At 73.8% G+C, this 114147-nt stretch carries 104 protein-coding genes and 1 pseudogene (2 of these 105 only partly in view); 45 read left to right on the top strand and 60 right to left on the bottom strand.

The window, feature by feature from the left end:
- From QMF80_RS09855 to QMF80_RS09870, 4 genes are all read right to left on the bottom strand, one after another.
- Positions 1-313, bottom strand: partial view of a DUF1295 domain-containing protein gene (locus tag QMF80_RS09855; protein ID WP_283451678.1) — the beginning only. The gene continues 494 nt to the left of window position 1, outside the view; only the first 313 of its 807 coding nucleotides appear in the window; the start codon lies at positions 311-313; the stop codon falls past the left edge of the window.
- Complete coding sequence (locus tag QMF80_RS09860; RefSeq protein ID WP_502962814.1) at positions 313-1563, bottom strand: class I SAM-dependent methyltransferase; 1251 nt, start codon at positions 1561-1563, stop codon at positions 313-315. Before QMF80_RS09860 ends, QMF80_RS09855 begins: the two co-directional genes overlap by 1 nt.
- A 101-nt stretch (positions 1564-1664) precedes the next feature.
- The gene (locus QMF80_RS09865; RefSeq protein WP_502962810.1) at positions 1665-2450 is read right to left on the bottom strand and encodes a DUF1365 domain-containing protein; all 786 of its coding nucleotides are present in this window, start codon (positions 2448-2450) and stop codon (positions 1665-1667) included.
- The gene (locus QMF80_RS09870) at positions 2447-3733 is read right to left on the bottom strand and encodes an NAD(P)/FAD-dependent oxidoreductase (RefSeq protein WP_283451680.1); all 1287 of its coding nucleotides are present in this window, start codon (positions 3731-3733) and stop codon (positions 2447-2449) included. Before QMF80_RS09870 ends, QMF80_RS09865 begins: the two co-directional genes overlap by 4 nt.
- A 223-nt stretch (positions 3734-3956) precedes the next feature.
- On the opposite strand from QMF80_RS09870, the gene QMF80_RS09875 reads away from it, so the two are divergent.
- From QMF80_RS09875 to QMF80_RS09885, 3 genes are all read left to right on the top strand, one after another.
- Entirely contained in the window at positions 3957-5600 is a 1644-nt protein-coding gene (locus QMF80_RS09875) for an SDR family oxidoreductase (RefSeq protein ID WP_283451683.1), read from the top strand.
- Positions 5597-6970, top strand: coding sequence for a cryptochrome/photolyase family protein (locus QMF80_RS09880; protein ID WP_283451684.1), 1374 nt, complete (start codon positions 5597-5599; stop codon positions 6968-6970). Before QMF80_RS09875 ends, QMF80_RS09880 begins: the two co-directional genes overlap by 4 nt.
- A gap of 77 nt (positions 6971-7047) precedes the next feature.
- Positions 7048-8070 (top strand): MerR family transcriptional regulator, encoded by a 1023-nt coding sequence (locus QMF80_RS09885; protein WP_283451866.1) that lies wholly within the window; start codon positions 7048-7050, stop codon positions 8068-8070.
- Here QMF80_RS09885 and QMF80_RS09890 read toward each other — a convergent pair.
- The 8 genes from QMF80_RS09890 to QMF80_RS09925 form a co-directional block, all read right to left on the bottom strand.
- The gene (locus QMF80_RS09890; RefSeq protein ID WP_283451868.1) at positions 7994-8575 is read right to left on the bottom strand and encodes an RNA polymerase sigma factor; all 582 of its coding nucleotides are present in this window, start codon (positions 8573-8575) and stop codon (positions 7994-7996) included. The two genes, QMF80_RS09885 and QMF80_RS09890, sit on opposite strands and share 77 nt — an antisense overlap.
- Before the next feature lie 67 nt (positions 8576-8642).
- Positions 8643-9674, bottom strand: a complete 1032-nt coding sequence (locus QMF80_RS09895; protein ID WP_283451686.1) for an ABC transporter permease — start codon at positions 9672-9674, stop codon at positions 8643-8645.
- A complete protein-coding gene (locus tag QMF80_RS09900) occupies positions 9671-11257 on the bottom strand; it encodes a sugar ABC transporter ATP-binding protein (protein ID WP_283451687.1) in 1587 nt (528 codons plus the stop codon). Before QMF80_RS09900 ends, QMF80_RS09895 begins: the two co-directional genes overlap by 4 nt.
- A 4-nt stretch (positions 11258-11261) precedes the next feature.
- Entirely contained in the window at positions 11262-12239 is a 978-nt protein-coding gene (locus QMF80_RS09905) for a sugar ABC transporter substrate-binding protein (protein ID WP_283451688.1), read from the bottom strand.
- 49 nt (positions 12240-12288) lie between these two features.
- A complete protein-coding gene (gene rbsD, locus QMF80_RS09910; protein WP_283451689.1) occupies positions 12289-12678 on the bottom strand; it encodes a D-ribose pyranase in 390 nt (129 codons plus the stop codon).
- The gene (locus QMF80_RS09915) at positions 12668-13633 is read right to left on the bottom strand and encodes a ribokinase (protein WP_283451690.1); all 966 of its coding nucleotides are present in this window, start codon (positions 13631-13633) and stop codon (positions 12668-12670) included. The genes rbsD and QMF80_RS09915 overlap by 11 nt, the downstream gene beginning before the upstream one ends.
- Positions 13634-13691: 58 nt before the next feature.
- Positions 13692-14825 (bottom strand): LacI family DNA-binding transcriptional regulator, encoded by a 1134-nt coding sequence (locus QMF80_RS09920; protein WP_283451691.1) that lies wholly within the window; start codon positions 14823-14825, stop codon positions 13692-13694.
- A 136-nt stretch (positions 14826-14961) separates the two neighbouring features.
- On the bottom strand, positions 14962-16107 hold the full coding sequence (locus QMF80_RS09925; RefSeq protein WP_283451692.1) for a nucleoside hydrolase: 1146 nt from the start codon (positions 16105-16107) through the stop codon (positions 14962-14964).
- A gap of 473 nt (positions 16108-16580) precedes the next feature.
- Between QMF80_RS09925 and QMF80_RS09930 the strand changes: the two genes are divergently transcribed.
- Both QMF80_RS09930 and QMF80_RS09935 read left to right on the top strand, forming a co-directional pair.
- On the top strand, positions 16581-17765 hold the full coding sequence (locus QMF80_RS09930) for a sensor histidine kinase (RefSeq protein WP_283451693.1): 1185 nt from the start codon (positions 16581-16583) through the stop codon (positions 17763-17765).
- Between the two features lie 40 nt (positions 17766-17805).
- Positions 17806-18474, top strand: coding sequence for a response regulator (locus QMF80_RS09935; protein ID WP_283451695.1), 669 nt, complete (start codon positions 17806-17808; stop codon positions 18472-18474).
- Positions 18475-18576: 102 nt separating this feature from the next.
- Here QMF80_RS09935 and QMF80_RS09940 read toward each other — a convergent pair.
- Positions 18577-19341: pseudogene (locus tag QMF80_RS09940) on the bottom strand (phosphatase PAP2 family protein); the annotation flags it as partial.
- Between the two features lie 50 nt (positions 19342-19391).
- On the opposite strand from QMF80_RS09940, the gene QMF80_RS09945 reads away from it, so the two are divergent.
- Positions 19392-20006 (top strand): TetR/AcrR family transcriptional regulator, encoded by a 615-nt coding sequence (locus tag QMF80_RS09945; protein WP_283451697.1) that lies wholly within the window; start codon positions 19392-19394, stop codon positions 20004-20006.
- Positions 20007-20206: 200 nt separating this feature from the next.
- Here the strand turns inward: QMF80_RS09945 and QMF80_RS09950 are convergent, their stop codons facing one another.
- Positions 20207-20734 carry a TerD family protein gene (locus QMF80_RS09950; protein WP_283451699.1) on the bottom strand — a complete coding sequence of 176 codons (528 nt, stop codon included), beginning with the start codon at positions 20732-20734 and terminating at the stop codon, positions 20207-20209.
- 171 nt (positions 20735-20905) lie between these two features.
- Between QMF80_RS09950 and QMF80_RS09955 the strand changes: the two genes are divergently transcribed.
- A complete protein-coding gene (locus QMF80_RS09955; RefSeq protein WP_283451701.1) occupies positions 20906-21721 on the top strand; it encodes a glutamate ABC transporter substrate-binding protein in 816 nt (271 codons plus the stop codon).
- Between the two features lie 13 nt (positions 21722-21734).
- On the opposite strand, the gene QMF80_RS09960 is transcribed toward QMF80_RS09955, so the two are convergent.
- On the bottom strand, positions 21735-22895 hold the full coding sequence (locus tag QMF80_RS09960) for an alpha/beta hydrolase (protein ID WP_283451703.1): 1161 nt from the start codon (positions 22893-22895) through the stop codon (positions 21735-21737).
- 212 nt (positions 22896-23107) lie between these two features.
- Here QMF80_RS09960 and QMF80_RS09965 point away from each other — a divergent pair, with 212 nt between their 5' ends.
- Entirely contained in the window at positions 23108-26392 is a 3285-nt protein-coding gene (locus QMF80_RS09965; protein WP_283451706.1) for a TIM-barrel domain-containing protein, read from the top strand.
- On the opposite strand, the gene QMF80_RS09970 is transcribed toward QMF80_RS09965, so the two are convergent.
- Positions 26382-28028 (bottom strand): pyridoxal phosphate-dependent decarboxylase family protein, encoded by a 1647-nt coding sequence (locus QMF80_RS09970; protein WP_283451707.1) that lies wholly within the window; start codon positions 28026-28028, stop codon positions 26382-26384. The two genes, QMF80_RS09965 and QMF80_RS09970, sit on opposite strands and share 11 nt — an antisense overlap.
- A gap of 625 nt (positions 28029-28653) precedes the next feature.
- Here QMF80_RS09970 and QMF80_RS09975 point away from each other — a divergent pair.
- The 3 genes from QMF80_RS09975 to QMF80_RS09985 all read left to right on the top strand — a co-directional run bounded on the left by QMF80_RS09975 (position 28654) and on the right by QMF80_RS09985 (position 33001).
- Positions 28654-30165, top strand: a complete 1512-nt coding sequence (locus QMF80_RS09975; protein ID WP_283451870.1) for an FUSC family protein — start codon at positions 28654-28656, stop codon at positions 30163-30165.
- 506 nt (positions 30166-30671) lie between these two features.
- Complete coding sequence (locus QMF80_RS09980; protein WP_283451709.1) at positions 30672-31808, top strand: nitric oxide synthase oxygenase; 1137 nt, start codon at positions 30672-30674, stop codon at positions 31806-31808.
- Positions 31809-31978: 170 nt separating this feature from the next.
- Entirely contained in the window at positions 31979-33001 is a 1023-nt protein-coding gene (locus tag QMF80_RS09985) for a lactonase family protein (RefSeq protein WP_283451872.1), read from the top strand.
- Positions 33002-33083: 82 nt separating this feature from the next.
- Here the strand turns inward: QMF80_RS09985 and QMF80_RS09990 are convergent, their stop codons facing one another.
- The 3 genes from QMF80_RS09990 to QMF80_RS10000 all read right to left on the bottom strand — a co-directional run bounded on the left by QMF80_RS09990 (position 33084) and on the right by QMF80_RS10000 (position 35973).
- On the bottom strand, positions 33084-34007 hold the full coding sequence (locus QMF80_RS09990) for a sirohydrochlorin chelatase (RefSeq protein ID WP_283451710.1): 924 nt from the start codon (positions 34005-34007) through the stop codon (positions 33084-33086).
- A gap of 96 nt (positions 34008-34103) precedes the next feature.
- Entirely contained in the window at positions 34104-34790 is a 687-nt protein-coding gene (locus QMF80_RS09995; protein WP_283451711.1) for a uracil-DNA glycosylase, read from the bottom strand.
- Positions 34791-34815: 25 nt separating this feature from the next.
- Complete coding sequence (locus QMF80_RS10000) at positions 34816-35973, bottom strand: WD40/YVTN/BNR-like repeat-containing protein (protein WP_502962811.1); 1158 nt, start codon at positions 35971-35973, stop codon at positions 34816-34818.
- 143 nt (positions 35974-36116) lie between these two features.
- On the opposite strand from QMF80_RS10000, the gene QMF80_RS10005 reads away from it, so the two are divergent.
- The 4 genes from QMF80_RS10005 to QMF80_RS10020 all read left to right on the top strand — a co-directional run bounded on the left by QMF80_RS10005 (position 36117) and on the right by QMF80_RS10020 (position 40288).
- Entirely contained in the window at positions 36117-37487 is a 1371-nt protein-coding gene (locus QMF80_RS10005; protein ID WP_283451713.1) for a wax ester/triacylglycerol synthase family O-acyltransferase, read from the top strand.
- A gap of 84 nt (positions 37488-37571) precedes the next feature.
- A complete protein-coding gene (locus QMF80_RS10010; RefSeq protein WP_283451715.1) occupies positions 37572-38651 on the top strand; it encodes an NADH:flavin oxidoreductase/NADH oxidase in 1080 nt (359 codons plus the stop codon).
- Between the two features lie 320 nt (positions 38652-38971).
- Positions 38972-39322: an ArsR/SmtB family transcription factor gene (locus QMF80_RS10015; protein ID WP_283451716.1), complete on the top strand. Its 351-nt coding sequence runs from the start codon at positions 38972-38974 to the stop codon at positions 39320-39322.
- 210 nt (positions 39323-39532) lie between these two features.
- Positions 39533-40288 (top strand): class I SAM-dependent methyltransferase, encoded by a 756-nt coding sequence (locus QMF80_RS10020; protein ID WP_283451718.1) that lies wholly within the window; start codon positions 39533-39535, stop codon positions 40286-40288.
- Here QMF80_RS10020 and QMF80_RS10025 read toward each other — a convergent pair.
- The 8 genes from QMF80_RS10025 to QMF80_RS10060 all read right to left on the bottom strand — a co-directional run bounded on the left by QMF80_RS10025 (position 40285) and on the right by QMF80_RS10060 (position 48296).
- Complete coding sequence (locus QMF80_RS10025) at positions 40285-42849, bottom strand: MDR family MFS transporter (RefSeq protein WP_283451720.1); 2565 nt, start codon at positions 42847-42849, stop codon at positions 40285-40287. The two genes, QMF80_RS10020 and QMF80_RS10025, sit on opposite strands and share 4 nt — an antisense overlap.
- 98 nt (positions 42850-42947) lie before the next feature.
- Positions 42948-44369 carry an FAD-dependent oxidoreductase gene (locus QMF80_RS10030; protein ID WP_283451722.1) on the bottom strand — a complete coding sequence of 474 codons (1422 nt, stop codon included), beginning with the start codon at positions 44367-44369 and terminating at the stop codon, positions 42948-42950.
- Positions 44370-44421: 52 nt separating this feature from the next.
- Positions 44422-44538, bottom strand: a complete 117-nt coding sequence (locus QMF80_RS10035) for a DUF305 domain-containing protein (RefSeq protein WP_283451724.1) — start codon at positions 44536-44538, stop codon at positions 44422-44424.
- Complete coding sequence (locus QMF80_RS10040) at positions 44535-44909, bottom strand: DUF305 domain-containing protein (RefSeq protein ID WP_283451727.1); 375 nt, start codon at positions 44907-44909, stop codon at positions 44535-44537. The genes QMF80_RS10035 and QMF80_RS10040 overlap by 4 nt, the downstream gene beginning before the upstream one ends.
- Positions 44910-45074: 165 nt before the next feature.
- Positions 45075-45716 (bottom strand): TetR/AcrR family transcriptional regulator, encoded by a 642-nt coding sequence (locus tag QMF80_RS10045; protein ID WP_283451728.1) that lies wholly within the window; start codon positions 45714-45716, stop codon positions 45075-45077.
- A 37-nt stretch (positions 45717-45753) separates the two neighbouring features.
- The gene (locus QMF80_RS10050; RefSeq protein WP_283451730.1) at positions 45754-46482 is read right to left on the bottom strand and encodes a phosphatase PAP2 family protein; all 729 of its coding nucleotides are present in this window, start codon (positions 46480-46482) and stop codon (positions 45754-45756) included.
- 31 nt (positions 46483-46513) lie between these two features.
- Positions 46514-47452 (bottom strand): M56 family metallopeptidase, encoded by a 939-nt coding sequence (locus QMF80_RS10055; RefSeq protein WP_283451732.1) that lies wholly within the window; start codon positions 47450-47452, stop codon positions 46514-46516.
- 154 nt (positions 47453-47606) lie between these two features.
- A complete protein-coding gene (locus QMF80_RS10060) occupies positions 47607-48296 on the bottom strand; it encodes a DUF5134 domain-containing protein (RefSeq protein WP_283451734.1) in 690 nt (229 codons plus the stop codon).
- Positions 48297-48444: 148 nt separating this feature from the next.
- Between QMF80_RS10060 and QMF80_RS10065 the strand changes: the two genes are divergently transcribed.
- Positions 48445-48993 carry a GNAT family N-acetyltransferase gene (locus tag QMF80_RS10065; RefSeq protein WP_283451736.1) on the top strand — a complete coding sequence of 183 codons (549 nt, stop codon included), beginning with the start codon at positions 48445-48447 and terminating at the stop codon, positions 48991-48993.
- 111 nt (positions 48994-49104) lie between these two features.
- Here the strand turns inward: QMF80_RS10065 and QMF80_RS10070 are convergent, their stop codons facing one another.
- From QMF80_RS10070 to QMF80_RS10090, 4 genes are all read right to left on the bottom strand, one after another.
- Positions 49105-49788 carry a glycerophosphodiester phosphodiesterase gene (locus tag QMF80_RS10070; protein WP_283451738.1) on the bottom strand — a complete coding sequence of 228 codons (684 nt, stop codon included), beginning with the start codon at positions 49786-49788 and terminating at the stop codon, positions 49105-49107.
- A gap of 182 nt (positions 49789-49970) precedes the next feature.
- Positions 49971-50621, bottom strand: a complete 651-nt coding sequence (locus tag QMF80_RS10075; RefSeq protein WP_283451740.1) for a PadR family transcriptional regulator — start codon at positions 50619-50621, stop codon at positions 49971-49973.
- 501 nt (positions 50622-51122) lie between these two features.
- Positions 51123-51296 (bottom strand): hypothetical protein, encoded by a 174-nt coding sequence (locus QMF80_RS10085; RefSeq protein WP_283451887.1) that lies wholly within the window; start codon positions 51294-51296, stop codon positions 51123-51125.
- Entirely contained in the window at positions 51293-51523 is a 231-nt protein-coding gene (locus tag QMF80_RS10090; RefSeq protein WP_283451742.1) for a hypothetical protein, read from the bottom strand. The genes QMF80_RS10085 and QMF80_RS10090 overlap by 4 nt, the downstream gene beginning before the upstream one ends.
- Positions 51524-51714: 191 nt before the next feature.
- Between QMF80_RS10090 and QMF80_RS10095 the strand changes: the two genes are divergently transcribed.
- The gene (locus tag QMF80_RS10095; protein WP_283451743.1) at positions 51715-52938 is read left to right on the top strand and encodes an NsdA family TPR-like regulatory protein; all 1224 of its coding nucleotides are present in this window, start codon (positions 51715-51717) and stop codon (positions 52936-52938) included.
- On the opposite strand, the gene QMF80_RS10100 is transcribed toward QMF80_RS10095, so the two are convergent.
- Positions 52919-53584: an HAD family hydrolase gene (locus QMF80_RS10100; RefSeq protein WP_283451745.1), complete on the bottom strand. Its 666-nt coding sequence runs from the start codon at positions 53582-53584 to the stop codon at positions 52919-52921. The two genes, QMF80_RS10095 and QMF80_RS10100, sit on opposite strands and share 20 nt — an antisense overlap.
- 221 nt (positions 53585-53805) lie before the next feature.
- Here QMF80_RS10100 and lipP1 point away from each other — a divergent pair, with 221 nt between their 5' ends.
- The 5 genes from lipP1 (at position 53806) to QMF80_RS10125 (ending at position 58827) form a co-directional block, all read left to right on the top strand.
- On the top strand, positions 53806-54804 hold the full coding sequence (lipP1, locus tag QMF80_RS10105) for a LipP1 family hormone-sensitive lipase (RefSeq protein WP_283451747.1): 999 nt from the start codon (positions 53806-53808) through the stop codon (positions 54802-54804).
- Positions 54805-54885: 81 nt separating this feature from the next.
- A complete protein-coding gene (locus tag QMF80_RS10110) occupies positions 54886-56298 on the top strand; it encodes a DUF6421 family protein (RefSeq protein WP_283451749.1) in 1413 nt (470 codons plus the stop codon).
- A gap of 26 nt (positions 56299-56324) precedes the next feature.
- Positions 56325-57083, top strand: a complete 759-nt coding sequence (locus QMF80_RS10115) for an SDR family oxidoreductase (protein ID WP_283451752.1) — start codon at positions 56325-56327, stop codon at positions 57081-57083.
- Positions 57080-58141: a threonine aldolase family protein gene (locus QMF80_RS10120; protein WP_283451874.1), complete on the top strand. Its 1062-nt coding sequence runs from the start codon at positions 57080-57082 to the stop codon at positions 58139-58141. The genes QMF80_RS10115 and QMF80_RS10120 overlap by 4 nt, the downstream gene beginning before the upstream one ends.
- Before the next feature lie 77 nt (positions 58142-58218).
- Entirely contained in the window at positions 58219-58827 is a 609-nt protein-coding gene (locus QMF80_RS10125) for a transglutaminase domain-containing protein (protein WP_283451754.1), read from the top strand.
- Positions 58828-58834: 7 nt separating this feature from the next.
- On the opposite strand, the gene QMF80_RS10130 is transcribed toward QMF80_RS10125, so the two are convergent.
- The gene (locus QMF80_RS10130; RefSeq protein ID WP_283451755.1) at positions 58835-60052 is read right to left on the bottom strand and encodes an MFS transporter; all 1218 of its coding nucleotides are present in this window, start codon (positions 60050-60052) and stop codon (positions 58835-58837) included.
- 149 nt (positions 60053-60201) lie between these two features.
- Positions 60202-60924 (bottom strand): lysophospholipid acyltransferase family protein, encoded by a 723-nt coding sequence (locus QMF80_RS10135; protein WP_283451758.1) that lies wholly within the window; start codon positions 60922-60924, stop codon positions 60202-60204.
- A gap of 210 nt (positions 60925-61134) precedes the next feature.
- Here QMF80_RS10135 and QMF80_RS10140 point away from each other — a divergent pair, with 210 nt between their 5' ends.
- From QMF80_RS10140 to QMF80_RS10160, 5 genes are all read left to right on the top strand, one after another.
- Positions 61135-61503: a thioredoxin family protein gene (locus QMF80_RS10140; protein WP_502962812.1), complete on the top strand. Its 369-nt coding sequence runs from the start codon at positions 61135-61137 to the stop codon at positions 61501-61503.
- A gap of 243 nt (positions 61504-61746) precedes the next feature.
- On the top strand, positions 61747-62385 hold the full coding sequence (locus tag QMF80_RS10145) for a flavin reductase family protein (RefSeq protein ID WP_502962815.1): 639 nt from the start codon (positions 61747-61749) through the stop codon (positions 62383-62385).
- 201 nt (positions 62386-62586) lie between these two features.
- Positions 62587-63372, top strand: coding sequence for an electron transfer flavoprotein subunit beta/FixA family protein (locus QMF80_RS10150; protein ID WP_283451762.1), 786 nt, complete (start codon positions 62587-62589; stop codon positions 63370-63372).
- A gap of 70 nt (positions 63373-63442) precedes the next feature.
- Positions 63443-64417, top strand: a complete 975-nt coding sequence (locus QMF80_RS10155) for an electron transfer flavoprotein subunit alpha/FixB family protein (protein WP_283451764.1) — start codon at positions 63443-63445, stop codon at positions 64415-64417.
- 152 nt (positions 64418-64569) lie between these two features.
- On the top strand, positions 64570-65862 hold the full coding sequence (locus QMF80_RS10160) for a DUF6986 family protein (protein WP_283451767.1): 1293 nt from the start codon (positions 64570-64572) through the stop codon (positions 65860-65862).
- A 98-nt stretch (positions 65863-65960) separates the two neighbouring features.
- On the opposite strand, the gene QMF80_RS10165 is transcribed toward QMF80_RS10160, so the two are convergent.
- Positions 65961-66968, bottom strand: coding sequence for a LacI family DNA-binding transcriptional regulator (locus tag QMF80_RS10165; protein ID WP_283451877.1), 1008 nt, complete (start codon positions 66966-66968; stop codon positions 65961-65963).
- A 212-nt stretch (positions 66969-67180) separates the two neighbouring features.
- Here QMF80_RS10165 and QMF80_RS10170 point away from each other — a divergent pair, with 212 nt between their 5' ends.
- On the top strand, positions 67181-68194 hold the full coding sequence (locus QMF80_RS10170; RefSeq protein WP_283451769.1) for an NUDIX hydrolase: 1014 nt from the start codon (positions 67181-67183) through the stop codon (positions 68192-68194).
- Between the two features lie 3 nt (positions 68195-68197).
- Here QMF80_RS10170 and QMF80_RS10175 read toward each other — a convergent pair whose 3' ends face one another.
- Positions 68198-68983, bottom strand: coding sequence for an MBL fold metallo-hydrolase (locus QMF80_RS10175; protein WP_283451771.1), 786 nt, complete (start codon positions 68981-68983; stop codon positions 68198-68200).
- Positions 68984-69092: 109 nt separating this feature from the next.
- Positions 69093-70457: a dipeptidase gene (locus QMF80_RS10180; protein WP_283451773.1), complete on the bottom strand. Its 1365-nt coding sequence runs from the start codon at positions 70455-70457 to the stop codon at positions 69093-69095.
- 533 nt (positions 70458-70990) lie between these two features.
- Here QMF80_RS10180 and QMF80_RS10185 point away from each other — a divergent pair.
- Positions 70991-72181, top strand: coding sequence for a geranylgeranyl reductase family protein (locus tag QMF80_RS10185; protein ID WP_283451879.1), 1191 nt, complete (start codon positions 70991-70993; stop codon positions 72179-72181).
- Between the two features lie 204 nt (positions 72182-72385).
- Here QMF80_RS10185 and QMF80_RS10190 read toward each other — a convergent pair whose 3' ends face one another.
- Positions 72386-72844 (bottom strand): nitroreductase family deazaflavin-dependent oxidoreductase, encoded by a 459-nt coding sequence (locus QMF80_RS10190; RefSeq protein WP_283451775.1) that lies wholly within the window; start codon positions 72842-72844, stop codon positions 72386-72388.
- 171 nt (positions 72845-73015) lie between these two features.
- Here QMF80_RS10190 and QMF80_RS10195 point away from each other — a divergent pair, with 171 nt between their 5' ends.
- Positions 73016-73816 (top strand): TetR/AcrR family transcriptional regulator, encoded by an 801-nt coding sequence (locus QMF80_RS10195; RefSeq protein ID WP_283451777.1) that lies wholly within the window; start codon positions 73016-73018, stop codon positions 73814-73816.
- 219 nt (positions 73817-74035) lie between these two features.
- Positions 74036-75022, top strand: a complete 987-nt coding sequence (locus QMF80_RS10200) for a spherulation-specific family 4 protein (protein WP_283451779.1) — start codon at positions 74036-74038, stop codon at positions 75020-75022.
- Between the two features lie 53 nt (positions 75023-75075).
- On the opposite strand, the gene QMF80_RS10205 is transcribed toward QMF80_RS10200, so the two are convergent.
- The 3 genes from QMF80_RS10205 to QMF80_RS10215 all read right to left on the bottom strand — a co-directional run bounded on the left by QMF80_RS10205 (position 75076) and on the right by QMF80_RS10215 (position 77989).
- On the bottom strand, positions 75076-76599 hold the full coding sequence (locus tag QMF80_RS10205; protein ID WP_283451781.1) for an MFS transporter: 1524 nt from the start codon (positions 76597-76599) through the stop codon (positions 75076-75078).
- A gap of 45 nt (positions 76600-76644) precedes the next feature.
- On the bottom strand, positions 76645-77238 hold the full coding sequence (locus tag QMF80_RS10210; RefSeq protein WP_283451783.1) for a TetR/AcrR family transcriptional regulator: 594 nt from the start codon (positions 77236-77238) through the stop codon (positions 76645-76647).
- A 103-nt stretch (positions 77239-77341) separates the two neighbouring features.
- Complete coding sequence (locus QMF80_RS10215; protein WP_283451785.1) at positions 77342-77989, bottom strand: MerR family transcriptional regulator; 648 nt, start codon at positions 77987-77989, stop codon at positions 77342-77344.
- Positions 77990-78084: 95 nt separating this feature from the next.
- On the opposite strand from QMF80_RS10215, the gene QMF80_RS10220 reads away from it, so the two are divergent.
- Positions 78085-78585: a DUF4188 domain-containing protein gene (locus tag QMF80_RS10220; RefSeq protein ID WP_283451787.1), complete on the top strand. Its 501-nt coding sequence runs from the start codon at positions 78085-78087 to the stop codon at positions 78583-78585.
- Between the two features lie 174 nt (positions 78586-78759).
- Here QMF80_RS10220 and QMF80_RS10225 read toward each other — a convergent pair whose 3' ends face one another.
- Both QMF80_RS10225 and QMF80_RS10230 read right to left on the bottom strand, forming a co-directional pair.
- Complete coding sequence (locus QMF80_RS10225; protein WP_283451789.1) at positions 78760-79011, bottom strand: DUF6332 family protein; 252 nt, start codon at positions 79009-79011, stop codon at positions 78760-78762.
- 88 nt (positions 79012-79099) lie between these two features.
- Positions 79100-79840 carry a maleylpyruvate isomerase family mycothiol-dependent enzyme gene (locus QMF80_RS10230; RefSeq protein WP_283451790.1) on the bottom strand — a complete coding sequence of 247 codons (741 nt, stop codon included), beginning with the start codon at positions 79838-79840 and terminating at the stop codon, positions 79100-79102.
- A gap of 54 nt (positions 79841-79894) precedes the next feature.
- Between QMF80_RS10230 and QMF80_RS10235 the strand changes: the two genes are divergently transcribed.
- A complete protein-coding gene (locus QMF80_RS10235; RefSeq protein WP_283451881.1) occupies positions 79895-80644 on the top strand; it encodes an alpha-ketoglutarate-dependent dioxygenase AlkB family protein in 750 nt (249 codons plus the stop codon).
- Between the two features lie 43 nt (positions 80645-80687).
- Entirely contained in the window at positions 80688-81926 is a 1239-nt protein-coding gene (locus tag QMF80_RS10240; protein WP_283451792.1) for an ROK family protein, read from the top strand.
- A gap of 36 nt (positions 81927-81962) precedes the next feature.
- Here the strand turns inward: QMF80_RS10240 and QMF80_RS10245 are convergent, their stop codons facing one another.
- Positions 81963-82583 (bottom strand): ATP-binding protein, encoded by a 621-nt coding sequence (locus tag QMF80_RS10245; RefSeq protein WP_283451794.1) that lies wholly within the window; start codon positions 82581-82583, stop codon positions 81963-81965.
- 210 nt (positions 82584-82793) lie between these two features.
- On the opposite strand from QMF80_RS10245, the gene cds1 reads away from it, so the two are divergent.
- A complete protein-coding gene (cds1, locus tag QMF80_RS10250) occupies positions 82794-83939 on the top strand; it encodes an L-cysteine desulfhydrase Cds1 (RefSeq protein ID WP_283451796.1) in 1146 nt (381 codons plus the stop codon).
- 304 nt (positions 83940-84243) lie between these two features.
- On the top strand, positions 84244-84543 hold the full coding sequence (locus QMF80_RS10255) for a hypothetical protein (RefSeq protein WP_283451798.1): 300 nt from the start codon (positions 84244-84246) through the stop codon (positions 84541-84543).
- Positions 84544-84590: 47 nt separating this feature from the next.
- On the opposite strand, the gene QMF80_RS10260 is transcribed toward QMF80_RS10255, so the two are convergent.
- The gene (locus QMF80_RS10260; RefSeq protein ID WP_283451800.1) at positions 84591-85073 is read right to left on the bottom strand and encodes an SRPBCC family protein; all 483 of its coding nucleotides are present in this window, start codon (positions 85071-85073) and stop codon (positions 84591-84593) included.
- A gap of 204 nt (positions 85074-85277) precedes the next feature.
- Between QMF80_RS10260 and QMF80_RS10265 the strand changes: the two genes are divergently transcribed.
- Positions 85278-87785 (top strand): hypothetical protein, encoded by a 2508-nt coding sequence (locus QMF80_RS10265; protein WP_283451802.1) that lies wholly within the window; start codon positions 85278-85280, stop codon positions 87783-87785.
- On the opposite strand, the gene QMF80_RS10270 is transcribed toward QMF80_RS10265, so the two are convergent.
- From QMF80_RS10270 to QMF80_RS10290, 5 genes are all read right to left on the bottom strand, one after another.
- Entirely contained in the window at positions 87736-90243 is a 2508-nt protein-coding gene (locus tag QMF80_RS10270; RefSeq protein WP_283451805.1) for a right-handed parallel beta-helix repeat-containing protein, read from the bottom strand. The two genes, QMF80_RS10265 and QMF80_RS10270, sit on opposite strands and share 50 nt — an antisense overlap.
- 122 nt (positions 90244-90365) lie before the next feature.
- Complete coding sequence (locus QMF80_RS10275; RefSeq protein WP_283451807.1) at positions 90366-90965, bottom strand: Rv1733c family protein; 600 nt, start codon at positions 90963-90965, stop codon at positions 90366-90368.
- A 371-nt stretch (positions 90966-91336) separates the two neighbouring features.
- Positions 91337-92170 carry an MOSC domain-containing protein gene (locus QMF80_RS10280; protein ID WP_283451809.1) on the bottom strand — a complete coding sequence of 278 codons (834 nt, stop codon included), beginning with the start codon at positions 92168-92170 and terminating at the stop codon, positions 91337-91339.
- A 68-nt stretch (positions 92171-92238) separates the two neighbouring features.
- Entirely contained in the window at positions 92239-92784 is a 546-nt protein-coding gene (locus QMF80_RS10285) for a DUF6643 family protein (protein WP_283451811.1), read from the bottom strand.
- A gap of 259 nt (positions 92785-93043) precedes the next feature.
- Entirely contained in the window at positions 93044-94216 is a 1173-nt protein-coding gene (locus QMF80_RS10290; protein WP_283451813.1) for a glycosyltransferase, read from the bottom strand.
- Between the two features lie 222 nt (positions 94217-94438).
- On the opposite strand from QMF80_RS10290, the gene QMF80_RS10295 reads away from it, so the two are divergent.
- Positions 94439-95239, top strand: a complete 801-nt coding sequence (locus QMF80_RS10295; protein ID WP_283451814.1) for a glutamate racemase — start codon at positions 94439-94441, stop codon at positions 95237-95239.
- A 281-nt stretch (positions 95240-95520) separates the two neighbouring features.
- Here the strand turns inward: QMF80_RS10295 and QMF80_RS10300 are convergent, their stop codons facing one another.
- A complete protein-coding gene (locus QMF80_RS10300) occupies positions 95521-96114 on the bottom strand; it encodes a TetR/AcrR family transcriptional regulator (protein ID WP_283451816.1) in 594 nt (197 codons plus the stop codon).
- A 42-nt stretch (positions 96115-96156) separates the two neighbouring features.
- On the bottom strand, positions 96157-96678 hold the full coding sequence (locus tag QMF80_RS10305) for a VOC family protein (protein ID WP_283451818.1): 522 nt from the start codon (positions 96676-96678) through the stop codon (positions 96157-96159).
- 125 nt (positions 96679-96803) lie between these two features.
- Here QMF80_RS10305 and QMF80_RS10310 point away from each other — a divergent pair, with 125 nt between their 5' ends.
- The 3 genes from QMF80_RS10310 to QMF80_RS10320 are packed head-to-tail and all read left to right on the top strand — an operon-like array spanning position 96804 to position 99501.
- Positions 96804-97319 carry a hypothetical protein gene (locus tag QMF80_RS10310; protein WP_283451821.1) on the top strand — a complete coding sequence of 172 codons (516 nt, stop codon included), beginning with the start codon at positions 96804-96806 and terminating at the stop codon, positions 97317-97319.
- A 37-nt stretch (positions 97320-97356) separates the two neighbouring features.
- Positions 97357-98997: an apolipoprotein N-acyltransferase gene (lnt, locus tag QMF80_RS10315; RefSeq protein WP_283451823.1), complete on the top strand. Its 1641-nt coding sequence runs from the start codon at positions 97357-97359 to the stop codon at positions 98995-98997.
- Positions 98998-99006: 9 nt separating this feature from the next.
- Positions 99007-99501: an NUDIX hydrolase gene (locus QMF80_RS10320; RefSeq protein WP_283451825.1), complete on the top strand. Its 495-nt coding sequence runs from the start codon at positions 99007-99009 to the stop codon at positions 99499-99501.
- Positions 99502-99525: 24 nt separating this feature from the next.
- Here QMF80_RS10320 and QMF80_RS10325 read toward each other — a convergent pair whose 3' ends face one another.
- Both QMF80_RS10325 and QMF80_RS10330 read right to left on the bottom strand, forming a co-directional pair.
- Positions 99526-100332, bottom strand: a complete 807-nt coding sequence (locus QMF80_RS10325; RefSeq protein WP_283451828.1) for a trypsin-like serine peptidase — start codon at positions 100330-100332, stop codon at positions 99526-99528.
- Between the two features lie 160 nt (positions 100333-100492).
- Entirely contained in the window at positions 100493-101968 is a 1476-nt protein-coding gene (locus QMF80_RS10330; protein ID WP_502962813.1) for a glycosyltransferase family protein, read from the bottom strand.
- 193 nt (positions 101969-102161) lie between these two features.
- On the opposite strand from QMF80_RS10330, the gene QMF80_RS10335 reads away from it, so the two are divergent.
- Positions 102162-103451 (top strand): ATP-binding protein, encoded by a 1290-nt coding sequence (locus QMF80_RS10335; protein WP_283451831.1) that lies wholly within the window; start codon positions 102162-102164, stop codon positions 103449-103451.
- A 541-nt stretch (positions 103452-103992) separates the two neighbouring features.
- On the opposite strand, the gene QMF80_RS10340 is transcribed toward QMF80_RS10335, so the two are convergent.
- The 5 genes from QMF80_RS10340 to QMF80_RS10360 all read right to left on the bottom strand — a co-directional run bounded on the left by QMF80_RS10340 (position 103993) and on the right by QMF80_RS10360 (position 109444).
- Entirely contained in the window at positions 103993-104775 is a 783-nt protein-coding gene (locus QMF80_RS10340) for a hypothetical protein (protein ID WP_283451834.1), read from the bottom strand.
- The gene (locus QMF80_RS10345; RefSeq protein WP_283451836.1) at positions 104775-106367 is read right to left on the bottom strand and encodes a serine/threonine-protein kinase; all 1593 of its coding nucleotides are present in this window, start codon (positions 106365-106367) and stop codon (positions 104775-104777) included. The genes QMF80_RS10340 and QMF80_RS10345 overlap by 1 nt, the downstream gene beginning before the upstream one ends.
- A gap of 180 nt (positions 106368-106547) precedes the next feature.
- Positions 106548-107819, bottom strand: a complete 1272-nt coding sequence (locus QMF80_RS10350) for a Tm-1-like ATP-binding domain-containing protein (protein ID WP_283451837.1) — start codon at positions 107817-107819, stop codon at positions 106548-106550.
- Between the two features lie 49 nt (positions 107820-107868).
- Complete coding sequence (locus QMF80_RS10355) at positions 107869-108351, bottom strand: NUDIX hydrolase (RefSeq protein WP_283451839.1); 483 nt, start codon at positions 108349-108351, stop codon at positions 107869-107871.
- 46 nt (positions 108352-108397) lie between these two features.
- Positions 108398-109444 (bottom strand): cation diffusion facilitator family transporter, encoded by a 1047-nt coding sequence (locus QMF80_RS10360; RefSeq protein WP_283451841.1) that lies wholly within the window; start codon positions 109442-109444, stop codon positions 108398-108400.
- A gap of 235 nt (positions 109445-109679) precedes the next feature.
- Here QMF80_RS10360 and QMF80_RS10365 point away from each other — a divergent pair, with 235 nt between their 5' ends.
- The 3 genes from QMF80_RS10365 to QMF80_RS10375 are packed head-to-tail and all read left to right on the top strand — an operon-like array spanning position 109680 to position 113811.
- A complete protein-coding gene (locus tag QMF80_RS10365; protein WP_283451843.1) occupies positions 109680-112082 on the top strand; it encodes an ABC transporter ATP-binding protein/permease in 2403 nt (800 codons plus the stop codon).
- Between the two features lie 14 nt (positions 112083-112096).
- A complete protein-coding gene (locus QMF80_RS10370) occupies positions 112097-112831 on the top strand; it encodes an SH3 domain-containing protein (protein ID WP_283451845.1) in 735 nt (244 codons plus the stop codon).
- Positions 112828-113811, top strand: coding sequence for a serine/threonine-protein kinase (locus tag QMF80_RS10375; protein ID WP_283451846.1), 984 nt, complete (start codon positions 112828-112830; stop codon positions 113809-113811). Before QMF80_RS10370 ends, QMF80_RS10375 begins: the two co-directional genes overlap by 4 nt.
- 31 nt (positions 113812-113842) lie before the next feature.
- On the opposite strand, the gene QMF80_RS10380 is transcribed toward QMF80_RS10375, so the two are convergent.
- Positions 113843-114147, bottom strand: the final stretch of a protein-coding gene (locus QMF80_RS10380; protein WP_283451848.1) for a streptophobe family protein. Its footprint extends 967 nt past the window's final position; 305 of the gene's 1272 nt are visible here — the last part of the coding sequence; its start codon lies beyond the right edge, outside the window; the stop codon is at positions 113843-113845.

The following is a 114147-nucleotide window of genomic DNA, read 5'->3' on the forward strand; positions in this document are numbered from 1 at the left end:
CACCTGCCTTGGCCAGCATCCGCTCGTACCGCGGGTCCTCGCCGTGCCCGCGGCCCCGCCGGGCGATGTGCCCGGCCAGGCGCAGCCCCCAGACCACCGTGAGCAGGGTCAGCAGCAGCCTGCGCCCGCCGTCCCCGTGCCCGGCGGACATCCCGTACGCCGACAGCGCGACGGCGGCGAAGGCCGCGCCCCAGGCCACGTCCACCCCGCGGTGGCGGCCGAGCCGCACCCCCACCGCGAAGGCGGCCAGCAGCACGGCGAGCGCCGCGCCCGCCGCGACCCCCAGACCCGCCCCGAAGGCACCCCATCGCATCAGTGCTCTCCGTCCCGCTCGGCCAGCACGATGTGGTGCACGTCCAGGTAGCCGGAGGCGAACCCGGCCTCCGAGTAGGCGAGGTAGAAGGTCCACATCCGCTGGAAGGCGGCGTCGAAGCCCAGTGCGCCGACCCGCTCGGCCCGCTCGCCGAAGCGCTCCCGCCACAGCCGCAGCGTCTGCGCGTAGTGCGCGCCGTAGCCCTCGCACCGCTCCACCCGCAACCGGGTCCGGGTGCGCGCCAGTTCCTCCACCGCCCGCACCGACGGCAGCATCCCGCCGGGAAAGATGTACTTGTGGATCCAGGTGTAGGTGCTCCGGGTGGCCAGCATCCGCTCGTGCGGCATGGTGATCGCCTGGAGGGCGACCCGGCCGCCCGGCGCGAGCAGCCGGTCCAGGGCGGCGAAGTACCGCGGCCAGTACTCGACGCCGACGGCCTCGATCATCTCGACGCTCACGATGGCGTCGTAACTGCCCCGCGCCTCCCGGTAGTCGCACAGCCGCACCTCGGCCCGCGCGCTCAGTCCGGCGGCCTCGATCCGCTGCTCGGCGAGTTCCCGCTGCTCCCGGGAGAGGGTGAGGGAGACGACGTCGGCGCCGCGGCCGGCCGCCCGCAGGGCGAGTTCGCCCCAGCCGGTGCCGATCTCCAGCAGCCGGGTGCCCGGGCCCACCCCCGCGCTGTCGAGCAGCATGTCGATCTTGCGGTGCTGGGCCGCCGCCAACTCGGGCCAGGAGGCCGGCAGTTCGCCGAAGACGGCCGAGGAGTAGGTCATGGTCGGGTCCAGGAACTCCGCGAACAGCTCGTTGGACAGGTCGTAGTGCCGCTGGATGTTGCTCCGGGCGCCGGCGCGGGTATTGCGTTCCGTCTCCGGGTGCCGGGGCGCCCACAGCCCGCGCAGCCGCTGGAGCGGCGCGGGGATCAGGGAGGCGACGCTCCCGGCGAGGACGGTCAGTACGGCCACCGGATCAGGCGCGTCCCACTCCCCGGCCTGGTACGACTCGCCGAAGCCGATCAGGCCGCCCGTCGCGATCCGGCGGACGAAGGCCCGCGGATCGCGCACCACCAGGTCCGGGCCGCCCCGCCCCAGGATCCGGGCGCCGGGACCGGATCCCAGCCGCACGGTCAGCGGCAGCCGGTCCAGCGCCCGCCGGACCAGCGCCCCGCCGACGGCGGCCCGGGCGCGCGAGCACCGGGGCACCTCGGGCACGGACGGCGGCCCGGCGGGAGCGTGGGCGGGGTCCTGGGCCAGGTCTTGGGCCGCGGCCCGGGCGGCCCGGTCCCGGGACTCGTCCTCGGCTCCCGGCTGGGACGGAACGGCTGCCGTGAACGTGGTGGACGTCGTGCGCGTGCTCACTTCACACCCTCCTGGGGTACGTGTCGGGGTCGGGGCTGGACGGGCATCCCGCGCAGCCACAGCCGGATGCCGTGGAAGCGGATGCCGAGCGAAACGGCGGCGGTCGACCACGGGCGGCGCAGCGCGGCGCGCAGCACCCCCGGCGGGTCGGCGGCCCGCCGCACGCCCCGCACGGTCGCCGTCAGCCGCCGCCCGCCCTCGGTGTCGAGCCGGACGGTCAGGGCCAGCCGCTCACCCGGCCGGGGCAGCCGCATCAGGTAGTCCCCGGTGACCGGCAGGAAGGGCGAGACGTAGAACTCCTTGCGGGCGTGTCCGGCGCCCGTGGCGGCCTCCGGGCCCAGCAGGTAGCAGTGCCGCTCGCCGTAGGTGTTGTGCACCTCGGCGACCACGTGGCGCAGTTCGCCGTCGGAGCCGTGGCACCAGAAGACCGACAGCGGGTTGAACACGTACCCGAAGACCCGGGCGTGCGCGAGCATCAGCACGCGCCCCTCGGCGGGCGCCGCCCCGTGCGCGGCGAGGAACCGGTCCAGGCCCTCCCGGATCGTCGGCCGGTCCCCGCCGAAGTGGTCGCGCGCGTCGAACCGGGCCAGCGCCCGTATCGCGCGGGGGAGCCGGGGCAGCCGGTCGAGGTCCACGAGCCACAGGTAGGTGCGCTGCCGAAGGGCGTAGGAGCGGGGCCCGGACCGTACGTGGGTGATGACCGACGGGTACAGGGCGGGCGCCACGGTGTCGGCGCCGGCGGTGTCACCGACCGTGGCGGCGGACGTGGTCGGGGGAGTCACCACACCACCCCCAGGGCCTCGGCCGCCTCGGCCCCCGAGCGGCAGCCGTCCTCGTGGAAGCCCCACCCGTGGTACGCCCCGGCGAAGGCCGTCACCGGGCCCGACAGCTCCGGCAGCCGCCGCTGCGCGGCCACCGACTCCGGTGTGTACACCGGGTGTTCGTAGTCCATCTCGGCCAGCACCAGCTCCGGCCGCACCCGCCCGTCGGCGTTCAGCGTGACGACGTACGGCTCGGGGCCGTCCAGTCCCTGGAGCCGGTTCATGTCGTAACTCACCCGCACCCGCGCGTCCCCCGGGCGGCAGCCCGACAGCCGGAAGTTCCAGCAGGCCCGGGCCCCCGCGCTGCGCGGCAGCACGGAGGTGTCGGTGTGCAGCACGGTGCGGTTGCGGGAGTACCCGAAGGCCCCGAGCAGGGTCCGCTCGGCGTCCGTCGGATCGGCCAGCAGGGCGAGCGCCTGGTCGGCGTGGACGGCGACGACCACCGAGTCGTACGTCGCCCGCGTGCCGTCGGCCAGGGTGACCCGCACCTCGCGCGGACCCCGCTCCAGCGCCCGGACCGGAGCCGCGACCCGCACGGCGCCGGGGCCGAGCCGCTCGTTCAGCAGGCGCACGTACTGGGCCGAACCCCCGCTCACCGTCCGCCAGTGGGGGGAACCGCCGATCGCGAGCATCCCGTGGTGCTCCAGGAAGCGGAACAGGTACCGGGCCGGGTAGCGCAGCGCGGTGTTCTCCGGGCAGGACCACACGCAGGACACGAGCGGGATGGCGAAGTGGGCCGCGAAGTACCCGCCGAAGCGGTGCCGCCGCAGGAACTCCCCCAGGGTCGGCTCGTCCCCCGGCGGGGCGGCGAGCAGCTGCCGGGCCCGCCGGTGGAAGACCGGGACCAGTGCCAGCATCCGCAGGTACGCCGGATCGAGGACACCGCGCGGCCGGGCCAGCAGCCCGCGCGGGCCCCGGGCCCCCGCGTACTCCAGCCCGCACCCCTCGCAGTGCACGGACATGCTCATGGTGGTGCTCCGCGTCGCCACCCCCAGCTCGTCGAAGAGCCGCAGCAGCCTCGGGTAGGTCCGGTCGTTGTGCACGATGAAGCCGGAGTCCACGGACCGGAGCACCCCGTCGGGACCCTTGAGGTCATGGGTGTGGGCGTGCCCGCCGAGCCGGTCGTCGGCCTCGTAGACGGTCACGTCGTGGGCGCGCGAGAGCACGTACGCGGCGGTCAGCCCGGACACACCTCCGCCGATCACCGCCGTGCGCGGCCGCCGCCCCTGTCCTCGCTCCGTCATCGTGCTCCCTCCTGCGTTCCGGCCGGTCACCGGCCTGCGGGAGCCGGACGGCCTCCGCACACCTACTTCGGAGCCGAAGCCGTTTCGGATGCCCGCCCGTTCGGCCCAATGCGCGCCGCCGCCGCATCCGTCCTCCCGGTCCACCGCGAAACACCATGAAAGGGTCGGCGCACAGGCAAGGAAGGGTCCGCCGTCAGGGGCGGCACGGTCCGGAAGGAGAGCCATGGACGATCACCCCACCCCCGGGGAGGGAAACGCCGTGCCGGGAGGGCCGCACTGCCTGGTCACCGGCGCCACCGGATACATCGGCGGCCGCCTGGTGCCCGAACTGCTCGGCGCGGGCCACCGGGTGCGCTGCCTGGCCCGCTCACCGGAACGGCTGCGGGACCACCCCTGGGCCGGGCGGGCCGAGGTGGTGCGCGGGGACGTCACCGACGCGGAGTCGGTGGCCGACGCCCTGCGCGGCATCGACGTGGCGTACTACCTCGTGCACGCCCTCGGCACCGGGTCCGGCTTCGAGGACCTCGACCGGTCCGCCGCCCGGATCTTCGCCGAGCAGGCCCGCGCGGCCGGGGTCCGCCGGATCGTCTACCTCGGCGGCCTCACCCCCGTGGGGGTGCCGACCGGGGAACTCTCCCCGCACCTGCGCTCGCGCGCCGAGGTCGGCGAGATCCTCCTCGGCTCCGGGGTCCCCACCACCGTGCTGCGCGCGGCGGTAATCATCGGCTCCGGTTCGGCCTCCTTCGAAATGCTGCGCTACCTCACCGAGCGGCTACCGATCATGGTCACCCCGAGCTGGGTCGGCACCCGGACCCAGCCGATCGCCGTCCGCGACGTGCTGCGCTACCTGGTCGGCTCCGCCACCATGCCGGCCGAGGTCAGCCGGGCCTTCGACATCGGCGGACCCGACGTGGTCACCTACGAGCAGATGATGCGCCGCTACGCCGTGGTCGCGGGCCTGCCGCACCGGCTGATCCTGCGCGTCCCGATGCTCACCCCGCGGCTGTCCAGCCACTGGATCGGGCTGGTCACCCCCGTGCCGAGGGCCCTGGCCAGGCCGCTGGCCGAGTCCCTGCGCCACGAGGTGGTCTGCCACGAGCACGACATCGCGCGGTACGTCCCCGATCCGCCCGGCTCTCCGATCCCCTTCGACCTGGCGCTGTCGCTGGCCCTGCGCCGGGTGCGCGAGGCGAAGGTGACCACGCGGTGGTCCTCGGCCTCCCTGCCCGGCGCGCCGAGCGACCCGCTGCCCACCGACCCCGACTGGGCGGGCGGCAGCCTCTACACCGACTGCCGGGAGCTGGCGGTCGACGCCCCGCCCGAGGCGCTGTGGCGGGTGGTGGAGGGGATCGGCGGCGAGAACGGCTGGTACTCCTTCCCCCTGGCCTGGGCGCTACGGGGCTGGCTCGACCGGCTCGTCGGCGGGGCCGGGATCCGGCGCGGGCGGCGCGACGCGGCCCGGCTGCGGGTGGGGGACTCCCTCGACTTCTGGCGGGTCGAGGAGATCGAACCCGGGCGGCTGCTGCGGCTGCGCGCGGAAATGCGGCTGCCGGGGCTGGCCTGGCTGGAGCTGACCGCCGAACCGGAACCCGGGGGCGGCTCCCTCTACCGGCAGCGGGCCCTGTTCCACCCGCGCGGGCTGCTGGGGCACCTCTACTGGGCCGGTGTGTCCCCCTTCCACGCGGTGGTCTTCGGCGGCATGGCCCGCAACATCACCCGCGCCGCCGCGTCCGGAGCGGGCGCCGCCCCGCCGACCGCCGAGGACGCCCCGTCCGGGACGGGGGACGGCGCATCCGGCGCGGGGGGCGGCGGCGAAGTACCCGGTGACAGCAAGCCGTCCCCGCCCCGACCCGGAGCCCGCCCATGAACGTCGCGGTCGTCCTGTACACCTCGGACCTGCGCCTGCACGACCACCCGCCGCTGCGCGCCGCGCTTTCCTCCTCGCACGAGGTGGTGCCGCTGTTCGTCCGCGACCGGGGGATCGCGGCGGCCGGGTTCGGCGCGCCCAACCGGCTGGCCTTCCTCGCCGACTGCCTGGCCGCGCTCGACTCCGGCCTGCGCGAACGCGGCGGCAGGCTCGTCGTCCGGTCCGGGGACGTGGTCGCGCAGGTGTGCGCGGTGGTCCGGGAGGCCGACGCGGACGAGGTCCACATGGCGGCCGGGGTGAGCGCCTACGCCCACGCCCGCGAGGAACGGCTGCGCGCCGCATTGGAGGGGGAGGGGCGGCGGCTGTACGTGCACGACGCGGTGGTGACGGCCCTCGCCCCCGGCGCGGTGACCCCGGTCGGCTCGGACCACTTCGCCGTGTTCACCCCGTACTTCCGCCGCTGGTCGGAGCAGCCGCCCCGGGCCGTCTCGGCCGCCCCGCGCGCGGTCCGGGTGCCCGAGGGGATCGGCTCGGAGCCGCTGCCCGGACGGGCCGCGGTGACCGGGGTATCGCCGGGCCTGGCCCGGGGCGGCGAGAGCGAGGCCCGGTCCCGGCTCACCACCTGGCTGCGCGACGGTGTGGCCCGCTACGAGGAGGGCCACGACGACATGGCCGGGGACGCCACCTCCCGGCTCTCCCCGTACCTGCACTTCGGCGCCCTCTCCGCCGCCGAGTGCGTCCAGCGGGCCCGTACGGCGGGCGGGCCCGGCGCGGAGGCGTTCGTACGGCAGCTGTGCTGGCGGGACTTCCACCACCAGGTGCTCGCCGCCCGCCCGGCCGTCGCCCACGACGACTACCGCGTCCGGCACGACCACTGGCGGACCGGCGCCGGTGCCGCCGAGGAGATCGAGGCGTGGAAGGAGGGCCGCACCGGCTATCCCGTCGTCGACGCGGCCATGCGCCAGCTGCGGCACGAGGGCTGGATGCACAACCGGGGCCGGCTGCTCGCCGCGAGCTTCCTCGCCAAGACCCTGTACGTCGACTGGCGCACCGGCGCCCGGCACTTCCTGGACCTCCTGGTCGACGGGGACCTCGCCAACAACCAGCTCAACTGGCAGTGGGTGGCCGGGACCGGCACCGACACCCGGCCCAACCGGGTCCTCAACCCGGTCCGCCAGGCCCGGCGCTACGACCCGCGGGGCGAGTACGTGCACCGCTGGGTACCGGAGCTGGCGGACCTGCCCGCGCCCGAGGTGTTCGAGCCGTGGCGCCTGGCGGGGCTGGAGCGCGCCCGGTACGACTATCCGGATCCGGTGGTGGACCTCGCCGACGCGCTCGGCCGGTTCAAGCGGGCCCGCGCCGTATCGTGACGGGTGTGGACCGTCCGCACCCCGCCCCGGAGCCGCACCCCGCCCCGGAGCTCGCGGCCGGGGCCCCGGCCTGGCCGCTGAGCACCGGCGCCGTCGCCCGGCGGCTGGGCGTCTCGCCGACCACGCTGCGCTCGTGGGAGCGCCGGTACGCCATTGGTCCGGCCCGCCGTGAGGACGGCCGGCACCGCCGCTGGACCCCCCAGGACATCGCCCGCCTGGAATTGATGTGCCACCTCACCAGCCAGGGGGTACCGCCCGCCGAAGCCGCCCGGGCCGCGCTGCGGACCGGCCCGGACGAGGGCGCGGTCCCGTCGGAGCCGGCCGTGGCCGCGGTGCCCGTCCCGCCGGGGTCCGCGGTGACCGGGCCCGTCGCCAAGGCGCCGGGCGGGCGCAACGCGCTGCCGCTCGGGGAGGTCCGTCCGGAGTGCCGGGGGCTCGCGCGGGCCGCCGTACGACTGGACGCGCCCGCCCTCGAGGAGCTGCTGGAGGCGGCCCTGGCCGAGCACGGGCCGGTCATCGCCTGGGAGGAGATCATCGCCCCCACCCTGCACGCGGTCGGCCGCAAATGGGCCTCGTCGGGGGAGCGCTACGTGGAGGTGGAGCACCTGCTGTCCTGGCACATCTCCTGCGCCCTGCGCCGGGTGCGGCCCGCCGCCGAGGGCGCGGGGCGGGCTCCCGTGCTGCTGGCGTGCGTACCGGGCGAACAGCACAGCCTGCCGATGGAGGCCCTGTGCGCGGCCCTCGGGGAACGCGGCCTGCCGGTGCGGATGTTCGGGGCCGCGCTGCCCGCCGACGCCCTGCACGAGGCGGTCCGCCGGACCGGGCCCCGGGCGGTGGTGCTCTGGTCCCAGTCCCGGGTCACCGCGGACCGCGCCCTGGTCCGCTCCGTGTCCGGGATCGAATGGGGGCTGCGGGGCGCCCGCACCCACCCCCTGATGCTGCTCGCCGGTCCCGGCTGGGGCGCGGGTGGCGCGTGCGTCCCCGGCACGGAACGGCTGCACGGGCTGCGTTCGGCGGTCGCGCTCATCCGGTCGCTGACAGCGGCTGCGCCCGCAGCGACTCCCGCAGACAGCCCAGCGCGCGCCGCATATGGCTCTTGACGGTCCCCAGCGGCAGCCCGGTCCGGGCCGCGATCTGCGTCTGGGTGAGGTCGCCGTAGTACGCGAGGCGCAGGATCCGCTGCTGCGCGGAGGGCAGCCGGGACAGCTCGCCCAGGACGAAGAGCCGGTCCACCGCCCGCTCCGGTTCCGCCGCGGGTCCCGGCTCGCCCGCGGTCTCGTACTGCGCTCCCACGGCGGCCAGCGCCCGGGCCCGCCGGGTCCGGGCGGCCAGCGCGTCCGCGACCTTGTGGCGGGTGATGCCGACGAGCCAGCCGCCCAGGTCCCCGCTGCCGGGCCGGTAGCCGCCCCGGCCGCGCCAGGCGGCGAGGAACACCTGCTGGGTCACGTCCTCGGCCTCGCGCTCGTCGCCCAGGCCGCGGCGCGCCAGGGTGTGCACGAGCGGACGCCACTGCCGGTAGACGACCGCCATGGCGTCCTCGTCGCCGTCCAGGAAGAGGGCGACGAGGTGCGCGCCGGCGGGTTCCGAGAGGTCGGTGCGGTCCATGAGGTCCATGGCCCCAGCCTCGTGAGCGCCCCCGGCCCACTCAACTCGCATCGTTTCTGCATCGGATTTACCCGAGCGGGGTGAGCCGCGCCGCCAGCCGTCCCCGGTAGTGGTCCACCACCACCGCGACCACGATCACCCCGCCGGTGATGATCTGCCGCTGGAAGTCGGAGACCCCCATCAGCAGCAGCCCGTTGGTGAGCACACCCAGCAGGCAGGCCCCCAGCAGGGTGCCGACCATCGATCCCTTGCCGCCCGACAGCGAGGCCCCGCCGATCACCACGGCCGCGATCGCGCTCAGCTCGTACCCGCCGCCGATGATCGGGCTGGCGATGGACAGCCGTGCCATGTAGGTGACGGCCGCGATGCCCACCGCGAATCCGGCGATGACGAAGACGGCCACTTTGACCACCCCCGTGCGGTGCCCGGAGAGGCGTACGGCCTCCTCGTTCCCGCCGATCGCGAAGACCAGCCGCCCGAACACCGTCCGGGTCAGCACCAGGTGGCCCACCGCGACCATCAGCAGCGCGATCCAGAACAGCGCCGGCACGCCCAGCAGGGTCGAGGTCCCGAAGCGGGTGAAGCCGGGCGGGAAGTCGTACAGGGTCTTGGCGTCGGTGTACTGGAGGGCCGCGCCCCGGGCCATGTTGAGCATGCCGAGGGTGACGATGAAGGACGGGACCCGCCACCGCTCCGAGACGAACCCGTTGACCAGCCCGCACAGCATGCCGACCACGGCGGCCACCAGCACCGCGAGGGCCACCGCGGCGCCCGCGGGGAGCCCGTCGGCGGTCAGCACCTCGCCCGCGACCACCGCGGACAGCGCCATCACGGCGCCCACCGACAGGTCGATGCCGCCGACGAGGATCACGAAGGTCATGCCGACCGCGAGCATGGTGTTGAGGGTGATCTCGGTCGCGATGTTCGTCAGGTTCGCGGACGTGGCGAACTTCGGCGCGCTCAGGGCGAAGACGGCCACCAGCACGAGCAGCGCGATGCCGATGCCCGCCTCGCCCATCACCTGCCGCGCGAGCGAGGACCCGGCGGGCTTGCGGACGGCGGTGAGCGGCGCTGAGGCCACGGGCGGCAGGGAGGTCACGGCTGGTCACCATTCTTCGTACGGGTGCCGGAGGCAGGGCCGGGGTCAGGGCCGGGGTCAGGGGCGGCCCCGGAGGCGGAGTAGGCGGAGTAGGCCAGGGCGAGGATCCGGGAGCCGTCGAAGTCCGCGCGGGCCACCTCGCCCGCGATCGCGCCCCGGGAGAAGACGAGGATCCGGTCGCAGATCCCCAGCAGCTCGGGCAGGTCGGAGGAGACCACGAGCAGCGCCTTGCCCTGTGCGGCGAGGCCGGTGAGCTGCTGGTGGATCTCGTAGCGGGCGCCCACGTCGATCCCGCGCGTGGGCTCGTCGACGATCAGTACGTCCGTCCCGGCGAGCAGCCAGCGGCCGAGCACGACCTTCTGCTGGTTGCCGCCGGAGAGCGTGCGGACCGCCGCGCCCACCCCGGGCGTGCGCACGCCGAGGGAGTCCACGGCGGCGCGGGCGAGCCGCGCCTCCTCGGCACGGCGCAGCAGGCCGCCGCGCGAGACCGTACGGGTCGCCGCGAGGGTGACGTTGGCGGCGAGCGGCATGTCCAGGACCAGCCCCTGCCCCTTGCGGTCCTCGGTGAGCAGGCTGATGCCGTGGCGGACCGCGTCGCGCGGGGAGCGGATGCGGACCTCCTCGCCGCGCACCAGGACCCGGCCGCCCTCCGCCCGGTCGGCGCCGAACAGCGCCCGGACCGCCTCCGTCCGCCCGGAGCCGACGAGTCCGGCGATACCGACCACCTCCCCGGCGCGCAGGGCGAAGGACAGCGGGGCGCCCCCGGCGGGCCGCAGTCCCTCGGCGCGCAGCAGTTCGGATCCGGGCTCGCGCGCGGTGTACGGCGGGTACTCGCGGTCCATGTCCCGCCCCACCATCAGCCGGATGACCTCGGCGGTGCCGGTCCCCGCCAGCTCCTTGGTGACCACGTGCCGGCCGTTGCGCAAGACCGTCATCCGGTCGCCGATCTCGAACACCTCCTCCAGGTGGTGGGAGATGTAGAGCACGGCCGTCCCGCGCGCGGTGACCCTGCGCAGCAGGGTGAACAGGCGCTCGGTCTCGCGCGGGGTGAGCGTCGCGGTCGGCTCGTCCATGACCAGCACCCGGCAGTCCTGCCACAGGGTGCGGGCGATCTCCAGCAGTTGCGCCTGCGCGATGCCGAGCTGCCCCGCCTTCATGCCCGGTGGGACGTCGAGGCCGACCTCGGCGAGCAGCCCGGCGGCCCGCCGGTGCAGGGTGCGCCGGTCCACGAAGCCGTACCGGCGCGGCAGTTGACTGAAGAAGAGGTTCTCGGCGACCGACAGGTTCGGCAGCGGGTTCAGCTCCTGGTGCACGACCTGGACCCCGGCGCGCATCGCGGCCGCCGCGTTCCCGGGGGCGTACGGGCGGCCCCCGAGCCGCATGGTGCCCGCGTCGGCGGGCTGGATCCCGGCCAGGATGCGGACCAGGGTGGACTTGCCGGCGCCGTTCTCGCCGAGCAGGGCGTGCACCTCACCGGCGCGGAGCTCCAGCTCCACGCCGTCGAGGGCGACGACTCCGGGGAAGCGCTTGGCGATGCCGGACGCCTCGAACACGACGTCGGGGAGCGCGTCTGGGGAGGTCATCGCGTCACCCGAGGTCGGCCGCGGTGACGACCGTGAGCTTGGTCTTGACCCAGGCCTGCGGCTGCTCGCCCTTGACGGCCTTCATGGCCTCGTCGATGCCGTCGGCCGCCTGCTCGGCGCCGTACTGGTCGACGGTGGCGAGGACCGTGCCGTCCTTCACGTACGGGCGGATCGCCTCGATGTTGTCGAAGGACACGATCTTGATCTTGCTCCCGGCCTTGGCCTGGACCGCCTTGACCGCGCCCAGCGCCATGGAGTCGTTGGAGGCGAGGATCCCCTGGACGTCGGGGTGCGAGGTCAGCCAGTTGCCGGTGACCGTGTAGGCCTCGTCGGTCTCCCAGTGCGCGGTCTTGGAGTCGACCACCTCCAGCCCGGCGGCCCGCGCCGCCGCCTCGAAACCGGCCTTGCGCTGCTGGGCGTTGGCGGCTCCGGGGTTGCCCTCCAGGATGACCACCTTGCCGCCCTTGCCGAGAGCCTTGCCCAGGGCCTCGCCGGAGAGCCGTGCGCCCTCGGTGTTGTCGGGGCCGACGAAGGGGATGTCGAGTCCGGCCGCCTTCAGCGCGCCGTCGTCGAGCTTCACATCGATGTTGATGATCTTGATACCGGCTTTGGCGGCCCGCCCGAGCGGCGCGACCAGGGCGCGCGAATCGGCCGGGGCCACGACGATGGCTGCGGCCTGGTCGGTGACGCAGCCGTTGATCGCGGCGACTTGCCCGTCGATGTCGGTCTCGTTCTGGATGCCGCTCGCCTTGAGGTCGAGGTCGCCGCGCTGCTTGACGTGCGCCTCGGCGCCCTTCTGCATGGCCTGGAAGTACTCGTTGCCGAGGGACTTCATCACCAGGCACACGGTCGGCCTGCCGCCCTTGGCGCCACCGGGCCCGGCCTCGCCACCGCCTTCCTGGCCGCAGGCCGTGAGCGCGGTGCCGAGCAGCAGCAGGCTGGAGGCGGCGATCAGGAGTGATCTGTTCCGGTTACTGGTCACAACGGTCTCCTTGCGAAGGTGGGTGGGGTGGTGCGGGGGGACCCGCGGTTCAGAAGGGGACGCCCGCGCGCAGCACGGCATTGGCGTACGGAGTGCTCTCACCCGTCCGTACGACGACCCGCGCGCGGGCGGTGAGCGCCTTGAGCGCCTCGTGCGGGACCCGGTCCACCGGGAGCCCCGCCAGCCGCGCGCCGAAGACGGCGAGCAGATCCGCATCGGTGGCCTCCGCGGCCACGGTGGCGTGTTCCGCGACCAGTTCGGCCAGGACCGCGCCCAGCACCGGTCCGAACGGTGGATCCCCGCGGCGCCACACCAGGTCGACGACCTCCACCCCGGGCGGCACCGGCAGCCCGGGATCGGCCACCACCAGCAGGTCCCCGTGCCCGAGTGCGGCGATCAGGTGCAGCAGCCGCGGATGCCAGAGCCCGTCAGCGCGCATGCCCGGCCTCCAGCGGGGTGTGCGGTACGCCGCCCAGTACGCCGTCCACTTCGGCCCGGGTCGGCAGCGCGTCCTGCGCCCCCCGCCGGGTCGTGGCCAGTGCCCCGGCCGCGCAGGACCGGCGTACCGCCGCGGCCAGCGGCTCCCCTGCGCCCAGCGACAGTGCGAGCTGGGCGCAGAAGGCGTCGCCCGCGCCCACCGCGTCCACCGCGTCGGCGGGGAAGGCGGGTACGGCGACCGGGCCTCCGGGCCCGGCGGCGACGGCGCCCGCCGCGCCCAGGGTGATGACGACCGTGCCGGGGCCGAGCGCCCGCATCCGCTCGGCGTGCGCGGCCCAGCCGGCGGCGTCGGTGCTCGCGGCCCCCGACGCGGCAGGCGGGGGCAGCAGCCCCGCCGCCTCCGTCTCGTTGACCACCAGCACGTCGACGTGGGCCAGGAGTTCGCGCGGCAGCGGCCGGACCGGCAGCGGAGCCGCGTTCAGCACGGTCAGCGCCCCCGCGCCGCGCGCCGCCCGGGCCGCCGCGAGCACCGTGTCCACCGGCACCTCCAGCTGGAGCAGGACCGTGTCGGCGGGCCCGATGGGGCCGTCCGCCGTGAGCCCTTCCAGGGCGGTGACGTCCAAGTGCCGGTTGGCGCCGGGGGAGAGGGTGATGGTGTTCTCCCCGTCGCCCTGCACCACGATCAGGGCGAGCCCGCTGGAGACACCCGGCAGCCGGGACACGCCCCGGTCGCAGACGCCCTCCGCGACGAGCCGGGCGCGCAGCTCCGCGCCGAGGGTGTCGTCGCCGAGCAGCCCCACCATCCGTACGTCGGCGCCCAGCCGGGCGGCGGCGACCGCCTGGTTGGCCCCCTTCCCGCCCGCGCCGCGCACCACGTCGGCGCCCGACACGGTCTCGCCCGGCCGCGGCAGCCTGGGGACGGTGACCGACAGGTCCATGTTGAGACTGCCGATCACGACCAGTCGCTCACCCGGTCGCCCGTCTCCCCGCTCACTGCGTCGCCCACCCGGTCGCTCACTCATGCGCGGTGAACTCCCGCGAGCCGTCCGATGCGTTCACGTCGTTCCTCTCCTCCGGTTCCTCGAAGACCTCGCCGCCCGCCGGGTCGGGGCAGCCGCAGGACCCCCGGGCCAGCAGCGTCACCGGCAGCACGTCCCGGGTCGGCGGCAGGTCGGGTTCCCTCATCCGGCCCAGCAGACGCTGTACGGCCGTGCGCGCCAGCTCCTCGAAGGGCTGACGCATCGTGGACAGCGCCGGGCAGGTGTACGCGCCCGCCGCGATCCCGTCGAACGAGACCAGGGCCAGGTCCTCCGGGACCCGGATGCCCAGTTCGGTGGCGGCCCGCAGCACCCCGAACGCCTGCTCGTCCGAGGTGACGAACAGCGCGTCCACGGACCGGTCGCGGGAGAGCAGCGCCCGCCCGGAGCGGTAGCCGTCGAGCCGCCCGAACTGGCCGTGCAGCAGCGGCGCGGCGTCCGGACAGGCCTCCCAGCCGGTGGATCCGCCCGAGCCCGTACCGGCCTTGAGTCCGGCCCGTTCCAGGGCGGTCCGCCAGCCCACCACCCGGTCCACCGTGGGGTGGATGCCCAGCGGGCCCGCGATGCAGCCGACCCGGCGGTGGCCGTGCGCGAGCAGGTGCTCGGTGGCCAGCCGCGCGCCGAGGGTGTTGTCGACGACCACGTGCGAGGCCGCGACCCCGGTGAGCTCCCGGTCGAAGACGATGCTGGGCACCCCCGAGCGGGCCAGCTCGGCCCGCCACGGCCGGTCCCCCTGGGAGGGGATCAGCACCAGCCCGTCCACCTGCCGGTCGACGAAGGTACGGATGTACCCCGCCTCCCGGCCCGGGTCGTCGACGGTGTTCCCGACGAGCAGGGTGTATCCGGCGGCCCAGGCGTGGTCCTCCAGGGCGCGGGCCAGTTCCGCGAAGAACGGGTTGGCCGCGTCCGGAACGACGAGCCCGAGGGTCATCGTGTGGCTCATCCGCAGCGACCGGGCCACCGCGTTGGGCCGGTACTGGAGTTCCTTGACGGCGGCCAGCACCCGCTCGCGGGTGGCGGGCGCCACCGACCGGGGCCCGTTGTTGAGCACGTAGCTGACGACCGAGGGCGACGTGCCCGCGAGACGTGCCACGTCCTGCCGTGTTGCCATGCCGTAGACCCCCGGTAGCGGTGCGGTAAGCAGCCTGATCGAAATGCCAATTCGAGTTGGCAACTCGTGTTGCACGCGGAGTATGGGAAGCAACCCCGGCAACCGCAAGACCCCGGACCGGATCCGTTGACACGTTTCAGGGACGACGCAGCAAGGAGGTGTAGAGCCGCCAGAAGCGCTCCGCGTCGACCTCCGTCACCACCGTGGCCCGGCGGGTGCCCGCCGGATTGCGGGGCGCGGAGAACTCGTCCAGGCCGTAGCCCAGCGCCCGCCCGTAGTCCGGCCCGAACGCCGCGTCGACGTCGACGTACCGCTCCCGCGGCCGCACCGCGATCCGCGGATCCAGGAACACGGCGGCGGTCAGCGCGTCCCAGACGAAGGTGGAGTGCCCCGGGTCCTGGGCGAAGAGCGGCCCGTGCAGGTCCCGGAAGATCTTCTTCACCGGGGTGTCCGCCCCGGCCACGACGGCCTCGTACCGCGCCTTGGTGTACCTCACCCCGACCGCCGCGTCGTCGGGGAGGACGGTCTGCCTCGCGAACGGCGTACGGACCGCGATCCGCGCGGACTCGGGGTCGAACCACCAGTTGAACTCGGCGGCGGGCGTGATGTTCCCGGGCTTATCGAAGGCCCCGCCCATGTAGATGACCTCTTTGAACAGGGGCACGATCTCGGGGTGGCTGCGCACGGCCAGCGCGAGGTTCGTGGCGGGACCGCACGCGAAGAAGGTGATCTCGTGCGGACGCCGCTTCACCTGCTCGACGATGAAGTCCACGGCGGCGCTCCGGCTCGGCCGGGTGCGCGGGTAACCCCCGTACGGAGGGCGCGCGAGCCGGTCGTAGGCGGGCGGCCGGGCGGAGTCGAAGGCTCCGGCCCAGGGCGTCTTCCCGTACAGGATGTTCTCGGCGGCCAGCCGTTCCTGACGACCCGGCATCAGCGGCTCGCCCGCCCCCGCCACCACCGGTACGTCGGCGCGCCCGATCAGCTCCAACTGGCGCAGGGCGTAGGCCGTTCCCTCCTCGACCCAGGTGTTCCCGCTGACCACGGTCACCCCGAGCAGCTCCACGTCGGGGGCCTTGGCCAGCATGAACATGGTGACGGCGTCGTCGTTCAGCTCGCCCATGTCGGCGTCGAGTATCACCGGTCCGCGTCCGGCGGGCGCGGTGGCGGGGGCGGCGGAGCCGTCGGGTGCGGTGGACGCCGACGCGGCCGACGCGGACGCGGTCACCAGCGGCAGGGCCGGGATCGCGGCGAGGGCGGACGAGAGCAGGGTTCTGCGCTGCATGGAAGCTCCGGATGCGGGAGGGGCACGCGTGCGGCAGCACGGGCGGCGTGAGTATCCGAGGCAACCCGGTCAACGGCAAGGGCCGCGCGCGGTGCTGGGCGGCGGGCGCGGGCGCGGTGGGAGCGCGAGGCGCGGGCGCGGTGACGGTGGGCAGGTCCGGGCGTGGTGGCGGCCGGCGGGTCCGTGCGCGATGGCGCCGGGTAGGGCCGTGCGCCCCCCGGCGCACGGCCGTGCCCGCCCCCGAACGGGCACGGCCGCACGGCGTCCCTGGGAGCAGGGTCCGCCGCGAGCGAAACGCTCGCGGTGTCCGTGGGGCGAGGTGCCGGTGGAACGATATCCGCGCACCCGCATCGCCCTCGCCCATCCAGGGGATGAAATCCGCCTACCCCCAGGGGTGTAGACCCTGTACAACGATGAGTGGTCATGAGGGGGTTGACGTGCGGAGAGCTTCACCAGGGAGGTCCGTGGCGGTGATGGCGGCGCATCCGGCGGCGGTCCGGATCCGCTCGGTGCTCCCGCTCGTCGGGGAGGTCGTGTATGCCGTGGGCTCGCTGTGGATCTCCACCGCGATGCTCCGCAACTGGCCGGATCCGAACGGCTACTGGCGCGCGTCCGATCCGCTCGCCTACGGGCTGCTGTGCGCGGTCTACCTGCCGCTGATGCTGCGCCGCGTGTTCCCGGTGGCCGTGCTCGTCTCCACGGCGCTCCTCACGGCCTGCTACTTCACCCTCGGCTACTACCACGTGCCCGCCGTCTGCGGGCTGCTGCTCGCCCTCTACACGGTCGCCGCGCGGCGGGACCGGCGGGTTTCGGCCAGGTGCGCGGCCGTCGTCCTCGTGGTCCTGCTGTGGGGCACCCGGCTCGCCGAACCCGGCATCGGCCCGCTCAGCGTCGGCTTCGTCACGGTCTCCACCATCGTCTGCTGGGTGGCGGGCGACGGCTCCCGGCGGCTGCGCGCGCTCACCCTGCGGCTGCGCCGGGAGCAGGAGGAGAAGGCCCGCCGGGCGGTCATGGAGGAACGCATCCAGATCGCCCGGGAGCTGCACGACGTCATCGCGCACCACGTCTCGGTGATCTCCGTCCAGACGGGAGTGGCCGGGTACGTGGTCGCCACCGATCCGGCGACGGCCCGCTCGGCCCTGGACGTCATCGGCTCCAGCGCGCGCGAGGCACTGGCCGAAATGCGCCGGATGCTGGTGGTGCTGCGCCAGCCGGACCCCGGCCCCGGGCCCGGTGGCGCCACCTCCGGCATGCCGGGACTGGGACGGCTGGGCGAGCTGGTCGAGCGGGTCGGCGCCGCGGGGGTGCCCGTCGACGTGACGGTCACCGGGACCGCGTACGCCCTGCCGCCGGGGGTCGACCTGTGCGCGTACCGGGTGGTCCAGGAAGCCCTGACGAACGTCATGAAGCACGCGCCAGCCGCTCCGACCACCGTCCGCGTGCACTACGCGCCGGACTCCGTCTCCGTCCTGATCAGGGACGAGGGGGCCCGGCAGCGGGTTTCGGCCACCGGCCGGGGCTCGGCCGGCCAGGGGTTGATCGGCATGCGCGAGCGGGCGACCATTTACCACGGCACGGTGGTCACGCGCTCCGTCCCCGAAGGCGGCTTCGAGGTCAGTCTGACCGTCCCGGTGCCCCGGCCGGGCCTCGCGCCCTGACCCGGGCCGTCCCCCTCACCGGAAAGCTGGAGAAACCCGGATGCCGTCTGTGCTCGTCGTCGACGATCAGTTCCTGATCAGGTCGGGGCTGACCGCGCTGCTGCGTGCCGCGCCCGGCTTCGACCCGGTCGGCGAGGCCGCGAACGGCGACGAGGCCGTACGCCTCGCGGCCGGGACCCGCCCCGACGTGATCCTCATGGACATCCGGATGCCGGGCACCGACGGGATCACCGCCACCGAACGCGTCCTGGCCGCGGCGGCGGCCGACCCGCTCGGCGCCCCCGCCCCCCGGGTGCTGGTCCTGACCACCTTCGACACCGACGAGTACGTCTACCGGGCGCTACGCGCCGGTGCGAGCGGCTTCCTGCTCAAGGACACCCCGCCGGACCGGCTGCTCGCCGCCATCGAGACCGTGCACGCGGGCGAGATGCTCTTCAGTCCCGGCCCCCTCAAGGGCCTGGTCGAGGCCTGGACTCCGGCCGTCCGGACCACCAGCACCGTCCTGGAGGTCCTCACCCCGCGCGAACGCGAGGTGTTCGCGCTGGTCGGAGCCGGGCTGTCCAACTCCGAGATCGCGCAGCGGCTGGTCCTGAGCGCCGCCACCGTCAAGACGCACGTGCACCGCTGCATGGGCAAGCTCGCCCTGTCCAGCCGCGCCCAGGCGGTCGTCCTCGCCCACGAGCACGGCGTCGTCGCGCGTACGGTCTGACCCGCGCCCCGCGCTGCGCCCGGACCCGGGCCGGGGGATCACGAGCAGCGCGAGCCCGAGCAGCGCCGTCGCCACCGCCGCGTCCAGCCAGTAGTGGTTGGCGGTGCCGACTATCACCACCAGGGTCAGCAGCGGGTGCAGCAGGCACAGGAACCGCCACCGCCCCCGGGTGGCCGCGATCATCCCGATCGCCAGCATCAGCGCCCACCCGAAGTGCAGCGAGGGCATCGCCGCGAACTGGTTGGCCATGGTGTCCGACGCGGGCGCCGACGCGTACACCGTCGGCCCGTAGACCTGGCCGGTGTCGATCAGGTGCGCGGTGTCCAGCAGCCGCGGCGGCGCCAGCGGAAAGCCGAGGTGCACGAGGAGCCCGACGGCGGTGAGCACCGCGAGCACCCGGCGGGCCCACAGGTAGTGCCGGGGCCTGCGCAGGTAGAGCCAGATCAGGAAGGCCGCGGTGGCCGGGAAGTGCACGGCCGCGTAGTAGGTGTTCGCGATGTGGATCACCGCGTCGCCGTGCAGCAGCAGGTCCTGGACCCGGCCTTCGCCGGGCAGCCGCAGGGCGCGCTCGGCGTCCCAGATCCGGCGTGCGTTGCGGAAGGCGTCCTCGGTGTGCCCGGCGGTCAGCATCCGGCCGCCCTTGTACACGGCGAAGAGGGCCGCGACGAGCAGCAGCTCGGGTATCGCCCGGGGCCGCCCGACGGCCGTGGTGCGCTGGGTCATGCCCCGGTTCTCTTTCCTCTGCGACGGTCTCGGCGACTCCGCGACCATCGATACGACAATGTATCGATACGAGAGTGTACCGATACGCCTGCGTTCCGGTACGCTTCCGTCTCGGAAGCCCGCGAAGCCCCGCCCGTCCCACATCCCGCGAGCACCCGCGAAACGCCCGGATCCGCCGCCGAAGGAGAGCCGCCATGACGACGTCGACACCGCCGCCCGCCACCGCGCGCCGCTCCAAGATCACTCCGGAGCGGGAGCAGGAGTTCTACGACGCGGTCCTCGCCGAGCTGCGCGAGCACGGCTACGAGGCCCTCACCATGGAGGGCGTCTCGGCCCGCGCCAACTGCGGGAAGTCCACCCTCTACCGGCAGTGGAAGACCAAGCCGCAGCTGGTCGCCGCCGCCCTGCGCTCGGCCCGGCGCAGCCGCACCCTCGCCGCCGTGGACACCGGATCCCTGGCCGGGGACCTGCGCGAGGCCGCGCGGATCGCGGCGGGCACCTCGGGCCGTGACACCCGGCTCACCCAGGCCCTCGGGCACGCCGTGATGAACGACGAGGAGCTCCAGGGCGCCCTGCGCGAGGCCCTGGTCGAGCCCGAGCTCGCGGCGTTCGACGTGATGGTCGCGCGGGCCGTCGCCCGGGGCGAGATCGTCGCGGGCCACCCCGCCGTGGAGTTCCTCCCGGCGCAGCTGATGGGCGTGCTGCGGATCCGTCCCGTCCTGGAGGGGCGCTACGCCGACGCCGACTACCTCGTCCGCTTCGTCGACGCCGCGCTGCTCCCCGCACTGGGCCTGGCTCCGGGCCCCTGAAGACCGGCAGGCGGCCGTCTCCGATGACCGGACGGCCACTCCTGCCCGCGCTGCCTCGTGGGGACGGTGGCAGCGCACCCCGCGGGCCGGGCGGCGGTCGCTCCTGCTGGAGCGCCCGCCACCCGGTCCGCGTCCCTACGTCCGCCCGGCGGTCGCGGACCCGGTCGCGGTCCGGGACCGGGTCAGGGCCGGGGTCCCGGTCACGAAGCGCCCATGGACCGGACGTACTCCTCCGGGTTGGCCGCGAAACCGCGCACGGCCGGGTCCAGGGACCACGCGCCCCCGTCGTCGCGGGCGAACACGGCGACCGTGGCCGCCGAGGCGCCCGATACGCCCGCGATCCCGCCCTCGGCGACGAGGTCGACGTACCCCTCGCGGATGCGCAGTGCCACGCCGTCGACGTCGGCGAAGGTCTTGGTGCCCCCGGTGTTCTGGATCACCACGCCCACGACCACCCGGCGCAGGCGCTCCGACATCCGGTCGAGTTCCAGCGTCATCACCTCGTCGAAGCCGAAGCCCTGGCCGGTGCGGCTGTCCCGGTTGAGGGTGACCGTGCCGTCGGGTGCCCGCTGGTCGAAGTGGACGACGTACTCGGGTGTTCCGTGCGGATCACCCTCCGCATACACCGCCGCGATGATGTCGAGATCATTAGCGGGCGTACCGGACGGACTGGGGTCCCATTTGAGGGCCACCTCCACCCGGGTCAGACTCTTGCGTACTCCGCTCACCGAACTCCCCCTCCAGGTCACGTGCGTTGCCCCCGTTAGCCGCCATGCTGCCATGAGGCCCTTCGGCCCAGCCGGATCGTTATCCTCAATTCTTGCTCAGATGTAGTGACGCTGTGCGCATGGGCTTTCTAGCTTCTCCAAGCAAGCCATTCCCTTCGGAGAGAGTCCAGCATGAAGGTTTCCCAGGCCGGTGCGGTCGCCGTAACGATCGCTCTAGCCCTGACCACCTCCGGGTGCGGCGGGAATGATGACGCCAAGCGCACGATCCCGATCGGGATCAAGTTCGACCAGCCCGGCCTCGGATACCGGGCGCCCGACGGCACGTTCTCCGGGTTCGACGTGGATGTCGCCCGCTACGTCGCCAAGGAGCTGGGCTACAAGCCCGACCAGATCGAGTTCAAGCAGGTCTACAGCGCCGACCGGGAACTGCTGATCCAGTTCAACGAGGTCAAGTTCGTCGCGGCGAGCTACTCGATCAACGACAAGCGCAAGACCAAGGTGGACTTCGCCGGGCCGTACTTCCTGGCCCACCAGGACCTGCTGCTCCGTGCGGCCGAGACCGACATCACCAAGGCCGAGGACCTCAACCGCAAGCGCCTGTGCTCGGTGACCGGTTCCACCTCGGCCGAGAACATCAAGGGCACGCTCGCCCCCAAGGCGGACCTGCTGGAGCTCCCCGGCTACTCCGAGTGCCTGATCGCCCTCCAGGACAGCCAGCTCGACGCCCTGACCACGGACAACACCATCCTCGCCGGGTACGCCGCGCAGGAGGCCAACCAGGGCAAGTTCAAGCTCGCCGGGCTGAACCTGAGCAAGGAGAACTACGGCATCGGGATCAAAAAGGGCGACAAGGACCTTCAGAAGAAGATCAACGACGCGCTGCGGAAGATGGAGCAGGACGGCTCCTGGGCGAAGTTCGTCAAGGCCAACTTCGGCGCGGCGAACTACAAGAACGAGCCCGCCCCGCCGATCACCGAAGGCGGCTGACACCTCCGGTCGTTCAGGGCGACGGGACCGGTCCCCGCATGTGCCGACTGATCCACTGGATCAGGCCGCCCCCGTACATGCCGGGGACGTAGCTGTAGGCGCTGTGCCCGCCGCCCTGGTTGACCGAGAGTCTCGTCTTGACCGGGCCGGTCCCGTATTCCGCGATGAACCGCTCGATCGGCGGCCGGGTCCGTACGTCGGTGCCCGTGGTGCCGACCTGGAAGCCCAAGTACACCTCGGGGCCGTCGTGGTCCAGGATCTGCTGGGCGAGCTGCGGCGGACTGTTCTCCGCCTTCTCCTGCGGGTGGCCGTTCCACAGTCGTGAGTCGGGAACGATGTCCGGCCCGTTGGCGATCACCGCCTTGAACTCGTCGGGCTTCTGCAGGACCGCCTTCAGCCCGGCGAAAGCGCCCGTGGAATTGCCCAGGAAGCCCCAGCCGTCGCGCGAGCCGATCGTCCGGAAGGTGGCGCGGACCAGGTCGGGGACGTCCTCGGTGAGCCAGGTGCCCATCTTGGGCTGGCCGGGGATGTCGCTGCCGTCCCAGTACAGGCCGCCCGCGTCGGTCTGCGGGTTCAGGACGGGCATGGCCAGGATGAAGGGCAGGCTGCTGCCCTCCTTGGACCACTTGGAGACGCTGGACTCCAGCTTGAGGTTCTTGTCCATCCAGTAGTTGTCGGGGTACCCAGGCCCGCCCGGCAGGGCGATCAGCACGGGGAAGCCGCTGCGCGCGTACCGGGGCTCCTTGTACTGCGGCGGGACCCAGAGCCAGACCTTGCCCGTGAACCCTGACTTCTTCCCGGCCAGGGTGGTCACCATGACCTTGGATCCGTCCTCGGGGATGGTGGCGGCGATCCGCAGCTCGGGCCGGGGCCCCATGGGCATCCGGGTCAGCGGATCGGCCGGGGCGTGCGCCGGGGTGCCCGGCTGGGCCGTGGCCCGTCCCTGGTCCTGGCCCTGTTCTCGGTTCTGGTCCTGGTCCTGGTCGAAGCGGATCACGTCACCGGTGTCCGAGAAGACATCGGCGTCCGAGAGCGCGCATCCGGCCGCGACGCCGGCGATGACGAGCGCCGACGCCCCGGCGGCCCAGGCGCGCCGCGATCTCTTGGGAGGTGCCTGCCCGGACGGTGGCCGGGTCTGCGGCGGCTGTGGCTGCGGCTGCGTGCGGTAGGTCATCGTGTGCCACTCCTGTTCGTCACCAAAGGGTATGAACAGGACAAGCGGTAAGTGCGGTAAGCCACGTTCCGGTTCAGGAATCCATGCTCGAACCTGCGTGATAATGCGTCACTTCGAGCATCTTCCTTCACCTGAACCTGTGAGGGCGCTATGTTGCCGAGTGCATGCCAAAGAGCAGAGTCCGTCGTCCGGACCGCACGAGGAGCTGCCCCATGAGACTCACCCCCCACCTCCTGCCACCGCTCCCACCCCTCCTCCGCCGCACCCGCCCACGCCGGGCGCGCGGCCCTGCCCCGGCCGCCGCGCTGCTGGCCGGGGTGCTCGCCATGGCGGGCCTGGCCGCCGCCGGCCCGGCCGCCTCCCTGGCCGAAGCGGCCCCGGCCGAAGCGGCCCCGGGCGCGGCCTCGGCGTCGGCGTCGGCGGCGGCGTCGACGGCGGGCAACGCCACCGGACTGAGCCAGTCCGGGAACACCTTCACCGTGACCTCGTCCAGTGGCGCCAAGGCCCGGGTCGTGGTCGCACGGTCCGACGTCTTCCGGCTCTGGCTCTCCCCGGACGGCGCCTTCACCAATGACCCGGCGGGCTCCGACCTGGCCCCCACCACCGACTTCGGCCCGGTGAACACCTCCTCCACCGACGCCGGTTCCTATTACAAGATCACTACGGGTGGGCTCTCGATCCGGGTCAACAAGACCCCGCTGCAGTTCTCCGTCTACCGCGCCGACAACTCCACCCTCGTCTGGCAGGAGACCCGGCCCACCAGCTGGACGGGCGGCCAGACCACCCAGTACCTCGCCCGCGGCGCCGACGAGCAGTTCTACGGAACCGGCCTGCGGCTGGGGGAGTGGGCGCTGCGCGGAAAGACCGTACCCGTGGCCGTCGACAACAAGTGGCGCGAGAACAACAACGCCAGCCCGGCGCCCTTCTACATGTCGACCAACAACTACGGGGTCATGCGCAACACCTGGGCCCCCGGCTCCTACGCCTTCGACGCGCCCAGCGCCCTGACCCACAACGAGAACCGCTTCGACGCCTGGTACTTCACCGGCGACTCCCTGAAGGGTGTCCTGGACGCCTACACCGACGTCAGCGGCAAACCGTTCATGGCCCCGATGTGGGGCTTCGAACTCGGCAACGCCGACTGCTTCAACGCCTCCAACCCCGCCTACCAGGGTGACCACGACCGGCTGCGCCACCAGACCACCCCGGACGTGGTGGGCTACGCCACCGACGCCCGCGCCGCCGACATGCCCTCCGGCTGGTTCCTGCCCAACGACGGCTACGGCTGCGGCTACACCGCCCCCCTCAAGTCCACCGTCGACGCGCTGAAGGCCAAGGGCTTCCAGACCGGACTGTGGACCTCCACCGGCCTCGGCTCCATCAAGGACGAGGTCTCCGTCGCCGGGACCCGGGGCGTCAAGACGGACGTGGCCTGGATCGGCGGCGGCTACAAGAGCGCCTTCACCGGGGTCCAGCAGGCCGTGGCCGGCATCGAGAAGAACTCCGACGCCCGCCGCTACGTGTGGACCGTCGACGGCTGGGCGGGCACCCAGCGCAACGCCGTCGTCTGGACCGGGGACACCAACGGCACCTGGGACGACATGCGCTGGCACGTCCCCGCCATCGCGGGCGCGGGCCTGTCCGGCCTGAACTACGCCTCGGGCGACATCGACGGGATCTTCGGCGGCAGTCCCAAGACCTATGTCCGCGACCTCCAGTGGAAGGCCTTCACCCCCGCCTTCATGACCATGTCCGGCTGGGGCGCGACCGGCCCGGCCGCGGGCTACCAGGACAAGCAGCCCTGGCGGTTCGCGGAACCGTACCTCTCCATCAACCGCAAGTACCTCCAGCTCAAGATGCGGCTGATGCCGTACCTGTACACGATGAGCGCCACCGCCCACGACAGCGGCGTCCCGAGCACCCGCGCCATGGTGCTGGACCACCCCGACGACCCGGTGGCCCGCGGCAACCTCACCAGCGGCCAGTTCATGGCCGGTGACTCCTTCCTCGTCGCCCCCGTCGTCTCCGACACCGCCGTCCGGGACGGGATCTACCTGCCCGCGGGCACCTGGACCGACTACTGGACCGGCAAGACGTACGCCGGACCGGGCTGGCTGAACAACTACGCCGCCCCCCTCGACACCCTGCCCCTGTTCGTCAAGGGCGGCGCCATCGTGCCGATGTGGCCCCAGATGAACTACGCCGGGGAGAAGCCGGTCTCCACCCTCACCTACGACATCACCCCGCGCGGCAACTCCTCCTTCTCCCTCTACGAGGACGACGGGATCACCCGGGCGAACGACAGCGGCGCCTTCGCCCGCCAGCAGGTGAACGTGAGCGCCCCCGGCGCCGGTTCGGGAACCGTCACCGTCTCCGTCGGCGCTTCCACCGGCAGCTACACCGGCAAACCCGCCTCCCGGGGCTACGAGTTCAGCCTCCACGTCGCCTCCGCGCCCACCACCGTCACCGCGGACGGCGCGGCCCTCGCCCGGCTCACCTCCAAGAGCGCCTACGACGCGGCGCCGACCGGCTGGTTCTTCGACCCGGCCGACCGCGCGGGTGTCCTGTGGGTCAAGACCGGTACGAAGTCCGGCGCGTTCACCGTCTCCGCCGCCGGTACGTCGCTCCTCGTGGCCGAGCCCGTGCCCGCCTCCGGCACCCCGATAGCGCAGTCCGGCTGGTCCCTGGTCTCCGCCGACAGCCAGGAGACCGGCAGCGAGAACGGCGCCGCCACCAACGCCTTCGACGGCAACCCGGCCACTCTCTGGCACACCGCCTGGTCCTCCGGCACCCCGGCGCCCCTGCCGCACGAGATCCGCATCGACCTCGGCGCCCGCTACGCGGTGGACGGCCTCGGCTACCTGCCCCGCCAGGACGGCGGCAGCAACGGCCGGATCGGCGGCTACGAGGTGTACGTCTCCGACAGCACCACCGACTGGGGCTCCCCGGTGGCCACCGGGACGCTCGCCGACACCGCGGCGGCCAAGACCGTACCGCTGGCCGCCAAGACAGGGCGCTACCTGCGGCTGAGGGCCCTGACCGAGGCCGGTGGCCGGGGGCCCTGGACCAGCGCCGCCGAAGTCACCCTGACCGGGCGGCCGGCCCCGCTGCCCACCGACGCCACCCTCGTCAACGCCGCCTCGTCGACCTGCGTGGACCTGCCGCACAGTGACACGACCCCCGGCGCCGAACCCACCCTGTACACCTGCCACGGCGGGCCCAACCAGCGCTGGACCCTCCAGGCCGACGGCCGGGTCACCGGCCTCGGCGGGGTCTGCTTCGATGCCACGGCCGGCGCTACCGGCGCCGTCACCGTCCGCACCTGCGCCGGGGGCACGCCGGGCCCGGCCCAGACCTGGCAGCAGGGCGCCGACGGCAGCCTTCGCAACGCGGGGCAGTGCCTGACCCCGGTCGGGGCCGCCACCGCCAACGGCACCGCGCTCACCCGCGCCGCCTGCGCGGGAACCCCGGTCCAGCGCTGGGCGTTCACTCCCTGACGGACACCATGGCCGAGGCGGCCGGGGCGGGATCCTCCGTCCCGGCCGCCGCCGTGTCCGCGTCCATGCCCGCGGCCGTTTCCGCTTCCCCGTACGCCGCCGTGTCCGCGGCAGCCCGGAGCACTTCGCGGACCAGGGTGGCCAGATCGGCGGGGGTGGTGCGGTAGTTGCAGATACATGCCCGCAGGACCGTTTCACCCTCGTGCTCCACCGTCGCGAGGAAGGCCCGGCCGCCCCGCTGGACGCGGGCCGCGACGGCGGCGTGGAAGGCATCGCGGTCCCGGCCGCCGGTCAGCTCCGCGCCGAGCCGGAAGCAGACCACCGGCAGCGGCCCGCTCGCGCACACCTCCAGACCGGGTTCGGCCCGCACCGACTCGCGCAGCTGCCGGGCGAGTTCCTGGTAGCGCCGGAGCAGGTCGGCCACGCCGCCCCGGCCCAGCGCGCGCAGCGTGGCCCACAGCTTGAGGGCCCGGGTGCCGGGACGGGTGAGCTCGACGGTGTAGTCGGACATCCACGGCCAGTCCTGGTCCCCGTCCAGGTAGGAGGCGCGGAAGGAGAACGCGCCGCGCAGCCGGTCCGGATCGGTCACCAGCGCGGCCCCGCAGCCCACCGGCACCGACAGGGTCTTGTGCGGATCGACCGTGAGGGAGTCCACCTCCGCGATCCCCCGGTAGTACGGGGCCAGTTCGGGCAGCAGGGCGCCCAGGCCGCCCCAGGCCCCGTCCGCGTGGTGCCACATGCCGCGGCGGTGGCACAGCTCGTTGAGGGGCGCGGGGGTGTCGATGGCCCCGGTCGCGGTCGACCCGAGATGGGAGACCACGCAGAACGGGAGCAGTCCCGCCGCACGGTCGGAGTCCACCGCCGCGCGCAGGGCGTCGAGGTCCATCCGCCGGTCCGCGGTGGTGGGTACGGCGCGCAGCCGCCAGGGCGGCAGACCGATCGTCGCGGCCGCCTTGGCGACCGACAGGTGCGCCTGGTCGCCGTGGTAGGCCACCAGCCGCGCGTGCGCCCTGTCGTAGGCGGCCCCGTCGGTGGCGCCGCGCTGCGCGAGGAACCAGCTCCGGGCGGCGGCCAGGCACAGCAGGTTCGCCATGGACCCCCCGCTGGTCAGCACCCCGCCCGCGGTGTCCGCCAGTCCCGCGAGCGATGCCAGGTCGCGCACCACCCCGTGCTCCAGGTCCATCAGGGCGGCCTCGCCCATCCCGCAGGTCGTGTTCACGGCGCAGGCGAGCAGCTCCGCGATGATCCCGGCGGGGGACGGGGGCGAGTTGATCCAGGCGAAGAACGCCGGATGCCCGTTCCCGGACGGGTAGGGGGCGATGTCCCGCTCGACGAACTCCAGCAGCGCCCCCAGTTCCTGGCCGTCCTGCGGCAGGGATCCCGAGGCCAGGGCCCGTCGGTGGCCGGGCGGCCGGGGGCGGGTGACCGGGCCGTGCGGCAGCGCCTCCAGGTAGTCGGCCACCCACTCGGCCGCGGCGGTGAGTTCGGTGCGGAACGAGGAGGGGAGCGAGGAGGGCGCGGACGCGTGCGGGACGTGGGGCGCGTGGGGCACATGGGGCGCGAGGAGTTCATGGGGCGTGTCGGGTGTGTGGGTCAGGGGCAGGGTCAGGGGCAGGGTGAGCGGCGACGACGGCAAGATCGAGTACCTCCGGGGACCGCTGGGGGGAGCGCAGATTCCTTCCTGCGGTGATCATTACTAGGGGCCGTCGCCCTCGGTGATCAATCCGCGCGCGCCCTGCGCGCGCCCCCTCTCCCGCGCCGTTGACGCGCCCCGCCTGGGCAAAGGCCGGGGGACTGGGCCATTCGGGGACCGTCCGCAATCACCCTCGCGCATGAACGATTCGCCTCACGAGCTCTCCGGCGTCGGCCTCCTCCCGCGACCGCGGCCGCCCCATGGGCACCGGACGGGCCCCCGCCCCGGCATCCGACCCACCCGGTCTCCGGCCGGCTGCCGGGGCCGTCGCGCAAGCCCGTCCGCGCGCCGCACGGGAAGCTGGGCCGCCGGTCCGCTCCCGGCCGAGTTCAGCGGACCGCGCCTGTGCCATTGGTCCAGTCGAGACGGCCAGAGTTGAGCCAGTGGGCCTTCGGATGGTTATCTGTGTCGTATCCATGTACTTACGGCACCGCGCGGCGCCGGACGGCGACGAGGCCGTTCCGGAGCGCGGTGCCTTCGCCGCGCCCACCCACGCCCACCATCCCGGGCCGTCGGCGGGCCGGCGTGCGCACGATCGCGAGGGGGGCGGCGCACCGCCGTGAAGAGAATGTTCGTGGCTCCGGATCCGGGGCGCCTGAGACTGCGCACCTCACTGCGCGCGGTGACCGGGATCGCTCTCGCCGTCATCACCGCCGAACTGTGCGGCCTGTCCCTCACCGCCTCCATCACCGGAGGCCTGACCGCCCTGCTCGCCCTCTTCACCGTCACCGACGCCAGCGTGCGGGCCCAGCGGGGGACGACGGCCCTGCTGCCGGTGGCCGGGTTCCCGGTGCTCGCCCTGGCCACCTCCCTGCACGGGGTTCCGCTCGCCCGGGACGCTGCGTTCCTCGCCGTCGTCTTCTGCGGGGTCTACGCCCGCCGCTGGGGCCCGCGCGGTCACGCCCTCGGCATCTTCGCGTTCATGAGCTTCTTCATCACCCAGTTCCTGCACGCCGTCCCCGCCCAGCTGCCCGAGCTGTACGGCGCCGTGGGTCTGGCGCTGCTCGCCTCCGGCGCGGTGCGCTTCCTGCTGTGGCCCATCGAGCGGCGTACCCCGCCCGCCGCCGTGCCGCCCGGGATGCCCGGCCGCGGCTTCGCCCGGCCCACCACCCGCCAGGCCCTGCAGGCCACGGCCGCCTGCGCGGTCGCCCTGTCCCTGGGCCAGTTCTTCTCCGAGGACCGCTGGTACTGGGCCGTCGGCACCACCTGGTGGATCTTCGTCAACACCACCTCGCGAGGCGAGACCCTGGTCCGCGGCTTCCGCCGGGTCCTCGGCACGGTCGTCGGCATCGTCGTCGGCCTGCTGATCGCGATCCCGCTGCACGGAGCCCCCGCGCCCACCGCCGCGCTGGTCGCCGTCTGCGTCTTCGGGATCTTCTACACCGCCCCCGTCTCCTACAGCTGGATGATGCTGGCCGTCACCGTGATGGCCGGGCTGCTCTACGGGCTCCTCGGTGTCCTGAACCCGGCCCTGCTGGTCCTGCGCCTCGTGGAGACCGGGGTCGGCGCGGTCTGCGCCGCCCTCGCCGTGGTCCTCGTACTCCCCGTCACCACGCACGCCACCAACGACGCCTGGATCCAGCGGGCCCTGCGCTCCGTGCACGCCGCCACCGGGGAGTCCGCCGCCCGCCTCGCGGGTTCGCCCACCGCGGACCCGGCCCCGCACGCGGCCGAACTGGAGCTGCTTCTGGCCCGCGTACGGATGGCCCTCGCACCCCTCGTGCACCCGCTGAGCCCCTTCCGGGCCCGTAAGGACCGCGCCCGCCAGGTCATCGCCCTGCTGGACGACTGCGCCCGCGAGGTACGCGGACTGGTCGCCATCGCGGCCGACCCCTCGGCCTCCCACGACGCCCGGCTCGCCGCCGCCTGCTGGCGCGTGGAAGCCGCGGTCGAGGGGCTCACCGCGCCCATCACGGGCCTCGGCCACGGCGCCGACCGCGGTTCCGCCCCCGCTGCCGCGCCCGCTCCGGCCCTGTCCGAGCCCGCGCTGGCCCATCTGCACGGACTCGAACGGGCACTCGCCGACCTCGCCCACCCGCTGCGCTCCGACCGCCCCTCCCCGCTGGTCGGCGCGGGCTGAGGGTCAGGCCTGGCCGCCCGTCGTGCCCTCGGGCAGCGAGTCGGCGAGGTAGGCCGCCAGGCCGGGCAGGAGCGCGTACGCCGCCCAGCTCGCCGAGGAGCTGGAGGTCTCCGTCCGGAGCCTCTACCGGGACGTCGAGGCACCGCCGGCCGGATGCGCTCGCGGTGCCACCTCGACGCCCCCGGCTGGTACGCCGAGAGTCTCGCGGAGGGAGGGGGCCGCCGCCCGGGCGGCCCTGGCCGAATCCGATCGCGGCGACCGTCGGAGAGCTGGCGCGGCGCTACGGACGTGGCCGGATACCGCCCACTGAGCCTCGTATGCGCGGCAGATCCTAGGCGAAAGGGTGTTCCCCCGCAGGGGCTTCGGGACCTTTCACTCGAACGAGTATTCTGACCGCCGGAGTCGTACGTCGCTGACCTGCGGCCTGTACAACCAGTGATGGCTATTCGCACGTGCATCTGGCATGTACAGGGTGGATCTGTTCGGACAGGGGGTAACCGCACGCAATGGAAATACTGCAGCACCACTCGACGGCCCATCAGGTCTGGGAAGAGGCCCAGGAGTTCATCCGGCTGTTCCACCAGGAGAACCCGGAAGCCGGAGATCCGGCCGCCCGGCTCGACGCGGTACGGACGCAGCTCGCGGAGACCGGAACCTACCGGCACACCCATGACGAGCTGGTGCACGGAGCCCGGGTGGCCTGGCGCAACAGTAACCGGTGCATAGGCCGCCTGTACTGGAACTCGCTGCGCGTGCGCGACCGCAGGGGTCTCGACGGGGCCGACGAGATAGCCGCCGAGTGCTTCGAGCACCTGCGGGACGCGACCAACGGCGGCCGGGTGCGGCCCACCATCACGGTCTTCGCCCCGGACGCTCCGGGGCGCCCGGGCCCGCGCATCTGGAGCGAGCAGCTGATCCGTTACGCCGGATACGGCGACGAGAACTCGATCCCGGTCGGCGACCCGCGCAACGCCCCCCTGACCCGGGCCCTGTGCGGGCTCGGCTGGACCGGCGGCCGCGGCGGCGCCTTCGACCTGCTGCCCCTGGTCGTACAGGGCCGTGACGACAAGCCCCGCTGGTTCGACCTGCCCGCCGACGCGGTGCTGGAGGTGCCGATCGAGCACCCCGACCGCGACCACTGGACGGACTGGGGGCTGCGCTGGCACGCCGTACCGGCGATCTCCAACATGTGTCTGGAGATCGGCGGCATCCACTACCAGGCGGCGCCGTTCAACGGCTGGTACATGGGGACCGAGATAGGCTCCCGCAACCTCGGGGACGAGGACCGCTACAACCTGCTCCCCGCGGTGGCCCGCAGGATGGGACTGGACACCTCCAGCGATCGCTCGCTGTGGAAGGACCGGGCCATGGTCGAGCTGAACCGGGCGGTGCTGGACTCCTTCGACCGGGCCGAGGTCACCATCGCCGACCACCACACCGAGTCCCGGCGCTTCCTGTCCCACATCGACCAGGAGGAGCGCAGAGGGCGGGACGTGGGGGCGGACTGGTCGTGGATCGTGCCCCCGATGTCCGGCTCCGCGACCCCGGTCTTCCACCGCACCTACGAGGACCGCCGGCAGAGCCCCGCGTACGTCCAGCACGCGGGCGCGAAGGAACGCGCCCAGGGGCGCGATTTGGTATAGACCCTTCTGTTACCGTCGGCTCCGGACGGACCGGCGGAGAGGGGCACACCGTGGGAAGTACGGACCGGGGTACCGGGAACGGAACCGGCAGTGGCGGGCAGGATCCGGGCGGGGAGCGGGACCCGCTCCCCGGGGCGCGGGGGGCCGACGGGCGCGGACGGCGCGCGTACATCGGCTCGTTCACCTCGACGGGCGGCCGCGGGATCACCACCGCGGCCGTCGATCCCGCCACGGGCGCGCTGACCCCGGTCGCCGCCACCGACGCGCTCGCCGACCCGTCCTACCTGGCGCTCGGCGCGGACGGCGCGGTGCTCTACGCGGTCAGCGAGACCAAGCGGGGAGCCGTCGGCGCCTTCCGGACCTCCCTCGCGGGCGGGCTCGAACCGCTGGGCGCACCCGTCACCGTGGACGCCTCCGGTCCCACCCACCTCAGCGTGACCGGACGCCACCTGCTCACCGCGAACTACACCTCCGGCAGTGTCAGTACGCTCGCCCTCGCCGCCGACGGCCGCCCCACCGGGCCCGCCTCGGTGCTGCGCCACCGCGGCTCCGGCCCCGACGCGGACCGGCAGGGGGAGCCGCACGCCCACCAGGTGCTGCCCGACCCCAGCGGTCGCTGGGTGCTCAGCGTGGACCTCGGCACCGACGCGGTCCGGGTGTGCTCCCTCGACCCGGCCGACGGCGAGCTGCGGGTGCGTTCCGACATGGCCCTGGTGCCGGGCAACGGGCCCCGCCACCTGGCGTTCCACCCGGACGGCGCGCTGCTGTACGTACTGAACGAGCTGCGGCCCCTGCTGACCGTCTGCCGGTGGGACGCGGCCGCCGGCGCAGCCGAACCGGTCGGCGAGGTTCCGGTCGCATCAGAGGGCGCCTCACGGGCCGTACGGGCCTATCCCTCGGCCCTCGTGGTCTCGCCCGACGGCAGGTTCCTGTGGGCGGCCGTGCGCGGAGCCGACACGATCGCCGTCCTGTCGCTCTCCGAGGGCGGCTCGAAGCCGCAGCTCACCGGCAGTGTCCCGAGCGGCGGCCGGTGGCCGCGCGATCTCGCCCTCGACCCGGCCGGGCGGCGGCTGTACGCCGCCAACGAGCACTCCGGGGACGTCACCTGGTTCGACGTGGACCCGCTGACCGGCATCCCGCGCCGGGGCGGATCGGTCCCGGTCCCCGCCGCCACCTGCGTGGTCTTCGACTGACCCGGTCCGCGACCGCGTCGTACGTACGAGGGCCCGCCGCCGGATCAGATCCGGCGGCGGGCCCTCGTACGTGCTGCTGCGGTCAGTGGACGGGCGTGCTCAGGGTGATGCCCGCGGCCCGGCTGTACTGGGCCACGGCGAGCTTGCCGAGCGCCGGGTAGGCGCCCAGCACCTCGGCGGCGGAGCAGCCCGCCTCCTTGCAGGCGGTGTCGAGCAGCCCGTCGGCGGCCTCGGGGCCGATCAGGTACGGGGCCAGCGCCAGCTGGACGGCGCCGGAGGACTGGCGCAGCTCGTCCGCCACGGCGGCGACCGAGCCCTCCTGGTCCAGGGCGGCGGCCATCACGGGCACCGCGAGGCGCGCGGCCAGCAGCATGCCGGTGATCCCGGCGGCCTGTACGGCCTCCGGGCCTCCGGTGGTGGCCAGGATGATGCCGTCGGCGGCGGTGGTCACGGTGAAGAGCCGGGCGCGGTCGGCGCGGGCCAGGCCCGCCTCGGACAGCCGCACGTGCACGGCCTCGGCCAGCAGCGGGTGGGGTCCGAGGACGTCGGCCAGTTCGACGGCGGCCGAGCAGTCCATGACGGCCTGGCGGATCCGGCGCAGCAGATCACCGTCGGGGCCGACCAGCAGCGGGACCACCACGGCGTCCGGACCGCTCGGCGGCGGTACGTCCTGGCCGGTGGCGCGGGCGAAATCGGCGCGCGCGGCGCGCTGGTTCGCGATCGCGGTCAGTACGCCGGAGAGGCCGGGGAAACCGGCGCCTGCGGTGTCATCGCCGTCGAGGAAGCCGATGTGCCCGTCCAGGCCGGGCAGCTCGGAGCGCCCGATGCTCAGGATCTCCTCCGCGAACCGCCGCGAGGCGTCCGAAGGGGCACCGGGCACGGCGAGTACCAGCGCGGGCGCGCCCTCGGGCGCCACCGCGGGCTCGGGCCGGCGGTGCCGTCCGGTCTGGGGCGGTCGCGGCATTCGTACGGGCAGGCCATTCGCGGGCCCAGTGGGGGAGCTCATGGCGCCGCATGCTACTGGCTTTCCCGGGTGGCCTGTTCGGGCAGGGCCCACTCGGGCGGCATCTGTCCGTATTTATCCGGTGAAGCTTAGATACGATCAACTCACGGACGGCAAGCGCCAGTCCACGGGCTGTGATCCTTGCTGGACCAGGAGGTCGTTCGTCCTGCTGAACGGCTTGGACCCGAAGAACCCGCGGTCGGCGGACATGGGGGAGGGGTGGGCCGCCTCCAGCGCCGGGAGATCGCCCAGCAGCGGCCGCAGGTTGCGGGCGTCCCGCCCCCAGAGCACCGACACCAGCGGCTTGCCGCGCGCCGCCAGCGCCCGGATCGCCTGCTCCGTCACCGCTTCCCAGCCCTTGCCCCGGTGGGCGGCGGGCTTGCGCGGAGCCGTGGTCAGGGCCCGGTTGAGCAACAGCACGCCCTGGCGGGTCCACGGGGTGAGATCGCCGTTCACGGGCCGGGGCAGGCCGAGGTCGCTGTGCAGTTCCCGGAATATGTTGTCGAGGCTGCCCGGAACCGGCCGAACCTCGGGGGCCACCGAGAACGACAGCCCGACCGCGTGCCCCGGGGTGGGATAGGGGTCCTGCCCGACGATGAGCACCTTCACCTCGTCGAAGGGCTGCTGGAAGGCGCGCAGGACGTTCGCCCCGCTCGGCAGGTACGTCCTGCCCGCCGCGATCTCGGCGCGCAGGAAGTCGCCCATCGCGCCGATCTGCTGCGCCACCGGTTCCAGAGCACGGGCCCAGCCCGGCTCGACGATCTCGTTCAAAGGTCGTGCTGCCACGCCGAGTCACTCTAGTTGATTCGGGCTATTGGCCGATCACGGCGGCCCGCACGCACAGTACGTCCGGCAGGTGGGAGGCGAGTTGGCGCCAGGTGTCGCCGTCGTCGGCGCTCGCGTACAGCTCGCCGTTGCGGTTGCCGAAATAGATGCCCGCCGGTTCTCCGTCGTCCGTGCAGAGCGCGTCCCGCAGCACGGTCCCGTAGTGGTCGCCGGAGGGCAGGCCGGCGGTGAGGGGCTCCCAGCTGGCCCCCGCGTCCCGGGTGCGGAACACCCGGCAGCGCCGTTCCGCCGGGACCCGGTCGGAGTCGGCGTTGAGCGGGAAGACGTAGGCGGTGTCCGGGTGGTGGGGGTGCGCGGCCACGGCGAAACCGAAGTCGGAGGGCAGTCCGGCGCCGATGTCCGTCCAGCGCGCGCCCGCGTCGTCGCTGCGGTAGACGCCCCAGTGGTTCTGCAGGTAGAGCCGGTCACGGTCGCCCGGGTCCTGGGCGATCTTGTGGACGCACTGGCCGAACTCCGGATGCGGATCGGGCAGGAAGACGGCCGACACGCCCTCGTTGGACGGGGACCAGCTCGCCCCGCCGTCCTCGGTGCGGAACACCCCGGCGGTGGACACCGCGACGGTTACCGCCTCCGGCCGCTCCGCATCGGTGATCACGGTGTGGACGGCCTCCCCGCCGCCTCCCGGCACCCAGCTCTTGCGGCTCGAATGCTCCCACAGCGGCCGGACCAGGTCGAAGGTCTCGCCCCGGTCCGCCGAGCGGAACAGCGCCGCCGGTTCGGTCCCCGCGTACACCACGTCCGGGGCCTCCGGCCCGGCTGGGTGCAGCTGCCAGACCCGCTCCAGCGAAGCGCCGGTGTCCTGCGGGAACTTGACCGCGGGCGCGGCCGGTTCGTGCCAGGTCTCCCCGAGGTCGTCGGAGCGGAAGACGGACGGCCCCCAGTGCTGGCTGTCCGCGCCGACCAGCAGCCGCGGGACGGGCCCGCGTCGGTCGATGGCCACGGCGTAGACGGCCTGGGCGTTGAAATGGGGATCGTCGAACTCCCATCGGCCCCCGCTTCCCCGGTGGCCGATGAAGAGACCCTTGCGGGTTCCTGCGAGCAGTAGCACGTCGGACATGGCCGACACCTCCCGGACGTCTTCGCCCCTGCGGCATCCTCTTCCGGCCAGTCTGCACCCGCCCACTGACAGTGGCCCGGCGGGCGCTGCGGCGCGCTGACCTGCTGATCGAATCTGATCGATGCGTGGATCAAGCCAGCTGGTTACTTGATCGTACGGGGCCGGAAAGGATTCACTTCGGGCTTCTGCTGCCCTGTGAGAGGCGATCCGTGGCCACCGAGCACCTCCCCCCGCTCGACCTCGCTTTCTGGCGGATCGAATCCGCCTCCCACCCCATGCACCTGGGTGCGCTCGGCGTGTTCGAGGCCGCCGGTCCCGACGCGGCCGCCCGCGCCGCGTCGCTGATCGCCCAGCGGTGCGCGGCCGTGCCCCGGCTGCGCCGCCGGATCCACGACGTGCTGCTTCCGGTGGGGGCGGCCGCCTGGTCGCCCGCCCGGGACTTCGACCCGGCCCGGCACGTGTTCCTCGTCCGGCACGGGCGTACGGACCCGCACCGGGCCGCCGGGCCGCTGATGGCCCGCCCGCTGGAGCGGGGCCTGCCGCCGTGGGAGGCGCACGTGCTCGCCGGGCCGGACCCGGGGACCTTCGCGGTGCTGTTCAAGTTCCACCACGCGCTCTCCGACGGGCTCGGCGTGCTGGCGCTGGCGGCCGGACTGTTCGACGAGGGGGCGGGCGTACGGGGCTCCGCGCGCCCGGCGCCCCCGATCCCCCGCCGGAGCACCGGCCCCGGGTCCTGCTCCGGTTCCGCGGCGGCCCTGCGGCGGCTGCCCGGGATGCTGGCCGCCCGGGTCCAGGACGTGGGCCAGGCGCTGGAGATCGGGGCCGCCGTGGCCCGGTCCGGACTGCCCTTCGGAGTCCCCGACGGGCTGAGCGCCGACAGCGGCCGGACCGACGGGACACGGGCGCTGGCCGGGGTCGCGCTCGACCTGGACGAGGTGAACCTGATCCGCAAGGCAGCCGGGGGCACCGTCAACGACGTACTGATCGCCCTGGTCGCGGGCGCCCTGCGGCGCTGGCTGGCCGGGCGCGGGGAGACGGTGGGCGGCGGACCGGGGCCGCGGGCCCTGATACCCGTCTCGCGCCGCCGCTCCAGGGGCGGCTCCGGCGCGGCGGGCTCCGGGGCGGGCAACCGGCTCTCCGGTTACCTGCTGCGGCTCCCGGTCGCCGAGAGCGAGCCGCTGCGCAGGCTGGACGCCGTACGGGCGGGGATGGACCGGAACAAGGAGGCGGGACCGGCCCGGGGCGCGGGGGCCGTGGCCCTGCTCGCCGACCACGTGCACCCGCTGGGCCACCGGCTGGGCGGGCCGCTGCTGGCCCAGGCCGCGCGGCTGCTCTTCGACATCCTGGTCACCAGCGTTCCGCTGCCCGGGCTGGCCTTCTCGCTGGGCGGCAGTCGGGTCCGCGAGATCTACCCGCTCGCGCCGCTGGCGCGGGGGCACTCCCTGGCCGTGGCGGTCTCCAGCTATCGGGGCACGGTCCACTACGGGCTGGTCGCCGATGCGGCCGCGGTGCCCGACCTGGACGCGCTGGCGCGGGCGCTGCGGACGGAACTCGAAGAACTTGTACGAGAGGTCTCGTAGTACGAGGGATTACGTAGTACGGTGTGTCTCGTACTTGGCCGTCGTGCCCGGCCCAGGCCGGACCGCATCCCGTGGAGATCCCAGATGAGTGCCGCCCTGTTCGAGCCCTACACCCTCCGCTCTGTCACCGCGCCGAACCGCGTCTGGATGGCCCCGATGTGCCAGTACAGCGCCGAGCCCGCAGGCCCGCAGGCGGGGGTGTCCCACGACTGGCACTTCGCGCACTACGCGGCCCGCGCGGTCGGCGGCACCGGACTGATCCTCCAGGAGGCCACCGCCGTCTCGCCCGAGGGCCGGATCTCCCCCTACGACCTCGGTATCTGGAACGACACCCAGGTCGAGGCGCTGCGCCGGATCACCTCGTTCCTCTCCGCGCAGGGCACTGTTTCCGGGATCCAGCTCGCGCATGCCGGCCGGAAGGCGTCGACCGACGCGCCCTGGAAGGGCGGCGCCCCGGTGGCGCCCGAGGCGGGCGGCTGGCGGCCGAGCGCCCCGAGCCCGGTGGCCTTCGCCGAGGGGCACCCCGTACCGCACGAACTGACGATGGCGCAGATCCAGGAGATCGTGGAGCAGTTCGCGGCCGCCACCCGGCGCTCGCTGGCCGCCGGTTATCGGGTCGTGGAGATCCACGGCGCGCACGGATACCTGCTCGGCGAGTTCCTCTCCCCGCACAGCAACCGGCGCACCGATGCCTATGGCGGTTCCTTCGAGAACCGGATCCGCTTCCCGCTCGCCGTCGTGGACGCGGTGCGGGCCGAGTGGCCCGAGGAACTCCCGCTGTTCTTCCGGATATCCGCCACCGACTGGCTGGAGGAGGACGGCTGGACCGCCGACGAGACGGTGCGCCTGGCCTCCGTACTCCTGGAGCACGGGGTGGACCTCCTCGACGTCTCCACCGGCGGGCTCGCTCCGCACGCCAAGATCCCCGTCGCCCCGGGCTACCAGGTGCCGTTCGCCGCGCGGGTCAAGTCGGAGGCGGGGGTCCCGGCGGCCGCTGTGGGTCTGATCACCGAGCCTGCCCAGGCCGACAAGATCGTGGCCAATGGCGAGGCGGACGCGGTGCTGCTCGGGCGGGAACTCCTGCGCGACCCGCACTGGGCCCGGCGCGCGGCCCGCGAACTGGGCGCGGAGATCCGGCGCCCGAACCAGTACCACCGGTCGTGATCCGGTCCTGACCCGATCCTGGGCGCTCGGGCGCGATGCGCGGCGGCCGGCGCCGCGCTGACGGCGATGCCGGCCGGGCTCAGGTGGTGGTGGCGGTCTCTGCGTGATCCGGCGGTGCGGCAGGTGCCCGCGGCGGCCTCCGCGAGGGCCGGGAGAACCGCCGCGCCGCAGCTGTGGGCGGCCGCGCCGCCCGCCGGTTCGCAGGGGTCGGGGCGCAATGCGGCCCCGCTGCCGCAGGCCGAATCCACGGCTTCTCCCTCATGCCGTGTACTACGATGGTTCTCGTACCATTGAGGCGTCAAGCGAGTGGAGGAGTACATATGACGGAGCCCAGCCCCACCACCCGTTCCCTCGATCACCCCACTCCCGCGGAGATCCGGCTGGAGAGCGTGCTGCATGCTCTCTCCGACCCGGTGCGGTTGTCTATCGTCCGGGAGTTGGCCGGCGGGAGTGGCGAACTGTCCTGCTCCTACTTCGCATTGCCGGTCACCAAGTCGACGACCACCCACCACTTCCGCGTCCTGCGCGAGAGCGGTGTCGTCCGGCAGACCTACCGCGGCACCACCAAGCTCAACGATCTGCGCCGACACGACCTGGACGCGCTCTTCCCCGGCCTCCTCGACGGCATCCTGACCGCCGCCTCGGCCGAGGCCGACCGCACCGAGAGCTGATCCGGAAACCTGCCCGGGCGGCGCCGGGAACACCCCCTCGGCGCCGCTCCGCACCGCCGTGCGCGGCCGTCCATCCGGAGTCGGGCCCGGGGCCGGGGCCCTCCGGGGGTAGGCCGCCAGAGAGCCGCTCGCGGCCTTGGTCTATGCGCTCTGAACTGGTCTTTCGTCTGATTTGGACCTACGGTTGACCTCTGGGGAAAGGGGCACCTGATGGACCGGAACATCCGCACCATCGACGACGTACTTCAGCTCATGGACGGCCTGTTCGCGCCGGAATCGGACCGCTGGACGGCCGGAGCGGCCGATTGGTGGGACGGGTTCTACGCGGACCGCGCCAAGCCCGTGCCGTTCTTCGTGGCGAAACCGGACGAGCACCTCGCCGAAGCCCTCGACCGGGGTCTGATCGCTCCCGGCCGCGCGCTCGAACTCGGCTGCGGCCCGGGCCGCAACGCCCTGCACCTCGCCTCACTCGGCTTCGAGGTGGACGCGGTCGACCTGTCCCCGGCGGCCCTCGCCTGGGCCGGGGACCGCGCCCGGGAGGCGGGCCTCGACGTCCGCTTCCACCACGGCGACATCTTCGACCGGCGCCACGCCGACTGGTCGGGCCCCTACGACCTGATCCTCGACTCGGGCTGCTTCCACCACGTGCCGCCCCACCGCCGGATCAGCTACCTCGACCTCCTCGACCGGGCCCTCGCGCCCGGCGGCCACTTCTCCCTCACCTGCTTCGCCGCCGGCGAGGCGGGCATGGGCTCCGAACTGTCCGACGCGGAGTTCTACGCGCACTCCCGCCTCCACGGAGGCCTCGCCTACACCCCGGAGTCCCTGCGAGCGGTCTTCGCCGACCTGACCGAGGTGGAGATCCGTCGGATGAACGACGAACCGCCCGAGTCCCTCCGCTTCGGTGAACCCTTTCTCTGGACGGCCCTGTTCCGCCGGGACGAACAGCCTCCGGACCAGGCCTAGTTACGGGGACCCCGCGCGGAGTCCCCGGGCGCCCTGGCCGTGAGCAACAGGCCCGCGAGCAGGGCCGCGAGGAGCAGGCTGCCCGCCGCCCACCAGAGGGACGTGGTGTAGCCGTCGAGCAGTTGCTCCCTGATCGACGACGGGCGCGTGGTGCTCAGGCGGCTGCTGACCATGGTGGCGATCAACGCCCCGCCGACCGCCATGCCCAGCTGCTGGGCGGCGGTCACGGTCGCCGCGGTACCGCCTGAGTACCGCGGTGCGACCGCGGCGGTCGCGGTGGCGAAGACCGCCGTGAAGGCCGCGCCGGTACCGAGGCCGACGAGCAGCATCCCCGGCAGCAGCTGGATGACGTAGGCGCTGTCGGGCTTCAGGCCCGTCAGCAGCAGCATCCCCACGGCCGCCGCCACCAGGCCCGCCACGATCAGGACCCGGGGCGCCGTGTGGGGCAGCAGGCGGCCGGAGATCTGGGTGGCGCCGATGACCGCCGCGCCGACCAGGGGCAGGAGGGCCGTCCCGGCCCCGGCGGGGGAGTAGCCGAGGAGGTTCTGCAAGAAGAAGGTCAGGAGCGGGAACAGGGCGAGGAAGCCGACCCCCGCCACGAGCATCGTGACGAAGCTGCCGACGCGGTCGCGGTCCCTGATGGTGGACGCCGAGAGGAGTGAGCTCGACGCGCTCCGCTGCCATGCCGCGAAGGCCCCCAGCAGGACGGTGCCCAGGGCGAGCATGATCAGGGCCAGCGGGGCCCAGCCGTTCGACGCGGCCTGGTCGAGGCCGTAGACCGCGGCGGCGAGTCCGCCGGAGCCGAACAGCACGCCGAGCACGTCGAAGCGGGGGCCGTCGCGGTCCGCGCGGTCGTGCACCAGGGTGAGCGCGCCGATCAAGGCGATCACGGCGACGGGGACATTGGCGTACAGCGTCCAACGCCAGCTCAGGGTCTCGATGAGCCAGCCGCCCGCGAACAGCCCGAGTGATCCACCACCGGCGATGACCGCGGCGTAGACGCCGAAGGCCCTGGCGCGTTCCCTGGGGTCGGTGAAGCCGGTCGAGACCAAGGACAGCCCGGACGGAGTCAGCAGCGCGGCGAAGGCGCCTTGCAGCGCGCGGGCCCCGGTCAGGGTGGCGGAATCGCCCGCGGCGCCGCCGAGCACGGATGCCGCCGCGAACCCGGCCAGGCCGATCACCAGCGCCCGCTTGCGTCCCATGAGGTCCGCGAGGTGCCCGCCGAGCAGCAACAGCCCGCAGAGGGCGAGCGCGTAGGCGCCCACCACCGTGCGCAGGCCGTCGGACGGCAAGTGCATGTCGGCCTGCACGGACGGCATCGCCATGTTGAAGGTCGTCGTCTGCAGCAGCACCATCAGCTGGGCCAGCGCGATCACCACCAGCCCCCACCAGCGCCTGGGGTGCGGCGGCGCCGCGTCCTGGCTCAAGCCCGGGAGCGGGGTCGCGGACCAGGCCGTCACGGGCGCGCCCGGCGGCGGCCCGAACCCCTGCCCGGCGCCGTACTGGGCCGAGGCCGTCGGGGCGTAGGCGGGCGGCGGGGGCAGCGCGGGGGTGGACGACTGGGGCTGGTGGGACGCCGCCGCGACCCGGGGATCCAGCTGTGCGACGGGTGTCCCGGCGGAGGCCTGGGCGGGGATCCGCGCGGCGGTCTCCGCGGGAGAGGCCGGCGCGAAGTCCAGCAACTCTGCCGCGTGCCGCCCGAGTTGCGCTAGCACCGCGCCCGGAAGCCACTCCGCGGCCCGGTCCGTCGCCGTGCGCTCCGCCACCTCCCGGGGGCTGGGCCGCCGGGCCCGGTCCTTGTCCAGGCACGCGCGGACGAGATCGAGGAGCGCGTCCGGCACGCCGGTCAGGTCCGCCTCCTCCTCGGCGACCCGGAAGAGGTGCGCGTTCAGCCCGGTGTCCGTCGCGCCGAAGAGGAGCCGTCCCGTGGCGGCGTAGACGAGGACGGCGCCCAGGCAGAACACGTCGCTGGCGGGGGTGAGTTCGAGGCCGCGGACCTGTTCCGGCGACATGAAGCCGGGTGAGCCGATCAGCATCCCGGTGCTGGTGTGCAGGCTGTCCCCGGCGAGGCTGTCCATCGCCCGGGCGATTCCGAAGTCGATGACCCGGGGGCCGTCGACGGTGACGAGGACGTTCGACGGCTTGAGGTCGCGGTGGATCAGGCCCGCCTCGTGCACGGCCTGGAGGGCGAGGGCGAGCCGGTTGGCGAGGGTGTGCACGGAGTCCTCGGGCAGCGGCCCGTAGTCCTTGGCGACCACGGTGGTCAGATCCGGCCCCGGGATGTACTGCGTCGCCACCCACGGCACGGCCGCGTCGGGGTCGGCGTCGAGCACGGCCGCCGTCCAACTCCCGCCCACCCGCCGCGCGGCGGCCACCTCGCGGGCGAAGCGCCTGCGGAACTCGGGATGTCCGGCGTACTCGGCCTGGACGACCTTCACGGCAACGGTACGTCCGCCCTCGGAGCGGCCCAGGTACACCAGGCCCATCCCGCCCGCGCCGAGCCGGGCGATCAGTCGGTACGGGCCTATGCGGGTCGGGTCTGCGGCAATCAGCTGGTCCACGGGGAGAAAGATAGTCCAACTCTCCAACGGGGGAGAGCCCATGGGGCGATTCCCGTGCCGCACCCCGCTGACGCGGTACCGGCCGCCGTGGCCGGAGGTCAGCCGGACGCCCCCGGCGCATCGGCCGCGTCGGGCGGCGCGGACGCCCGGAGCAGGCCCGGCCAGTCCGGGATCTTGACCGACCGGCGGCCCAGGGACCGGCCCAGATCCACCTCCGCCGACTCGATCGCCAGCCAGCCGGGCCACAGCACCGGCCGCAGGCCCGCCGCGCGCAGCGCGTCCAGGGGATCTCCGGGCAGCTCGCGCCGGGCCAGCGCCGCCGCGTCCTGGAGCAGCGAGGACGCGCTCTCCTTGGCGCAGGGCCGGTTGGTGCCGATCACCCCGGTCGGCCCGCGTTTGATCCAGCCCGCCACGTACTCGCCGACCGAGGCCCGGCCCCCGCGCAGCACCCGGCCCGCCGCGTGCGGGACCGTACCGCGCGCCGGGTCGAAGGGCAGGCCGGGGAGCGGTACGCCCTGGTACCCCACCGACCGCAGCACGAGCTGCGCCTCGAGGTCCTCGTAGGTGCCGGTGCCGGACACCCCGCCCCGGCCGTCCGGGCCGGTGCGTTCGAAGCGCACCGCCCTGACGTGCCCGTCCGCCCCGCCCAGCACTTCCACGGGCCGCAGGAAGAACCGCAGCGTGATCCGCCGGGCCGGTGCGCCGTCCCCGGTGCGCTCCCCGGCCGCGCTCCCGCTCCCGGGGCGCGCCGCCCACTCCCGCAGCACCTCCACGTTGCGCCGGTTCGCGGCGGGCAGCCCGGCCGCACCGCCCGGATCGGCGTAAGCCGGGTCCAGCGCCAGCTCGGCCGGGTCCACCGCGGTGTCCACCCCGGGCAGGGCGCCCAGCTCACGGAGTTCCTTGGTGGTGAACTTGGCCTGCGAGGGGCCGCGCCGGGCCACCATCGCCACCTCGCGCACCCCGCTCTGCGCCAGCGCCCCGAGCGCGGGCTGCGGCAGGTCGGTGGGCCGCAGCTCCGCCACGCCCCGGGCCAGGATCCGGGTCACGTCCACCGCGACGTTCCCCGCCCCGATCACGACCGCGGACCGCACCCCGTCGAGCCCGAAGGCCTCCCCGGCCGCGTCGGGATGCGCGCTGTACCAGGAGACGAAGGCGGTCGCGGAGCGCACCCCGGCCAGCTCCTCGCCGGGGATCCCCAGCATCCGGTCCCGGGCGGCGCCCACGCAGTACACCACCGCGTGGTACAGCTCCAGCAGCCGCCCGGTGGTCAGCCGCTCCCCGCCCACCTCGACGTTCCCGATGAAGCGGATCCGCTCGTCCTCCAGTACGGTCCGCAGACTGCCCTGCAGCGATTTGATCTTCTCGTGGTCGGGGGCCACCCCGTAGCGCACCAGCCCGTACGGGCACGGCAGCCGGTCCAGTACGTCGACCAGCACGCCCGGCACCTCGCGCTGCTGCACCAGGTTCTGTGCGGCGTAGACCCCGCTCGGGCCCGAACCGACCACGGCGATACGAAGCACGGAGGGTCTCCTTCCGCAGAGGATCCCAGCATCGCACCGCCGACCCGGACCGTCAGCCCATCGCGCGCATCCGGCTGATCTCGGCGCTCCGCTGGGCCACGACCTCGTTCGCCATCTCCTCCACCGCCGCGTTGTTCCCCCCGGCCAGGGCCTCGCCCGCCCTTTTCACGGCCCCTCGTGGTGGGCGGTCATCAGGCGCAGGAAGAGCCGGTCGACGTCGGCGCCGCGGGCCTCGCCCAGCTCCCTGAGCTGCTCGGGGGTGGCCATGCCCGGCATCTGCCGCGCCCCGGGTCCGGCCGCGGCGGAGCCGTGGTCGTGGGCCCCGGAGCCGCCCGTCGCCGCGCCCCCGCTCGCGGTCCCCTTCCCGCTCTCCGTCCCGCCCTGCGCTTCCGGGTGCCTGGCCAGCCAGCTCTCCGTGACCGCGATCTCCGGCCGCTGCGCCGCCGTGATCCGCTCGGCGAGCCGTTTGACCGGTTCGGCGGCGGCGCGTTCCGGGGCCGGCGCGCTCATCGTCAGCGCCTGCCGGTGGCGGTCGGTCATCCGTCGTCCTGCCGTCGAAGGACCTCGCCGCCGGGGCCTACGGCTCGACGACTGGCGCACCGAGAGCGCCAAGTGGGTCTGGACGGACCGGTTGAACGTCCAGTCGCAGGCCGCCTACCGCTGAGTCGCGCCGGTCCATGCGCGGGGCCCCCTGGGCCTGAGGGCCTAGCGAAACGTTCCGTCGGGCGGCCCGCAGTCCGGCGGAACCCCCAGCTCCCACTCCAGCCCGTACCGCTGGAACAGCTCCGCCCGCAGCCGGGGCGCGGCCATCGGCGCGCCCGGCAGCACCACGGCGAACACCGCCCCCATCAGCAGGGCCCGCAGCAGCGGGTAGTCCCGCTCCGGGTCCACCTCCGGATCGCCCGCCCCGTACCGGGCCACCGCCTCCCGCAGCAGCTCCGCCAGCCGCCGCTGCTCCGGGCACTGCACGAACCCCTCGTTCGAGAGGATGCCCGCCATGTGCGTCCGCATCAGCAGCGGATGCTGGAGCCCCAGCCCCAGGACGGCGTCGATCGCCCGGGCCAGCAGCTCCCGCCCGGCCCGCGCGCCGGTGGGCTTCGGTTCGCGCTCCAGCGCCTCGTCCAGGGCCTGGTGCATCAGCCGGTGCACGGCCGACTGCAGCAGTTCCCGCTTGCCCGGGAAGTAGTACGAGATCAGGCCGCGGGCGGCGCCGGCCCGGTCCGCGATGTCCCCGAGGGTGGTGGCTTCGTAACCGCGTTCGCCGACGAGTTCGGCCGTGGCCTGCAGCAGCCGTTCCCGGGAACGTCTGCGCAATTCTTCATTGACCGATGGGCTGCGCGGGACCATGCTTGCTCCTGCGTTGACTGGCTCCCGGCCAATATACTCAGCGCGCGGAATCGTTGGTGGTGGGCGACGCGGGGGATCGCCCACCACCGGCCGTTCCGGAGGGCGCGAGCCCTCCTCCCGCTCCGCCGGCGCGGCCCACCGCGCCGATCGTGAAGGCCGCCAGGGCCGCGCCCAGCAGCCAGCCGCCCGCCACGTCCGACAGCCAGTGGACGCCCAGGTACACCCGGGTGAAGCCGACCCCGGCCACGGACACGAGCGCCGCCGCCCACGCCGCCGCCCGGACCGCCCGCGAGCGGGGGGCCAGCCACAGCAGCAGCCCGCAGACCACCGTCGCCGTCAGCGCATGCCCCGAGGGGTAGGCCGCGAAGTGCCCCGAATCCACCGGATCCGGCCACACCGGCCGCGTACGCCCCACCGCCGCCTTCAGCCCCTGCTGCACCGCCGCCGCCACGAGCACGGCCGCGGCGCACCACCACGCGCGCACCCGTTCACCGCGCCGCCACAGCCACAGGCACGCGAGGGCGGTCAGCGCACGCATCGTCCAGGGGTCCCAGACCCAGTCGCTGAGGAACCGCACCGCCCCGGTGACCCCCGGATGCCCGACCGCGTAACCGTGCAGCCCCCGGGCGACCCGGCCGTCGAGGGAGAGCAGCGGTGACCAGTCCACCACCACCAGAGCGGTCAGCGCGGCGGCGAGCAGCACGCACACGCCCCCGATGAGGGTCCCGGTCCTGCTGCTGGACCTTCGTTCACGATCGCCGGTCATCCGCCGATCCTCGCACCGATGGCCCCGGAGGCTACGTCAGCGCGCTGAGCCCCGGTACGAGCGCCACCAGCAGCGGAACCGCCGGCACCAGCGCGGCCAGCGCGGTCAGCCGCAGTCTGCGTACGGGGGAGAGCCGGGGCGCGGCCGTGAGCAGCCGCCGCACCCGCAGCGGCACATGGGCCTGCGGGGCGGGGCAGGGTCCGAACACCCCGCGGTCCTCGTTGAGCCCGACCAGGGCCAGGGCCACGGTGAGCCGCCCGTAGCGCCGCGAAGCCACGTCGTCGGCCGCCAGCTCGACCAGCCGGTGCATCTCCGCCTCGAACGCTGCGAACACCGGGACCTGCGGGAACCCGCTGGACAGGGCGCGTGAGCAGTGCAGCAGCCAGTCGTGCCGGGCCACCGCGTGACCCCGCTCGTGCGCCAGTACGGCGTCCAGCTGCTGCCCCTTGAGGCGGCCGAGCGCCCCCGTGGTGACCACCAGCTGGGGCGCCGTGCCCGCCAGCCACCACGCATCGGGGCGCCGCCCCTCCAGGACGACGAGCCGGCCGCTGTCGGGCTCCTCCCCGGGCAGCAGCGGAGCCCGCACCCGCAGTTCCGCCCGCGCGGCCCGCCTGCGCGAGCGGGCCCGTAGCACCTCGACGGTCAGCATGGCCCCCGTCCACACCGCGCCGCCCGCGAGCGCCAGCGCGGTCCCGGTGGCCCAGGGGCCGCCGCCCCCGCCCAGCCCGTACGCGTCCACGACCCCGCGCGGCGCGGCCGAGAAGAGCGGGCCGCGCACCGCCAGCCAGGCGGCGGCCGCGCTGAGCAGCATCGACAGGGCCAGGCACAGGAGCACCGCGGCCACCACGCACTGCCACACCCACAGCGCCACCACGGGCTCGCGCTCGGGCCACTCGGCACGGGCCAGCAGTCGGGGGGCGAGGAGGGAGGTCAGGGCGCCGAGGAGCAGGAGAACGCCGGGGACCATCATGGGCCGCATTTTATGAGGGCGGAGCTACCGCGGGGTATGGCCCCCGCCCATTGGTGACGCACGACACGTCCCCCGGCGCCACGACCACCACCGCACGCACGACACGTCCCCCGGCCCCACGACCGCCGCCGCCGGGGCACGGCCGGGGCGCGCCTCACATCGTGAGCAGCATCGCCAACATCCCTATGCCCATGGCCAGTCGGCAGGCCCGCGTCAGCTCGCCCGCCCCCGACCCCACGGTCTCGGCCCCCGACCCCACGGTCTCCGCGCCGGGCCCCGAGATCCCCGCTCCGGACCCCGCGGCCTCCGCTCCGGGTGTCGCCGCCTCCGCCCCCGGTCCCGGGACGCCGTAGGCGCCCACCGTGACGCCCGCCGTCACCAGCCGCGCCCCGCCGAGCAGTACGTACCCCGCGAAGTAGAGCAGCAGCGCCCCGGTCACCAACGGCAGCCCCTGCGCCAGTCCTTGACCGTGCCCCGCGCCGTGGCCGCCGGGCGAGCCGTGGCCACCGGCCGCGCCCGGCCCCGCGGCCATCGTCACCGCCATGTAGACCATGGCCAGCGACCCGACCAGGTGGTGCGCGTGGTGGACCCCGCCGCGCAGCAGCCACAGCGCGTGCAGCGCGGCCGCGCAGAAGACGGTCAGCAGCACCCCGCCGCCCCAGGCCCCGGTGCCGGTCGGCGCGGCCATCACCGCCATGCCGATGCCCATCAGCGCCTCACCCGACGCGGCCCCGCGGGCGGTGCGGGCCGTTCTGCGGGCCCGCAGCAGGCAGTACGCGCCGCTCATGGCGCACAGCGCCACCAGCAGCCAGGCGGAAACAGCTGCGGAGTCGGACAGGGACATCGTGGGACCGTGCACGGCGGAACCCCCCGGTTCGTCGGCGTCACGGGAAGAGATGCCCGCCGCAGAGGGGCCGCACGCCGCTCCGGGTTAGGCTCTCCTGACCACACCCGGCTTGTCATATGCCAGCTTTTCTGAACGGAGCCGCCCGATGTCGACCGCCGAGCCCACCCGCACCACGGCCCTCAGTTTCCGCACCGCCACGGACGCGGACGTAGTGGCTCTGGTGGCCCTCGTGGAGTCGGCGTACCGGGGTGAGGCCAGTCGGGGCGGCTGGACGACCGAGGCGGACTACCTCGACGGTCGGCGCACCGACGAGCGCGGGGTGCGCGAGATCATCGCGACCCCCGACAGCACCCTCCTGGTGGTCGAGCGCGACGGCGCGCTCGTCGCCTGCTGCCACCTCCAACACCGGGGTGACCACGCCTACTTCGGGATGTTCGCGGTCCGCCCCGAGCTCCAGGGCGCGGGCCTCGGCAAGGAGATCATGGCCGAGGCCGAGCGCCGGGTGCGGGAGCAATGGGGCGCCACGGAGATGCACATGACCGTGGTCAACGTGCGCGAGGAACTCATCGCCTACTACGAGCGCCGCGGCTACCGGCGTACGGGCCGGCTGAGCCCGTTCCCGTACGGCGACGAGCGCTTCGGCATCCCGCGCCGGGACGACCTGGCCTTCGAGCTGCTGGTCAAGCAGCTCTGAGCCACCCGCCGGACCCGGGCCGGACCGCGCCCGCGCGGACCGAGCCCATGCCCGAACGGCACCGGCGGCCGGACCGGCCGGAGCCGGGGTCCGGCCGGTCCGGGATCCCGGTCAGGCCGTGAAACGGCCCGTACGCCGGATCTCCGGGAGGTCGGTCACGGCCCCGTCCAGTTCCAGCGCCCGCGCCAGCTTCAGCCGCTCCTGGGTGTTGACCGTCCAGCCCGTCACGCGCAGCCCGGCCGCGTGCGCCGATTCCACCGTTTCCAGGGTCACGCGGCGGATGTCGAGGTTGAGGGCCTCCGCTCCGACGGCCAGCGCCCGTTCCACGAGGTCCCCGCCGTGGCGGCTCGCGCTCAGCACCGTGCGTACTCCCGGCACCAGCTCGGCGATCCCGGCGAGCACCGCGTCGTCTCCGCAGGAGACCAGGACCCGGGTGGTCAGGTCCCGGCGCAGCAGCACCTGCGCCAGTGCCCCGGCGGCCGCCTGGTCGCGGACCGAGGCCAGCAGCGGGAGGCCGACCGCGTCGAGCACCTCCTCGAAGACCGGGACCCGCTCGCCGTGCCCGGCATCGAGCCCGCGCAGTTCCGCGAGGGTCAGATCGGCGACGGACCCCGAGCCGTCGGTGGTCCGGTCCACGTCGGCGTCGTGCAGGACGACGAGGACACCCTCCTTGCTGAGCCGGAGATCCAGGGCGATGGCGTCCATGCCGGAACGCTGTGCGCGGACGAACGACCGCAGGGTGTTCTCCGGTTCGACACCCATGACTCCGCGGTGACCGATGGTGAGGAAAGTCAAGGTTCTCTCGCTTCCGTCGACGGCGGCTCCCCCACGCGGTCGCGGTGTCCCGACCGTCCGCGTGGTGAAGGACGCATGCTAGTGCGCCGACGGTGCGTTGGGACCGCCCGTGCGGCGCCCCGGCAGGACCGCCCGGCCGGTTCCCGCCAAGCGTTGTGCACGGCGCGCGCGGTGGCGCGGCGTCACCCTGCCGTGGGCGCGTCCCCAGCGCCTTGACCGGGCCCCCCGGAAGCCTCCAGCGCCGCGAGGTCCGCGAGCATCGCCCCGGCGAGTTCCAGCTCGGCCAGGTGCTGGCGTTCGCTCCAGCGCAGGGTCAGCCGGGGGAAGGCCCACCCCGCCTCGTCACCGGCCCGTTCCAGGGCCGCCCGTACGGAGTCCAGCTCGCCCCGGGTGCGTTCCACGTGCTCCTCCACCAGCGCCCGGAGCCGCTCCGGCTCGGCCAGGTGTCCCAGCCACACCCGCAACAGCAGCCCGTGCTTGAGCACCGGAGGGCCCGCCTCCGCGGTGTCGGAGGCCCAGCCGGTCAGGGCCGCGCGCCCCGCCTCCGTGATGGCGTACCGCCGCTTGGCGCGGACCTCCTCGGGTCCGGAGCGGGTGGAGGCGGCGTACCCGAGGTCCTCCAGGCGGCGCAGTTCGGCGTAGACCTGGCTGATCGCGGGCGACCAGTAGAAGAAGCGGAGGGAGGAGTCGGCCCACTTCTTCAGCTCGTACCCGGTGCGCTCCCCGGGGAAGGACAGCAGTCCGAGCACCGCCCACGCGGTCGCCGGGAGACCCGGCTTCCCCGGCTCTCTGCGTCCCGGCTCCTGCTTGTTCGAAATCTGACTACTAGCCATATTCCGAATTGAAGTGAGGCCGGGCACGGGACGCAACCCTGGAGGCATCGTGACATTCTCCGTGATCTTCGAAGCGCGGCTCGCCGACCCGGCCGTGGAACGGGAGCACCAGGTCATCCGGGACTGCGCGGAGCAGGCCGCGCCGGCCGAGCGGACGGGATTCGGCCGGATAGGGGCCGTCGAACACCACGCGCTGGAGTGGTCCGCACGCATGTCCGCACCCGAATGCTTTGCTCGGCGGATGGGTCGACGGGTTGTTGACCTTCGACAAGGTAGAGGGTGGAGGGGGTGTGCGCGAGGCCGTGACCTGGAATTCCAGCCAGCGACCTCGCCGAGTGCCTCTCGTACGTCGATGGCGGCCGGGGCGAGGGTTCAGTGGGCGGCGATGACGATGACGGCGAGAATGCCGAACGCGATCAGCACGTACGGAGTTGACGCGGCCACTCGTTCACCGCGCCTGCTCCTGCCGTGCGCGGCGCCGGGCCTCCCACCCGAGCCGCGTCACGACGCGGGCTCTCGGGCGGGGCGACATGAGGGGTCGCGGATGTCGTGCTCCCAGATGGGCGGATGGGAGTCCGGCGCGGAGTGCCGGATGTTCTTGTGGCCGCCGGACTTGATGATGAGCTCGCAGCGGTGGCAACGCTGCCCGGCGGCCCCGGCGGCCCCGGCGTTCACGCCCGCTCCAGCGTGTCCGGGGCGGCGGTGAACTCGCGCCCGTCGGAGCCCCGTACGTACGCGGTCCGGGCGTACTCCTGACGCCCCGCCACCCGCCCGATCGGTTCCCGGACCACGGCCATCAGCTCGCCCTCGCGGTCCGTCCGGGGGTCGCGGACCTGCTGGTGGAGGAGGGGGTGACCGATATGGCCGAAGCCGTTGTCGGTCACGCTCTCACGGACTTCCATGGCGGTGCTCCTTGCCGTCGACTGCGGGTGGTGATGCCCAGCGTGCCGTCGCAGAGGTCCGGTGACGAGGACTTCTCTTGGCCTCATGAGGTCCTGAAAGCGGCCTTCTGGGCGCGATCCGGGTGAAACGTGGCCGTTATGCGGACTTCCTGGGAGAGTGGCCACATCCCTTACGCACCAAGGAGGTTGGGATGGCCCAGGGGCCCAGCAACACGCGCTTCAAGGCGGCCCGGCAGGCCGCGGGCTTCACCTCGCAACAAGCCCTCTCGGATGCCCTGCGGGCCCGATTCGGCGTCAACGTGAGCCCACGACAGATCCGCCGCTACGAGGGCGCGAACCCGCCGCTTCCGTACGCCGACTGCCAGCGAGCACTGATCAGCCTGCTCCACGTGTCGACGATCGAGGAACTCGGCTTCGCCGCGGGTCCCGCGCCCGACACCGCGGGTCGCGTCCTACGCACCCCGGCCGCCGCACCCATGCAAGGCAGCAACGCGGCCCAACCCGCCAGCACCGGCAACGACTACGCCGCAGTCACCCGCTCGCACAGGCGCCTCTACTGGGCCGTCGCACCCGCAACACTCCACCCCGCGGTCACCGCCCACGCCGTCCTCGGCACCGCACTCTTGCCCGCGACGAGCGGCACCCCCCGCCGCACCCTCGCCGCTGCGCTCGCCGAGTCCTGGCTGCTCGCCGGCCGGGTGGAGTTCTTCGACCTGTCCGAGCCCGCCCGGGCCCGAGACACCTGGCTGCGCGCGCTCTCCGCCGCCGGAGAGGCGGACGACCCGCTCCTCGGCGCGGCCGTCCTTGCGCACACCGCGTTCATCCCCGGCTGGGCGGGAGACCAGCGGGCCGCCGCTGAGCGGATGGTGATGGCCCGTACCTACGCTCGCCGCGCCCCGGCGTCCGCCGAGTTCCTCGCCTGGCTCGACGCGGTCGAGGCCGAGTGCGAGACCCGCTGCGGCAACACGCGTACCGCCCTGAACCTCATCAGCCACGGCGAAGACGTCCTCACGGCCGGCAACGAGCACGCGAGCCCCGAATGGATGGACTGGTTCTCGGCCGTCAGGCTCGCCGCGTTCAAGGGCAACACGCAGCTGAAAGCCGGGCACCTGCCGCAGGCCCGCGAGACGCTCCTGGGCGTCCTCGGTGCACTGCCCGCCGAAGCGGACAAGCAGCGCACCGTCACCCTCGGGGACCTCGCCGCAGTCGAGGCCGCCGCCGGACGGCCCGAGGCCGCGTGCGACTACGCGGTCCGCGCTCTCGAACTACTGGAGACGCACTGGTACGCCACCGGGATGGCGCGGATCCAGGACGTACGCCGCGACCTCGTGCCGTGGCAGCACGAGGCCTGCGTCCGCGCCCTCGACGACCGGCTGTACAGCTGGGGTGCGACGCTCAGCGCCCTTGCGCATTGAAGTCGGCGATCCGCGCCGGAAGTTCGGAGAGGCTGTCGACCCTGAAGGTCGGCAGCCTCTTCGCTTCTTCCGTATCCCATTGGATCGTGGCCCACGGGCCGCGGCGAATCAGCGCGGTGAGCATGCCCGCAGCGGCCCCGGGGCGCAGGTCGTTGTCGACGCGGTCGCCGACGTACAGGATCTCGGCGGGGTTGAAGGGCGTCACCTCGGCGACCCGGTCGAAGAACAGCTGATCGGGCTTGCTGGCACCCCAGTCGTCGGAGGTGCCGATCAGGTCGACGTCGCTGGTGAACAGACTTCGCAGAATGCCGCCGGCGCGTACCGTCTGGTTCCCGGCGATGCCCAGCCACAGGCCGTCCGCGCGGAGCCGAGCGAGGGCGGGCCGGACGTCGGGGTACAGGTCGGACTCGTCGAAGTGCTCCGGCTTGCCCGCGGCCGCGCGGGCCTCCCGCTGCTCGGTGAGGTCGAAGCCGGGCCGGAACTCCTGGAACACCTCGCGGTAGTCGCGGCCCTGCGCCACGACCGCGCCGAACATCGCCGCGAACGTGTGCCGCGGGACGCCGAGCCAGTCCGCCCACGTGCCGTACTCCCGGGTCTCGTCCACGAGGCACTCGCCCACGTCGAAAACCACAGCGCGAATCGTCATGGCCGCAGCGTATCGACCAGGCCCGGAGGCACGAAAGCGCCCCTCCCGCCCGTAGCTTCCGCTCCAGTGGTCGTTGCAACACCCCAGTTCGCAGGCGTGTCCGGAAACGCTCCGGCAGGGGGGTGAGAAGGTCAACCTCTCCTTCCGGGGGGTATGAGGGCCCCTTGTCCGCGCGGGCTCCGCGCCCGGCCCGCTCCCGCTCACCCGTGGAGGTAGTCCCCGTGTTGCCCAGCCCCGACCGGCTCGACCCCGGTGCCCGTCCCCTCGTCGACCTGATGACCGCGGCCTTCCCCGATCTGGGCGGCCGGGTCACCGACGCTGGTTCCGCACGCCGGATCATGGCGGCCGCCCCCGCGCCGCCGGTCGATCCGCCCGCCGTCGGTTCCGTCGAGGACCGCGAGGTGCCCGGGCCCGCCGGGACCCCGCCGCTGCCCGTGCGCGTGTACCGGCCCGATCCGCGGCAGTGGCCCGGGGCCCGGCCGACCGTGGTGTTCTGCCACGGCGGGGGCTGGGTGCTGTGCGACCTCGACACCCACGACACCACCGTGCGGGAACTGTGCCGGGTCTCCGGCGCGGTCATCGTGTCCGTCGACTACCGCCGGGCCCCGGAGGCCCGGTTCCCCGGACCCGTGCTCGACGCCTACGCCGCCCTGTGCTGGGCCGCGGAGCACCTGGCGGACCTCGGTGGCGACCCCGGGGCCCTCGTCGTCGCCGGGGACAGCGCGGGCGGCAACCTCGCCGCCGCGTCGGCGCTGCTGGCCCGGGAGCGCGGGGGACCGGCGGTCGCCCTCCAGGCGCTGGTCTACCCCGCGCTGGACGCCGCCCAGGACAGCGCCTCCGCCCGGCGCAACGCCGAGGGGTACTTCCTGACCGCCGCGCACATGCGCTGGTTCTGGGAGCAGTACCTGGGCCCCGACGGGGACGGCGCCGATCCGCTGGCCTCACCCCTGCGGGCGGACCTCGCGGGGCTGCCGCCCGCCCATGTGGTCACCGCGGGCTGCGATCCGCTGTGCGACGACGGGTCGGCGTACGTCCGCGCCCTGCGCGAGGCGGGCACGAGCGCGCGCGAGGACCATCATCCGGGGATGTTCCACGGATTCCTGGGGCTGTCGGGGCTGCTGCCCGCGGCCCGCGCTGCCCTGGACGGCGTAGGCGAAGCGATCGCACGGACGGCCTCCAGCGGGAAGAATTGCGGCGCAGATGGGGGTCGCGCAGGATAATTTCCGGCTTTTCCTCTTGAGTAGGAGAGTCTCACGCGCTTACGCTGTCCAGACGTGAGGTTCTCCTGTGGAGGAAGTGACATGACGGAAACTCTTGTGCCGGGTCCGGTCGGCGCTGCGATAGCCGCCGGTGCGCGGGTGGTGGACCACCCGGCGTGGCCCCAGCTCAAGGCCGCCGTGGAGGAGATCCGCCCCTGGCAGGCCAAGGACGGTTCGATCGACTTCGAGGCCGCGGGCGCGCCCGCCCCCGCCGAGGCCGAGGCCGTCGTGGCCCGGATGGCCGACGCCGTCGGGCAGCTGTCGCCCCTGCTGCCGCACGCCGTGGACTACCACCGCGCCCTCGTCGGCGACCTGCGCAAGTGGGTCGCGGACGGCTTCCGGGTGCCGGACTTCCTCGACTCGCTGCTCGCCTTCCGCCCGGCCGCCGAGCGCGCCGACGGACTGCAGCACCTCGTGGTCTTTCCGATGTACACGCAGAACGGCAACCCGGACCGCAACTTCGAGGCCGTCGCGCTGAAGATGGTGTGGCCCGAGTGGCTCGCCGAGCTGGAGCGCACCCGGTACGACAATCCGCTCTTCCTCGGCATCACCTTCGAGGACTTCACCGCGGGCTACGACACCCACTCCGCCGTGCTCTTCCCGGAGACCATCGCCGTGCGCGAGGCTCCCGAGCGCTTCTCCTGGGGCGGCATCTTCTGCGACCGCGAGGCCGCGCGCTTCCGCAAGGTCACCGAGGCCTCCGTGGACATCCTCGGCATCGACCTGCCCTCCGACATCGCCGCCATGGTCACCGACCAGGAGCGCTGCGAGAAGGCGTTCGTGCTGTGGGACATGGTCCACGACCGCACCCACAGCCACGGCGACCTGCCGTTCGACCCCTTCATGATCAAGCAGCGCCAGCCGTTCTGGATGTACGGCCTGGAAGAGCTGCGCTGCGACCTCACCGCCTTCAAGGAGGCCGTGAAGCTGGAGTCCGAGGGCAACGAACACGGCCGTGACGTGCAGTACGCCGTCCTCTTCGACCGGATGTTCCGCTTCCCGGTCTCCGGCGACCGCAACCGCAACTACGACGGCCTCGGCGGCCAGCTGCTCTTCGCGTACCTCCACAAGCACGACGTCGTGCGCTGGACGGACAACAAGCTGAAGATCGACTGGATGCGCGCCCCGCAGGTCACCAACCAGCTGTGCGCCGAGATCGAGGACCTCTACCGGGCGGGCATCGACCGGCCGAAGCTGGTTCACTGGTTCAAGGCCTACGAGCTGGTCGCCACCTACCTGGCTCCGCACCCGGGATCGCGCTGGGCCAAGGGCCCCGACGCCCTGGACCTGTCGCAGCCGCCCCGCAAGCTCGTGGACGACGTGCTTCCGGACGAGTTCCCCCTCAGCATGTTCTACGAGGCCCTCGCCAAGAAGCTCAAGGGCGTCATCGCCTCGACGAAGGGGATCACCGCCCTGAACGCCGAGGACCGGCAGGAACAGCGGGTCGCCGCGTGAGCGCTCGCGCGGAGGAGGCAGCACAGATGAACAGCTCGAACGGGAACGGCAAGCTCAGCGGAGCGGTCGTGGCGGTGGCCGGGGCGGGCGGGCCCGCGGGCCGCGCCACCCTGATCAGGCTCGCCGAGGCGGGCGCCACGGTGATAGCGGCCGACGCGGACCCGGCGCGCCTGGCGGAAGCCGTGGACGCCGCCCGGTACGCCCACGGCGGCGCCACCGTCACCGGCGACACCGTGGACCTGCTCGACCTGAACGCCACCAAGGAGTGGGCGGCCAGGACCGAGAAGGAGTTCGGTTCGGTCGACGGGGTGGTCCACCTCGTCGGCGGCTGGCGCGGCAGCACGTCCTTCACCGAGACGGACCTCGCGGACTGGGACTTCCTGGAGAAGCTCCTCATCCGCACGGTGCAGCACACCTCGCTCGCCTTCCACGACGGCCTGCTGCGCAGCGACCGCGGCCGCTACGTACTGGTGAGCCAGTCCGGCGCGCACAAGCCGGTCGCCAACAATGCCGCGTACAACGCGGGCAAGGCGGCGGCCGAGGCGTGGACCCTGGCGCTCGCCGACTCCTTCCGCAAGGCGGGAGGCGAGGACGGCCCGGGCGCCGCGGCTGCGATCCTGGTCATCAAGGCACTGGTGCACGACGCGATGCGCGCCGAGCGACCCACTGCGAAGTTCGCGGGCTTCACCGACGTCAAGGAGCTGGCCGAGGCCATCACCAGCGTGTGGGAGCGGCCCGCCCCGGAAGTGAACGGACAGCGTCTGTGGCTGACCCCGCAACCCTGAGGACCGACGCCCGCAGGCACCACGACCCGGCGGTGCGCGGCTTCGCGAGCGACAACTACGCGGGAGCGCACCCCGAGGTCATGGCGGCGATCGCCCTCGCCAACGGCGGCCATCAGGTGGCCTACGGCGACGACGAGTACACCGAGCACCTGCAGAAGGTCATCCGCAGCCACTTCGGCCCCTACGCCGAGGCCTACCCGGTCTTCAACGGCACCGGCGCCAATGTGACCGCCCTGCAGGCCCTGACCGACCGCTGGGGCGCGGTGGTCTGCGCCGAGACGGCGCACATCAATGTCGACGAGGGCGGCGCCCCCGAGCGGATGGCGGGCCTCAAGCTGCTCACCGTGGCCACGCCGGACGGCAAGCTCACCCCCGAGCTGATCGACCGGCAGGCCTGGGGCTGGGAGGACGAGCACCGGGCGATGCCGCAGGTCGTGTCGATCACCCAGAACACCGAGCTGGGCACGGTCTACACCCCGGACGAGATCCGGGCGATCTGCGAGCACGCGCACGCGCTGGGGATGAAGGTGCACCTCGACGGCGCCCGGATATCCAACGCGGCCGCCTCGCTGGACGTGCCGATGCGTACGTTCACCAACGCGGCGGGCGTCGACGTGCTCTCGTACGGCGGCACGAAGAACGGCATGCTCTTCGGCGAGGCCATCGTGGTCCTCAACCCGGACGCGGTCCGGCAGATGAAGCACATCCGCAAGATGTCGATGCAGCTGGCCTCCAAGATGCGGTTCGTCTCGGTGCAGCTGGAAGCGCTGCTAGCGAAGGACCTGTGGCTGCGCAATGCCCAGCACTCCAACGCGATGGCGCAGCGGCTCGCGGCCGGCGTGCGGGAGCTGGAAGGCGTCAAGATCCTCTATCCGGTGCAGGCGAACGCGGTGTTCGCCCGGCTGCCGCACGAGGTCACGCGCAGGCTGCAGAAGCGTTTCCGGTTCTATTTCTGGGACGAGACGGCGGGCGACGTGCGCTGGATGTGCGGGTTCGACACCCAGGAGGACGATGTGGACGCCTTCCTCCAGGCCCTGAAGGAAGAACTGGCCCGGTAGAACCCCTGGCTGCATAGGTATACCCCACTCCGTAAAGCTATAGACTTACCGAGTGGGGTATACCTATGCTCCCGATCATGGAACTCATCCAGGAACATCCAGGGCTCGCCCCCTATCTTGCGGCCGATGACGTCATCGACCACGGCCACCCACTGGTCCAGCAGACCGCAGACACCCTCTGGGCCGACACCGGCGACGCATATTCATACGCCCAGGCCGCCTTCGAGTTCGTCCGCGACACCGTTCCGCACTCGAACGACGCCGGCGACCCCCGCGTCACCTGGCGGGCCTCCGACGTCCTGGGCCAGCGCACGGGCATCTGCTATGCCAAGTCCCACGCGCTCGCCGCCCTGCTGCGCGCCCGCGCGATCCCGGCCGCCCTCTGCTACCAGCTCCTCACCGAGGACGACGGCTCCCACCCGGTGATCCACGGCCTGATCGCCCTCCGGCTGCCGGGCCGCGCCGGCTGGTCCCGGCTGGACCCGCGCGGCAACAAGCCCGGTGTCGACGCACGGTTCTCGCTGGACACCGAGCGACTTGCCTTCCCCGTACGCCCGGAGCTCGGTGAGATCGACCACCCCGTCCTGTACGCCGCCCCGCCGGAGCCGGTGCTCGAAGCCCTGCGCACCGCCCCGGACCGGGCCGCCCTGATGCGGTCGCTGCCGACGGCGGTCCCGGCGTCCTAGTGCCGCGTCAGGCATCCTGACGCGGTGCGGGGGCCGTCGTGGACGGGGCGGCGGGGGCGCGGGGGCCCGTGGTCAGCCGGTGCAGGGCCGCCGCCGCGAGCTGGAGGGCGGCGATGCCGAGGAGCAGCGTCCAGGGCGGCCGCGCCGCCGCCAGGCCCACCAGGGCGGCTCCGGCCGCCGCCGCAGTGATCTTGAGCCCGGCGCCCAGTGTGAACACCTGGGCCCGGACCGCCTCCGGCGCGTGTTCGGCCCGGATCCGCAGCGTCGCGGTCAGCAGCGGCCCGTCGCACAGCCCGGCCAGCGCGAAGCAGCCCACGGCCAGCGGCACCGTCGGTGCGAAGGCGGCCCCGGCCAGTGCCACGCCGGTCCCGGCCAGCGACCACCGGGCCAGCCGCCCGGGGTCGCCCGCCCGCCCCGCCGCCCGGCGCCGGGCCAGCAGCAGCGACCCGCTCAGCGCGCCCACCGCGAAGGCCGTCATCAGCGCGCCCCCGGCGCCGGGCGCTCCGAGGCTCCTCGTCAGCAGGACCGAGGTGGTGCTCAGCGCGCCGAGGCCGACGAAGGCCAGGGTGGTGGAGGCGGTGACCGCCCGGAGTTCACGGACCCGCCACAGCGCGGCGAACCCGCCGCCCGCGCCGGGCCGGGGCCCCGCGGCGCGCGGGCGGGTGCGCTGGTCCTCGTACGGAAGCAGGGCGGCCAGTACGGCGGCCAGCGCGCCCGAACAGGCCAGCACGGCCATCGCCGGGCCCGCCGAACCCAGCGCGGCGATCAGGCTCACCACCGCCGGGGCGGTCACCCCGGCCGCGTTGTAGGTCGCCGCGTCCCACGCGTACGCCTGGTCGCGCCCGGCGCCCGCCGGGACCAGCGTGGCCACCAGACTGGACAGCCCGCCCGTCACCATCGGCCCGCAGCCGCCGCCCGCCACCGCCACCGCGATCACCACGGGCAGCGGCGCGCGCCCCACCAGCACCGACAGAGCCGCCACGGCGAGCGCGAAACCCGCGAGCGCGCCCGCGTGCAGCAGCCGGGGCCGCGCGGTCCGGGCGGCGACGGCTCCCGCGAGCGGGGCGGCCAGCACGTGCGGGGCCAGCCAGGCGGTCAGCACGAACGCGCCGTCCGAGGCGCGTCCGGTCCGCTCCAGGGCCAGCAGCACCAGCGCGATCCCCATCCCCTCGGAGGCGAACCGCCCGGCCAGCGCCGCGGCCAGGTAACGCTTGAATCCACGCATATGACCACCCACCCCCGGGTCGAGACGGTACTCCCGCACGGGTGGAGAGGGGGTCGAGACGGCCCCGAAGGACCGCCTGGGCCGACCCGGGGCCGACCCGGGGTCAGCCCGCTCCGCCGCCCGGGATCAGCCCGCTTCGCGCCGCGGGATCAGCCCGCTTCGCGGACCTGCGCCGGAGTGGGCGCGGTACCGCCGAGGTGGGCGGGCAGCCACCAGGAGTCCTCGGTGCCCTTCGGCTTCGTCGGGTACGCGCGCTGCGCGGCCTCCAGCAGCTCCTGGACGCGCTCGCGCAGCCGCCGGGTGATGGCACCGGCGTACTGGTCGCCGGGCGCCTCCATCGGCTCGCCGACCCGCATGGTCACCGGGATGTGGCTGCGCTTGAGGTCCTTCGGGTGGCCCTTGGTCCACATCCGCTGGGTGCCCCACAGTGCCACCGGGATCAGCGGGACCCCGGCCTCCTGCGCCATCCGCGCCGCGCCGGACTTGAAGCTCTTCAGCGTGAAGGACTGGGAGATCGTCGCCTCGGGGAACACCCCGATGATCTCGCCGCCGCGCAGGGAGTCGAGGGCCAGCTGGTAGGCGTCCTCGCCCTGCTTGCGGTCCACCGGGATGTGCTTCATCGCGCGCATCAGCGGCCCCGACACCTTGTGCCGGAAGACCGACTCCTTCGCCATGAAGCGGACCAGCCGCTTGGACGGGCGGGCCGTCAGCCCGGCGAAGATGAAGTCGAGGTAGCCGACGTGGTTGGAGACCAGCACCGCGCCGCCCTTGCGCGGGATGTTCTCGGTGCCCTTCATGTCGATACGGACGTCCAGCGCCTTGAACAGCGTGTGCGCCGCGCCGATCACCGGGGGGTAGACGAGCTCAGCCATCGTGGGGAGACCCCGCTTTCTGCCTGGGGAGGTACTCCCGGCCGGAAGTTACGCCATCGTAGGTACGTGGCCATGGGGATCGTGCCCCAAACCTGCCCCGGTGGCCAGTCCAGATGCCCCCACCAGGCGAGATTCTTGTCACGCCGGGAATGCGGCGCGCCGCGGGCGCGCTCGGATCACCGTAGGGACGGACGAGCGACGGCGACGGGAGTGCGCGTGCGGGACCAGGGCGAGGGGCGGGCCGTGGGACAACCGGGGAAGAGGGGGCCCGAGCGCCCGCTGGGACGGGCGGAGCTGGGCGCCGAGCCGGGGGAGCGGGCGACCCTGGTCCAGTTCTCCAGCGCGTTCTGCCAGCCCTGCCGGGCCACCCGCCGGATCCTCGCCGAGGTCGCGGGCATGGTCGAGGGAGTCACGCACATCGAGATCGACGCGGAGGAGCGCCTCGACCTGGTACGCGAGCTGGGCATCGAGAAGACCCCGACCGTGCTGGTCCTGGACTCCGCCGGGCGGACCGTGCGGCGGGCCACCGGGATGCCGCGCAAGGCCGATGTGATCGCGGCCCTCGGCGCGGCGGTGTGAACCGGTGCGTGCGCCCCCACGCAGCGTGACGCGCCCGACATCTGGCGGCAGCGGCTTGACGCCGTGCGCCAGAGATCGCCAGGCTGGCGCCATGCGGTACGAACTCCTGCTCTACGGACGGGTCCCGGTGGACCTGGTCCGGTACGCGAGCGCGCGCTGTCGGGGCCACTGATCACCCCACCCCCGCCCGGCCGCACGGCCGACGCAGACGACGCGGCAGAAGGAAGAGACCCTCCGATGACGATGACGACGACGGCGCCGACCGCACATACCGCCGCTGACGCCACCCCGGCCCCCGCCGACGCCACCGCGGGGCCGGCCTCCGGCGACGCGAGTCGGCCCGCGGACCCCGCGACCGGCCCCGCCTCCGGTACGACCGGCCCGGCCTCCGGCGGGAGCGCCCTCCCCGGATCGCCCGAGCTCCTGCGCTCCGTCTTCCGGCAGCACGCCGCCGGGGTCGCGGTGATCACCGCCGAGAGCGACGGCCGCCCCGCGGGCTTCACCGCCACCTCGCTCAACTCCGTCTCCGCCGACCCTCCGCTGCTCTCGTTCACCATCGGTACCGGGTCGTCCAGCTGGCCCGCGATACGCGACTCCGAGCACGTCGGGGTGCACATACTCGGCGAGCACCAGAAGGACACGGCCGGGCTGTTCGCCCGGAGTGGCGCCGACCGCTTCGGCCCGGCCACCGACTGGGCGGCGGGGCCGCACGGGGTCCCGGTCCTGGACGGCGTACTGGCCTGGCTGGTCTGCCGGATCGTGGCCCGGGTCCCGGCGGGGGAGCACCGGGTGATCATCGCGGAGGCGGTTGTCGGGGACCCGGCCGGGGACGGTCGCCCCCTGCTGTACCACCAGGGTCGCTTCAACGCGTTGCGCGACTGAATCGTCCCTGCTGGGGGGGTCGGTCCGGCGTTGGCAAGGTCACAGTTCACCGGCCTTGCAACCGAGTGGGACCCAGGATGTACTGACGAGTAACATTCCCTTCGGAGCGCGGGCCGCCCCGACCGGGACCGGGCCGACAAGGCGCCTATGCTGCCTGCATCAAGGCAGCACCAGAAAAGACGATGCAGTAGGAGAGCCGGCGTGAGCTTGAGGATCGTTGTCTGTGTGAAGTACGTGCCCGACGCCACCGGCGACCGGCACTTCGCCGATGACCTGACCGTCGACCGCGACGACGTCGACGGCCTGCTGTCGGAACTCGACGAGTACGCCGTCGAGCAGGCGCTGCAGATCGCCGGCGAGGCCGACGACGCGGAGATCACCGTGCTGACGGTGGGCCCGGAGGACGCCAAGGACGCCCTGCGCAAGGCGCTGTCCATGGGCGCCGACAAGGCGATCCACGTCGAGGACGACGACCTGCACGGCACCGACGTCATGGGCACCTCGCTGGTCCTCGCCAAGGCGATCGAGAAGGCCGGTTACGACCTGGTCATCACCGGCATGGCCTCGACCGACGGCACCATGGCCGTCCTCCCGGCGATCCTGGCCGAGCGCCTGGGCGTCCCGCAGGTCACCCTGCTCTCCGAGGTCAAGGTCGAGGACGGCACCGTCAAGGGCCGCCGCGACGGCGACACCGCGAGCGAGCAGCTCGAAGCCTCCCTGCCCGCCGTCGTGTCCGTGACGGACCAGTCGAGCGAGGCCCGCTACCCGTCCTTCAAGGGCATCATGGCCGCCAAGAAGAAGCCGGTCGAGGCCTGGGACCTGTCCGACCTGGAGCTCGAGGCGGACGAGGTCGGCCTCGAGGGCTCCTGGACCGCGGTCGACTCCGCGGCGCAGCGCCCGGCCCGCACCGCGGGCACGATCGTCAAGGACGAGGGCGAGGGCGGCAAGCAGCTGGCCGAGTTCCTGGTCGGCCAGAAGTTCATCTAAGAGCTTCGGCCGTCACGGCACGGTCACGCCCCACCTCCCCCGACTACTTCGCTTTCGCAGGAGCATCCCCATGGCTGAAGTCCTCGTCTACGTCGACCACGTGGACGGCGCCGTCCGCAAGCCCACCCTCGAACTGCTGACGCTGGCCCGCCGCCTCGGCGAGCCCGTCGCCGTCGCCCTGGGCGCCGGCGCCGCCGACACCGCCGCCGTGCTCGCCGAGCACGGCGCGGTCAAGGTCCTCACCGCCGACGCCCCCGAGTTCACCGAGTACCTCGTCGTACCGAAGGTGGACGCGCTCCAGGCCGCCTACGACGCCGTGTCCGCCGCGGGCTCCCTGGCCGCCGTGCTCATCCCGTCCTCCGCCGAGGGCAAGGAGATCGCGGCCCGCCTCGCCGTCCGCATCGGCTCCGGCATCATCACGGACGCCATCGACCTGGAGGCGGGTGACGAGGGTCCGGTCGCGACGCAGTCCGCGTTCGCCGCTTCCTTCACCACCAAGTCCCGTGTCTCCAAGGGCACCCCGGTCATCACCGTCAAGCCGAACTCGGCTCCGGTCGAGGCCGCCCCGGCCGCGGGCGCCGTCGAGGCGCTCGCCGTCACCTTCGGCGCGCTGGCCACCGGCACCAAGGTCGTCTCCCGCACCCCGCGCGAGTCGACCGGCCGCCCCGAGCTGACCGAGGCCGCGATCGTGGTCTCCGGCGGCCGCGGCGTCAACGGCGCCGAGAACTTCCACATCATCGAGTCGCTCGCCGACTCGCTCGGTGCAGCCGTCGGCGCCTCCCGCGCCGCCGTGGACGCGGGCTGGTACCCGCACTCCAACCAGGTCGGCCAGACCGGCAAGTCGGTCTCCCCGCAGCTGTACATCGCCTCCGGCATCTCGGGCGCGATCCAGCACCGCGCGGGCATGCAGACCTCGAAGACCATCGTGGCCATCAACAAGGACTCCGAGGCTCCGATCTTCGACCTGGTCGACTACGGCGTGGTCGGCGACCTCTTCGCGGTCGTCCCGCAGCTGACCGACGCGATCCAGGCCCGAAAGGGCTGACCTGCGTCGATAGCGTGACCCGGGGCCGCGTGGTGACTCTCACCACGCGGCCCCGCGGTGTTTCCGGCAACCATTGACGGAGCGGAATGCGCTGACTAAATTCTGCTATGCGGATCAATGCTTCCGTGTAGCGGAAAAGAGGAGAGTGCACGATGGGTCAGCAGGAGAAGGTGGCGACAAGCCTCGCAGGTGCGGTCAGCGAGGGCATCAGCGCCTCCCTCAAGCCGGTGGACGCGGAACTCGCCCGCCACTACCCGGGCGACCCCGGCACCCGCCAGCCCATCCACACGGTCTACGTCCCCGGCGACGCCTTCGCCCCGGACACCATCCGCTCCTGGGGTGACCAGGCCCTCGCGTCCCTCGACGAGCACGCGCCGGACGCGGCCACCTTCGCCAAGGTGCTCGGCATCAGCGACGAACTGGCGGTCCCGGTCTACGACCGCGTGCGCGCCAAGCTGGCCTCCGAGCCGATCGAGGACCTCCGCGTCGACTTCGAGGACGGCTTCGGCGTCCGCTCCGACGAGGAGGAGGACCAGGCCGCGGCCCGCGCCGCCCGCCTCGTCTCGGAGGCCTTCTCCAACGGCACCAACGCGCCGTACATGGGCATCCGCATGAAGTGCATGGAGTCCAACGTCCGCGACCGCGGCATCCGCACCACGGACATCTTCCTCTCCGGCCTGCTGGAGCACGGCGGCCTCCCGGACGGCCTCGTCCTGACCCTGCCCAAGGTGACGTACGCCGAGCAGGTCAGCGCCTTCGTCGAGCTGCTGGAGGCCTTCGAGACCACCCGCGGCCTGCGCCCGGGCCGGATCGGCTTCGAGATCCAGATCGAGACCAGCCAGTCCATCGTCGCCTCCGACGGCACCGCCACCGTGGCCCGGATGATCGGGGCCGCCAAGGGCCGCGCCACCGGCCTGCACTACGGCACCTTCGACTACAGCGCCTGCGTGGGCGTCTCGGCCGCCTACCAGTCCAGCGACCACCCGGCCGCCGACCACGCCAAGGCGATCATGCAGGTCGCGGCCGCCGGAACCGGCGTACGCGTCTCGGACGGCTCGACCAACGTGCTGCCGATCGGCACCACCGAGCACGTCCACGAGGCCTGGAAGCTGCACTACGGCCTCACCCGCCGCGCCCTGGCCCGCGCCTACTACCAGGGCTGGGACATGCACCCGGCGCACCTGCCGACCCGCTACGCGGCCGTCTTCACCTTCTACCGCGAGGGCCTCGAAGCGGCCGCCGCGCGTCTGAAGGCGTACGTCGCCAAGATCGAGGGCGACGTGATGGACGAGCCCGCCACCGCCAAGGCCCTGGCCGGATACCTGGTCCGCGGCCTCGACTGCGGCGCCGTCGGCGCGGACGAGGTCACCACTCTCACCGGCCTGAGCCGCGCCGAGCTGGACGCCTTCGCGATCCCGCGCCGCTCGGCGACCCTGCACGACTGAGCCGCCCGTCGACGGGGCCCGGCCGGAACCCTCCGGCCGGGCCCCGTCGCGTTCCCCCCGCACACCGCGCGCGGCGGGGTAGCCCGTGCCGCGCGGCCTCAGCCGGTGACGGGGGCCGGGCGGATCTCGCCCGAGCCGCGGGCGATCAGGCGGGTGGGGAGTTCGATGCGGGCGGGCGGCAGGTCCGCTCCCGACAGGCGCTGGAAGAGCCGCTCGGTGGCCACCCGGCCCAGCGCCGCCGGATCCTGGGCCACCACCGTGACGGCGGGACTGAGCAGGTCGGCGAGTTCGAAGTCGTCGAAGCCGACCAAGGCCACCGTCCGCGCGCCCGAAGCGGCGGCGGCCGCCAGGACCCGTACCACCGTCACCGTCACCCGGTTGTTTCCCGCGAAGACGGCGGTGACCGGGTCCGGGCCCGTCAGCATGGCCGTGACCGCCGCCGCGACCCGTTCCGGAGAGGTGGAGCCGAGGGACTCCCAGGCCCCGTCCGCCGCCAGCCCGGCCCCGGCCATCGCCGCGCGGTACCCGCGCAGCCGCTCCGTGGCCGTGTGGATGCGGCGATGATCACCGATGAAGCCGATCCGGCGGTGGCCGTGCGCGATCAGGTGGGCCACCCCCGCGCGGGCGCCGCCGAAGCTGTCCGAGAGGACCACGTCCGCGTCGATCCGGCCCGCGGGGCGGTCCACGAACACCGTCGCCATCCCGGCCAGGATCTCCGGCTCCAGGTAGCGGTGGTCGTCGCCGGACGGGATCACGATCAGCCCGTCCACCCGGCGCGCGCACAGGGCGAGCGCCAACTCCCGCTCCCGGTCCGGGTCCTCGGCGCTGGAGCCGTTGATCAACAGCGCGCCGTTGGCCCGGGCGACCTCCTCGACCGCCCGGTTCAGCGGACCGTAGAACGGGTCGGCGAGGTCCTCCAGGACCAGACCGACCGTCGCCGTACGGCCCTTGCGGAGCACCCGCGCGCTGTCGTTGCGCCGGAACCCCAGCTCCTCGATGGCGTCCTGGACGCGCTTCTCGGTGTCGGGGGTGACCCCGGGCTCGTCGTTGACCACGCGGGAGACCGTCTTGAGGCCCACCCCGGCCCGGGCCGCCACGTCCTTCATCGTCGGCCGCCGACCGTAGCGGGGCTCGGGCGAACGGCGGGAGTGCGGCACGGTGGGAAAACCTCCGGTGTCTCAAGTGGTCGCGCCGGGTGCGGCGCGCTGACCTCGAGGATAAGCACCTCTGCCGATTACCGGGTTTCCGCGACGGGCTGGTGCGGGCAAGCCACTGGAGGTTCGGACGAGCCGCGGCAGTCGTGGGAAGAGGGGTAATCGTGATTGTCTGGATCAACGGCACCTGCGGGGCCGGGAAGACCAGCACGGCCCGTGAACTGACCGGGCTCCTGGCGGACAGCACCCTCTACGACCCCGAGATCGTCGCAGGAGCCCTCCGGCTCCTGCTGCCCGGCAAGCGGCGCGACGAGGTCGGCGACTACCAGGACCTGCCGAGCTGGCGCCGCCTCGTCGTGGACACCGCAGCCGCCCTGCTCGCCGAGGTGGGCGGGGTGCTCGTGGTGCCCATGACCCTGCTGCGCCAGGAGTACCGCGATGAGATCTTCGGCGCTCTCGCCGCTCGCCGGATCCCGGTCCGGCACGTGCTGCTCGCCCCAGAGGAAACGATCCTGCGACAGCGGATCGCCCACCGCGCCGAAGCCCGGGACCGGGCGTACGCGCACATCGCGCCCTACCGGCAGGCCCTCGGCTGGCTCTCCGCCGACGCGCACGTCATCGACAACAGCACCCTGACGCCCCACGAGACCGCGCGCCGGATCGCCGAGGCGCTGCGCTCCGAAGCCGTCGCGGTGTGCGACATCGTGCAGACCCCGGAACCCACCGCCGAGACGGTCGCCGCCGGAGTGCTCCTCTTCGACGAGCAGGACCGGGTGCTCCTGGTGGATCCGACGTACAAACCCGGCTGGGAGTTCCCGGGCGGGGTGGTCGAGCCGGGGGAGCCGCCCGCCCGGGCGGGGGTGCGGGAGGTCGCCGAGGAGCTGGGCGTCGTACTGGACCAGCCGCCCGGGCTCCTGGTCATCGACTGGGAACCGCCCTGCGCCCCGGCCTACGGAGGGCTGCGGCTGATCTTCGACGGAGGCCTGCTCCCGCCCGAGGCGGCGGCGCGCGTCCGGCTGCCGGGGCCGGAGCTGCGGGCCTGGCGGTTCGTTACCGAGGCGCAGGCGGCGGGGCTGCTCCCGCAGAATCGTTTCGAACGGCTCCGCTGGGCCCTGCGCGCACGGGAACGGGCGACCGTGCTCAACCTGGAGGCGGGAGTTCCGGTCGGCACTCCCTGAAGCTCAGCCGGCGACCTGCCCGGAGGCCTGCTCCGCGGCCGTCTTCACAGCGGCCGCGGTGTCCTCGGTGACCGGATCGCCGTGCCCGAAGCAGGCCACCGACGGAGCGAGCGACGCCAGCCGCCGGAAGGACTCCAGAGCGCGCTCCCGGTCCACGTTGAACACCCCGAGCATCACCTGCCCCACCGACGCGACCGCGTCCCCCGTGAACAGCACGCCGTGGCGCGGGAGGTGCACGGCGATGCTGCCGTCGGTGTGGCCGGGCACGTGCACGACGTACGCCCCGTCCCCGAAGCCCAGCGCGTCGCCGTCCTCCACCTCCCGGTCCACCCGGGTGGGGGGCGCCTCCGGGAGGGTGAGGCCGCGCTCGTACAGCGGGATCTCCCAGTCCAGGAGCGCCGGCTCCGGCACCGGCAGCTCGCCGCGGACCACCGGGGCGTCGAGGCGGTGCGCCACCACCGACGCGCCCCAGCGGGCGGCCAGCTCACCCGCGCCGCCGACGTGGTCGCGGTGGCAGTGGGTCAGCACGATCCGCTCCAGCCGTTCGGGGCGCAGCCCGAGGGAGCGGATCGCCTCTTCGATCCCGGCGGCGGAGCCGGCCGGCCCCGAGTCGATCAGGGTCAGCGCCCCGCCGTCGCGCCACAGGTAGGCCTGGCCGATGGGATAGCGGAGCACGTACAGCCGCTGCGGTACGACTTCCAGGAGGTCGAGGCCGAGGCCGAGGTCGAGGAAGTGCGGGTCCGAGGGGGGCGCCGGGGTCGCCGGGGCCACGGGGTCCGAGGGGTTCATGGCGCGAACGTACGCTCCACCGCGCCCCGGAAAGGCGCGGCTTCACCCTCGGCGGACTCCGCCCAGAGCGCAGTGCGCCCTGGGCGGACAACCGGTGCCGCGCGCGGCCTCAGCCCCGCTTCGACTCCGCGTAGTTGACCAGGAACAGCGCCTCGGTCACCGAGAGCCGCTCCAGCTCCTCCGGGGAGACGCTCTCGTTGACCGCGTGGATCTGCGCCTCGGGCTCGCTCAGGCCGATCAGCAGCATCTCGGCCTCCGGGTAGAGCGTGGTCAGCGTGTTGCACAGCGGAATCGATCCGCCCATGCCGCTGATCTGCATCTCCTGGCCGGGGTACGCCACCTTCATGGCCGCCCGCATCGACGCGTACGCCGGGCTGTCGGTGTTCGCCTGGAACGGCTGTCCCTGGCCGACGACTTCGAGCTCCAGACGGGCCTGCCACGGGGTGTGCGCCACCAAGTGCGCCTCCAGCAGCTTGATCGCCTCGGTGACGTCCACGCCCGGCGGCACCCGCAGGCTGATCAACGCGCCCGCGCTCGCGTGCACCGACGGCGTGGCGCCCACGACGGGCGGGCAGTCGATGCCGAGGACGGTGACGGCGGGACGGGCCCACAGCCGGTCCGCGACCGTGCCGTCGCCGATCAGCTCGACCCCGTCCAGCACCCTCGCGTCGGCGCGGAAGTCCGCCTCCGGGTACTGCAGGCCCTCCCACACCGCGTCGGAGGCGAGCCCGTCCACGGTGGTCGAACCGTCGGCCGCCCGCAGCGAGTCCAGGACCCGGATCAGCGCGGCCAGCGCGTCGGGGGCGGCGCCGCCGAACATCCCCGAGTGCAGGTTCCCGCCAAGGGTGTTCACCGTGGCCTTGAGCAGCGTCATCCCGCGCAGGGTCGCGGTCACGGTCGGCAGGCCGAGGCGGAAGTTGCCCGCGTCACCGATGACGATGGTGTCCGCGACGAGCAGCTCCGGGTGCGCCTCGGCGTACTGCTGGAGGCCGCCGGTGCCCTGCTCCTCGGAACCCTCGACGATCACCTTGACGGATACCGGCACGCCGCCGTTGGCTTTCAGCGCGCGCAGTGCGAGCAGGTGCATGATGAACCCGCCCTTGCAGTCCGCCGCGCCGCGCCCGTACCAGCGGCCGTCGCGCTCGGTCAGTTCGAAGGCAGGAGAGATCCAGGCGGCGTCGTCGAGCGGCGGCTGGACGTCGTAGTGCGCGTACAGCAGGACGGTCGGGGCACCCGCGGGACCGGGCAGGAAGCCGTACACCGACTGGGTGCCGTCAGGGGTGTCGAGGAGGGCCACGTCCTGGAAACCCTCGGTGCGCAGTGCGTCGGCCACCCAGTTCGCGGCGGCTTCGCTCTCGCTCTTGGGGAACTGGGCCCAGTCCGCAACCGACTGGAAGGCCACCAGCTCCGCCAGCTCCTGCTTGGCGCGGGGCATCAGCGAGGCGATGGTTCCGACGATCGGATCGGTCGGCATGGGCACGCTCCTTTTGGGTGCGACGTTCTGGTACGTGTACGGGTGACGTGGCGTACGCCGGGTTACGGCGCATGCGGGTCCGATCCTCCCACAGCGGGGTGAGCCGGACTCGCGCCGTAGGATTTCCCCGGCAACGGGACCTCCGAACCATCGGGACCTCCGAACCATCGGGACCAACGCGTGATCAGGAGCAGCAGCACATCGTGAGCAGCGACGACGTACACGGCGCGGGCAATGCGGGCAATGCGGGCGACGCGGAGGGCGCGCGGGGCGCGGCCGACGCGGGGCAGGACGTGCAGGGGGCGGACGAAGTGGCGGAGGTGACCGGCGCCGAGGGAACCTCGGACGGGGACGGGGACGGGGTGACGGACGCGAAGGGCGTGAGGGACGCGGACGGGGTGACGGACAGGGACGGGGTGACGGACGCGGACGGCGCCCGCCTCGCGGACGAGGCGCGGGACCTCGGCGGGGCGCGGGACCCCGAGGAGGAGACGGACGCCGAAGGGGCCCGGGCCGCGGACGAGGTCTGGGACGTGATCGTGGTCGGCGCGGGCCCGGCCGGAGCCTCGGCCGCGCACGCGGCGGCGGCCGCCGGGCGCCGGGTGCTGCTGCTGGAGAAGGCCGAACTTCCCCGGTACAAGACGTGCGGCGGCGGGATCATCGGCCCCTCGCGCGACGCGCTGCCGCCCGGCTTCGTGCTGCCGTTGCAGGACCGCATCCATGCGGTCACCTTCTCGATGAACGGGAAGATGACCCGCACCCGGCGCTCCAGGAGCATGCTGTTCGGGCTGGTCAACCGGTCCGAGTTCGATGCCGGGCTGGTCGCCGAGGCGGAGAAGGCGGGCGCCACCGTGCGCACCGGTACGGCCGTTTCGCGCGTCGAGCAGCACGGTCCGGCGGTGCCCGACCGGCGCACGGTGGCCGTGGTGCTGAGCGACGGGGAGACCGTCCTGGGCCGCGCGGTGATCGGCGCGGACGGCAGCGCGAGCCGGATCGGGGCCCACGTCGGGGTCGAGATGGACCAGGTGGACCTGGGACTCGAAGTGGAGATCCCGGTCCCGCCGACGGTCGCCGAGGACTGGAAGGGCCGCGTACTGATCGACTGGGGCCCGCTGCCCGGCAGTTACGGCTGGGTCTTCCCCAAGGGCGACACCCTCACCGTCGGCGTCATCTCGGCCAAGGGTGACGGCGCCGCGACCAAGCGCTACTTGGAGGACTTCGTCGCGCGGCTGGGCCTGGCGGGTTTCGAACCCTCCCTGTCCTCAGGTCACTTGACCCGCTGTCGGACGCCCCAGTCGCCGCTGTCGCGCGGCCGGGTGCTGGTGGCGGGCGACGCGGCGGGACTGCTGGAGCCGTGGACCCGGGAAGGCATCTCCTTCGCGCTGCGCTCGGGGCGGCTCGCGGGGGAGTGGGCAGTGAAGATCTCCGAGGCGCCGGACGCGGTGGACGCGCGGCGCCAGGCGCTGAACTACGCCTTCGCCGTCAAGGCCGGGCTCGGTGTGGAGATGGGGGTCGGCAAGCGGATGCTGACCCTGTTCGAGTCCCGGCCGCGCGTCCTGCACGCCGTGCTCATCGGATTCGGGCCCGCTTGGCGGGCCTTCGCCCGGATCACCCGGGGGTCGACCACGCTGGCCGACCTGGTGCGGACCTACCCGATTGCCGGGAAGGCGCTGCACGCGCTGGACCGCAGGGAAGCGCGGGAGCGGGAGCGCGGGCGGGCGTAGCCACCGGAGCGGCGGCGGTGGCGGTGGTAGCGGCGGTGGTAGCGCCGCTCCGGCAGTGGTGGCCTGCGCGGGGCGCGGGGTCTGGGGTGGCGGCCGGGCTGCGGTCGGCGGTCGACGCGAGGTCAGGGGCGGCCGCGCCGGGCTGAGGGCGGGGTCGGCCGCGGCGGCCGGGGCGCCGCGCCGGGCTGCCGGGTCCGGGCCCGGTCAGTCCGCCACCGTGATGCGGAAGACGGGGTGGTCGGCGGAGGCCGTGCGCAGTTCCTCCTCGGAGGAGTTCGCGGTCACGCCCTGGTAGAACCGGTTGACCTCCCAGCCCCACTTCACCAAGTAGCCGCGCAGGACGACGGCCTTCTCGGCGGGGTCGGTCAGTTCGACGGCGGTGAAGGATCGGACCCGGCGGCCCACCCGGAGCTCGCCGCCGCCCGCGGCCCGCATGTTGCGCACCCAATGGGAGTGGCCGCGGGCCGAGACCAGGTACTGCGCGCCGTGGTCCGTGTACGGGTTGACCGGAATCCGCTGCATCTCGCCGGACTTCCGGCCGCGGACCGAGAGCTCGGCGCTCCCGGCGAGGCTGATGCCGAGACGGGCCAGCCTGCCGAAGAGGGCGTTGAAACGGGTGCCGAACGCGCTGGCCTTCATGTAGTAGGGGGCGGGAGTGCTCATCGGGGCCTCCGGGGCGCTGTGTGCCGGTTCTGGTGCTCTACTTCGAGAGCGGCGCTCTCGCTTGACAACAGTGTGCGCGTATCGCCGCACTAAAGCAAGAGCAGCGCTCTCGAAATAGATTGGCAGTCTCGTTCTTGGGCGGTGCTCCGGATGCATGGCACACTGATCCGCATGAGCACCGTGCGAGGGGCCAGGGAACGGGCCCGCATCGAGATCACCGCCGCCATCAAGGACGAGGCGCGCCGCCAACTGGCCGCCGAGGGCGCCGCGAGACTCTCGCTGCGCGCCGTCGCCCGCGAGCTGGGCATGGTCTCGTCCGCCCTCTACCGCTACTTCCCGAGCCGCGACGACCTGCTCACCGCGCTCATCGTGGACGCGTACGACAGCCTCGGTGCCGCCGCCGAGGCCGCGTACGCCCGTACCGCCCAGACGGCCACCGGCGCCGCGGCCCCCGGCGCGGCCGGCCGTGCCTCGGCCGTCGGCGCCTCGGCCAACTCCGCGGCCGGTCGCGCCGCGGGTCCAGGCGGCGCGGCCACCGCCACGCCGCGGGAGCAGTGGGTGGAGGTGTGCGGAGCGGTACGGGGGTGGGCCTTGGCCCACCCGCACGAGTACGCCCTCATCTACGGGTCCCCCGTCCCCGGCTACTCCGCCCCCGCGTCCACGATCGGCCCGGCCTCCCGGGTCGGGAACACCCTCATCGCGATCGCCCGCGCCGCCTACGAAGGTCCCGGGCTGGCCCTGCCTCCGCTGCCGCCGGGGCTGCGCTCCGAGGCGACGCGGATGACCGAGGACTTCGCCACGGGGCTGCCGCCCGCGGTCGCGCCCGCCCTGGTGGCCGCCTGGGCGCAGTTGGTGGGCCTGATCTCCTTCGAGCTGTTCGGACAGTTCCACCGGGTGGTCGAGGAGCGCGACGCGTTCTTCGCGCACGCCGCGGGACAGCTCGCCCACGGGGTCGGCCTGCTCGCCACGTGATGCGGCGCAACGCGCATGCGGCGTGCGCGCGGCGCGCGTCCGGTACGCGTGCCGCGGCTTCGGCACGGATGTGCCGGAGGATCACATGACAAGGCGACAAGTCGCTTTTCTGTTCCTCGTATGAAGAGAACCGGTTCTCCCACCCCCGGACCGCGGCCCGTCTAGTCTTCCTCGCGTCGGTGCCCAGCCGCCCAGACGCCTGCCGGAGGACGATTCATCATGCTCACCACCCGAACGGCGAGGGCGCTCTACGCCGTCCTGGTGACCGCCGTCCTGGCCGCCCCCGCGCCCAGCGTCTGCTCGGCCGCGTCGAGTACGGAGTCCGCCCCCGGCCATTCGGCCCCGTCGGCCGAGCGGCTCGCGCCCGCCCCCGGACCGACCGGGCCGATCCGGGCCCGGATACCGGGGGTGCGGGGCCTGGAGGTCGCCGTACCGGCTTACGTATGGGCGAACGATCAGATGCTCAACGAGCTGACCGCCACCGGACCGGCCGCCTCCGTTGTGGTCCTCAACCCCGGCAACGGCGATGCCCCCTTCGGCGCTCCGTGGCAGGCCAGAGCCGACGTCTTACGCGGCGGTACCACCACCAACGGCGAACGCACCAAGGTCCTCGGCTACGTCCACACCGACCACGGCAACCGGCCCCCGGCCGAGGTCAGGGCCTCCGTGGACAACTACCTCAAGACCGCCGACGGCAGGCTCCACGTCGACGGCATCTTCTTCGACGTCGTCAGCCGCGACTGCGGGCCCGCCAACGCCACGCGCGACCTCTACGCCGGCTACCACCGCTACGTCGAGGAAGCCATGCAGGCGGTCGACCCCGACGCCCCCGACCTGGTCGTCGACAACCCGGGCACCGCCATCGCCGACTGCTACCTCGAACCCGGCCACCGCACCGCCGACATCTTCGTCACCTACGAGGACACCTACGCCGCCTACACCGGAGGCGGCTGGCTCGGCGGGAACGTCTTCAACGAGACGACGGGCTACCGGCCGGGCACCGAACTCGACCCGAGCGGTACCGCGTTCTGGCACCTGATCCACGACGTGCCGTCCGCCACCGCGATGCGCGCCGCCCTCCAGACCGCCTTCACGCGCGGCGCGGGCTACGCCTACGCCACGAGCACGGCCATGCCCAACCCCTGGAACGCCACCCCGGCCTGGGCGTTCGGCCCCCAGACCAGCTACGCCGCGGCCCTGGGCTAGGTGTATTGCCCTGTGAGGTTGGGGACGCGGCTGGCGGCGGACCACCCTGATCGCTAGTGGTTCTCCGTGGGCCGCAGGTCGTGCGGGATCAGGGTCCACGTGGTGGCCGCAGCGACCACCGCCAGGCCTCCGGCCAGCAGGAACGCCGGGGTGATGGCCAGGGTGTAGGCGTGCGAGGCGGCCTCGATCAGGGTCTGGCCGAGGCTGCCGCCGAGGAGCTCCGCGGTGTGCGCGGCCTCTCCCACGGAGCCCCGTACGGCGCTCATCGTCGCGTCGTCCAGGTCCAGGGCCGGGAGGTTGCTCCGGTAGAGCGCGGCGGCGGTGGAGCCGAGGATGGCGACGCCCATCGCCGAGCCCAGTTCGTAGCAGGTCTCCTCGATGGCGGCCGCGCTGGAGACCTCGTCGGCGGGCGCGGTGGAGATCAGGGTCACCGAGGCGACCGTGGTGGCGAGGCCCGCGCCCAGGCCCATGACGGTCAGGGCCGCGGCGAAGGCGGGATAGCCGAGTTCGGTGAACCGCTGGAAGACCCAGGGCAGGGCCATGCCCGCGGCGAGGACCACCAGAGCGGCCCCGAGCACGTGCCGGATCGCGAACCGCTGCATCAGGGCCGGGGCCACCATCGAGGCGCAGATCAGCGAGAGCGGCGCGGGCAGCAGGCGCAGGCCCGCCTCCAGCGGGGTGTAGCCCTGGCCGTACTGGAACCACTGGGTGACCAGGAACAGGATCGCGCCCATGCCCACCATGGGCAGGAAGATCGCCGTGGCGGCCACACTGAAGGCCGGCTTGGCGAACAGCCGGACCTGGAGCAGGGGATCGTCCAGCCGCAGCTGGCGGCGTACGAAGACGGTCAGCAGTACGGCGGCCAGGGCGAGCAGCGCCCAGGGCAGCGGATCCGCGACGCCGCTCTTGCCGAGCTGCTTGATGCCGCCCGCGAGGGCCAGCATGCCGATGATCGACTGGCCGACGCCCCACCAGTCCCAGCGGCCGGTGGCGCGCGGCGAACGGGATTCGGGGAGGTAGCGCAGTCCGGCCGCGACGATGACGGCGGTGACGGGGAGGTTGAGGAGGAAGGCGGAGTGCCAGCCGTAGTCCTGGACGAGCAGCCCGCCGACCACCGGGCCGAAGGCCATGCCACCGCCGAAGACGGCCGCCCAGACGGCGAGGGCGAAGGCGCGCTCCTTGGCGTCGGTGAAGACGCTGCGCAGGATGGACAGGGTGGAGGGCATGATCGCCGCGCCACCGACGCCGAGCAGCGCGCGGGCGGCGATGACGTGCCAGGCCTCGGTGGAGAAGACGGCGATGAGCGAGGCGACCGCGAAGATGCCGAAGCCCGCCATCAGCAGCCGCTTGCGGCCCCAGCGGTCCCCCAGGGCGCCCGCCGTGACGAGCAGGCCGGACAGGGCGAGCGCGTAGACGTCGATGATCCACAGCTGCTGGACGGCGCCCGGCTGGAGGTCGCCGACGAGCGAGGGGAACGCCACGTTCAGGATGGTGGTGTCCATCGAGATGAGCAGGAGACTGCCGGAGAGGATCGCGAGCACGATCCAGCGGCGCGGGTCCCGCGCGGGGGTGCGCATGGGGGTTCCGTTCACGGTGGTGCGGGGGTGTGGGGCCTGCGGGGATCAGCGCTGCGCGGCCGGGGGCCGGGTGCCGCCGAGGAAGGAGGCGAGGACCAGCCGGACGGTCTCGCGGGGCGCGAGGTGGCCGTCGCGGACGCCCTCGGCGGCGGCGTCGAGCAGGCCCCAGAGCGAGTACCAGATCCAGTACGGCGGCATGTCGGCGCGGATCCGGCCGAGCCGCTGGCCGTGCGCGAGGAAGACCAGCGCACGCTGGTCCTGGCACTCGATGCCCGCCCGGAACTCGGGGTCGGCGAGGACGGTCGTATCGCGCGAGGTGAAGCCGTATAGGTGCACGGCGGGCAGCAGGTCGGCGATCAGCCGCTCCAGCGCCGAGTCGAAGCCCTCGGTGTCCCCGGTGTCCCCGGTGGCCCGGGAGTCCGCGGCGCCTTCGGGCAGGTCGGCATGGGTCAGGCAGCCGTCGATCACCTGGATGGCCCGGACGGCGACGGCCTTGAGGAGTGCCTCGCGGGTCGCGTAGCGGCGGGTCAGGGTGGCGCGGCTGGTACCGATGCCCGCGGCGATGTGCGCCATCGAGGCACTGTGATCGCTCGCGAGAACGCGGGCCGCGCCGTCGAGCACTTCTTCGTCGTGCACCATGGCGGATTGAGCCTCCTTCGCCTCAAACGATACAAACATGTCTCACTTGAAGCAAATCTGCACCACCTGCACCCCCTGCGCCCCCGTGGGTGGCCCGGTCGGATCAGTCCTCGAAGCCGAAGCGCCGGATGGTGTGCTGTTCCTGGGCCAGGCGGCGCAGGCTCAGCAGGACCGGTTCGAACAGCACGGCCCCGGCGACCGCCATCTCCACCTGTTCCACCGGCGTGCCGAGCCGTTCCATCCGGTCCAGATCGTGGAGCGCGGTCTGCTCCATCTGTCGGGCGTACGGGATGAGTTCGGCCGCGTCGAGCGGGTACCCCAGCCGGTGCAGCGAGGCCACCAGGGACACTAGTTCGCGGTAGACGGGCGAGCGTCCACTGATCTCGGCCGCGTGGTTCCAGCCGAGCCCGGCGAGCAGGCGGTCGACTTCCTCTCGGGCGGCGGCCGTCGCAGGGTCGTCCGGATCGGGCTCGGTGGCCCGTGGCAGGGTCCAGAGCGCGGCGCCGAGCCGGACGGCCCGGCCGAGCGAATCGTCGTCGACCTGGGTCAGTACCTCGCGCACGGTGGCGACCGGGATCCGGCCGACCTGGATCATCGCCCGGACCAGCCGCAGCCGCCGCAGGTGCGACTCGTCGTACTCGGCCTGCGTGGCGTTGATCCGGCGACCCGGCGCCAACAGGCCTTCGCGCAGGTAGTACTTGATGGTGGCGAGCGAGACCTGGCTCCGCTCGCTCAGGTCCGCGAGACGCATCCGCCGTCCTTTCCCGTGCCCTCTTGTGAGTCGTATTGAATAGTGCAACTATCCTATGGGGAAGGATAGTTGCACTATCCAGTAGGGAGGGTGGCATGTTCGCCAAGCCGATTCCCGGCCGCACCACCGCCGCCGCCGAGGGGGAGGTCGTCGTCTTCCTCATCGGCATGCGGATCAATCATTTCCGGGCGCCGCGCCATTGGATGCCGGTGTTCACCGGAATGCTCCGGATGCTGCGCGAGCTGTCCGGAATCAAGGGCAGCGGGCTGATGGGCTACCAGCTGTTGAGCGGCTCGCCGCGCACGTACTACGTGGTCCAGTACTGGGAGTCCAAGGAGAAGCTGCTGGAGTACGCGGCCGCGCCCGACCGGCTGCACCACAAGGCGTGGGCGATGATCAACCGTTTCGAGCGTGGCACCCGCATGCACGTGGGGATCTGGCACGAGACGTACGTCGTCCAGCCCGGCTCGTACGAGTCGATCTACGGGGACATGCCGCTGTACGGGTTGGCAGCCGCCACCGGGGTGCTGCCGGTCGAGCAGCGCGGGGTGACGGCGCGCGAACGCCTCGCCCGGGGGGCCGAGGCCGACGGCTGACGCCCCACAGCCCGCGCCCACCGGCATCGGGGAGCGGACGGCCCGCCGCGGGGGGACGGGCCGCCCGCCCCCCCCGTGCGCTGCCCGCTCCCCGGCACGCCGCGGCCGCCCCGCCCGTACGCCGACCGGGTCGGGCCGTGCGGGGCTCGACGGGGCCGAGCCGGGTCGGCGGCCTCAGCGGCCGTCGTGCTCCGGCCGTCGGGCGAACCGCCACAGCAGGTGGGTCACGCGGAGCAGGAACACCACGGCCGCGAGCACCCCGCCCGCCACCTTGAGCGCCCGGGTCACCGCGTCGGGCAGTGTGAAGGCCAGCGCGGGCCCCGCGACCGCTCCGAACGCGAGGGCGGCGGCGAGGCTCGCGCTGACGAACGCGTAGCCGATCTCGATGGTGATCGCATCCCGGTCCGCCTGTGTGCGTCGCTCCATGCGGGCAGTGTCACAGCGTGCCCGGACGGCGACAACCCCGCCTCGCGCGGCCCGAGTTGCCGTGCGGGGAAGGCGGCTACTCGGGTCCTCAGATCCCGGCGCTCTCGCGCCACAGCCGGGCGAGCGACGCGTCGCCGCTCACCCCGGGACCGTCCAGCGGCGCGCGGTTCCACAGCGCCGTGTACAGCCACGCGGCCTCGCCCGTCACCTCGCAGTCCGCCGGGCCCGCCTCGCCCCGTTCCGTCCGGGCGGGCTCCTGCGACAGGTGTACGGTCCACACCTCGGCCGTGTCGGAGGTCCGCAGCCGCAGCACCCGCGGCTCCGGGGTCCGTACCCGGCTGCGCGGCCGGGCGTGGAACCCGGTCAGTACCTCGTCCACCCCGTCGGCCGCGAACCGCGCCTCCAGCGAGGTGAGTTCGATGCCGAGCGCGGCCTCCGCGTCCATCCGGTGCACCGAGGTCTCGTGCGCCTGGCGGCGCGCCCAGAAGGCCAGGGGCGACGGCGGATCCGTCGGCAGGAAGGTCCAGCACCGGACGTCGGCCGGGGCCTCGGCCAGGGTCCGCACCAGCGCCGCGTGCCCCTCGCGGAACCAGGACACGAGCGGGGCGCCGGTCAGCTCCGGCTCCTCGGGGAACCCCACGGGCTCGGTCAGGCCGCCCGCGACGTACCCGGCGGCCCAGCGGTGGACCGTTCCCGTGTGCCGCAGCAGGTCGGCCACGCGCCACTCGGGACAGGTCGGCACCGGGGCGTCCGGGCCCGCCCGGTCGGCCGCGTCGGCCAGCAACTGCCCGTCTCGTTCAAGTGTCTTCAGGTGCTCGATGATCTCCATGCGGCGAGTGTGCCACCGGAGTCCGACAATGGGGGGATGGAGCGGCCACCCCTCATCCCGCCGGAACTCTTCCCGCGCGAGCGGACCGAGATCGCCCCGGGCGCGGTCCACGTGCCCGACTGGCTCGGCCCCGACCGCCAGCGCGCGCTGCTGGCCGCCTGCCGCGTCTGGGCGCGGCCGCCCGCCGGGCTGCGCACGGTACGGACCCCCGGCGGCGGGACGATGACCGCACGCCAGGTCTGCCTCGGGCTGCACTGGTACCCGTACGGCTACGCCCGTACCGCCGTGGACGGTGACGGGGCGCCCGTGAAGCCCATGCCCACCCTGCTCGCCGAGCTGGCCCGGGAAGCCGTGGCCGCGGCCGGGGCGGGCGGGGCCGCGGGCTGGGCGGGGGAGGGGATGCCGGGTGAGGGGACGGCGGCCGAGCGGACGGCGGCCGAGCGGGCCGGGGGCGCGGGGGCGGCGGAGGCCGCGTGGGTGGCGGAGCCGTACGACATCGCGCTGATCAACTTCTACGACGGCGACGCCCGCATGGGCATGCACCGCGACGCCGAGGAGCGCTCCACGGCCCCGGTCGTCTCCCTCAGCCTCGGGGACAGCTGCGTCTTCCGCTTCGGCAACACCGTCTCGCGCGGGCGCCCGTACCGGGACGTCGAGCTGCGCAGCGGCGATCTGTTCGTCTTCGGCGGTCCGGCCCGAAGGGCCTATCACGCGGTGCCCAAGGTCCTGCCGGGGACCGGCCCGCCCGCGCTGGGCCTGACCGGGCGGCTGAACATCACCCTCCGGGTCGGCGGGCTCGGCTGAGCGGCGGCGCCCGCGGCCTGCCGATCATGCGAGGATCGCTGTCATGAACGGCAACACCGGGGATGTGACCACGGCGTCCACGCGGACCAAGCTGGAACGGGGCCGGGGCGCGCTCGGCCCGGCGCTGGAACTGGTGCACACGGGCCGGGCCCCGACCCGCGCGGTCCTCACGGCCGAACTGGGCGTGACCCGCGCCACCGCCGGGGCCGTCGCCGCCGAACTGGAGGCGCTCGGCCTGATCCGCGTCGACTCCAGCCCCGGCGGCGCGGGCGGCACGCAGGGCCGCCCCTCGCACCGGCTGTCGGTGGACGAGAACGGGCCCGTGGTGCTCGCCGCCCAGGTCCACCCGGACGGGTTCCGGGCCGCGCTGGTCGGCCTCGGCGGCCGCATCGTGGCCACCGCACCCGGTCAGGTGAGGGTCTCCGCGGATCCGGCCCAGGTCCTCGGCGCGGTCGTCGCCTCGGGCGCCGCGCTGCTCGCGAAGAGCGGCCGACGCTGCGTGGGCGCGGGCCTCGCCGTGCCGTCGGCGGTCGCGGAGCCGGAGGGTACGGCGCTCAACCCGCTGCACCTGGCCTGGCCCGCCGGTTCGCCGGTGCGGTCCATCTTCGCGCAGTGCGTCCGGGCCGCCGGGATCGAGGGCCCCGCCCTGACCGGCAACGACATCAACCTCGCCGCCCTCGCCGAACACCGTCACGGCGCCGGGCGCAGCGCCCAGCACCTGCTCTGCGTGGCCACCGGCCACCGCGGCGTCGGCGGGGCGCTGGTCCTGGACGGCCGTCTGCACAGCGGGAGTTCGGGCCTGGCCCTGGAGGTGGGCCACCTCACCGTCAACCCGGAGGGCAGGCCCTGCCACTGCGGCAGCCGCGGCTGCCTGGACGTGGAGGCGGACCCGTTGGCCTTCCTGACGGCGGCGGGCCGCACCCCGGGCCCCGAGGTCTCGCTGCTCCAGCAGGCCCGTGACCTGCTGCGCGCGGAGTACGCCGACCCGTCCGTACGGGCGGCCACCGAGGAGCTCATCGACCGGCTCGGGCTCGGGCTCGCCGGACTGGTGAACATCCTGAACCCGGACCGGATCATCCTGGGCGGCCTGCACCGCGAGCTGCTCCGCGCCGACCCGGAGCGGCTGCGCGCGGTGGTCGCGGACCGCAGCCTGTGGGGCCGCAGCGGGGGCGTTCCGATCCTGCCGTGCACCCTGGACCACAACAGTCTGGTGGGCGCGGCCGAGCTGGCCTGGCAGCCCGTACTGGACGACCCGCTCGGGGCGCTGGGGGCGGCGGTCTGACCCGGCCGCCGGGCCCGCGGCATCCTCGGCGTCCGGTCACCCCGGTACGGGCCCCAGGGCGCCCACGGCCGCGGCGCCCACCGCGGGCTCCGGCGCGGCTTCCGGCGCCTCGTCCGGCGCCCGCACCCGGACCGTGCACGTCACCAGCGGGGAGGCCGCGGCGGGGTCCGGGGCGAGGGTCGTGGCCAGGGCCGCGGTCAGGGCCTGAGCGGGGGCGGCGGCGACGGCCGGATCAGGGGCCGGGGCGAAGGTCGGCGCCGGAGCGGCGCGGAGCGAGAACCACACCACCTTGCCGGGGCGGTCCGGCTCCGGGCGGGCGCCCCAGGACTCGCTGACCGCCTCGATGAGCGCGAGCCCGCGCCCGCAGGTGTCCAGCTGGTCCGCCGCGCGGGCCACCGGCAGGGTGGGATCATTGTCGTGGACCGACACGGTGAGCCGTCCGAGCCGCAGCTCGATCTCGACCCGGCAGGCCTTGTCGGGCCGCGCGTGGCGGTGGACGTTGCTCAGCAGCTCCGTCACGCCGAGCGCGGCCCGGTCTATGAGCGGATCGAGCTGCCAGTGGCGCAGTTGTGCTGAAACGATTCTTCGGACCTGGCCTATCCGAGGCGGCAGGGCCTGTAGTGCGACGACGCAGTGCCTGCGTGGATGACTGATCACGGCTGCGACTCCCCGACATAAGTGTTACGGGTGCTGCACCCTCTGTGACGCCCCACCAGAGTCACCCACGGTGCGCCGCCGTGCAACCGAAGGCGACGAAATGGCGGCCCAAAAGGCATCTGCATGGAACCCCAAAGTGACTGTTTGTGCAGGTGAGGGGGGTACATTGCGAAAGCAGGGGGGCCGCGGAACGACTGAGGAGCAAGGCGCATGAGCACCACCGGTACGACGGGCACCACCGGTACGACGGCCACCACCGTCGACGTCGACCGAAGCGACGCCGACTACCGGGCCTGGCTGAAGGAAGCGGTCCGCAAGGTCCAGGCGGACGCCAACCGTTCCGCCGACACGCATCTGCTGCGGTTCCCGCTGCCCGAGGAGTGGGGCATCGACCTCTACCTCAAGGACGAGTCGACCCACCCGACGGGCTCCCTCAAGCACCGGCTCGCCCGCTCGCTGTTCCTGTACGCCCTCTGCAATGGCTGGATCCGGCCCGGCCGCCCGGTGATCGAGGCCTCTTCCGGGTCCACCGCCGTCTCGGAGGCGTACTTCGCCAAGCTGATCGGCGTCCCGTTCATCGCCGTGATGCCGCGCACGACCAGCCCGGAGAAGTGCCGCCTGATCGAATTCCACGGCGGGGAATGCCACTTCGTCGACGACTCGATGAAGATGTACGCGGAGTCGGCGGACCTGGCGGCCCGGACCGGCGGCCACTACATGGACCAGTTCACCTACGCCGAGCGCGCCACCGACTGGCGGGGCAACAACAACATCGCGGAATCGATCTACCAGCAGCTGCGTCTGGAGCGGTACCCCGAGCCCACCTGGATCGTCGCCACCGCGGGCACCGGCGGCACCTCGGCGACCATCGCCCGCTACGTGCACTACATGCAGCACGACACCCGCATCTGCGTCCCGGACCCGGAGAACTCCTGTTTCTTCGACGGCTGGACCCGCCACGACCCGGAGGCGAGCAGCGACTGCGGCTCGCGCATCGAGGGCATCGGGCGCCCCCGGATGGAGCCGAGCTTCGTGCCCGGTGCGATCGACCGGATGATGAAGGTCCCGGACGCGGCGAGCGTCGCGGCCTGCCGCGCGCTGGAGCGGGCGATCGGCCGCAAGGCGGGCGGCTCGACCGGTACCGGCCTGTGGAGCGCCCTGAAGATCGTCGCGGAGATGGTGGCGGAGGGCCGCACGGGCAGTGTCGTCACCCTGCTGTGCGACCCGGGCGACCGCTACCTCGACAAGTACTACTCGGACGAGTGGGTGGACGCGCAGGGCCTGGTCCTCGCCCCGTACGCGGAGACGATCGACACCCTGCTGGCCTCGGGCAGCTGGCACGAACCCGGGGCCTGACCGTGCCACCACCCTGACGAACGGACCCTGGGCGGGCCCGGGACAGCCCTTAGGCTGTGGGCGGACGCTCCGGAGCGCGCGGACGCTCCGGACGCGTGATCGGCGGCGAGCCTGTGGGGGGATCCATGCCGGGCAAGGACGAGGGCGGGGCGTACGGGCCGGAGACCGACTCCGTGGGATGCGTGGGGGCTCACTCGTCCTGGTCGCGATCGGAACGTTCGTCTGAGGCGCCATCGCCGGGGGCTGGTTCGGGCGCGAGGGCGGGGGCTGGTGGGTCGAACAGGACCATGGTGACCGCCGGTTCGTGACCGAACTGCCCATGGCCTACCTCGCCTGGATCTCGGGGCTCGCGCTGCTGGCCGCCGTGGTGCTGTTCTTCGCTCTCAACCGGTACGAACTGCGTGTGCGCAGGCGGGCCGAGGCGGGCCGGGCCGCCGCCGAACGCGTCTGGTCCGACGGCTGGTTCTGCGCCCGGTGCGCCCGCGTCTACTTCGCCCGGTCCGGCGAGGACCGCGGACCGGCCCTGAACCTGCGGGAGTTCCGGGTCCAGGTCTGGGAGGCGGGCGGATACGGCGACCGGGTCGCCCGGCATCCGACCACCTGACGACCGGACACCCGTGCGTCCCCGGAAGAACCCGGTGACGCGGCCTCCTAGGAGTGCCCGGCCCTGCTCAGGCGGCTGTCGAGGGTCCGGACCGCCGTCCGGAAGGAGTGGCCCAGCCCGGGCCGGGCGGCGGTCAGGCCCAGCCGGAACGGCGCGGAGCCGTCGGCCGCGAAGGTCCACCGCACCCGGGTGCCGGCGCCGGACGCGGTCAGCAGCCACTCCTCCAACAGGGCCCGCACGCCTGGTGCGTTGGTCTCGTCCACCCGGTAGGCGTAGCGGTGCTCGGCGTCCGCCGCCATGATCGTCTCCTGGAACCGGACCCCGCCCAGCAGCTTGATCTCCCGCCCCGCGCCGCCGTGCGTCGGCCGGGCGAGGGACACCGCCCGGAACCAGGACGGCCAGCCCGTCACGTCCTCGGCCAGCGCCCGGTACACCGACTCCGGTGATGCCTTGGCCTCGGCCGTGAAGACCATGCGTACCGGCGCGGTCTCGGTGAAGTCCAGCCCCACGGGGCGCAGTCGGCGGGCCATGCGGTACTCCCGGGGTGGTGAGGCGGCGGCGAGGGGTCATCAGGGTGCGGTGCGCTACCGGCTGCGTGAACTCCGGCGCGCGTCACCATATCTGTCCCATCGTCAGATGTCAGCGTCAGCCGTCCGGGTGCTGGGCAGCACGGTCCGCACGCGGGATGCTGGAGGCGGGGCCCGTCGCCGCCGCCCCCGAGAGTGGAGGCCACCGTGCCGGACATCCCCGCGCCCCGCCCCGGCCCCGAGGGGGCCGCCGGACCGCTCGCGCTCGAACTGCTGGTCCACGGGGTGGCCGGAGCCGCCCCCGAGGAACTGCTCGGCGATCCGCGGACCGTCCGCGTCACCGGGGACTCCACCGCCGCCGTCTTCCGGCGCACCGCCGACGCCGACGCCGAGGCCCGTCCCGAGCGCTACCGGGGGCGTCCGGTCCCCGAGGTCTACTGCTGGTCCCGGCTCACCTCCGGGAACGGCGCCCGCGCGCTGTGGCTGCTGCTCCTGCCGTTCATGGTGGCCAACCTGGCCCACTGGGCCCGGCCGCCCGCGCCCGCCGGGGCCGTCCGCGCGGTGCGGACGTACGGGGTGCTCGTACGGATCACCGCCCTGACCCTCACCGTGCTGCTGATCGCGGCCGCCTGCGAGGTCTCGCTGGACCTCTTCGCCTGGCAGTGCGCGGGCTCGGAGCACTGCGCGGCCTCCCGCCCCTGGCTCGCGGTTCTCTCGCCCGAGCGCGGAGGCTGGTGGTCCCAGCCGGGGCGGCGCCTGGCGCTGGGCGCACTGGTCCCGGCCGGACTGACCTGGCTGCTCTGGTACCTCTCGAACCGCACGTGGAGTGCGTACGAATCCCAGCCGCCGCCCCCCACCACCCCCGAGCCCGACGAGGCCGAGGACGGCGCGGAGGGCGCCGCCCCCGCTCTCGGACGGCCCGGATTCTGGTACGGACGACGGCTCGTGGCCCGGCTGCGCGCGGCGCACACCGCGGCCGGACTGCTCACCGTCGCGGCGGCCGTCGCGGTTCCGGTCCTGCGCTACGACGCCCGAGCGGCCGCAACCGCGCCGCCGCCGGAGCTGGGACGGGCCGTCCAGGCGCTGCTCGCGGCCGGGGCCCTCGTCGTCCTCCGGGTGGTCTGCAGGCGGGGGCGCACCGAGGCCCGGGCCGACCACCGCCTCGACCGGGCCGTGGTCACCCTGCTGCCGGGCTGCGCGCTGGCCCTGCTGGCCGTGGTGCTCTGCTACGCCTGCTGGTCCCGCCCGGGCTGGGCCTCCACCGGGCGCCTCCCCGGGGACTTCGCCTTCGGCGCCCTCGTCCTGGCCCAGGGCGGGGGAGTGCTGGCCCTGGCGGCCGTCGCCGCCCACCTGCACCGCCGGGGCAGCGGAGGCGCGTTGCGCGGGCTGGGCGGCCCGGCCGTGGCGATGCTCGGGTGCGCGCTCGGCGGGGTGATGACCGGCGGGGTCGCGCAGTGGGTGGGCGACTGGCTGGGGGCCACGGGCGGACCGGGCTCCGGCACGACCGCCTCCGCGCCCGCCGCCGTGTCCCCGGGCGCCTCCGCGATCGCGTCCCCGGGCGCCGTCGAGGTGGCCGGGCCGCCCGTGCTGCTGTCCTGGCAGGCCGCCGTACTCCCGCCGCTGCTCCTCGTCCTGCTCCTCGCGGCCTGCTGGTTCGGGGTGCGTGGCGCCCGTACCGTGCGCAGGACCGCCGCCACCGTCGCCGCCGAGTACCCGGGGGCCCGGCCGGACCGCTCGCGCAGCCGCCGGATCGCGGGAGCCCGGGCCGCCGCCGCGCTCACCGACTCCGCGCCCTGGTTCATCGGCGCGGTCTCCACCGTCACCCTGCTCCTCGGCGCGGGCGCCGTCGCGGGAGCCTGGCTCAGCGGGCAGGTCCCGGGTGAGGCCGCCCGTCACGCCGGCCCCGTCCTGGAGAGCGCCGCGCGCGCCGCGCAGGACGCCGGGTCCTGGCTGGTCGGCTTCGGCTTCGTCCTGTTCGTCACCTGGGGCCGCCGCGCCTACCGGGACGCCTCCGCCCGCCGGACCATCGGCATCCTCTGGGACGTGGGCACCTTCTGGCCCCGCGCGGCCCACCCCTTCGCACCGCCCTGCTACGCGGAACGCGCGGTCCCCGACCTCACCTGGCGGATGACCACCTGGACCGCGCGGACCGGCGGCCGACTGGTCATCTCCGGGCACTCCCAGGGCAGTGTGCTCGCGGCCGCCGCGGTCTGGCAGCTGCCGCCCCAGATCCGCCGCCGGGTCGCGCTGCTCACCTACGGTTCGCCGCTGGCCCGGCTCTACGGCCGCTGGTTCCCGGCCTACTTCGGGCCCGGCCCGCTCACCGCCCTGCACCGCGAGGTGGACTGCTGGCGCAACCTCTGGCGGGCCACCGACCCCATCGGGGGCCCGGTCCTGCCGGACGTACGCGGGGGCGTGGACCGGGGTGTGGACCGGGGGCCGCTGGCCGACCCGGTCGCGTACGGACGTACGCCCCAGTACCCGCTGCCCGCGCCCGTCCTGGGCCACTCCGACTACCAGGCCGACCCGTCCTTCGCCGCCGAACGCGCCGCCCTGCTGGCCCGGCTGCTCCTCACGGGCCCGGAAACGGCTCCGGAAACGGGCCCGGGCCCGGAAGCGGAACCGGATCAGGAGACGGAAGCGGAACCGGAACGCGGGCCGCGCCTCAGCAAGGGGACGACAGCAGCGGAAGGTCCTCCACGAACAGCAGGGTGAGGTCGTCCGTGGTCGGTTCGGCGAGCTGGGCCACCCGCCCCGCGTGCCGTTCGACCATCGACTCGAAGGTCTGCCGGGCGGTGCGGCCGTTGCCGAAGGCCGGCCCCTTCGGCAGCTCGGTGAAGTACGTCAGCAGCGCCTCGGGCGTGCCCTCGGCGAGCCGGTACTCGTGCTCCTCCGCCTGCTGCTCGATGATCCGCAGCAGTTCGCCCGGGCCGTAGTCCCCGAAGGTGATGGTCCGGGAGAACCGCGAGGCGACACCCGGGTTGACGGTCAGGAAGCGGTCCATCTCCGCCGTGTACCCGGCGACGATGACCACCACCGCCTCCCGGTGGTCCTCCATCAGCTTGACCAGGGTGTCGATGGCCTCCCGGCCGAAGTCCCGGCCCGAGTCCTCCGGCGCCAGGGCGTACGCCTCGTCGATGAACAGCACCCCGCCCCGGGCCCGGTCGAAGGCCTCCTGGGTACGGATCGCGGTGGACCCGATGTGTTCGCCGACCAGGTCGACCCGGGACACCTCGACCAGATGTCCGCGCTCCAGCACCCCGAGGGAGGCCAGGATCTCTCCGTACAGGCGGGCGACGGTGGTCTTTCCGGTGCCGGGGGACCCGGTGAAGACCAGGTGGCGGCGTACGGAGGCGGCCTTCAGGCCCGCCCGCTGCCGTCTGCGGCCCACCTCGATCATGTCGGTGAGGGCCCGCACCTCGCGCTTGACGCTCTCCAGGCCGACCAGCGTGTCGAGCTGCCCCAGCACCTCTCCGGAGCCCCGGGCCGCCGAACCGGCGTCCCCGTCCCCGGAACGCTGACCGGGGACCGCCGCCGCCTCGGGCGGGGTGCCGTGCCCGCCGCGCGCACCGGCCCCGGCGCCGTCCCCCGGACCGGCGGGAGCCGGAACGACGGCCGCCGGTCCGAAGCCCCGCACGCCAGCCCCGACTCCGGCCCCCGCGCCGACGCCCGCCGAGGACGCCGCGCCCAGGACGCCGGCGCGCACCCCGGCCTCGTCGCTCGTGCACTCCTCGGAGAGCGGACCCTCCTCGGCGAACTCGTAGCCCCCGCGCGCGCACCGCTCGGTGTGGCAGCGGGTCAGCGAGGTCCGGCAGCCGTCGATCACGTGGAAACCGAAGCCGGAGCTGCCGCTCACCCGGCAGGCGTGGAAGGTGCCCCGGCCGCCCGCCGACACGTAGAAACCGGCCTCGGTGGCCGAGCTGACCGTGCACCGTTCCAGCGCCGGATCGGCGCCCTTGGTGACGATCACGCCCGTCTGCACCGAGTCGATGGTGCAGTTGGCGAGGGTGCCGCCGCTGCCGTGGTCGCGGAACCAGGCACCGGTGGCCGCCTCGCGGATCCGGCAGTCGTCGAGCTGCACGGTGGCGCCGTCGCTGACCGAGACGGCCGTGTTGCGCACCTGGGACAGGTCGCTGTCCACCACGTCGGCGCGCGAACCCCGGTCCAGCACGAAGAGCGCGTCCGGTACGTCGTGCACCCGGCAGGAGTCGAGGGAGGCGGTCGCCCCGTCGCTGATCCACACCGCCGGATAGTCGCCCGTACTGTCGTGGATCTCGCAGGAGTCGGCGTCCACCCGGGTGCCCGGGTCCCATACCGACAGGCCGTTGCGGCCGAACCGGCGCACGGTGGTGCGGCTGAGGGTGAGGACCGAACGCGAGCGCAGGTCCACCGCGTTCTCGGGGATGTCATGGATGTCGCACCCGGCCAGGGTGAGGACCGCGTCGGTGTCCAGGGTGACCCCGTCGGCCGAGGTGCGGTGCACCGAGCAGTCGGTGAGCCGGGCGGAGGCGCGGGCGGCGATCTGCACGCCGGTGCCCTTGATCTCGTACACCTCGCAGCCCAGCGCGTCGAGGCCCGAGCCCTCGCCGGTGACCCCGATGCCCGCGCCCGTGCTGTGGTGGATCCGGCAGCGCTCCAGCCGGGGGTGCCCGCCGCCGCGCACCGAGACGCCGGTCTGCCCGGCGGCCACCACCTCGCACTCCTCGAACACCCCGCCACCGCCGTCGATCACGGAGATGCCGACGCCCGTCGGGTTCTCGACCGTGCACCGGCGCACCACGGGCCGTGCGCCGCCGCGGACCTCGATGCCCGCCGCGGACCGGGTGCTCACCCGCAGGTCGGTCAGTTCGGGGGAGCCGTCCTCGACGAGCAGCGCGGGCGCGGCCCGGTCCTGCCCCTCCAGGTGCAGGTCCTGGACGATCGCCGAGGCCCGGATGGTCAGCGCCACCCCGTCGGGCGGCGCGATGCGCACCGAACCCAGTCCGCCCTCCGGCCCGCGCAGGGTGACGGCGTGACTCAGCACCAGGTTCTCGCGATAGGTACCGGGAGCGATGGACAGGACGTCCCCGTCGCCCGCGGCGGCCAGCGCGGCGGTCAGCGTCGGATACTCACCGGAGCGGCGCCGCCATCGCGAAGGCCCGCCGTGCGTCACCTGGACCGTGCCCTGTGCCATCGTGCCGCCGTGCCCCCACCCTCGTTCTCGTACCGAAGTTCCCGAACCGGACGAGGGGTCACCCGCACCACCCGCACCGGCCGCTCCACCGTAGCGCGCGCGGGGCCCGGTGAGTTGCCAGGTCAGCTGCCCGCGCCCGCCCGGCCCCAGTCGGGTCCGGCCGCCGCCCATGCCCGGTCCAGACGTATGTACCGCCGATGCATGAGGCGGCGTACGACCATGCGCCGGAGCGTCTCCACGAACGCGGCCGCGCCGATCGCGGCGGCCAGACCCGCAAGTCCGGCGTGGACGGCGGCGGTGGAGGGGTCCAGCGGGCGCCCCACGATCCGCCCCGCGGTGTCGGTCCATATCCGGAACCGGTCGCCCGCGTGCGGCGGTTCCTCCGCGGCCGGGACCATCCCCTGATGGCTGGTGCCGTCGGGCGCGGTCCACGAGGCGACGATCTGGGTCCGCTGCGGGGACTGCCGCTGGGCGGCAGGGTCGGCGGACGCCCCGGACGGGGGATCAGCGGTGGGCCGGACCACGACCGCCGGGACGAGGTACCGCTCCTGGAGCTGCTCGCGCGCCGCGCGCTGGAGCGTGATGTCCACGCGCAGACCGGCCGTGCAGCCCACGGCCGGAACCACCACCAGCACGCACACCAGAGCGGCGAAGGCCACCCAGGCCTCGATCAGATCAGTCTGCCTGCGCAGCGGATTGCGCCGCCAACGCCAGACTCCCATTGCCGTCCACACGGTCGGGCACCCCCTTGCCTCCGTCTGCCTGCGCGTCCAAGCCTCGCCCATGTCCCGGGGACGCGCATTCCGGGACTCGCGAGACGTGTGTCACCCGATCCGGTGGTCGGTCCGGAACTCGATGTCACGCGTCTCATCCGGCACAACGGCGCTGCGGGGCCGGTCGGTTCCCGTTCGCGCGCGGAGCCGCCCGAAGGTGTCAGTCCGGATACCGTCAGACGGGCCAGGACCGGTTCCTGGCGGGCTCCGAACGGCGTCCGGGCGGGTCGGCCCAGCCTCGCGGGCCCGCCTAGGGCCCGGCTCGAGTCCCCCTCGCTCCCTCCCGCGCCGCCCCTCGGCCCGGAGCCCCGCGCCCCGGCTCAGTCCAGTACGCGGACCTCGTCCCCGACCCGGACCGTTCCCACCTGCACCTGCACCGGCACCACCAGCCGGCCGAAGGCCAGCGACTTCCCGATCCGCCGGTGCTTGGCCAGGGTCTTCAGCGGTTCCTTGCCCCGCTCCGCCGTCCGCTGGTCTGTGGTGGTGATCACGCACCGCCCGCACTCCCGGACGCCGCGGAAGACCGTGTCCCCGATCGCGATCCGCTTCCAGTGGTCCTCGGCCCACGCCACCGTCCCGGACACCACCACATTGGGCCGGAAACGGTTCATCGGCAGCGGCCCCTCCTCCGGGTGGTCCCCCTGCGCGATCAGCGCGTTGAGCGCGTCCAGCGAGGCGAGGGTGGCCACCAGCAGCGGGTATCCGTCGGCCAGGCTCACGGTCTCGCCCGGCAGTGCGTAGTCCGGGTCCACGGGACGCCGTACGGCCGGATCGTCGAGGTGCACCAGCCGGGCCGCGAGCCCGAGGTACTCGCTGATCCAGGCGTGCCCGGCCGGGTCGTCCGCGACCACGGTGGCGATCTTCTTCCCGAACAGCACCACGGGCTGCAGGGGCCCCGGAGCGGGCGGTTCCACCGCGATGGACCCCATCCCGGGCGCCGACAGGGCTATCCCGCCGCTCTCCAGCGGCCGGGCCGAGGCCAGGGCGAGGCGCGGCCGCTGGCGCTGCGTGAGGACATTGCCCTCGGCGTCGATCACGGCCCACCGGCGGTCCCCGGAAAGGCCCCAGGGCTCCACGGCCACCTCATCGGGAGAGGTCCCCGCTACCGATTTGACGGGGTGGACGTGGAGGGCCTGGACACGCATGTTCGTCATGGGGGCATTTTGTCAGCCGCCCCCGGCGGCCTACCAGCCGGTACGGAGCCGGTGCGCCGTCACCCCCGTCAGTAGCCGCGCCCCTGGTACGGGCGGCCGTACTGGTCCTCGTAACCGGACTGCGACGTGGACGCGGCCGGAGCGGGGACCTGCATGGGCCGCGGGGCGGCGGGGCGCATGGCCTCGTACCCGGTGCCCGTGGCGGCCGGGCGGGGCTGCTGGGGCTGGGGCGCGTAGCCGCTGCGGGCCGCGACCGGCTGCTGCTGCGGGATGTACGGGGCAGGCGCGTGCGCCAGCGGCGCGGGCTGCGGAACTCCCTGCTGCTGGTACGGGTACCCGTAGGCGGGCTGCTGCTGCTGCGAGGGGGCCGGCGGCAGGGCGGGCAGGGCCGCGGGCAGTGCCGGCAGGTAGCCGCCCGAGTAGCCGTTGTGGTTGCCCTGCGGAGCGTTGTAGCCCTGGTAGCCGCCACCCGTGGAGTCGTAGGCGGCCGGCACGCGGATGGGCGCGATCTGGGGGGTGCCTCGTTCGGCGACGAGCGAGTCGTAGATGGGGGTGTCCTGGAAGGAGGGCGCGGAGTAGTAACCGCCGCCATAAGTGGAGCGGGGGGAGGTCATGGCACATAAGTTAAGCCCACGACTTCACCGGGTCCATAGCGAGGTCTGGTCAACACCGCCCTGACCTGCATCTTCGCAGGTCAAAGCCACACCTTTTCACTTGACGTTCACGTGCACGATTCGTCGCTTCCACCCCGAGTTGTTCCCACTCGTGCACACCGTGGGCACTCCTGACGGTCCGTTGACTGACGAGTCCTCATATCACTGTGACCTCGGAGGATGTCCGCCCGGGCCGTGTCAAGGCGTGCCGACGTGCGTTTCACGCATCGCTGGGACGGGCGTAGGTGCGCCCCTTCCACGCCGCTCCGCGCCCCCGGTAGTGCTGCACGGCCGAGTCGACCGTCATCAGCAGATAGAGCAGCGCGGTCAGCGGCAACAGCGGCGCGAGCGCGGCCGACTGCCGGTAATACCGCAGTATCGGCAGATACGTTCCAGCCATCAGCAGCCAGGCCAGGCCGCCCGCCGCGGCGGCCACCGGCTGCCCGGTCAGCAGCCCCGCGCACAGCGCCACCGGGGGCGCGAGATAGACCAGCGCCAGCCCCGCCACCGTCCCCACCAGCAGCAACGGCTGGTGCCTCAACTGCGCGTAGGCGCTGCGCGAGACCATCCGCCACAGATCCCCGAGCCCGGAGTACGGGCGCACACTGTCCACCCGTTCCGCCAGCCCCAGCCAGATCCGGCCACCGGCCCGCCGGACCGCCCGGGCCAGCGACACGTCGTCGATCACCGCTTGCCGGATCGACTCCGGTACGCCCGCCCGCAGCGCCGTCTCCGTGCGCAGCAGCACGCAGCCGCCCGCCGCGGCGGTGGTCCGGGCCGCCGGGCGGTTGATCCGGCGGAAGGGGTAGAGCTGGGCGAAGAAGTACACGAAGGCCGGGACGACGAGCCGCTCCCAGACACTGACCACGCGCAGCCGGGCCATCTGGGACACGAGGTCGAGGTCGGCCGATACGGCGGCCGCGACCAGCTCGCGCAGACTGTCCGGCTCGTGCGCGATGTCGGCGTCGGTGAGCAGCAGGTACTCCGGCGGCTCGGTGTGCGCGGTCCGGGCCAGGCCGATCCCGTGCCGCACCGCCCACAGCTTCCCCGTCCAGCCCGGGGCGGGATCGCCGGGGCAGGACACGGTCAGCGGCAGCCCCGGGTGTTCCCGGGCGAGGGCCAGCGCGAGCGCGCCGGTGCCGTCGGTGCTCCCGTCGTCGACGAGGAACACCTCGGCCTCGCCGGGGTAGTCCTGCGCGAGCAGCGAGGGCAGGCTCAGCGGCAGCACCGCGGCCTCGTCGCGCGCGGGCACCACGACGGCGACGGAGGGCCAGCGGGCGGGCGGGGTGCGCGGCGGCAACCGGACGTCGGTCCGCCAGAACATGCCCTGGCCGAACGTGAGCCAGAGCCAGACGGCGAGCGAGGCGCAGGCGGCGATGCTGAGGGGGCCCATGTCCGCAGTCTGCCCAACCGCGCGTCGCCTGTCCCGAACCACGGCCGCCGGGTGCGTTGCCCGTCGCCGCCTCCCGCCGTCGCCCTCCGCCAGGCGCCCCGCCGCGGCCCCTCGCCACGCCCCCGCCGAGACCCTTCGGCCGGGACCGCGGCGGCGTGGCGGAGGTGGCGCGAAAGGAGCGCGGTGCCCGGGCGGAGGCCGGGGGTCGATTAAGGTGACCAAGTGAAGATCGCGCTCATGGACTCCGGCATCGGCCTCCTCGCGGCGGCCGCCGCGATGCGACGGCTGCGGCCGGACGCCGACCTGGTCATCTCCTCCGACCCCGACGGCATGCCCTGGGGTCCGCGGACCCCCGCCGACCTCACCGGCCGCGCGCTGGAGGTCGCGCGGGCCGCCGCCGCGCTGCGGCCGCAGGCGCTGATCGTGGCCTGCAACACCGCCTCCGTGCACTCCCTGCCCACCCTACGGGCGGAGCTGGAGCCGGGCATCCCGGTCATCGGGACGGTCCCCGCCATCAAGCCCGCCGCCGCGCGGGGCGGCCGCGTCGCCATCTGGGCCACCCCGGCCACCACCGGCAGCCCCTACCAGCGCGGTCTGATCCGTGACTTCGCGGCGGGCGTCCCGGTCACCGAGGTGCCCTGCCCCGGGCTCGCCGACGCCGTGGAACACGGCGACGCGGAAGCCGTCGTACGGGCCGTCGCGGCGGCCGCCGAACTGACCCCGCCCGACGTCACCGACCTGGTCCTCGGCTGCACCCACTACGAACTGGTCGAGGCACCCATCCGGGCCGCCCTCGCCGCGCGGACCGGCGGCGCCGTGCCGGTCTTCCACGGCTCGGCCGAACCCGTCGCCGCCCAGGCGCTGCGCCGTGTCGGGGCCCACCCCGCGCCGGAACTGCCGCGCACCGGCACCCTCACCGTGCTGCACAGCGGGCGCCCCGGGCAGCTCCCGGCCGCCGCCCTCGGCTACGCCGAAGGCAGGCTCCTCGCCGCGGCGGCCCAGGTGGCGCACGCCGCGCGGTGACCCCAGGACCACGCCCTGGTCGAGGCCGCCACTGAAACCGGCCCGGACCCGCTGCCGCGGTGAGGACCACACCGTGGCCTCCGTCGCCCGGGCGCGTGACGGACGTACCGTCTCCCCGGACTGAACGTCCGCGCCGCCCCCGCACATCTCGCCGCCCGCGCCCGGCGCCGGGAAGCGGGCCGAGAAGGCGCCCTCGGGGCCGAACTGGAACGGCGCGCCCAGCGCGTCGCCGACCGCCGAGCCGATGACGGCGCCGACGGCCCGGGCGCGCGGTCCCGGGTTCACGGGGCCTGCGGGCATACGGCGTCCAGCACGGCCCGGGCGAAACCGTCCAGGTCGTCCAGCCCGGCAGCGGCCAGCGTCCGAGGCGCCCCGGTCAGCAGGTGACCGGTCGCTCCGTGCAGGGCGAGGGACAGCGCGCGGGCCCGCTCCGGCGCGTCCGGGAGCCCCGCCGCGCGCAGCAGCCGGGCGTGGGCCGCGAAGTCTGCGGCGCCGATCGGGTCCAGCAGCGCGGCCAGCCAGGGCCGCCGGGCGGCCTCGGTCCGCAGCTCCAGGCAGGCCAGCACGCGCGGCCGCCCCGGCCCGGCCGCGTCGCGCAGCGTCCCGGCGAGCACCGCGGCCAGACCGGCCCGGTCCACGGGCCCCGGGCCGCCGTCGCCCCCGCCCAAGGCCCGCTCCCGCTCCCGGTACCGCTCCGCACACCGCTCGGCCACGGCCCGCAGCAGCGCGTCCCGGGTCGGGTAGTAGTTCTTCGCCGTGCCGGGCGGCACCCCCGCGACCGCGTCGACGGCCCGGTGGGTCAGCCCCCGGCCCCCCGCGTCCGCGAGTACGTCGACGGCCGCGTCCCGCAGCAGGTCTCTCCGGTCCTGGTTCACCGGGGCAGCCTAACGACGGGGCCGCCGGGGGTCGTCCGGGTTCTACGGCTCCCGTGCCAGGCGCTGGGCCAGTTCTTCCCCGGACACCTCCCGCTGGTGGGTGAGGAAGATCCACACGTGCCCGGCGGGGTCGCGCAGGATCGCCGTCCGGTCGCCGTGGAACTGGTCCGCGGGCTCCTGGAGCAGTTCCGCGCCCTCGGCCACGGCTGTCCGTACGAGCGCGTCCACGTCCGCGACGTAGACGTGCAGCGCCACGGACGTCCCGCCGAGCGCCGAGGGGGACGCGAACGGCCCCTCCCCGGATTCGCCCACCGCGTCGCCCAGCATCAGGACGGCCGCGCCGATCCGGATCTCGGCGTGCAGGATCCCGCCCCCGTTCCCCGGGCGGCCGAGCCGGAAGTCCTCGGTCGCGCCGAAGGCCCGGGTGTAGAAGTCGATGGCGGCGGCCGCGTCGGCCACCAGGATGTGGGGCACCACCGCAGTGCGGTGGCGCTCCGGAACGGTCCGCCGGACAGGCTGCTGGACGGCCGGTCCGGTGGTCCGCCGCGCCGTGGGATGCGTCATGGGGAGGAACCTAAAACCTCAAGTTTGGTTGATGTCAACCGCGGGCAGGTGCCGCCTGGACGACCCGGGGACCAAAGGGGCGAGAGGCGGTGGCGCGCGTGCGGAACGTGAGTACGCTGCTACACATGACGGACCACCCTCCGGGCCCGCTCTGGACCGGCCGGGCTTCCAACCGCGTGCAGTGGCTGATGGCAGCCGCGGGCGTGGCCTGCCTGGCGCTCGGCATCGAACTCGCCGTCGACTCCGCCTGGACCGCCGGGATCATCCCGCTGGTGATGTCGGTCGTCGGCTGCCTCGCCGCCGGGCTGCTGATCCTGTATGGCACCCTCGCCTTCGTCCACGTCGCCGTCACCGTCGACTCGCAGAGCCTGGAAGTGCGCTGCGGCCACATAGGGCTGCCGCGCCGCCGGATCAGCCTCGCCGAGGTCACCGAGGCCGAGTTCGCCCCCCGGATCACCCCCCAGCAATGGGGCGGCTGGGGCTACCGCTGGCGCCCCGAGAAGGGCACCGCCGTCATCGTCCGGCGCGGCGAGGGCCTGGTGCTGCGGCTCGGCGACGGCAAGGTCTTCACCGTGACCGTCGACGACGCCGAGAACGCCGTCCGCGTCATCCGCACCCACCTGCGCTCCCTCACCGGCTAGTGCCGCGCGCTCAGCCGGGCGACGTACACTCCGCCAGATGAGCAGCAGCGCCACCCGAGCGGTCGACGACGAACCCCCAGCCCAGCCCGCACCCGGCGGCCCCGCGTCCCCACGGGCGCGCAGGACCGCCTGGCTGGTGCGCGCCGGGGCTTCGGTGCTCTCCGGGGTGCTGCTCTACCTGAGCTTCCCGCCCCGGCCGCTGTGGTGGCTGGCGCCCTTCGCCTTCGCGCTGCTCGGCTGGTGCCTCCAGGTGCGCCGGGCGCGCGCCGGGTTCGGCTTCGGGCTGCTCGCCGGGCTCGGCTTCATGCTGCCGCTGCTCTCCTGGACCGGCGAGGAGGTCGGGCCGGTGCCGTGGCTGGCCCTCGCGCTGCTGGAGGCGGTGTTCGTCGGGCTCACCGGGCTCGGGATCGGCCTGGTCCGGCGGCTGCCCGGGTGGCCGCTGTGGGCCGCCGCCGTCTGGGTCGCGGGCGAGGCGGTCCGGGCCCGGATCCCCTTCGGCGGTTTCCCCTGGGGCAAGATCGCGTTCGGGCAGGCCGACGGGTACTTCCTCCCGCTCGTCGCGCTCGGCGGCACCCCGCTGGTCGGCTTCGCCGTGGCCCTGTGCGGATTCGGGCTGTACGAGGCCCTGCGCGTCGGCCGCCTCACCGGGCGCCGGGCGCGCTCCGACGGGCAGGCCGTGACCCGGGCGACCGCCGTCACCGCGGCCGTCGCCGCGCTGAGCGTCGCCGTACCGCTCGTCGCGGCCCTCGCCGCCCGCCCGCTCGTCTCCGACGACGCCGAGGACGGCACCGCCGTGGCGGCCGTGATCCAGGGCAACGTGCCGACCATGGGGCTGGACTTCAACTCCCAGCGCCGGGCGGTCCTCGACAACCACGCCAAGCGCACGATCCAGCTCGCCGACGACGTCCGGTCGGGCCGCGCCCCGCGGCCCGACTTCGTCGTCTGGCCGGAGAACTCCTCCGACCTCGACCCCTTCGCCGAACCCGACGCCTACGCGGTGATCGACCAGGCCGTCAAGGCCATCGGGGTCCCCGTGGCCATCGGCTCGGTCCTGGCCCCCGAGACGGGCCCGCTGCGCAACACGATGATCCTCTGGGACCCGGTCAAGGGACCCACCTCCACCTATGACAAGCGCAAGATCCAGCCGTTCGGCGAGCGCATGCCGATGCGTTCCTTCGTCCGGCTCTTCAGCTCCGACGTGGACCGGGTCCGGCGCGACTTCGGCCCCGGCAGGGAACCCGGCGTCTTCGACATGGGGGGCAGCCGGGTCGGCATGGTCACCTGCTTCGAGGCCGCCTTCGACGACGCGGTGCGCTCCACCGTCCAGGCCGGGGCCCAGGTGATCGCCGTACCGAGCAACAACGCGACCTTCGGGCGCAGCCAGATGACCTACCAGCAGCTCGCCATGGACCGGGTGCGGGCCGTCGAGCACGGCCGGACCGTCCTCGTTCCGGTCACCAGCGGGGTCAGCGCCGTCATCCGCCCCGACGGCACGGTCGTCCAGCGGACCAAGATGTTCGTCCCGGACGCCCTCGTCGCGACCATCCCGCTGCGCTCCGGGCAGACCCCGGCGACCCGCTTCGGCCCGCTGCCCGAGTACGCCCTCCTCGCGCTCGCCGCGGCCGGTCTCGGCCTGGTGCTGGCCCGCGCGATCGGCTCCCGCCGCAAGGCGTCGTAGGGTCGGGGGATGAGCACCCCCGAGTTCATCCGCAGGATCCGCGCGCACGCCGGGCATCAGCTGCTCCTGCTGCCCGGCGTGACCGCCATCGTCCTCGACGACCTCGGGCGGGTACTGCTCGGCAGGCGCGCCGACACCGGCAACTGGTCGGTCATCGGCGGCATCTGCGAGCCCGGCGAGCAGCCCGCCGAGACCGCGGTGCGCGAGGTGTACGAGGAGACCGCCGTACGGTGCGTCCCGGAGCGGGTCGTACTCGTCCAGCAGCTGTCCCCGATGGTCTACCCCAACGGGGACGAGTGCCAGTTCACGGACATCACCTTCCGCTGCCGCGCCACGGGCGGGGAAGCCCGGGTGAACGACGCGGAGTCGCTGGAAGTGGCCTGGTTCGCCGTCGACGCGCTGCCGCCGCTCGAACCCTTCGCCGTGGACCGTATCCACCGGGCCCTGTCGGACGAGCCGACGGCCTGGTTCGCGGTGCCCGAAGTGGACTTCGAGGACGCGTAGCCCAGGTCCCGGCGCCTCGCGCCGTCAGGACCACGACGCGTCGCGGGTTACGTGGTGGACGCCCTGATCGGCGGCCCGGCCCGCGGCCTCGCGGTACAGCTCCTGAGCGGTGTCGCCCATGACCGCGCTGTAGGAGACGTCGTCGACCTCGCCGCCGGCCTGGTATCCGCCCAGGACGCCCGCGAGCGCGCCGTCCGCCAGCCACGGGCTGCCGCTGGTGCCACTGGCCAGTTCCGGGCAGTCGACGCGGCGCTGGGTCGGGCTCAGCATCGTGGTGTCGTTCGAGCAGACCAGCGGAACCTCGTCACCGGCCGGGTAGCCGACGATCGTCACCGTCACGTCGTCGGGCTGTTCCGCGAGTACCGGGAAGCCGCCGACCACGTCCTCGATCTGCCGACCGTTCAGCGGGGCGACGGTCGCGAAGGAGATGTCGGCGTCCGGGTCCTGCCCGTCCTGCCAGCTCGGGTCGACGTACTGGCCGGTGAGCTGCCAGGCCCCGTACGGCGCGGTGCCGTCCCGGTAGCCAGGCACGAACACGGTGTTCTGCACGTCGCCCAGGCAGTGGGCGGCCGTCGCGATCACATCGTGGCCGTCGCTGCGGACCACGGACGCGGTGCAGTAGTGCCCGCCGTCCGGCCCGGCCGTGAAAAGGGCGCCCACCCGCTGCGTGGATCCCGCCACCGGGGCCTGCGCGGTCACTCCCAGCGGGGGAGCGGCGGAGGCGTCCGGGATGTCCACCGTGAGCAGGGCGGACATCGCGGCCATCGCCAGCACGACACGGGCCGCGCGGCGGGCACGGAGGGCCTGTCGGGGAAACATGCGCTGGATCATGCCCAGATCGTGTAGCCCGAACCTATGGCCGGAGCCTCGGATTCCATAAGAATCCCCTGTGAATTCGGCGGCCGCGCACCTCGCCCGGCACCTCGCCCGGCACCTCGCCCCGCACCCCCGCCGGACCGCCCCCCGGGCCGCCTACGGCCCCGCCGAGCGTTCAGCGGCCGCCCGCGGTCCGCTCGTAGACCGTTACCCGGCGCCCGCGCACCTCCCGGTCCGCCACCGGGGTGAAGCCCTCCCCGAGGACCGCCGCCTTCACCCGGTCCCGCGTCGCCCCCGACGGCTTCGCCGCCTTCGCCGCGTCCGTGACCAGCAGGATCCGCCGCTGCGCGAGCATCGCGGCCCGCAGCCGCGCCGGATCCTCGCCCTCGACGCCCTTGAGGGTCCCCGACTCGGCCGGGGTCCGGGCGAGCGCGATGTCGGCCAGCCCGGTGAAGCTCCCGGGGGAGACCAGCGCGGTGTCCCGGCGCGCGGCCGGCACGAAGAGCACCGCGTCCCCGTCGTCCTTCAGCCGGGCCACCTCGTGCGCCACCGCGAGCACGTCGTCCACCCGGCTGGCCGGTGCCCGCCGCTCCCGCTCCATGGGCAGCATCGCGAGCACCGCGGCCCCGATGACCACGGGCACGATCAGCGCGGCCGCCCGGGGAGAACGGCGCGCGGCGGCCCGTACACCCGCGCCCAGCCCGGCGCCGATCAGCAGCGCCAGCCCCAGCATCGCGAAGAGCACGTACCGGTCCAGGAACAGCGGCTGCACCAGTGACAGCCCGGCCAGCGCCACGAAGGGCACCACGAGCAGCGGCAGCCCGACGGCGGCGGCCGACAGCCGCCGGGTGCGCGGCCCGTCCAGCGGGGCGCACAGGGTTCCGATGGCCAGCAGGACCGCCGGGCCGATCAGCATGTGCCAGGTCAGCGGCGGTATCCAGGAGACCTGCCCGGACTGGCTCCGGCTGAACAGGATCAGCGGCAACGCCCCCAGCCCCGCCCCCGCCGACGCCAGGACCCAGCGCCCGAGCACCCCGCGCCCGGCCCGCGTCCACCACAGGGTGACGGCGTGCGCGGGCAGGACCAGCAGCGACAGCCAGTTCAGCAGCGCGCACACCAGGACCGCGAGGGCGTACGCCGTCCAGCGCGGCCACGCCCGACGGCCCGGCCGGTCCTGGAGCAGCCCGGTCAGCAGCAGGGTGGAGAGCCCGGCCCCGGCCAGCACCAGGGCGTACGGGCGGCCCTCCTGGAGCTGGAACTGGACGGCGGGCAGCAGCCCGAGGGCCGTTCCGCCGCCGAGGCCCGCCCAGAATCCGGCCGGTCCCGGGACCAGCCGCCGCGCCGTCACCGCCACGCAGCCCGCCGCGGCCGCCACGGCCAGGACGGAGGGCAGCCGCAGGGTCGTCGTACTCGGCCCGAACACCTCGAAGAGGCCGTGCATCAGCAGGTAGTACAGCCCGTGCACGGCGTCGACGTTGCCGAGCATGTGCCAGATCTCGGCCGCCGAACGCCGGGCCACCTGCCAGGTCGCGGCCTCGTCGCGCCAGACGCTGTCCTGCCGGGACAGCCCCCACAGCCCCAGGCCCAGGGTCCACAGGGCGGGAACCAGCCAGCCGGTGTGCCGGTATCCGCTCGCAGGGACACGGGACACGCGCGATATGCCGGAAGTCATGGAAGTGCTGGGTCCTCAAAGGGGGTGCGGGGCGGGAACGACCAGTCTATGGACGCGACGGAAGGTTCCCGACCGCTGGTTGTGCGCCGCGGCACGTGATCACCCCGCGCCGGCGCCCCTAGCCTCGCCGCAAGGAGTACGCAGGAGCAGTACGAACGAGGGGCGCCGCCCGGTGAACTGGCTCATCCACGACTACCGCGAGAGCGATCTGGCCGCGGTCGTCCACCTGATCGACACCACCGCCGAACTGGGCCAGGAGTCGGTCTTCTCACTCGCCGAGTGCATCAGCGCCCTCACCGGGCGCCAGCCCGCGGTGGTCGCCGTCCACCAGGGCGTACCGATCGGCGCGGCCCTGGCCTGCGTCGCGGGGGAGCGGGCCTGGGTGATGCGGATCGCGATCTGTGCAGGCTGGCGCGGCCGGGGCCTGGCCAGCGCCCTGCTGGTCGAGCTGGAGCGGCGGCTGATCGCCGCCCGGGTCGGCCGGATCGCGTACGTCCTGCCCGAGGAGGACCTGCTCGGGGAGGGGCTGCTCAACGCCGGGTACACCCGGCAGCCCGCCGTCGCGTACTTCGAGAAGACCGAGCCGCTGCACGGTCCGGCGGCCGGTCTCCTCGACGAACTCGGCGGCCGCTTCCTGCCCGCCGACCTGTGGGACGCGGTCGCGGGCATGGAGACCGAGAAGGACCTCATCGAACGGCGCGTGGTGCTTCCCCTGGCCGAACCGGAACGGGCCGCGCAGCACGGGGTCCGGCCGCCGCGCGCCATCACCCTCTTCGGGCCGCCCGGCACCGGCAAGACCACCTTCGCCCGCGCGATCGCCTCCCGCCTGGGCTGGCCCTTCGTGGAACTGCTGCCTTCCCGGCTGGCCGACGAGGGGAACCTGGCGACCGCGCTGCGCGGCGCCTTCGCCCGGATCGCCGAACTGGAACGGGTCCTGGTCTTCATCGACGAGGTCGAGGAGATCGCGCCCGTGCGCACCGAACCCGCGCAGCCCGGCGGGATCCACGGGGTCACCAACGAGCTGCTCAAGCTGATACCCGGATTCCGCGAGGGTGGTGAGCGGCTGCTGGTCTGCGCGACGAACTCGATCCGGTCGCTGGACCCCGCCTTCCTGCGGCCCGGGCGCTTCGACTACCTCATCCCCATCGGCACCCCGGACGCCGGGGCGCGCGCCGCGATCTGGGCCCGCTACACGGCGGGGCGCGCGGACGTCGACGTGGCGGCCCTGGTGGAGGCGAGCGAGCTGTTCACGCCCGCCGACATCGAGCACGCGGCGCGGATCGCGGCGCAGGTGTCCTTCGAACGGGATCTGGAGGCGGCCGGAACCCGGGGCGCGGTGGCGGGGCCGCCCGGCGCGGGCACGGAGGACTACCTGGCGGCGGTGGCCCAGTGCAAGCCGACCGTGACACCGGCACTGACCGGCCAGTTCGAGGCGGACATCACCGCGCACGCCCGGTTCTAGTGCCGCGTCAGGCGATGTCTGCCCGTCAAGGAGCGGCGTCCGGTGCCTGACGCGGCACTGGGCCGTCTCTCGCGGATCCTGCCCGGCCCGCGCCGCCCGCTGCCGCGCCTCGGCGCGGTGCCGGAGCGCGGGCCCGCGCCGCGGCCCCCGCCAGCCGGCCGAGCATGCGAAATGGCCCGCGGCCGCTCCCCAAAGCAGCCACGGGCCTCCCGCGCGGACGTGGCATCCGTGCGGAACGGCCACGTTCCGGTTGGGGTGTTCGCCGGCTGGAACGTGACACGCAGGGTGCCGTGGAGGTGTCCTGCACACCTCCGTCAACACCTTCGAGTCAACCAGCCGGCCCGGGCTCGGGGCTTCGGCCGGAAGGCCACGGCCCGATGGGCCGAACGGGGGAGGGGCCGGTGGGACGACGTCACACCGGCCGACCCTGCCGCCCTCCGACGGAGGAAGCCGCCCGTGGGCTTCGTGATCTTCATGATCTTCATGACCCTGCCCGGACCCGCGCTGCGGCTCACGGCCGTGGCGGTGATCCGCCTCCCCGCTACCGGGGGCAGCGGTAGCTGAATTCCACGGCCGCCGTGTGCGCGCCGGGCTCCTCGATCCGGATCTCCGCCCGGGCCGGGTAGTCGCCCGTCCCGCGGAAGGTCCAGAGCAGGTGCAGCCGCGCCTCCCGCTCCCCGCGCGGCACCCGCTCGCTCAGCACGTCCGAACGGCTGCCGTCGCCGCGCACCCAGCGGTAACGGATCGTCCCCGGGTTCCCGTTGGTCCGTACGACGGCCACCACATCGGCCGTCGAGTCGCAGCCGGGGCCCCGCGCGTCCGTGCTCACCCGGACGTCCCGGACCGCCACGGCGGGCCCGTACCGCTGCCAGCCCAGGTACGCGAGGACGGCGGCCAGCACGACGAGGGCGAGCGCGTAGCGGCGCAGCCCCGCCCCGCGTCGCCCGCGCGCGGCCACGGCCGCGGGCGGCGGCGCGGTCACCGGGAAGGGCGCGGCCACGCCTGCCGTCACCCCGGGTCCGAACCGCAGCACGGAGCCCTCGACCCGGTCGGGCACGGCCTCCGGCCCCTCAGGGCCTCCGGGGGCAGCGATGCGGCGGGTCGCCGCGAGGCCGTCCGGACGCTCCGGACGCTCCGGACGCTCCGGGTGCTCCGGGTGCTCCGGCGGCCCGCTGATCCAGTGGCTGCCGAGCACGGTGGCGCTGTAACCGTCCTCCTCGGGGGCCGCCGGGGGCCCGGCGGAACCGGGCGGCTCCTCGGGGCCGGGACGCTGGAGGGGCTGGAGGGGCTGGAGGGGCTGGGTACGGTCGTCGGGATCGCTCATCAGCGCGGCACCTGCGCCTGGCAGCGCGGGATGGGCTTCGAGTCCGTCGCGGCCCCGCCGCCCGCCGCCGGGACGGTGGTGACGCGCACGCTCAGGTAGCAGCCGAGACCCCGGGTGACGGTGTGCGACTGGACGAGCGGGGCCACCGCGCCCGGCTGCGCCGTGAGCGTGTCCGCGCCGTCCGCGTACCGCAGATCACCGGACTCGGTGCCGAGGAACCACTCGATCCGCACCGTCACCGGGCCCCCCTTGGCATTGAGGGACACCGTCGCCCGCCCCACGCTCGGGCTGGTGGCGAGGGCCACCGACACCGATCCCACGACCACCGTCGGCGTCGGGGACGGAGTCGTGCTCGGCGTCGGGCTCGGCGTGGGCGTCGGCTTCACCGAGAGGGACGGCGACGGCGACGGCGAGGCCGAGACCGAAGCCGAGGGGGACGGCGAGGCGGACAAGGACGCGGAGGGGGACGGCGAGGGAGAATCCGACGGGGACGGACCCGGCGCGCCCGGTCCCGGCGGCCCCGCGCTCGTCGTCGCGAACGCGCTCACCACCGAACTCGCGTCCGGCGAGGCACCGATCGCCTGCGCCGCGAACACCAGCACCGCGCCCAGCACCAGAGCCGTTCCGGCCGCCACCAAGCCGCGCCGCCCCGGCCGCCAGGACACGGGCGGCGGTGGCGGCAGGACGGTCGTGGCCAGCGCGGTCGTCCCGGCGGCCGGAGCGCCCGCGGAGGGGAACAGCAGCGGCAGCAGCGCGGCCAGCGCCGCCAGCTTGCGCTGCCCGCGTTCCTCCCAGTCCGGCCCGTACGCCGCGCGGGCCACGACCTCCAGCTCGGCGACGAACGCGTCCGCGTTCTCCGGACGCTCCTGCGGCCGCTTCGCCAGCCCCCGGCGGATCAGCGGGCGTACCGGCTCGGGCGCCTCGGCCTCCGGGACCGGCGCCTCGATGTGCTGGACGGCCAGTTCGGCGAAGTTCTCCCCGGCGAAGGGCTTGCGCCCGGTCAGGCACTCGAAGAAGGTCGCGGTGGCCGCGTACACGTCGGCGGCGGGCGAGGCGGGCTCGCCCTGCCACTGCTCCGGCGCCATGTAGGCGGGCGTGCCCGCCACCCCCGGCGTCGTACCGCGCCCCGCCGCGATCCCGAAGTCCACCAGTTTCGACGAACCGTCCTGCGCGACCAGCACGTTCTCCGGCTTGTAGTCGCGGTGCACCACCCCCGCGCGGTGCGCTTCGGCCAGTCCCAGCAGGGACCCCTTGAGCACCACCAGGGCCGCCTCCGTGTCGGTGCTCCCCGAGCGCTTGAGCAGTGCGCGCAGGGAGATCCCGTCCACCAGCTCCATCACGATGGCGGCGCCGTCGGGCGCCTCCACGTACTCGTACAGCCCCACCACGTACGGCGAGTGCAGGCCGCCGAGCAGCCGGGCCTCCGCCCGGAACTCCCGGACGAACGCCGGGTCCCGGCGCAGCCGGTCGGCGAGGTACTTCACGGCGACCGCCGTACCCGTCGCGTCGTGCACGGCGAGCACCACGCGGCCGCTGCCGCCCGCGCCGAGTTCCCTGTCCTGCGTGTAACCGGGAACGGTCCACGTCTTCATCGTTCGCCCTCTGCCATGGCGTCACCGTGTCGTTCGAGATGTCCTTGGGCGCCCCGGCGGTGCCGGGCCATCTCCTGGGACACGGATTGTGCCGTGGCCGGTTCCCGGCCGGAAGGCTGTCTCATCCACTGGTTCCGGCCGCGGTTCGGGCAGATTTTCAGCCAGGATCCGGGACGTGGTTCAGGCGGCGGCCTCCCGGACCGCGATCATGTCGTGCAGCCGGTCGGCCGCCGCCCGCCCGAAGGCCGGGTCGTTGATGTGGGTGTCGTAGTCGTAGAGGTGGGCGGAACTGCCCCGAAGCCCCTCGCGCAGCGCCCCGAACAGCGCCCGGTCCGCCCCCGGATCGTGGTAGGGACCGCCGGGAGCGCCCAGCGTGGACAGCCCGCGCAGCGGCAGGCAGACGGCGGTGGGTCCGGTCGCCACCCGCAGCTTGGTCGCGACCCGGCGGCCCAGCTCCGCGCACTCCGCCTCGGTCGTACGGATCACCGTGATCGACGGATTGTGCACCCGGACCCGCCGGTAGCGGGCGTGCTCCGGCAGGCTCTCCAGCGGCCCGAACTTGACCATGTCCAGCGCGCCCAGGCTCACCACCTGCGGAATTCCCGCCCGCCCGGCCGCGCTGAGCCGGTCGGGACCGGCGGTGAGGATCCCGCCGCACAGATCGTCGGCGAGTTCGCTGAGCGTGAGGTCCAGGACCCCCGCGAAGAGACCCTGACCGGCCAGGGTCTCCAGGGTCCGGCCGCCCGCGCCACTGGTGTGGAACACCAGCACCTCGTAGCCGAGCCCGGTCAGCCGCTCGCGGGCCGCGTCCACCCCGGGAGTGGTCACCCCCGCCATGCTGGCCGCGATCAGCGGCCGCCCGTCTCCGCCTCTGCCCCCGCCCCCGCCCGGGAGGGCGGGGCGCAGTTCGCGGGAGGACCGCGCGAAGGCCTTGGCCATGCCCGCTACGGCCTCGGCGGCGTTCGCCAGGACGGGCGCGGAGACGCTGTTGATCCCCGCGATGTCCACCACGCTGTACATCATCGTGATGTCGGACGATCCGACGTACGGCGCCACGTCACCGGACGCCATCGAGGACACCATCAGCTTCGGCACGCCCAGGGGCAGGGCCCGCATCGCCCGGGTGGCGATGGACGTGCCCCCGCTGCCCCCTACCGCCAGCACGCCGTCGAGCCGCCCGTCGGCGTGCATCCGCAACAAGGTGGCTTCCGCGCCCCGCGCCATGGCCGTCACGGCCGCGCCCCGGTCGGCGGCCGCGCGCAGCTCCGTCAGTTCCGTTCCCGCCGCCCGGGCCACCGCCTCCCGCGGTACGTCGGCGGGCACCCGTGGATCGCCCATGATTCCTGTGTCGACCAGGACCACCTCGACGCCGGCGCGCAAGAGCCGCTCGCGCAACCAGCCGTACTCGACACCCTTGGTGTCCAGGGTTCCCACCAGCACGACGCTCGTCATGATGTGTAATGTCCACGCGGTCGGGCCCCGCTGGCAAGTCAAGGTCGAGTCAATCGTGCAAGAGCGTCAACAGCCGCTCCAGGAAGGCGATTTGGGACGTCACCAGGCTGCTTCGGGCCACCGGTGGAGCGAACCAGGCCACCCGGTCCAGCTCCGGGAACTCCTCCGTCCGCCCCGACCCCGGCGGCCACTCCATCGTGAAGGTCCCGGGCCGCATCAGCTCCGGATCGAGGTCCGCCTCGACCGCCCAGACCGTCACCAGCTTCCCGTTCGTCTGGCGCACCTCGCCCAGCGGAAGGTACGGGCCCTCCGGCGGCGGCAGCCCGATCTCCTCGGTGAACTCCCGACGGGCCGCGTCCCGGGGGGCCTCGTCCGCCAGGTACTCGCCCTTGGGAACCGACCAGGCCCCGGCGTCGCGCCGCTCCCAGAACGGGCCGCCCATGTGGCCGAGGAGCACCTCGACCCCGGCCTCCGCCACACCCGGCGGGACCCGGCGGAACAGCAGCAGACCGGCGCTGCGCTTCTGTGTCATGGACCGATGTATGCCCCGCGGGGCCGTGGTTCAGCGGTCCGGTCAGTCAGTGGTGGTGGGGCCCCTCGCGGTGCACCGGGCCGTGGGCGTCCGCGCAGTGCCCGTCCGGAGCCGTGCCATCGGGGTGCTCGCCCGCCCGGCCCACCGAGAGCAGACCGTCCTGCACGTGGTCCACCTGGAGGGTGGTGTGGGTGATCCCGTACTCCGTCCGCAGCAGCCGTTCCAGGTCACGGCGTACGGCGTGGCAGTCACCCGCCGGTTCCACCAGCACGTGCGCCGAGAGCGCGGCCTGCTCCGAGGTGATCGTCCAGATGTGCAGGTCGTGCACCTCGGTCACCGGCGGGTGCGACACCAGCCGGTCGCCGACCGCGTCCGGGTCCACATGGGCGGGCGCGGCCTCCAGGAAGATCCGGCCGGACTCGCGGACCAGCCCGTACCCCGCCTTCACCATCAGCACCACCACGATCAGCGTGGCGATCGCGTCCGCCTGGACGAAGCCCGTGGTGAGAACGATCAGACCGGCCACGGCCGTCCCGATGAAGGCGAACAGGTCGTTCAGGATGTGCTGGTAGGCACCCTCGACCGCGAGCGAGGACCGGTTCGCCTTGGAGATGCACCAGGCGCACACCACATTGACGACGATCCCGGCCAGTGCCGTGACCAGCACCAGGCCGCCCTGCACCTCGGGCGGGTCGACCAGCCGCCGGACCGCCTCGTACGCCAGCCAGAGCGCCAGCAGCAGCAGGGTCAGCCCGTTCGCCTGGGCGGAAAGGATCTCCGCGCGCTTGAGCCCGTACGTGAACCCGCCGCGCGCGGGCCGCGCCGCCAGCCGCATCGCTATCAGCGCCAGGACGATCGAGACGGCGTCCGTCAGCATGTGGGCGGCGTCGGAGATCAGGGCCAGCGAGCGGGCCACGAGACCGATGACGACCTCGACCGCCATGAACGCGCCGATCAGGCCGAGCGCGATCCCCAGCCAGCGGCGGTCGGCGTTCTCCGCGACCCCGTGCGCGTGCCCGCCGTGGCCACCGGCGCCGCCGTGCCCCCCGGGCCCGTCCGGTCCGTGATCGTGTGCGTGGTCGTGCGCACTCATCGCTGGTCCCCCGTCTGTTCGGTCTGCCGGTACATCCCGTCCGTCCCGTCTGCTCGCAACGTTCGGACCGTTCGGACCGTTCGGATCCGACGCGTGAAGTGAAGCGCACCCGGAGAGGATCGGCAAAGGCTGCAACGGGGACCGTTGTCATTACCCATAAGACCACTCTGACCTGCGGTGATGTTCCGCGCCCGCTGGACGGGCCCAGAAGGCCCCGCCGTGGGAAAATCGGCTCATGGCCCAGCACCCCGGTGCGCCCACCGCTCCCGAACTCGTCCTGGAAACGGACCGGGGCTCCACCGTGATGAGCCCGGCCCGTACCTACCACGTCGGCCGCGACCCCCTCTGCGAGATCTGCCTCGACGACGCCCGCGTCTCCTGGCACCACGCCGTCCTGCGCCCCGACGGCGACCACTGGACCGTCGAGGACGAGGACAGTACGAACGGCACCTGGGCCGACGGCCACCGCGTCCACGCCTGGGGCGTGGGCCCCGGCAGCGAACTGCGCTTCGGCAGCTCCGCCGACGGTCCGCGCGCCGTGTTCGCCGCCCCGGCCCCGCCCGCGCCGCCGCCCGCCCGGCCCCACCCGGCGCCGCGCCCCTCCGCCGTCACCAACCCCGCCCTCACCGGCACCTTCCGGCAGCCCACCTCCGTACGCCCGCTGCCGGACCGGGCCGCGGCGGGCCCGCGCACCGCCCTCACCATCGGCCGGGCCCCCGACAACGACCTCGTCCTCGACGACCTCGTGGTCTCCCGGCGCCACGCCGAACTGCGCGCGCTCCCCGGCGGCGGCTACGAGATCGCCGACCTCGGCAGCCACAACGGCACCTACCTCAACGGTTCCCCCGTGGACCGCGCCCGCCTCGGCGAGGGCGACATCGTGGGCATCGGGCACCGCGCCTTCTGCCTCGTCGGCGACCAGCTCCAGGAGTACGTGGACACCGGCGAGGTCTCCCTCGACGTCCAGGACCTCACCGTCGCCGTCGACCACGGCCGCAAGGTCCTCCTCGACCACGTCTCCTTCCCCGTGGGAGCCAAGTGCCTGCTGGCCGTCGTCGGCCCCAGCGGCGCGGGCAAGTCCACCCTGCTCGGCGCCCTCACCGGCCTGCGACCCGCCGACCAGGGCACCGTCCTCTACGACGGCCGCGACCTCTACCGGGACTACGCCGAACTGCGCAGCCGCATCGGACTGGTCCCGCAGGACGACATCCTGCACGCGCAGCTCACCGTCCGCCGCGCCCTCGGTTACGCCGCCGAACTCCGCTTCCCCCAGGACACCGCCACGGCCGAACGCGAGGCCCGGGTCGCCGAGGTCATCCGCGAACTCGGCCTGGGCCAGCGGGCGGACCAGCCGATCCACAGCCTCTCCGGCGGCCAGCGCAAACGCGTCTCGGTCGCCCTCGAACTGCTCACCAAACCCTCCCTGCTCTTCCTCGACGAACCCACCTCCGGTCTCGACCCGGGCATGGACCGGTCCGTGATGCACATGCTGCGCGGCCTCGCCGACGACGGCCGCACGGTCATCGTCGTCACCCACAGCGTGCTCAGCCTGGACGTCTGCGACCGGCTCCTCGTCCTCGCCCCGGGTGGCCGGATCGCGTACTACGGCCCGCCCGACGAGACCCTCGGATACTTCGGCCACACCGGGTGGCCCGAGGCCTTCGAGGCCTTCGGGAACGAAGAGGACCGCGACTGGGCGGGGGAGTACCGCGCCTCGCCGTACCAGCGCCGCTACGCCACCAGCGCCGCGGCGCCCGTACGGGCCCGCGCCGACGGCGCCCCCTCGGCCTCCGCCGCGGGCCTGCGGCTGCCGCCGCCCAAACCCCAGAGCTGGGGCGCGCAGCTCTCCACCCTGGTCCGGCGCTACGCCGCCGCCCTGGGCGCCGACCGCACGTTCCTGGCCATCATGGTCGCCCTCCCCTTCGTCATGGGCGCCATGGCCCGGGCGCTGGCGGGCAGCGAGCTCACCCCCGAGACCGCGATCAACGCCCTGCTGATCCTGTGCGTCGGCGGAGTGCTCACCGGCGCCGCCAACGCCGTACGCGAACTCGTCAAGGAACGCGTGATCTACCAGCGCGAACGCGCCGTGGGCCTGTCCCGGTCCGCCTACCTGATGTCCAAGGTCGTGGTGCTGGGCGCCATCACCGTCGCCCAGGCCGTCGTCCTCACCCTCGTCGGCCTCTTCGGGGTGAAACACAACGCCCCCGGCGGCAGAGGCGTGTTCCTGCCGCCGCTCATTGAAATCACCCTGGCGGTAGCCCTGTTGTCCTTCACCGCGATGATGCTCGGCCTGCTGGTCTCCGCCCTGGTGAAGAAGGAGGAGGTCACCATGCCCTTGCTGGTCCTCCTCGCCATCGTCCAAGTGGTTTTCTGCGGAGCGCTGTTGCAGCTCCACGGGGTACCGGTGATCGAGCAGCTCGCCTGGTTCGTGCCCTCCCGGTGGGCGCTCGGCGCCATGGCGGGCACCATCGACCTCGGCGCGCTCGTCCCCGGGAAACTCACCGACGACCCGCTCTTCGCCCACTCCGCCGGGACCTGGGTGCTCAACCTCGGGATGCTGGCCGCCCTGTCCGTGCTGTTCGGGGTGCTCGTCGCCCGGCTGCTGCGCCGCCACGAGCCCGCGATCATGCGGAAGTAACGGGAGCGGCCGCCATGACACCACTGCCGACGCCGCCGACGGACGAGCCGCGCGAAGAGACGGATTTCCGGCCCACCCATGTCGTCCCGCAGGAGGGGCTGCCCGCCTGGGAGGCCCCGGACGTCTCCCGGCCCACCGTCGCGCTGGACCCCTTCCTCCCCGTACAGCTGCTGTCCCGGCGCGGGGAGTGGGGGGAGATCCTGTGCGCCAACGGCTGGTCCGCCTGGGTGGACGGGCGGCTGCTGGTGGCGGTCCCGCAGCCGCCTCCCACGACCGGGCGGCCGCTGGCCCGTACGGAGGACCCGCGCCCGCTGCTGTCCCGCGCGGGCGAAGCCCTCGAACGCTACCGGCGGGCCGCCGAGGACCTGGCCGCCGGGCGCGCCGACACCGAGGCGTTCCGGCGCGGGACCCGGGGGCTGCGCGCCGGGGTGGTCGTGGACGGGGAATCCGTCTGGCTCTTCGACGCGGACGCCGGGCGCTGGATGTACGGCGACGGCACCCGGCTCACCACCTACGCGGTCGCGGCGGCCCCGGGCGCCCGCCCCGCCCGGGCGCGGGCCGCCGTGCCGGAGGGCGCCGATGCGGTGGCCGCCGACCGGGAGGGCGCCGATGCGCCGGCGCCCGTACCGCACGCTCCGACGCTCGCCCCGGGCGCGGTGACACCCGAACCCGATCCCCCCGGACCGGCGGCGCCCGTACCCCACGCCCCGACCAGGCTCGTCACCCCGCCGGACGCGGAGGCCCGGTGACGGCCGGTCCGGAGCGCGAGCCCGTGGGCGGGCGCCCCTCCGACCTGCGGGGGCGCCGCATCGCGGGCTACCAGGTGGAGAGCGAGATCGGCCGCGGCGGCATGGCGGTCGTCTACCGAGCCCTCGACCTGCGGCTCGACCGTACGGTCGCCCTGAAACTGCTGGCCCCCGAACTCGCCCGCAACGACACCTTCCGCCGTCGCTTCGCCCACGAATCGAAGGTCGCGGCCGCCATCGACCACCCGCACATCGTCCCGGTCTTCGAAGCCGGCGAGACGGACGGGCTGCTGTACATCGCCATGCGCTACGTCGCCGGACAGGACCTTCGGGCCCTGCTGGACCGCACCGGTCCGCTCCCGGTGGAGACCACGGCGCGCATCGCGGGCCAGGTCGCCTCGGCGCTGGACGCGGCCCACGACCACGACCTCGTCCACCGGGACGTCAAACCGGGCAACATCCTCGTCGCCGAGGGCACCGACAGCGACCACCCCGAGCACGTGTACCTGACCGACTTCGGCCTGACCAAGAAGTCCCTGTCCCTGACCGGGTTCACCAGCGTCGGCCAGTTCGTCGGCACCCTGGACTACGTCGCTCCCGAGCAGATCTCCGGCAAACCGGTCGACGGCCGCTGCGACGTCTACAGCCTGGGCTGCGTCGTGTACGAAATGCTCGCGGGCTCCCCGCCGTTCCGGCGCGACGACGACATGGCCCTGCTCTGGGCCCACCAGTACGATCCCCCGCCCCCTCCCTCCGCCCAGCGCCCCGAACTCCCGCCCGCCGTGGACGACGTACTCGCGCGGGCGCTGGCGAAGTCGCCCGAGGACCGCTGGCCGACCTGCCTGGCCTTCACCTCGGCGCTGCGCCGTGCGGGCATCGACCCGGCCCCCCGCCGCGCACCCGTCCTGCCCCGTTCCCCGGACGCCCCGGCCCCGCCCCCGCCCTCCTGGGCCCTCCCGGTCTTCCGGCGGCGGCCCGTCTGATCTGATCGGCCCGTCTGATCGGCGCGTCCGGTCAGCGCGGTGGCGCGGGCGATTCGACCCGCCCCCGGCGGTGGACCGGTGCGGCCAGGAGGGCGCCGAGGAACCCGGTGACCGCGCCCCACAGGAGGGCCGGCGCTACCGTGCGCAACAGGCGGGGGAGCAGTTCGACCGTGCCGCCGAGGCCGTCCACATCGCCGATCCCGAGCAGGGAGAGGCCGAACCGCGCCTCCACACCGCCCAGCAGGCAGACCGTCAGGGTGGCCAGGGCCAGCGCCACGCCCAGGTGCAGGGCGTGCTGCCAGGGGCGGACGTGCGCGGGAGAGCGCACGGCCGTCA

Source organism: Streptomyces sp. G-G2, from assembly GCF_030063135.1.
GTDB lineage: Bacteria > Actinomycetota > Actinomycetes > Streptomycetales > Streptomycetaceae > Streptomyces.

Coding starts and splice junctions, on each gene's coding strand:
- QMF80_RS09870 (WP_283451680.1), bottom strand. CDS start 3,733: ATGACGGAGCGAGGACAGGGGCGGCGGCCGCGCACGGCGGTGATCGGC.
- QMF80_RS09875 (WP_283451683.1), top strand. CDS start 3,957: ATGGACGATCACCCCACCCCCGGGGAGGGAAACGCCGTGCCGGGAGGG.
- QMF80_RS09880 (WP_283451684.1), top strand. CDS start 5,597: ATGAACGTCGCGGTCGTCCTGTACACCTCGGACCTGCGCCTGCACGAC.
- QMF80_RS09890 (WP_283451868.1), bottom strand. CDS start 8,575: ATGGACCGCACCGACCTCTCGGAACCCGCCGGCGCGCACCTCGTCGCC.
- QMF80_RS09900 (WP_283451687.1), bottom strand. CDS start 11,257: ATGACCTCCCCAGACGCGCTCCCCGACGTCGTGTTCGAGGCGTCCGGC.
- rbsD (WP_283451689.1), bottom strand. CDS start 12,678: ATGCGCGCTGACGGGCTCTGGCATCCGCGGCTGCTGCACCTGATCGCC.
- QMF80_RS09920 (WP_283451691.1), bottom strand. CDS start 14,825: ATGGCAACACGGCAGGACGTGGCACGTCTCGCGGGCACGTCGCCCTCG.
- QMF80_RS09925 (WP_283451692.1), bottom strand. CDS start 16,107: ATGCAGCGCAGAACCCTGCTCTCGTCCGCCCTCGCCGCGATCCCGGCC.
- QMF80_RS09930 (WP_283451693.1), top strand. CDS start 16,581: ATGGCGGCGCATCCGGCGGCGGTCCGGATCCGCTCGGTGCTCCCGCTC.
- QMF80_RS09935 (WP_283451695.1), top strand. CDS start 17,806: ATGCCGTCTGTGCTCGTCGTCGACGATCAGTTCCTGATCAGGTCGGGG.
- QMF80_RS09945 (WP_283451697.1), top strand. CDS start 19,392: ATGACGACGTCGACACCGCCGCCCGCCACCGCGCGCCGCTCCAAGATC.
- QMF80_RS09955 (WP_283451701.1), top strand. CDS start 20,906: ATGAAGGTTTCCCAGGCCGGTGCGGTCGCCGTAACGATCGCTCTAGCC.
- QMF80_RS09960 (WP_283451703.1), bottom strand. CDS start 22,895: ATGACCTACCGCACGCAGCCGCAGCCACAGCCGCCGCAGACCCGGCCA.
- QMF80_RS09965 (WP_283451706.1), top strand. CDS start 23,108: ATGAGACTCACCCCCCACCTCCTGCCACCGCTCCCACCCCTCCTCCGC.
- QMF80_RS09975 (WP_283451870.1), top strand. CDS start 28,654: ATGTTCGTGGCTCCGGATCCGGGGCGCCTGAGACTGCGCACCTCACTG.
- QMF80_RS09980 (WP_283451709.1), top strand. CDS start 30,672: ATGGAAATACTGCAGCACCACTCGACGGCCCATCAGGTCTGGGAAGAG.
- QMF80_RS09990 (WP_283451710.1), bottom strand. CDS start 34,007: ATGAGCTCCCCCACTGGGCCCGCGAATGGCCTGCCCGTACGAATGCCG.
- QMF80_RS10010 (WP_283451715.1), top strand. CDS start 37,572: ATGAGTGCCGCCCTGTTCGAGCCCTACACCCTCCGCTCTGTCACCGCG.
- QMF80_RS10015 (WP_283451716.1), top strand. CDS start 38,972: ATGACGGAGCCCAGCCCCACCACCCGTTCCCTCGATCACCCCACTCCC.
- QMF80_RS10020 (WP_283451718.1), top strand. CDS start 39,533: ATGGACCGGAACATCCGCACCATCGACGACGTACTTCAGCTCATGGAC.
- QMF80_RS10040 (WP_283451727.1), bottom strand. CDS start 44,909: ATGACCGACCGCCACCGGCAGGCGCTGACGATGAGCGCGCCGGCCCCG.
- QMF80_RS10045 (WP_283451728.1), bottom strand. CDS start 45,716: ATGGTCCCGCGCAGCCCATCGGTCAATGAAGAATTGCGCAGACGTTCC.
- QMF80_RS10050 (WP_283451730.1), bottom strand. CDS start 46,482: ATGACCGGCGATCGTGAACGAAGGTCCAGCAGCAGGACCGGGACCCTC.
- QMF80_RS10055 (WP_283451732.1), bottom strand. CDS start 47,452: ATGATGGTCCCCGGCGTTCTCCTGCTCCTCGGCGCCCTGACCTCCCTC.
- QMF80_RS10060 (WP_283451734.1), bottom strand. CDS start 48,296: ATGTCCCTGTCCGACTCCGCAGCTGTTTCCGCCTGGCTGCTGGTGGCG.
- QMF80_RS10065 (WP_283451736.1), top strand. CDS start 48,445: ATGTCGACCGCCGAGCCCACCCGCACCACGGCCCTCAGTTTCCGCACC.
- QMF80_RS10075 (WP_283451740.1), bottom strand. CDS start 50,621: ATGGCTAGTAGTCAGATTTCGAACAAGCAGGAGCCGGGACGCAGAGAG.
- QMF80_RS10090 (WP_283451742.1), bottom strand. CDS start 51,523: ATGGAAGTCCGTGAGAGCGTGACCGACAACGGCTTCGGCCATATCGGT.
- QMF80_RS10095 (WP_283451743.1), top strand. CDS start 51,715: ATGGCCCAGGGGCCCAGCAACACGCGCTTCAAGGCGGCCCGGCAGGCC.
- QMF80_RS10100 (WP_283451745.1), bottom strand. CDS start 53,584: ATGACGATTCGCGCTGTGGTTTTCGACGTGGGCGAGTGCCTCGTGGAC.
- QMF80_RS10110 (WP_283451749.1), top strand. CDS start 54,886: ATGACGGAAACTCTTGTGCCGGGTCCGGTCGGCGCTGCGATAGCCGCC.
- QMF80_RS10115 (WP_283451752.1), top strand. CDS start 56,325: ATGAACAGCTCGAACGGGAACGGCAAGCTCAGCGGAGCGGTCGTGGCG.
- QMF80_RS10125 (WP_283451754.1), top strand. CDS start 58,219: ATGGAACTCATCCAGGAACATCCAGGGCTCGCCCCCTATCTTGCGGCC.
- QMF80_RS10130 (WP_283451755.1), bottom strand. CDS start 60,052: ATGCGTGGATTCAAGCGTTACCTGGCCGCGGCGCTGGCCGGGCGGTTC.
- QMF80_RS10135 (WP_283451758.1), bottom strand. CDS start 60,924: ATGGCTGAGCTCGTCTACCCCCCGGTGATCGGCGCGGCGCACACGCTG.
- QMF80_RS10145 (WP_502962815.1), top strand. CDS start 61,747: ATGACGACGACGGCGCCGACCGCACATACCGCCGCTGACGCCACCCCG.
- QMF80_RS10155 (WP_283451764.1), top strand. CDS start 63,443: ATGGCTGAAGTCCTCGTCTACGTCGACCACGTGGACGGCGCCGTCCGC.
- QMF80_RS10160 (WP_283451767.1), top strand. CDS start 64,570: ATGGGTCAGCAGGAGAAGGTGGCGACAAGCCTCGCAGGTGCGGTCAGC.
- QMF80_RS10165 (WP_283451877.1), bottom strand. CDS start 66,968: ATGAAGGACGTGGCGGCCCGGGCCGGGGTGGGCCTCAAGACGGTCTCC.
- QMF80_RS10175 (WP_283451771.1), bottom strand. CDS start 68,983: ATGAACCCCTCGGACCCCGTGGCCCCGGCGACCCCGGCGCCCCCCTCG.
- QMF80_RS10180 (WP_283451773.1), bottom strand. CDS start 70,457: ATGCCGACCGATCCGATCGTCGGAACCATCGCCTCGCTGATGCCCCGC.
- QMF80_RS10190 (WP_283451775.1), bottom strand. CDS start 72,844: ATGAGCACTCCCGCCCCCTACTACATGAAGGCCAGCGCGTTCGGCACC.
- QMF80_RS10195 (WP_283451777.1), top strand. CDS start 73,016: ATGAGCACCGTGCGAGGGGCCAGGGAACGGGCCCGCATCGAGATCACC.
- QMF80_RS10200 (WP_283451779.1), top strand. CDS start 74,036: ATGCTCACCACCCGAACGGCGAGGGCGCTCTACGCCGTCCTGGTGACC.
- QMF80_RS10205 (WP_283451781.1), bottom strand. CDS start 76,599: ATGCGCACCCCCGCGCGGGACCCGCGCCGCTGGATCGTGCTCGCGATC.
- QMF80_RS10210 (WP_283451783.1), bottom strand. CDS start 77,238: ATGGTGCACGACGAAGAAGTGCTCGACGGCGCGGCCCGCGTTCTCGCG.
- QMF80_RS10215 (WP_283451785.1), bottom strand. CDS start 77,989: ATGCGTCTCGCGGACCTGAGCGAGCGGAGCCAGGTCTCGCTCGCCACC.
- QMF80_RS10220 (WP_283451787.1), top strand. CDS start 78,085: ATGTTCGCCAAGCCGATTCCCGGCCGCACCACCGCCGCCGCCGAGGGG.
- QMF80_RS10225 (WP_283451789.1), bottom strand. CDS start 79,011: ATGGAGCGACGCACACAGGCGGACCGGGATGCGATCACCATCGAGATC.
- QMF80_RS10230 (WP_283451790.1), bottom strand. CDS start 79,840: ATGGAGATCATCGAGCACCTGAAGACACTTGAACGAGACGGGCAGTTG.
- QMF80_RS10240 (WP_283451792.1), top strand. CDS start 80,688: ATGAACGGCAACACCGGGGATGTGACCACGGCGTCCACGCGGACCAAG.
- cds1 (WP_283451796.1), top strand. CDS start 82,794: ATGAGCACCACCGGTACGACGGGCACCACCGGTACGACGGCCACCACC.
- QMF80_RS10260 (WP_283451800.1), bottom strand. CDS start 85,073: ATGGCCCGCCGACTGCGCCCCGTGGGGCTGGACTTCACCGAGACCGCG.
- QMF80_RS10270 (WP_283451805.1), bottom strand. CDS start 90,243: ATGGCACAGGGCACGGTCCAGGTGACGCACGGCGGGCCTTCGCGATGG.
- QMF80_RS10275 (WP_283451807.1), bottom strand. CDS start 90,965: ATGGGAGTCTGGCGTTGGCGGCGCAATCCGCTGCGCAGGCAGACTGAT.
- QMF80_RS10280 (WP_283451809.1), bottom strand. CDS start 92,170: ATGACGAACATGCGTGTCCAGGCCCTCCACGTCCACCCCGTCAAATCG.
- QMF80_RS10285 (WP_283451811.1), bottom strand. CDS start 92,784: ATGACCTCCCCCCGCTCCACTTATGGCGGCGGTTACTACTCCGCGCCC.
- QMF80_RS10290 (WP_283451813.1), bottom strand. CDS start 94,216: ATGGGCCCCCTCAGCATCGCCGCCTGCGCCTCGCTCGCCGTCTGGCTC.
- QMF80_RS10305 (WP_283451818.1), bottom strand. CDS start 96,678: ATGACGCATCCCACGGCGCGGCGGACCACCGGACCGGCCGTCCAGCAG.
- QMF80_RS10310 (WP_283451821.1), top strand. CDS start 96,804: ATGACGGACCACCCTCCGGGCCCGCTCTGGACCGGCCGGGCTTCCAAC.
- lnt (WP_283451823.1), top strand. CDS start 97,357: ATGAGCAGCAGCGCCACCCGAGCGGTCGACGACGAACCCCCAGCCCAG.
- QMF80_RS10320 (WP_283451825.1), top strand. CDS start 99,007: ATGAGCACCCCCGAGTTCATCCGCAGGATCCGCGCGCACGCCGGGCAT.
- QMF80_RS10325 (WP_283451828.1), bottom strand. CDS start 100,332: ATGATCCAGCGCATGTTTCCCCGACAGGCCCTCCGTGCCCGCCGCGCG.
- QMF80_RS10340 (WP_283451834.1), bottom strand. CDS start 104,775: ATGAGCGATCCCGACGACCGTACCCAGCCCCTCCAGCCCCTCCAGCCC.
- QMF80_RS10345 (WP_283451836.1), bottom strand. CDS start 106,367: ATGAAGACGTGGACCGTTCCCGGTTACACGCAGGACAGGGAACTCGGC.
- QMF80_RS10350 (WP_283451837.1), bottom strand. CDS start 107,819: ATGACGAGCGTCGTGCTGGTGGGAACCCTGGACACCAAGGGTGTCGAG.
- QMF80_RS10355 (WP_283451839.1), bottom strand. CDS start 108,351: ATGACACAGAAGCGCAGCGCCGGTCTGCTGCTGTTCCGCCGGGTCCCG.
- QMF80_RS10360 (WP_283451841.1), bottom strand. CDS start 109,444: ATGAGTGCGCACGACCACGCACACGATCACGGACCGGACGGGCCCGGG.
- QMF80_RS10365 (WP_283451843.1), top strand. CDS start 109,680: ATGGCCCAGCACCCCGGTGCGCCCACCGCTCCCGAACTCGTCCTGGAA.
- QMF80_RS10370 (WP_283451845.1), top strand. CDS start 112,097: ATGACACCACTGCCGACGCCGCCGACGGACGAGCCGCGCGAAGAGACG.